The sequence below is a fragment of the Pseudoalteromonas sp. NZS37 genome (assembly GCF_015864265.1).
In the GTDB taxonomy this organism is placed as follows: Bacteria; Pseudomonadota; Gammaproteobacteria; order Enterobacterales; family Alteromonadaceae; genus Pseudoalteromonas; species Pseudoalteromonas arctica.
In genome coordinates, this window is sequence record NZ_JADYXL010000001.1 from 633,414 (window position 1) to 748,756 (window position 115,343).

Annotated in this window: 94 protein-coding genes (2 of these 94 cut by a window edge); 31 read left to right on the top strand and 63 right to left on the bottom strand. The window is 38.9% G+C overall.

Going from position 1 to position 115,343, the window contains the following annotated elements; translation table 11 throughout:
• Nucleotides 1-427 carry the 5' portion of a DUF2461 domain-containing protein gene (locus I6F47_RS02865; RefSeq protein WP_007586365.1) on the bottom strand. It extends 248 nt beyond the left edge of the window, so 427 of the gene's 675 nt are visible here — the first part of the coding sequence; its start codon is at nt 425-427; its stop codon lies off the left edge, out of view.
• Nucleotides 428-505: 78 nt separating this feature from the next.
• On the opposite strand from I6F47_RS02865, the gene gorA reads away from it, so the two are divergent.
• From gorA to I6F47_RS02880, 3 genes are all read left to right on the top strand, one after another.
• A complete protein-coding gene (gorA, locus tag I6F47_RS02870; protein WP_007586359.1) occupies nt 506-1,867 on the top strand; it encodes a glutathione-disulfide reductase in 1,362 nt (453 codons plus the stop codon).
• 264 nt (nt 1,868-2,131) lie between these two features.
• A complete protein-coding gene (locus I6F47_RS02875) occupies nt 2,132-2,764 on the top strand; it encodes a hypothetical protein (RefSeq protein WP_024594473.1) in 633 nt (210 codons plus the stop codon).
• Nucleotides 2,765-2,871: 107 nt separating this feature from the next.
• Nucleotides 2,872-3,708 carry a mechanosensitive ion channel family protein gene (locus I6F47_RS02880; RefSeq protein WP_024594472.1) on the top strand — a complete coding sequence of 279 codons (837 nt, stop codon included), beginning with the start codon at nt 2,872-2,874 and terminating at the stop codon, nt 3,706-3,708.
• 246 nt (nt 3,709-3,954) lie between these two features.
• Here I6F47_RS02880 and tldD read toward each other — a convergent pair whose 3' ends face one another.
• From tldD to I6F47_RS03005, 25 genes are all read right to left on the bottom strand, one after another.
• Nucleotides 3,955-5,394 (bottom strand): metalloprotease TldD, encoded by a 1,440-nt coding sequence (tldD, locus tag I6F47_RS02885; RefSeq protein WP_101163214.1) that lies wholly within the window; start codon nt 5,392-5,394, stop codon nt 3,955-3,957.
• The gene (locus I6F47_RS02890) at nt 5,391-6,230 is read right to left on the bottom strand and encodes a carbon-nitrogen hydrolase family protein (protein ID WP_007586349.1); all 840 of its coding nucleotides are present in this window, start codon (nt 6,228-6,230) and stop codon (nt 5,391-5,393) included. Before I6F47_RS02890 ends, tldD begins: the two co-directional genes overlap by 4 nt.
• Entirely contained in the window at nt 6,227-10,084 is a 3,858-nt protein-coding gene (locus tag I6F47_RS02895; protein ID WP_197183302.1) for a YhdP family protein, read from the bottom strand. The genes I6F47_RS02890 and I6F47_RS02895 overlap by 4 nt, the downstream gene beginning before the upstream one ends.
• A complete protein-coding gene (rng, locus tag I6F47_RS02900; protein ID WP_007586345.1) occupies nt 10,084-11,556 on the bottom strand; it encodes a ribonuclease G in 1,473 nt (490 codons plus the stop codon). The genes I6F47_RS02895 and rng overlap by 1 nt, the downstream gene beginning before the upstream one ends.
• 1 nt (nt 11,557) lies before the next feature.
• The gene (locus I6F47_RS02905) at nt 11,558-12,127 is read right to left on the bottom strand and encodes a Maf family protein (protein ID WP_007586343.1); all 570 of its coding nucleotides are present in this window, start codon (nt 12,125-12,127) and stop codon (nt 11,558-11,560) included.
• Nucleotides 12,127-12,606 (bottom strand): rod shape-determining protein MreD, encoded by a 480-nt coding sequence (mreD, locus tag I6F47_RS02910; protein ID WP_007586341.1) that lies wholly within the window; start codon nt 12,604-12,606, stop codon nt 12,127-12,129. The genes I6F47_RS02905 and mreD overlap by 1 nt, the downstream gene beginning before the upstream one ends.
• Entirely contained in the window at nt 12,599-13,441 is an 843-nt protein-coding gene (gene mreC / locus I6F47_RS02915) for a rod shape-determining protein MreC (protein ID WP_193371825.1), read from the bottom strand. Before mreC ends, mreD begins: the two co-directional genes overlap by 8 nt.
• Nucleotides 13,441-14,484: a rod shape-determining protein gene (locus tag I6F47_RS02920; RefSeq protein ID WP_007586338.1), complete on the bottom strand. Its 1,044-nt coding sequence runs from the start codon at nt 14,482-14,484 to the stop codon at nt 13,441-13,443. Before I6F47_RS02920 ends, mreC begins: the two co-directional genes overlap by 1 nt.
• A gap of 134 nt (nt 14,485-14,618) precedes the next feature.
• On the bottom strand, nt 14,619-16,667 hold the full coding sequence (locus I6F47_RS02925; RefSeq protein ID WP_165735290.1) for an SUMF1/EgtB/PvdO family nonheme iron enzyme: 2,049 nt from the start codon (nt 16,665-16,667) through the stop codon (nt 14,619-14,621).
• 121 nt (nt 16,668-16,788) lie between these two features.
• Entirely contained in the window at nt 16,789-20,529 is a 3,741-nt protein-coding gene (locus I6F47_RS02930) for an H-type lectin domain-containing protein (RefSeq protein WP_197183303.1), read from the bottom strand.
• Complete coding sequence (locus I6F47_RS02935) at nt 20,526-21,017, bottom strand: agglutinin biogenesis protein MshP (protein ID WP_165721209.1); 492 nt, start codon at nt 21,015-21,017, stop codon at nt 20,526-20,528. The genes I6F47_RS02930 and I6F47_RS02935 overlap by 4 nt, the downstream gene beginning before the upstream one ends.
• On the bottom strand, nt 21,007-21,846 hold the full coding sequence (locus I6F47_RS02940) for a PulJ/GspJ family protein (RefSeq protein ID WP_165721210.1): 840 nt from the start codon (nt 21,844-21,846) through the stop codon (nt 21,007-21,009). Before I6F47_RS02940 ends, I6F47_RS02935 begins: the two co-directional genes overlap by 11 nt.
• A complete protein-coding gene (locus I6F47_RS02945; protein WP_197116343.1) occupies nt 21,846-22,397 on the bottom strand; it encodes a type II secretion system protein in 552 nt (183 codons plus the stop codon). The genes I6F47_RS02940 and I6F47_RS02945 overlap by 1 nt, the downstream gene beginning before the upstream one ends.
• The gene (locus tag I6F47_RS02950; RefSeq protein ID WP_010553771.1) at nt 22,384-22,875 is read right to left on the bottom strand and encodes a type II secretion system protein; all 492 of its coding nucleotides are present in this window, start codon (nt 22,873-22,875) and stop codon (nt 22,384-22,386) included. Before I6F47_RS02950 ends, I6F47_RS02945 begins: the two co-directional genes overlap by 14 nt.
• 8 nt (nt 22,876-22,883) lie before the next feature.
• Complete coding sequence (locus I6F47_RS02955) at nt 22,884-23,405, bottom strand: prepilin-type N-terminal cleavage/methylation domain-containing protein (protein ID WP_165721212.1); 522 nt, start codon at nt 23,403-23,405, stop codon at nt 22,884-22,886.
• A gap of 22 nt (nt 23,406-23,427) precedes the next feature.
• Nucleotides 23,428-24,012: a pilus assembly FimT family protein gene (locus I6F47_RS02960; RefSeq protein WP_165721213.1), complete on the bottom strand. Its 585-nt coding sequence runs from the start codon at nt 24,010-24,012 to the stop codon at nt 23,428-23,430.
• Between the two features lies 1 nt (nt 24,013).
• Nucleotides 24,014-25,234: a type II secretion system F family protein gene (locus I6F47_RS02965; RefSeq protein WP_165721214.1), complete on the bottom strand. Its 1,221-nt coding sequence runs from the start codon at nt 25,232-25,234 to the stop codon at nt 24,014-24,016.
• Nucleotides 25,221-26,948 carry a GspE/PulE family protein gene (locus I6F47_RS02970; protein WP_024594461.1) on the bottom strand — a complete coding sequence of 576 codons (1,728 nt, stop codon included), beginning with the start codon at nt 26,946-26,948 and terminating at the stop codon, nt 25,221-25,223. The genes I6F47_RS02965 and I6F47_RS02970 overlap by 14 nt, the downstream gene beginning before the upstream one ends.
• A complete protein-coding gene (locus I6F47_RS02975; protein WP_165721215.1) occupies nt 26,945-28,087 on the bottom strand; it encodes a tetratricopeptide repeat protein in 1,143 nt (380 codons plus the stop codon). The genes I6F47_RS02970 and I6F47_RS02975 overlap by 4 nt, the downstream gene beginning before the upstream one ends.
• Nucleotides 28,084-28,986 carry an ExeA family protein gene (locus I6F47_RS02980; protein ID WP_007586321.1) on the bottom strand — a complete coding sequence of 301 codons (903 nt, stop codon included), beginning with the start codon at nt 28,984-28,986 and terminating at the stop codon, nt 28,084-28,086. The genes I6F47_RS02975 and I6F47_RS02980 overlap by 4 nt, the downstream gene beginning before the upstream one ends.
• Before the next feature lie 2 nt (nt 28,987-28,988).
• On the bottom strand, nt 28,989-30,647 hold the full coding sequence (mshL, locus tag I6F47_RS02985) for a pilus (MSHA type) biogenesis protein MshL (protein ID WP_197183329.1): 1,659 nt from the start codon (nt 30,645-30,647) through the stop codon (nt 28,989-28,991).
• A complete protein-coding gene (locus tag I6F47_RS02990; protein ID WP_007586318.1) occupies nt 30,631-30,954 on the bottom strand; it encodes a hypothetical protein in 324 nt (107 codons plus the stop codon). Before I6F47_RS02990 ends, mshL begins: the two co-directional genes overlap by 17 nt.
• Nucleotides 30,932-31,627, bottom strand: coding sequence for a hypothetical protein (locus I6F47_RS02995; RefSeq protein ID WP_007586316.1), 696 nt, complete (start codon nt 31,625-31,627; stop codon nt 30,932-30,934). Before I6F47_RS02995 ends, I6F47_RS02990 begins: the two co-directional genes overlap by 23 nt.
• The gene (locus I6F47_RS03000; RefSeq protein ID WP_231609141.1) at nt 31,624-32,223 is read right to left on the bottom strand and encodes a PilN domain-containing protein; all 600 of its coding nucleotides are present in this window, start codon (nt 32,221-32,223) and stop codon (nt 31,624-31,626) included. The genes I6F47_RS02995 and I6F47_RS03000 overlap by 4 nt, the downstream gene beginning before the upstream one ends.
• Complete coding sequence (locus tag I6F47_RS03005; protein ID WP_024589870.1) at nt 32,220-33,143, bottom strand: hypothetical protein; 924 nt, start codon at nt 33,141-33,143, stop codon at nt 32,220-32,222. Before I6F47_RS03005 ends, I6F47_RS03000 begins: the two co-directional genes overlap by 4 nt.
• A gap of 76 nt (nt 33,144-33,219) precedes the next feature.
• On the opposite strand from I6F47_RS03005, the gene I6F47_RS03010 reads away from it, so the two are divergent.
• Nucleotides 33,220-34,128 carry a 1-aminocyclopropane-1-carboxylate deaminase/D-cysteine desulfhydrase gene (locus I6F47_RS03010; RefSeq protein WP_165721217.1) on the top strand — a complete coding sequence of 303 codons (909 nt, stop codon included), beginning with the start codon at nt 33,220-33,222 and terminating at the stop codon, nt 34,126-34,128.
• On the opposite strand, the gene I6F47_RS03015 is transcribed toward I6F47_RS03010, so the two are convergent.
• From I6F47_RS03015 to I6F47_RS03030, 4 genes are all read right to left on the bottom strand, one after another.
• Nucleotides 34,125-35,807: an EAL domain-containing protein gene (locus I6F47_RS03015; RefSeq protein ID WP_231609142.1), complete on the bottom strand. Its 1,683-nt coding sequence runs from the start codon at nt 35,805-35,807 to the stop codon at nt 34,125-34,127. The two genes, I6F47_RS03010 and I6F47_RS03015, sit on opposite strands and share 4 nt — an antisense overlap.
• A gap of 450 nt (nt 35,808-36,257) precedes the next feature.
• A complete protein-coding gene (locus I6F47_RS03020) occupies nt 36,258-38,987 on the bottom strand; it encodes a response regulator (RefSeq protein ID WP_165721219.1) in 2,730 nt (909 codons plus the stop codon).
• A gap of 240 nt (nt 38,988-39,227) precedes the next feature.
• Nucleotides 39,228-39,950, bottom strand: a complete 723-nt coding sequence (gene ssb, locus I6F47_RS03025) for a single-stranded DNA-binding protein (RefSeq protein ID WP_007586300.1) — start codon at nt 39,948-39,950, stop codon at nt 39,228-39,230.
• A 20-nt stretch (nt 39,951-39,970) separates the two neighbouring features.
• Nucleotides 39,971-41,338: an MFS transporter gene (locus I6F47_RS03030; RefSeq protein WP_010553785.1), complete on the bottom strand. Its 1,368-nt coding sequence runs from the start codon at nt 41,336-41,338 to the stop codon at nt 39,971-39,973.
• Between the two features lie 162 nt (nt 41,339-41,500).
• Between I6F47_RS03030 and uvrA the strand changes: the two genes are divergently transcribed.
• Complete coding sequence (uvrA, locus tag I6F47_RS03035) at nt 41,501-44,326, top strand: excinuclease ABC subunit UvrA (RefSeq protein ID WP_165721220.1); 2,826 nt, start codon at nt 41,501-41,503, stop codon at nt 44,324-44,326.
• A gap of 276 nt (nt 44,327-44,602) precedes the next feature.
• On the opposite strand, the gene I6F47_RS03040 is transcribed toward uvrA, so the two are convergent.
• Nucleotides 44,603-46,744, bottom strand: a complete 2,142-nt coding sequence (locus I6F47_RS03040; protein WP_197183305.1) for a transcriptional regulator — start codon at nt 46,742-46,744, stop codon at nt 44,603-44,605.
• Nucleotides 46,745-47,026: 282 nt separating this feature from the next.
• On the opposite strand from I6F47_RS03040, the gene I6F47_RS03045 reads away from it, so the two are divergent.
• Nucleotides 47,027-47,392 (top strand): hypothetical protein, encoded by a 366-nt coding sequence (locus I6F47_RS03045; RefSeq protein WP_165721222.1) that lies wholly within the window; start codon nt 47,027-47,029, stop codon nt 47,390-47,392.
• A gap of 36 nt (nt 47,393-47,428) precedes the next feature.
• Entirely contained in the window at nt 47,429-48,349 is a 921-nt protein-coding gene (locus tag I6F47_RS03050) for a TraB/GumN family protein (RefSeq protein ID WP_165721223.1), read from the top strand.
• Nucleotides 48,350-48,464: 115 nt separating this feature from the next.
• Here the strand turns inward: I6F47_RS03050 and trpS are convergent, their stop codons facing one another.
• The 3 genes from trpS to rpe are packed head-to-tail and all read right to left on the bottom strand — an operon-like array spanning nt 48,465 to nt 50,850.
• Complete coding sequence (gene trpS / locus I6F47_RS03055) at nt 48,465-49,469, bottom strand: tryptophan--tRNA ligase (protein WP_024589884.1); 1,005 nt, start codon at nt 49,467-49,469, stop codon at nt 48,465-48,467.
• A 32-nt stretch (nt 49,470-49,501) separates the two neighbouring features.
• Nucleotides 49,502-50,167 carry a phosphoglycolate phosphatase gene (locus tag I6F47_RS03060; RefSeq protein WP_165721224.1) on the bottom strand — a complete coding sequence of 222 codons (666 nt, stop codon included), beginning with the start codon at nt 50,165-50,167 and terminating at the stop codon, nt 49,502-49,504.
• Nucleotides 50,167-50,850, bottom strand: coding sequence for a ribulose-phosphate 3-epimerase (gene rpe, locus I6F47_RS03065; protein WP_165721225.1), 684 nt, complete (start codon nt 50,848-50,850; stop codon nt 50,167-50,169). Before rpe ends, I6F47_RS03060 begins: the two co-directional genes overlap by 1 nt.
• 161 nt (nt 50,851-51,011) lie before the next feature.
• On the opposite strand from rpe, the gene I6F47_RS03070 reads away from it, so the two are divergent.
• Together I6F47_RS03070 and I6F47_RS03075 are read left to right on the top strand one after the other, a co-directional pair.
• Nucleotides 51,012-51,314 (top strand): hypothetical protein, encoded by a 303-nt coding sequence (locus I6F47_RS03070; RefSeq protein ID WP_165721226.1) that lies wholly within the window; start codon nt 51,012-51,014, stop codon nt 51,312-51,314.
• 3 nt (nt 51,315-51,317) lie between these two features.
• The gene (locus tag I6F47_RS03075) at nt 51,318-51,503 is read left to right on the top strand and encodes a DUF2970 domain-containing protein (RefSeq protein ID WP_007586286.1); all 186 of its coding nucleotides are present in this window, start codon (nt 51,318-51,320) and stop codon (nt 51,501-51,503) included.
• Here I6F47_RS03075 and I6F47_RS03080 read toward each other — a convergent pair.
• The 9 genes from I6F47_RS03080 to I6F47_RS03120 form a co-directional block, all read right to left on the bottom strand.
• Nucleotides 51,460-52,317, bottom strand: coding sequence for a Dam family site-specific DNA-(adenine-N6)-methyltransferase (locus I6F47_RS03080; protein WP_007586285.1), 858 nt, complete (start codon nt 52,315-52,317; stop codon nt 51,460-51,462). The genes I6F47_RS03075 and I6F47_RS03080 overlap by 44 nt on opposite strands.
• Before the next feature lie 53 nt (nt 52,318-52,370).
• Nucleotides 52,371-53,714, bottom strand: a complete 1,344-nt coding sequence (locus I6F47_RS03085) for an AAA family ATPase (protein ID WP_024594435.1) — start codon at nt 53,712-53,714, stop codon at nt 52,371-52,373.
• Nucleotides 53,715-54,785, bottom strand: a complete 1,071-nt coding sequence (gene aroB, locus I6F47_RS03090; RefSeq protein WP_165721227.1) for a 3-dehydroquinate synthase — start codon at nt 54,783-54,785, stop codon at nt 53,715-53,717.
• A 27-nt stretch (nt 54,786-54,812) separates the two neighbouring features.
• Entirely contained in the window at nt 54,813-55,331 is a 519-nt protein-coding gene (aroK, locus tag I6F47_RS03095) for a shikimate kinase AroK (RefSeq protein WP_004589350.1), read from the bottom strand.
• 184 nt (nt 55,332-55,515) lie between these two features.
• Nucleotides 55,516-57,621, bottom strand: coding sequence for a type IV pilus secretin PilQ (locus tag I6F47_RS03100; protein ID WP_101217493.1), 2,106 nt, complete (start codon nt 57,619-57,621; stop codon nt 55,516-55,518).
• Nucleotides 57,608-58,147, bottom strand: a complete 540-nt coding sequence (locus I6F47_RS03105) for a pilus assembly protein PilP (protein WP_197183306.1) — start codon at nt 58,145-58,147, stop codon at nt 57,608-57,610. Before I6F47_RS03105 ends, I6F47_RS03100 begins: the two co-directional genes overlap by 14 nt.
• A complete protein-coding gene (locus tag I6F47_RS03110; RefSeq protein ID WP_007586270.1) occupies nt 58,144-58,749 on the bottom strand; it encodes a type 4a pilus biogenesis protein PilO in 606 nt (201 codons plus the stop codon). Before I6F47_RS03110 ends, I6F47_RS03105 begins: the two co-directional genes overlap by 4 nt.
• Entirely contained in the window at nt 58,739-59,311 is a 573-nt protein-coding gene (locus I6F47_RS03115) for a PilN domain-containing protein (protein ID WP_007586268.1), read from the bottom strand. The genes I6F47_RS03110 and I6F47_RS03115 overlap by 11 nt, the downstream gene beginning before the upstream one ends.
• Nucleotides 59,299-60,378: a pilus assembly protein PilM gene (locus I6F47_RS03120; protein WP_024589891.1), complete on the bottom strand. Its 1,080-nt coding sequence runs from the start codon at nt 60,376-60,378 to the stop codon at nt 59,299-59,301. Before I6F47_RS03120 ends, I6F47_RS03115 begins: the two co-directional genes overlap by 13 nt.
• Before the next feature lie 130 nt (nt 60,379-60,508).
• Here I6F47_RS03120 and I6F47_RS03125 point away from each other — a divergent pair, with 130 nt between their 5' ends.
• Nucleotides 60,509-63,001 (top strand): penicillin-binding protein 1A, encoded by a 2,493-nt coding sequence (locus I6F47_RS03125; protein ID WP_165721228.1) that lies wholly within the window; start codon nt 60,509-60,511, stop codon nt 62,999-63,001.
• A 64-nt stretch (nt 63,002-63,065) separates the two neighbouring features.
• On the opposite strand, the gene metL is transcribed toward I6F47_RS03125, so the two are convergent.
• Nucleotides 63,066-65,411: a bifunctional aspartate kinase/homoserine dehydrogenase II gene (metL, locus tag I6F47_RS03130; protein ID WP_165721229.1), complete on the bottom strand. Its 2,346-nt coding sequence runs from the start codon at nt 65,409-65,411 to the stop codon at nt 63,066-63,068.
• Nucleotides 65,412-65,416: 5 nt separating this feature from the next.
• Nucleotides 65,417-66,664, bottom strand: coding sequence for a cystathionine gamma-synthase (gene metB, locus I6F47_RS03135; RefSeq protein WP_165721230.1), 1,248 nt, complete (start codon nt 66,662-66,664; stop codon nt 65,417-65,419).
• Nucleotides 66,665-66,953: 289 nt separating this feature from the next.
• Here metB and metJ point away from each other — a divergent pair, with 289 nt between their 5' ends.
• Nucleotides 66,954-67,274 carry a met regulon transcriptional regulator MetJ gene (gene metJ, locus I6F47_RS03140; protein ID WP_007586263.1) on the top strand — a complete coding sequence of 107 codons (321 nt, stop codon included), beginning with the start codon at nt 66,954-66,956 and terminating at the stop codon, nt 67,272-67,274.
• An 82-nt stretch (nt 67,275-67,356) separates the two neighbouring features.
• Here the strand turns inward: metJ and I6F47_RS03145 are convergent, their stop codons facing one another.
• A complete protein-coding gene (locus I6F47_RS03145; protein WP_007582028.1) occupies nt 67,357-68,598 on the bottom strand; it encodes a malic enzyme-like NAD(P)-binding protein in 1,242 nt (413 codons plus the stop codon).
• 694 nt (nt 68,599-69,292) lie between these two features.
• Nucleotides 69,293-69,508 (bottom strand): 50S ribosomal protein L31, encoded by a 216-nt coding sequence (gene rpmE, locus I6F47_RS03150; protein WP_007582029.1) that lies wholly within the window; start codon nt 69,506-69,508, stop codon nt 69,293-69,295.
• A 230-nt stretch (nt 69,509-69,738) separates the two neighbouring features.
• Between rpmE and priA the strand changes: the two genes are divergently transcribed.
• From priA to I6F47_RS03175, 5 genes are all read left to right on the top strand, one after another.
• On the top strand, nt 69,739-71,925 hold the full coding sequence (gene priA, locus I6F47_RS03155; RefSeq protein ID WP_024594431.1) for a primosomal protein N': 2,187 nt from the start codon (nt 69,739-69,741) through the stop codon (nt 71,923-71,925).
• A 20-nt stretch (nt 71,926-71,945) separates the two neighbouring features.
• A complete protein-coding gene (locus tag I6F47_RS03160) occupies nt 71,946-72,473 on the top strand; it encodes an SPOR domain-containing protein (RefSeq protein WP_007582031.1) in 528 nt (175 codons plus the stop codon).
• 79 nt (nt 72,474-72,552) lie between these two features.
• Nucleotides 72,553-73,071 carry an ATP-dependent protease subunit HslV gene (hslV, locus tag I6F47_RS03165; RefSeq protein WP_002958366.1) on the top strand — a complete coding sequence of 173 codons (519 nt, stop codon included), beginning with the start codon at nt 72,553-72,555 and terminating at the stop codon, nt 73,069-73,071.
• A gap of 11 nt (nt 73,072-73,082) precedes the next feature.
• On the top strand, nt 73,083-74,411 hold the full coding sequence (gene hslU, locus I6F47_RS03170; RefSeq protein WP_007582032.1) for an HslU--HslV peptidase ATPase subunit: 1,329 nt from the start codon (nt 73,083-73,085) through the stop codon (nt 74,409-74,411).
• Nucleotides 74,412-74,473: 62 nt separating this feature from the next.
• Nucleotides 74,474-74,848: a gamma-butyrobetaine hydroxylase-like domain-containing protein gene (locus I6F47_RS03175; RefSeq protein WP_010553804.1), complete on the top strand. Its 375-nt coding sequence runs from the start codon at nt 74,474-74,476 to the stop codon at nt 74,846-74,848.
• A gap of 86 nt (nt 74,849-74,934) precedes the next feature.
• On the opposite strand, the gene I6F47_RS03180 is transcribed toward I6F47_RS03175, so the two are convergent.
• The 3 genes from I6F47_RS03180 to I6F47_RS03190 form a co-directional block, all read right to left on the bottom strand.
• A complete protein-coding gene (locus tag I6F47_RS03180) occupies nt 74,935-76,815 on the bottom strand; it encodes a methyl-accepting chemotaxis protein (protein WP_007582034.1) in 1,881 nt (626 codons plus the stop codon).
• Nucleotides 76,816-76,924: 109 nt separating this feature from the next.
• Nucleotides 76,925-77,956 carry an MJ1255/VC2487 family glycosyltransferase gene (locus I6F47_RS03185; RefSeq protein ID WP_165721231.1) on the bottom strand — a complete coding sequence of 344 codons (1,032 nt, stop codon included), beginning with the start codon at nt 77,954-77,956 and terminating at the stop codon, nt 76,925-76,927.
• Entirely contained in the window at nt 77,953-78,492 is a 540-nt protein-coding gene (locus I6F47_RS03190) for a phosphatase PAP2 family protein (RefSeq protein ID WP_024594428.1), read from the bottom strand. Before I6F47_RS03190 ends, I6F47_RS03185 begins: the two co-directional genes overlap by 4 nt.
• A 204-nt stretch (nt 78,493-78,696) precedes the next feature.
• On the opposite strand from I6F47_RS03190, the gene rraA reads away from it, so the two are divergent.
• Nucleotides 78,697-79,194 (top strand): ribonuclease E activity regulator RraA, encoded by a 498-nt coding sequence (rraA, locus tag I6F47_RS03195; protein WP_002959955.1) that lies wholly within the window; start codon nt 78,697-78,699, stop codon nt 79,192-79,194.
• A gap of 1 nt (nt 79,195) precedes the next feature.
• On the top strand, nt 79,196-80,245 hold the full coding sequence (locus I6F47_RS03200) for a formimidoylglutamase (protein ID WP_165721232.1): 1,050 nt from the start codon (nt 79,196-79,198) through the stop codon (nt 80,243-80,245).
• Here the strand turns inward: I6F47_RS03200 and I6F47_RS03205 are convergent.
• Together I6F47_RS03205 and hutI are read right to left on the bottom strand one after the other, a co-directional pair.
• Nucleotides 80,242-81,906 (bottom strand): GGDEF domain-containing phosphodiesterase, encoded by a 1,665-nt coding sequence (locus I6F47_RS03205; RefSeq protein ID WP_165721267.1) that lies wholly within the window; start codon nt 81,904-81,906, stop codon nt 80,242-80,244. The two genes, I6F47_RS03200 and I6F47_RS03205, sit on opposite strands and share 4 nt — an antisense overlap.
• A gap of 120 nt (nt 81,907-82,026) precedes the next feature.
• A complete protein-coding gene (gene hutI / locus I6F47_RS03210) occupies nt 82,027-83,274 on the bottom strand; it encodes an imidazolonepropionase (RefSeq protein WP_165721233.1) in 1,248 nt (415 codons plus the stop codon).
• Between the two features lie 119 nt (nt 83,275-83,393).
• Between hutI and hutC the strand changes: the two genes are divergently transcribed.
• The 3 genes from hutC to hutH all read left to right on the top strand — a co-directional run bounded on the left by hutC (nt 83,394) and on the right by hutH (nt 87,379).
• Nucleotides 83,394-84,101: a histidine utilization repressor gene (hutC, locus tag I6F47_RS03215; protein ID WP_007582045.1), complete on the top strand. Its 708-nt coding sequence runs from the start codon at nt 83,394-83,396 to the stop codon at nt 84,099-84,101.
• A 66-nt stretch (nt 84,102-84,167) separates the two neighbouring features.
• Nucleotides 84,168-85,841, top strand: coding sequence for a urocanate hydratase (gene hutU, locus I6F47_RS03220; RefSeq protein ID WP_024594424.1), 1,674 nt, complete (start codon nt 84,168-84,170; stop codon nt 85,839-85,841).
• A 2-nt stretch (nt 85,842-85,843) separates the two neighbouring features.
• Nucleotides 85,844-87,379, top strand: a complete 1,536-nt coding sequence (hutH, locus tag I6F47_RS03225) for a histidine ammonia-lyase (RefSeq protein ID WP_165721234.1) — start codon at nt 85,844-85,846, stop codon at nt 87,377-87,379.
• Here the strand turns inward: hutH and I6F47_RS03230 are convergent.
• Nucleotides 87,376-88,146: an NADP-binding protein gene (locus I6F47_RS03230; RefSeq protein WP_008137681.1), complete on the bottom strand. Its 771-nt coding sequence runs from the start codon at nt 88,144-88,146 to the stop codon at nt 87,376-87,378. The genes hutH and I6F47_RS03230 overlap by 4 nt on opposite strands.
• A 116-nt stretch (nt 88,147-88,262) precedes the next feature.
• On the opposite strand from I6F47_RS03230, the gene I6F47_RS03235 reads away from it, so the two are divergent.
• The 4 genes from I6F47_RS03235 to I6F47_RS03250 all read left to right on the top strand — a co-directional run bounded on the left by I6F47_RS03235 (nt 88,263) and on the right by I6F47_RS03250 (nt 94,946).
• On the top strand, nt 88,263-90,290 hold the full coding sequence (locus I6F47_RS03235) for a methyl-accepting chemotaxis protein (RefSeq protein WP_024589902.1): 2,028 nt from the start codon (nt 88,263-88,265) through the stop codon (nt 90,288-90,290).
• A 383-nt stretch (nt 90,291-90,673) separates the two neighbouring features.
• Nucleotides 90,674-93,388, top strand: a complete 2,715-nt coding sequence (secA, locus tag I6F47_RS03240; RefSeq protein WP_197183307.1) for a preprotein translocase subunit SecA — start codon at nt 90,674-90,676, stop codon at nt 93,386-93,388.
• A 68-nt stretch (nt 93,389-93,456) separates the two neighbouring features.
• Complete coding sequence (mutT, locus tag I6F47_RS03245) at nt 93,457-93,855, top strand: 8-oxo-dGTP diphosphatase MutT (RefSeq protein ID WP_007582062.1); 399 nt, start codon at nt 93,457-93,459, stop codon at nt 93,853-93,855.
• Between the two features lie 23 nt (nt 93,856-93,878).
• The gene (locus I6F47_RS03250) at nt 93,879-94,946 is read left to right on the top strand and encodes a phosphotransferase enzyme family protein (protein ID WP_197183308.1); all 1,068 of its coding nucleotides are present in this window, start codon (nt 93,879-93,881) and stop codon (nt 94,944-94,946) included.
• A 288-nt stretch (nt 94,947-95,234) separates the two neighbouring features.
• Here I6F47_RS03250 and I6F47_RS03255 read toward each other — a convergent pair whose 3' ends face one another.
• From I6F47_RS03255 to pmbA, 3 genes are all read right to left on the bottom strand, one after another.
• Nucleotides 95,235-97,310 (bottom strand): M13 family metallopeptidase, encoded by a 2,076-nt coding sequence (locus I6F47_RS03255; protein ID WP_197183309.1) that lies wholly within the window; start codon nt 97,308-97,310, stop codon nt 95,235-95,237.
• Nucleotides 97,311-97,725: 415 nt separating this feature from the next.
• A complete protein-coding gene (locus I6F47_RS03260; RefSeq protein ID WP_024589904.1) occupies nt 97,726-98,211 on the bottom strand; it encodes a DUF721 domain-containing protein in 486 nt (161 codons plus the stop codon).
• Between the two features lie 72 nt (nt 98,212-98,283).
• Complete coding sequence (gene pmbA / locus I6F47_RS03265; RefSeq protein WP_007582066.1) at nt 98,284-99,633, bottom strand: metalloprotease PmbA; 1,350 nt, start codon at nt 99,631-99,633, stop codon at nt 98,284-98,286.
• 144 nt (nt 99,634-99,777) lie between these two features.
• Between pmbA and yjgA the strand changes: the two genes are divergently transcribed.
• Together yjgA and hemN are read left to right on the top strand one after the other, a co-directional pair.
• A complete protein-coding gene (gene yjgA / locus I6F47_RS03270; protein ID WP_007582068.1) occupies nt 99,778-100,311 on the top strand; it encodes a ribosome biogenesis factor YjgA in 534 nt (177 codons plus the stop codon).
• A 124-nt stretch (nt 100,312-100,435) separates the two neighbouring features.
• On the top strand, nt 100,436-101,809 hold the full coding sequence (gene hemN / locus I6F47_RS03275; protein WP_197183310.1) for an oxygen-independent coproporphyrinogen III oxidase: 1,374 nt from the start codon (nt 100,436-100,438) through the stop codon (nt 101,807-101,809).
• Between the two features lie 94 nt (nt 101,810-101,903).
• Here the strand turns inward: hemN and I6F47_RS03280 are convergent, their stop codons facing one another.
• The 3 genes from I6F47_RS03280 to I6F47_RS03290 form a co-directional block, all read right to left on the bottom strand.
• Nucleotides 101,904-102,419 (bottom strand): DUF2489 domain-containing protein, encoded by a 516-nt coding sequence (locus I6F47_RS03280; RefSeq protein WP_010553820.1) that lies wholly within the window; start codon nt 102,417-102,419, stop codon nt 101,904-101,906.
• A gap of 12 nt (nt 102,420-102,431) precedes the next feature.
• On the bottom strand, nt 102,432-103,028 hold the full coding sequence (yihI, locus tag I6F47_RS03285; protein ID WP_007582074.1) for a Der GTPase-activating protein YihI: 597 nt from the start codon (nt 103,026-103,028) through the stop codon (nt 102,432-102,434).
• 752 nt (nt 103,029-103,780) lie between these two features.
• Nucleotides 103,781-104,413 carry a c-type cytochrome gene (locus I6F47_RS03290; RefSeq protein WP_007582080.1) on the bottom strand — a complete coding sequence of 211 codons (633 nt, stop codon included), beginning with the start codon at nt 104,411-104,413 and terminating at the stop codon, nt 103,781-103,783.
• A gap of 281 nt (nt 104,414-104,694) precedes the next feature.
• Here I6F47_RS03290 and yihA point away from each other — a divergent pair, with 281 nt between their 5' ends.
• Nucleotides 104,695-105,363 carry a ribosome biogenesis GTP-binding protein YihA/YsxC gene (gene yihA, locus I6F47_RS03295; protein ID WP_007377272.1) on the top strand — a complete coding sequence of 223 codons (669 nt, stop codon included), beginning with the start codon at nt 104,695-104,697 and terminating at the stop codon, nt 105,361-105,363.
• Nucleotides 105,364-105,372: 9 nt separating this feature from the next.
• Here the strand turns inward: yihA and I6F47_RS03300 are convergent, their stop codons facing one another.
• The 3 genes from I6F47_RS03300 to polA form a co-directional block, all read right to left on the bottom strand.
• On the bottom strand, nt 105,373-105,891 hold the full coding sequence (locus I6F47_RS03300) for a DUF1285 domain-containing protein (RefSeq protein WP_010553821.1): 519 nt from the start codon (nt 105,889-105,891) through the stop codon (nt 105,373-105,375).
• A complete protein-coding gene (locus I6F47_RS03305) occupies nt 105,888-106,475 on the bottom strand; it encodes a YceI family protein (RefSeq protein WP_197183311.1) in 588 nt (195 codons plus the stop codon). Before I6F47_RS03305 ends, I6F47_RS03300 begins: the two co-directional genes overlap by 4 nt.
• Before the next feature lie 490 nt (nt 106,476-106,965).
• Complete coding sequence (polA, locus tag I6F47_RS03310; RefSeq protein ID WP_197183312.1) at nt 106,966-109,701, bottom strand: DNA polymerase I; 2,736 nt, start codon at nt 109,699-109,701, stop codon at nt 106,966-106,968.
• Nucleotides 109,702-110,225: 524 nt separating this feature from the next.
• Between polA and elbB the strand changes: the two genes are divergently transcribed.
• From elbB to I6F47_RS03325, 3 genes are all read left to right on the top strand, one after another.
• The gene (gene elbB / locus I6F47_RS03315) at nt 110,226-110,873 is read left to right on the top strand and encodes an isoprenoid biosynthesis glyoxalase ElbB (protein ID WP_197183313.1); all 648 of its coding nucleotides are present in this window, start codon (nt 110,226-110,228) and stop codon (nt 110,871-110,873) included.
• 226 nt (nt 110,874-111,099) lie between these two features.
• Complete coding sequence (locus tag I6F47_RS03320; protein WP_007582093.1) at nt 111,100-111,495, top strand: c-type cytochrome; 396 nt, start codon at nt 111,100-111,102, stop codon at nt 111,493-111,495.
• Between the two features lie 164 nt (nt 111,496-111,659).
• The gene (locus I6F47_RS03325; RefSeq protein ID WP_197183314.1) at nt 111,660-114,224 is read left to right on the top strand and encodes a sensor domain-containing diguanylate cyclase; all 2,565 of its coding nucleotides are present in this window, start codon (nt 111,660-111,662) and stop codon (nt 114,222-114,224) included.
• 15 nt (nt 114,225-114,239) lie between these two features.
• Here the strand turns inward: I6F47_RS03325 and rep are convergent, their stop codons facing one another.
• Nucleotides 114,240-115,343 carry the 3' portion of a DNA helicase Rep gene (gene rep / locus I6F47_RS03330; protein ID WP_024605304.1) on the bottom strand. The gene runs 915 nt beyond the window's last position, so the window shows 1,104 of its 2,019 coding nt (coding positions 916-2,019); the start codon falls outside the window, past its right edge; its stop codon occupies nt 114,240-114,242.

The following is a 115,343-nucleotide window of genomic DNA, read 5'->3' on the forward strand; positions in this document are numbered from 1 at the left end:
CTTTTTTATAGCTATTTGGGTTTTCATCTATGCAGGTTCTAATTGCGTTAAGCGCCTTTGATTCTGGTCGCCAAATACCAGCACCTACAAAACATTCGTCATTTGCTAAGTGAAAGTAAAAACCCGGGGCATGTACGTCTTTTCCCATAAAATGGCGAAATTGAATCCCTACATTAATTTTATACGGGGTTTTATCTTTACTAAAACGCGCGTCTTTATGGATTCTCATTAAACTACCGCCCACTTTTTTATCTGATGCGACAAAATGGCTAGAAACCTCAGCAAGTGGTGCTTGCATTTGCCTAATGAAATCTAAAGCGGGCTCTCTTACGTATTCCTCATACTGTGATTTATGGTCGTTAAACCAGTCTCTATTATTGTTTTTATCAAGCTGAGCAAGAAATTCGAATGTTTTTTTACTAAACATAGGTCACCTAAACACTCTTTATTTTTAAAACTTAATGTTATGCTAATGCGCATAAAACTCAACGCCTAAGGACATAAAATGACACAACACTTTGATTATATTGCAATCGGTGGTGGCAGTGGTGGTATTGCCTCTGCAAATAGAGCGGCAATGCGTGGCGCTAAAGTAGCACTTATAGAAGCAAAACACATGGGCGGCACGTGTGTAAACGTGGGCTGTGTACCTAAAAAAGTAATGTGGCACGGTGCTCAGGTTGCCGAAGCAATTAATTTATATGCCCCAGATTACGGCTTTAATGTTGAAGTTAAAGGCTTTGATTGGAGCAAACTAGTAGAAAGCCGTGAAGCCTACATTGGCCGAATTCATAAAGGTTATGACAGTGGCCTTGCTAGCAATGGCGTTACTGTAATTAAAGGCTTTGCTAAATTTGTAGATAATAAAACAGTTGAAGTAAACGGCGAGCACTACACAGCCGATCATATATTAATTGCAGTAGGCGGCCGCCCAAGCATTCCGCATATTGAAGGTGCTGAACACGGTATCGATTCAAATGGCTTTTTTGAATTAAAAGAGCAACCTAAACGCGTTGCAGTAATAGGCGCAGGCTACATAGCCGTTGAGCTTGCTGGTGTATTACATGGTTTAGGTACTGAAACACATTTATTTGTACGTAAGCATGCCCCACTTCGTAGTTTTGACCCATATATTGTAGATACGCTTGTTGAAGTAATGGCTGCCGAAGGCCCTACTCTTCATACAGAATCTGTACCAAATAAATTGGTAAAAGAAGATGATGGCTCTGTAACACTGCATTTAGATAACGGCAAAACTCATAACGTTGATCAAGTTATTTGGGCCATTGGCCGCGAGCCAACAACCAATGCTATTAACGTTGCAGCAGCCGGCGTAGAAGTAAACAGCAGTGGTTTTGTAAAAGTTGATGAGTATCAAAATACCACAGCTAAAAATGTATACGCGGTTGGCGATATCATCGAAAATGGTATTGAACTTACACCGGTAGCAGTAAAAGCAGGCCGTACTTTATCTGAGCGTTTATTTAATAAAGAACTACCAGATGATTTAAAAATGGATTACAGCTTAGTCCCTACTGTTGTATTTAGTCATCCACCTATTGGTACTATTGGTTTGACTGAGCAAGAAGCTATTTCTCAGTACGGCGAAGAAAACGTTAAAATTTACCAATCTGGTTTTACGGCTATGTACACAGCGGTAACTAAACATCGCCAGCCTTGTAAAATGAAACTTGTATGTGCCGGCCCAGACGAAAAAGTAGTTGGCCTACATGGTATTGGTTTTGCGGTTGATGAAATGATTCAAGGTTTTGCCGTTGCCATGAAAATGGGCGCAACTAAAGCTGATTTTGATGCCGTTGTGGCTATTCACCCGACAGGCTCGGAAGAATTTGTAACGATGCGCTAGGCGCTAAACTCTAAGTTCTCAATTATAAAAAGCCCTTGCTAAGTAAATAGTAAGGGCTTTTTAATGCTTGTTATATTTTGCAAAATAAACTACTTAAAACGTCACATTAAAAACATCCATTCAACATTAAATAAATATCTAAGCCATTATTTTAACAGCAAAAATTTTAGACCAATAAAAATATTAAAAGTTTAAATTTTGTTTTGGCTTTAAGGCATTTTTACAATTAGAATCTCGCGCATTTATAGTTTCTCTTGGTTATTTATGTTTTTACTGCGATCTTTTATTTATTTATTATGCCTAGCGGGTGTTGCTCATTTAATTCAACTTGAAGGCTTTGAATTAAAACAGTATGCACTTTACAGTGAAGAAACTCTTACTGAACATATGCAAGATGTTTTAACTTTTTTAAGCTGTATTTTGTTTTTCTATGCTTCGCGAATTAACTTTCAACTCAAAATACCGGCAGTATTACTTGCTGCGTTATCGGCAATGATGTTTGTAAGAGAGTTTGATACCTACCTCGACTTATACTTTTTTGATGGCGCTTGGCAAAGTATCGTCTATTCAATTTTAGCTGGTGTGTTTGTTTATTTAATAACAAACAAAGGAAGTATTTTTAACGCTTTAAAAGCCTATAGCTTCACTCCTAGTTATGGAATTTGCTTATCAGGCATGGTTACTTTACTCGCATTTTCGCGAATGATGGGCAAAGGCGCATTTTGGCATTCAGTAATGGGCGATGACTACGTACGTGCAGTAAAAAACATTGTTGAAGAGGGTATAGAAACGCTTGGCTATACTCTAATCTTTATTTCAGCCATTGAGCTTGTACTCATATGCCGAAAAAGAATGGCTAAAAATCACAAACATTGCACTGATGAAGTAACTCAATAGCGTTTCTCCATTTTTATTGGTTACTTTTTTTGCACTAAATTTGCTAATTGGTTTAATAAATCAATATACTGAGCCTGTTTTTATCAACTCGCGTTTAATTGGATATTATGACTAAAGATATATTGCTGCATCCGTTTCTTCTTTCAATTGTAATGATCACAATTGCATTTGTACTAAAAGTACTTGTTGATAAGCTGGCTAAAAATCGCGCAGAAAAAAAAGAAAAAGATATTCGTTACATCGCACACAATATTAAGCATTTTATTAATTTTGTAATGATGATATCGCTGCTATTTGTGTGGTCTACCGAAATTCAAAACTTTGCACTTTCTATTGCTGCTTTTGCTGTGGCGATTGTACTTGCAACGCGTGAGTTTATTCAGTGTGTAATAGGCTTTTTTTACCTCGTAACAACCCGCCCGTTTAGAGTCGGTGATTGGATACAAGTTGGTGATTATTTTGGTGAAGTAGCTGAAACGGATTGGATAAAAACAACCATGCATGAAATTGATATACATACTTATCAATTTTCTAGAAAAACCATATACATACCTAATAATAAGCTGATTACCAGCTCTATTAAAAACTTAAACTTTGTAAAACGCTTTGTTACACATCATTTTATTATTGTCCGAAGAGAGAGCTTTAATCCGTACCCTATTCACGACACATTAACTGAGCAAGCTAAGCTGTATTGCGAAGAGTTTCAAGAAGTAGCAAGCCGTTATAATTCGATGATTGAGCGTAAACTTGATGCAAAAATATCTGGCCCAGAACCAGTAATTCACTTTGGTACAACCGATTTAGGTGAATTTAAAGCAAGCTTTACCTTGTTTTGCCCAACAGAAAAAGCGCTTGAGATAGAGCATAAATTAACAGAGTGCTTTTTTGCATTATGGTACAAAGAGGCTGAAAAAAATAAAGAGGATGAAGGAGAAGCCTAAACCTCGCCTACACAAAGTAAAAATACAAATCGTAGGTGCGAATTTATTTCGCGCTCTATTTCTAAGTCTGTATTTAAAAAGCGAGGTGTAAAACCTCACCTACCCAAAGTAAGAATGCAAATCGTAGGTGCGAATTTATTTCGCGCTCTATTACGTGAGCGTATATTTAAAAAGCGAGGTGTAAAACCTCACCTACAATAAACATCAAGCACGTAGGTGCGAATTCACTTCGCGCTTGAGTAATATTTAAGCTGTACCACCGACTGTTAACCGATCAATTTTAAGGCTTGGTTGGCCTACGCCTACCGGTACGCTTTGACCATCTTTACCACACACACCAACACCTTTATCAAGCGCCAAGTCGTTACCAACCATCGATATTTGCTGCATTACTTCTGGGCCATTACCAATAAGCGTTGCGCCTTTAATTGGTTGGGTAATTTTACCATTTTCGATTAAATACGCTTCTGATGCGCTAAATACAAACTTACCAGACGTTATATCAACTTGTCCGCCGCCAAAGTTAGGCGCGAATACCCCTTTTTTAACTGAGCTGATAATATCGGCTTGGCTGTGCTCACCACCTAACATGTAAGTATTAGTCATGCGAGGCATTGGTAAATGTGCATACGACTCACGGCGTGCGTTACCTGTAGGGCTTACACCCATTAAACGCGCGTTTAGCTTGTCTTGCATATAGCCTTTTAAAATACCGTTTTCGATAAGAACATTGTAAGCGGCTGGTGTGCCTTCGTCATCTACATTAAGTGAGCCACGGCGATCAGCCATGGTGCCATCATCAACAACTGTACACAGCTCAGACGCTACTTTTTGGCCCACTTTACCACTAAACGCAGACGCGCCTTTGCGATTAAAGTCGCCTTCAAGTCCATGCCCTACTGCTTCGTGTAAAAGCACGCCAGGCCAACCATTACCAAGTACAACTTCCATCGTGCCTGCAGGTGCATCAATAGCTTCAAGATTTACTTTAGCTTGGCGTACAGCTTCTTCAGCAAATTCCATCCAACGTGGTTTACCATCAACAAGTTCTTTAAAGTAACCATAATCTAAACGTGCACCACCACCTGCGCCACCGCGTTCACGGCGACCATTTTTTTCAAGCAGCACTGAGCAGTTTAAACGAATAAGCGGGCGAATATCGGTGGCAAACGTACCGTCACTTGCTGCGATTAATACTTCTTCGTATACCGCCGACATTGAACTAATTACTTGCTCTGCATCGGGTGCTAGTTCACGAATATAGTTTTCAAGTTCGCGTAATAAACTCACCTTGTCGGTATCGCTCATACTCGAAATTGGCTGATGCGGTGCAAACTGCTCTTTAGCTTTAACATCACTAAATACTTTAATCGCTCTATCTTCGCCAGCATCTGCGATGCTACGAGCCGCTGTAGCCGCTTTATTAAGTGCTTCAAGATTTATTGCATCAGAGTAAGAAAAACCTGTTTTTTCGCCGCTTACAGCACGTACCCCAACGCCACGTTCAACGTTATAAGAGCCTTCTTTAACTAAGCCGTCTTCAAGCACCCAAGATTCGTGGTGGCTTGATTGAAAATATAAATCGGCGTAATCCACTTTATGTTGATGTATGTAAGCGAGCGTTTTTTCGAGCTCTTCTCTATTTAACTGGCTGTCGTGTAGTAAATGCTGTTCAACCGAATTCATAATAAATGCTCTCTAAATCGTTGATGAGACTGCACGGGCATATCTCGTCTAATTTTTTGTAACTGGTCTAAATCTGCGTTGCAGCTTATAAAACCGGTGCCTGTTGGCAATTCACTCAGGATACTTCCCCAAGGTGAAATAATAATACTGTGGCCATATGTTTGTCGGCCATTTTCATGTGTACCGTACTGAGCTGCTGCAACTACATAACATTGTGTTTCTATTGCGCGAGCTGCTAATAATGGCTGCCAATGCGCTTGTCCTGTGACGACTGTAAATGCACTTGGTACTAAAATAATATCGGCGCCTTGGCGTACTAGTTCGTTGAATAAGCCACTAAAGCGCAGATCATAACATACTGTTAAGCCTATTTTACCAAAGGGAGAATCAACAACAACCACATCGCTACCTGCTTGGGTAAAATCTGACTCTCGATAGCTACCTGTTTGATCATCTACGTTTACATCAAATAAATGTATTTTGTTATACGTTGCAACCAGCTCGCCTTGATTATTATATAAGTGCGATGCTGCATAATATTTATGTTCGTTAAATGGCTCAGGCATTGTCCCTGCATTTAACCAAATATTATGGTGTTGGCACAATTCACTAAGTTGTAGTTTGTATCGCTCAACTTGCTTAGCAACACGTAACGTATCGTTACCACTTTTACTAAACACTAAAAAAGCCTCAGGCAAACAAACAAGTAATGGTCTTGTTGCGGGGAGTGTTTTAAGTGCACGCTTTAAGCTTGCTATGTTGTCATCAGGGCTTAGCCCTGAACACATTTGCAGGGCAACTATTGTGGGAGTGCTTAGTATTTCAGTTTTGTTCATTGCGTTACTGTTACTTGTGCATCTTTAAGTTTTAAATCGACTGATGCTTGTGGCTGATTTTGCGCAGCTTGAGGAAGCGTAACTTCACGACTTTTTCTGTCGAGTTCTTGAACAATAGGATCGTTCATTTTACCCGTTACTTTAAAGTTGATCTCTGAGATGACGCGCGCAGAATGAATAACTTTATCAATTGCTAAGGCAGCAAGCCCTGTTACTGGGTTTACCATCCATGCAACTATAACCGGAATACTCGAGGTTACCTGCGGCGCTACAGCAAGATCATAATCTATATCAAGCGTGTTTAAATTTGCATAACCTTTAATGGTTAAATCGGCGGGTACGCCGTCCATTTTGGTATCTTTAGTGTAAGCAATACCGTTTTCTAACTGCATAGTGCCTTGCATGCTGTTATAAAAAAAGCCCTTTGAAAACACATCTCTAAAATCAAGTTTCAGCTTGCGTACTAATGAATCAAGGCTCAGTAACGAAAATACGCGTGCCCCGCCATCGCTAACTTCAGTTAAGTGACCTTCTCCTAAATCCCAAGCTATCTCGCCACTTAAACTTTTCACATCAAAATCATAAGGTGCTGCTTGCCAAGTGAGATCATAATTTAGATCGGCTTTTGAGTCTTTAATCGCGGAGGTTATATCAAACTCACCAAACAGTGCGCCTATGTCATCACTTTTAAGCTCGCCACTTAGCGTTGTTAATCCATTTTGCCACTGCCCTTTAGTGCGCAGTACATGATCGCCTTTATCGACTACAAGTTCTGATATTGATAAGCGCTCACCATCACCCAATAATGACGCACTCACTTTATCAAGTTGGTAGCGGTCAATTTTGCAATCACTACATTCAAACTCAATAGCAGGTATTTTAGTAAGCCAGCTCAAGTCTTTCTCAGGAAGTACATCTGTTATTTCAAGTGCTTGCTCATTGTGCGGTGCAAAATTAAGCCTTAAGTAATCGGCATTAATTCGTATGGGCTGGCTAGGCTGTGATGTAGGGATAAAAACCCCAGCTCTAAGTTCTTTAGCATTTAGCTTTAGGTATAAATCGTCTTTTGATGGTGCTAAACGCATTTCAAAATCATTAAAAATGATGTTACTCGCATCAAGTAAACCTATATTTGCGACCACCTCATTAAGCGGTGGCATAATCCCTTTTGATTCTTGATCTGGGTTTGCTTTACCAGCTTTAATTATTTGATCAATCAGATCAAACCAAGGCACTAGTTCACTCTGTTCAAGATTTATATTTACGCTTAAATCTTTTTGGTTTAATCCTAAATCTTGTTTTCCAAGCACAAAATGGACATTGCTAAACTGTGATTTACCATTTTCTAAAATAGCATTAAAGTAAAACTGTTGATTAGCGTTTGCTGTAATGAGATTAGAAATGTCATCACCTTGTACTATTGCATCAAGCGCCCACACTTGTTCACTATTTTTATTATAAGGTGCAGGTAAGTTACTCGTTAAGCCAAGTAGTTCTGAGTTTACCTGTGCACGGTAATTAAAGCCTTGCTCGGTAAAATTAAGTACTAAGCCAATATCAACATCACTTTGCCCGCTTAAATAATTTTTTAATATACCTTGCCCACTATCTATTAATGTATCGGCGTCAATTTTGGCGTTTATATCTATGTTTGCTTGGTAATTTTTTGCATCACTTTTACTGCTGTAATTAATAGTTAGCGGCATGCCCAACCATTTCGCAGTCGCATTTTTAAGTGTGATATTGTCGTTTTTAAAATTAAGCTCGCCAGTTAAGTTTTTAAACTCAATTCCTGGCGTTGCTATAAATACTGGCAAGTCATTTAAATTAACCTTGCCGCTAACGCTGGCCCCACCTTTAAACTTTGAGCCTACTAAAAGCTCAATACTGGCATCGGCTTCGCCTTTGCCCTGCACAACTTTAAAAATTTCAGCAAGAGGTTTGGCAATAGGTGTCGCTGCAAAAAAATCATGTAACTTTTCCATTTGTGCTTTTTTATCAATTTGCACAATAAGTTCATCAGCATGCATTAAATCTGCAATGCTTACCTGTACACTATTACCAATATCTAAATTAACCAACTTACCTTGCTGGCTATATATGTCCATACGCTCATTATCAAAATGTAGCTGTACATTGGCATTGGTAACCAAAGGCCAATCAGGATCAAACTCATAGGTTGCGTTGTCTATTTGCGCTAATACACCAAACTGGCCACTACCATCGGTGAATGGAAAACCAGATAAAGGACCTGCAAATAAGACTTGTGCTTTAGATACTTCTCCGCCTTTAATTGCCCCATTTAAATAGCTAACGAGCTCAGGGCTCATTGCTTTTAATGGGAAGTAATGACCTGCAATTTTGGCATCTGGGGCGAAGGCTTCAGCGTAAAGATCTAATCGAGGATCATCTGTTAGACTAATTTGTAATTCTGCAGCAACAGTAACTTCATCATTATCAAACCATATATTGTCACTACTTATATGCCAGCCATCATCTCGCTTAGCTAAATCTAGCTCTACATTTAGCTGATTATAATTTATGTCGTTACTAAAGCTTTCACCTGTAACTAATGTGCCATTTTCACCAAATAAATTTATTCGACCACTACTTTGATTAAGTAAACCATTTACTCTAAGTCCTTGTGCTGCAGGTACCGACCTTAATTCTTGCCAGCCAATATTGGCAGCCTCAAACCATAATTGCCATTGCTGTGCATTAGAGAAATTTAAATAAGCTTGATCTATTTGCCCACTAGGTTGGCGCTCTAAAAATGGTTCAAGTGCATTAAAATTACTTAGCCCTGCTAGGTTACTCAGTAATTCAAAATCAACTTGATGGAGCCACACTTCATTTTTCGCCCCTAGTTGAGCTTCAAACTCTAAACTTGGCCATGCTTTATCGTTACTATTAAATGTTAAACCTGTGCTTTTTAAGTGCCAGCTATTTTGATCTGGGTATAAGTGAAAGCCACCTTCACTCAAACTAACTTGTTGGCTTTGCTCTTCTCGCTGCCAACGCACAAAGCTTGGTAGCCACTGCATTTTTATATCGCTTACAAAACCTTTATCTAGTTTTAGCCACGCTTGTAAATTAATATCGCTATGCAGTTGTTGCTTTTGCGTATTTATATATTGCGCTAACCAGTTAGATACATCGACTTTGTTAGCCTGCACATAAATGTCGCCCGCAACTTGCTCTAGGGTATCGCCAGTAAGTGCTATGCGCGCATCAAAATCACCGACCGAAATACCCGGCAATGCTAAGCTCCCACTACCAAGATGCTGCTCATCTTCATTTTGCCAAACAATATTTTTGAGGAGTAACTTACGCTCTTTACCGTCTTCTAGAACAAAGTTAATACTGGAATTTTCTATTGCAAAATGACCCGTTTTACCCAAAAACAGTTCTTCAATTAGCTCTTTTTGCTCAAAAGAGACTTCGTCGTTGTCACCGGTTTTAAATAAGTTGGTAATATTTACACTGGTATGAAAACCATTAATAACAAAATAATTAGATCTAAGTTGCAGCGCTTTTAAGCTTTCCCATAAGTTTAGCTCTAAGCTGGTTTTAGCAATGGTGAGTGATATTGGTGCAGTTTCGTTATCTTTAAACGATAAATTCTCTAATACTAATGCAGGACCACTGCCCTGCCAACTAGCTGATATTTCACCTATAGATAAGCTTATTTCAAACTTTTCGTGTAAATAGCTTTCTATATTCCCTTTGTATTCGTTTGCATACGGAAGGGTATATTTTAAAATTGAAACAATAACGGCCAGTAATACCAAAATTATGGCGCAGGTCTGCCATAATTTTCTAAAACAAAAAAAACAGACCGCTTTTGCTTTCATTACATCATTACCACATCAAACTGTTCTTGGCTGTATAAGCTCTCTGTTTGAATATTGACTTGCTTACCAATAAATAGTTCAAGCTCGGCAAGGTTATGGTACTCATCGTTTAGTAAGGCTTCGCTCACAGCAGGCGCTGCGTACACCATAAACTTATCGGCAGCGTATGCTCGGTTAACACGCACTATTTCACGTAGTATTTCGTAGCAAACCGTTTCAACTGTTTTTTGTGAACCACGACCAGAACACGCAGGACATACATCACATAAAATATGCTCTAAGCTTTCGCGTGTACGTTTACGCGTCATTTCAACAAGCCCAAGTGCTGAAAGCCCATTGATATTTGTTTTAGTGCGATCTTTTGCAAGGGCTGATTCAAGTGAATGAAGCACCCGTCGCTTATGATCCTCACTTACCATATCGATAAAGTCGATAATGATAATACCGCCTAAATTACGCAGCCTAAGCTGGCGAGCAATTGCAGAGGTTGCTTCTACGTTGGTATTAAAAATTGTTTCTTCTAAATTACGATGTCCTACAAATGCACCTGTATTAACATCAACAGTCGTCATTGCTTCTGTTTGGTCAATAATTATATAACCACCAGATTTTAGTGTGACTTTACGATGTAGTGCTTTTTGAATTTCGTTTTCAACGTCAAACAAATCAAATATAGGTCGCTCACCTGGATAGTATTCGAGTACTTGAGACAGTTGTGGAACAAACTCTTCAGTAAATAACTTTAGCTCTTCATGAGTAAGTTTAGAGTCAACACGAATGCGTTCCATATCTTCGCCTACATAGTCACGTAGGGTTCTAAAGGCTAGCGTTAAATCTTCGTGAAGGATGCTGGCCTTACTGGTTTTTTTGCGACGAGCCGTAATTTTTTCCCATAATTTTCTTAAAAAACCGGCATCGTGTCGTAATTCTGCTTCGCTAGCGCCTTCGGCTGCTGTACGTACAATAAAGCTGCCATTTTCATCGCCATATTCTGCGACTATTTTTTTAAGGCGTGAACGCTCTTCTTCAGTTTCAATACGCTGACTAACCCCTACATGGGTCGCATCTGGCATAAACACTAAATAGCGAGAAGGAATAGTTATATCAGTGGTGAGTCTTGCGCCTTTAGTGCCTAGCGGATCTTTTACCACTTGCACCATAATGTATTGGCCTTGACGAACTAACTCTCTAATGTCTTGTACTTTTTTTATTGGTACGTCGTCTACGCCTTCAACAATAGAGGCACTATTTACAATATCGGATGCATGCAAAAATGCCGCTTTTTCAAGGCCGATATCAACAAAAGCAGCCTGCATACCCGGAAGTACACGGCTTATTTTTCCTAGGTAAATATTGCCTACAATACCTAGATTACCAATTCGCTCTAGCTGTATTTCTTGCAGTACACCGTTTTCTATTAGGGCAACACGGCTTTCGCTCGGTGTGACATTGATCAGTAATTCTGTACTCATGTTACCTTCTTAAGAATGTTTTTAATAATTGTTCGGTTTCATATAAAGGTAAGCCTACAACAGAAAAATAGCTACCCGCAATGTGAGTTACAAAGCGACCACCTAAACCTTGGATACCGTAGCCACCGGCTTTATCTTGTGGCTCATTAGAATCCCAGTAGGTATTTATTTCTTCATCAGTTAAAGTTTTAAAGGTGACATCTGTGCTTACAACACAGCTAAGCACATCATTTTGCGTCGCAAATGCTACTGCGGTAAGTACTTGATGTGTGTTACCTGATAAACGTTTTAATGTGTGTATAAAATCGTTTTTATCACGAGGTTTACCCAGTGATTCATTATCGATAACAACTACGGTATCACTACCAAGTACAGGGCGATCGGTATATCCAAGCTCTACACCGCTTTGGGCTTTCAAGCGAGCTAAACGCTCAACAAGTGCTCTAGGTTGCTCGTTTGGAAGTGGGCTTTCATCTGCATCAACACTAAATTGTGTAAATTCGACACCTAATTGGCTTAATAACTCTTTACGACGGGGAGAGGCTGATGCCAAATATACTGCGGTAGTCATTACCTGATCCTAAAATGTCTGCGATATTTACGAAGTAGTAAAAACACCCAAAACCAACTAACCATTCCGGTTGCTACTGGCCATAAATACTGTGGATTAAAGTAAACCCCTAACAAAAAGTGATTTAGCCAAAACTGCATTAAATGATACAGCGTTAAAAACAAACCAATTAATAAGCTTTGTTGCCAAAGCGAAAAGTTACGAATTTTTTGAAAGTTGCTCGCGGTTACAAATATACATATTGAAAATGTAAGCGAGTTCACACCTAGCGGTGAGCCAGATGCTAAATCTATTAATAAACCAACAACCCAAGCAGTACCAATATTTAAACGATGCGGTACTGCCAACGACCAATACATAAGTACAAGTAAAACCCAGTCTGGTCTAAATGGTTCAAACGAAAAAGGGAGCGGCATTAATGCCATTATTAACGCAAAAAAGATGCTTAGCGCAATTAACAATGAATAACGGTTAATCATCGCTGATTTGCTCCTGTTGATTACGCCATAAAATAACCAGCAAACGAATGCGATCTAATTGCGCAATAGGTTCTGCAAAAACTTGTGCAAACGGGCGGCCTTCATCACGATTTATTTCGGTTACTACAGCCACCGGGTATCCCTCTGGGAATGTGCCACCTAATCCTGATGTAACAAGTACATCGCCAATTCGCACATCTAAGCTGTGCGGAACGTGAGAGAGCTTAACGACGTTAATTTTACCTATGCCCTCAACAACAGTTCGCACATCGTTACGCAGTATACGCACAGGTGTGGCATGCGTAGTGTCGGTCATGAGTAATACGCGTGACGTAGTTGACCCTACTTTAGTTAATTGCCCTACTACACCCATCTCATCAATTACGGCTTGGCTTTCACTAAGTCCATCGGTGGTACCACGATTTATAACAACTTGATGGCTATACGGATTTGAATGCACAGAAAGTACTTGAGCAATAATTTTACGATTTGATTGCTTTGCAGATGAGCCTAATAAGGCGCGTAGTTTTTGATTTTCTCTGGCTAGAAATTGATACTGCTGAAGTTGCTCGCTTTGTAGCATTTGCTTTTTTTTCAGCGCCTCGTTTTCAGTAAGAAGTTGCTCCCGCGTATGCAGGCTTTTAGCACTTAAGCTAAATAATTCGTAGGGTAAATTAGCAACATAAATTAGTGGGCTAACTAAGGTATTGAGGCTGGTACGAACAACGGTACCACCTTGCGTATATCTGTCTCCAACAATGAGTGCGATACTCAAAAGCACTGCGACAAAAAGTCGCAGTTGCAAAGAGACTGTGCGTCCAAACATTAATTTCATTAGTCGTAACTAAAAACGTCACCACCATGAACATCGATCATTTCAAGTGCTTTACCACCACCACGTGCAACACATGTAAGTGGATCATCAGCAACAACAACCGGAATACCCGTTTCTTCCATTAATAAACGGTCTAAATCTTTTAACAATGCGCCACCGCCAGTAAGTACCATACCGTGCGCAGAAATATCTGATGCCAGCTCTGGTGGTGATTGCTCAAGCGCAACCATTACTGCACTCACAATACCCATTAATGGCTCTTGTAGAGCTTCTAGGATTTCGTGTGAGTTAAGTGTGAATGAACGCGGAACACCTTCAGCAAGGTTACGACCGCGCACTTCAATTTCGATTGGCTCATCAGTTTTAAACGCAGAACCAATTTGATGCTTAATATTTTCAGCTGTCGCTTCACCAATTAAGCTACCAAAGTTACGGCGTACATAATTAATGATAGCTTCGTCAAACTTATCACCACCAATACGAACAGATGATGAGTAAACAACGCCGTTAAGTGAAATAATAGCAACTTCAGTTGTACCACCACCAATATCAACAACCATAGAACCGGTTGCTTCTGATACTGGTAAGCCTGCGCCAATAGCTGCTGCCATTGGTTCTTCAATTAAGTAAACTTCACGAGCACCTGCACCCATTGCAGATTCACGTATTGCACGTTTTTCTACTTGAGTAGCACCACACGGTACACAAATTAGTACACGCGGACTTGGACGCATAAAGTTATTGTTATGCACTTGTTTAATGAAGTGTTGTAACATTTTTTCTGTTACAAAAAAGTCAGCAATAACACCGTCTTTCATTGGACGAATCGCTTTTATATTACCCGGTGTACGACCTAACATAAGCTTTGCTTCTGTACCTACAGATGCAACACTTTTAGGTCCACCAGCACGCTCTTGGCGGATAGCAACAACAGAAGGTTCATTTAATACAATGCCTTCGTCTTTTACATAAATTAGGGTATTGGCTGTACCCAAGTCGATCGATAGATCGTTAGAAAAAATACCACGGAGTTTTTTAAACATGAGGCTGGATGACCTTTGAAATACGTTCTTATATTAGCTGCCTCACTTTAACATGCTCAACTATATGAGCAATATAAAGCGCAGCGCCTTTGTGAATTTGTGAAAAAAGGAAGCAAAGCTTCCTTAATTGAGTTTTATCGTTCGCGAACTAAGCGAAAACCAATGTAGTTAGATCTAAAATCAGGCGCTAAAATTAAACGCGTAGATGCACGAGCAAGGCTTGGTGCAAAGTTCCACGCTCCGCCTCTTACTGCTACATCAGACTCACCTGATTCTTTATCGGTCCATTCCCATACATTGCCTACGGTATCGTATAATCCAAATGCATTTGGAGAAAAAGAACCTACTGGTGATGCACGTCTGTTTGACCATTCACTACCACACCAACCACAGTTAGCTAGGTTTTTACCAATTTCGTTACCCCAAGGGTATTCTGTTTCAGTTCCTGCGCGTGCTGCGTATTCCCACTCAACTTCGTTAGGTAAACGAAATTGCTGTCCTGTTTGACCAGATAACCACTCAGCATAAGCTTTTGCATCGTTATAAGTTAAACATACAGCAGGAAAGTCACTACCTTGCTCAAAACCAGGATTACGCCAATTTAAATTTGCTTCCCATACTGGTTCGCCATTTAAATAATACGCACACCCTTTATTTTTTTCCGCTTGAGTTTTATAACCTGTATTTGCTACAAACTTTTCGTAGGCACCCACGGTTACTTCTTTACTTTGCATAGCGAAAGAATTTGCTATTACTTTTTCAATTACTGGACGTTCATTAGCTAAACCATTGCCGTTAATATCGCCCATTTTAAATTTGCCTGCAGGAATAACGACAACCGGCGTTTCAACGTTTGCATTTAATACATTAACGTTTTCACTAACCTGGCGTGTTGTTACTTCTGGTTGCTCTCGAGTATAGGTCGGTGCAGCAATCGACTTAGGCTTTTTTACTAAATTTGCATTAATTGTTTGCGCTTTATTCAAATCAACACGTGCTTGATAAGGTTTATAACCAAGTTTACGTATTTCAATGTTATGAATGCCCGGCGGTAAACGTGTAATCAAGCGTGTTGAGCCAAAGCTTACACCATCGATAAACACTTCATCGTCGTATACGTTTGATCGTAATGTTAGCTCTACCGATTGATCCTTCTTCTTATTAAGGATAGAAGGGTAATCTTTTTTCACCAATGCAGGTTTAACTGAATAATCACGTACTGGCTGCTCATTTAAACGAGAAACCGACACTGTGTTGCTATTATCCGCGCTATTACTGAATGTTAACTGACTATCAGTAAATGTATTGTTATACGCTGGTTGATAAGCAGCCGTAAGTGGCGTGCCGTACTCAGAACAATAGCGGTTATCTATGCTTAATAAGCTACATAAACGGCTGCTATTAACTTCACCGCGCATAGTTACGCTTAAGTTAACGTTGTAATTACCTTGGCCGCTAAATGCACTGTTAACTACATGGCTACTTAATATTTGTACTTGAGCGCCCGCCAAATTACGTTTTGGCTCAACAATGCGCTCTTCTGTTAGATTTGCAAAAATTTGATCAACAAAGCGTTTAGTTGCTTTTTGTAGACCCATTTGCTGACCGCGTTGCTCACATGCTGCTAGCGTTTCTGTTCGCTTACAGTTAATAGTGTGGTTAACCTCAAGCGTACCTTCACGTGTAAACTCGTTACGTAAACGCTCTACGCGGGCTGTAGTTAACTGCTCTTTTAAACTTTCTAATGTATTTAAAAGCGTATGCTTAGCAACACGAATTTGTTCTATATCTTTACGGTGGGATGCAATTGCCGCCAACTGCATAGAAATGTCATCTTTATTTTGCTTATGATCAATCACCGCTTTTTGATAGCGTGATTGAGCCGCACTAATATTAATAGTGGGATCGTCAATTAAACGACGGTACATTTCGTTCATCGCATCGAGCGCTTGGTTTTTTTCTTTATCTAGCTCTGTAGAACGAGAACGAAGTAGCTCTAATTGATTTTGTAACTGACTTTCTTCTTTAAGATGTTTTTCAAGTATTCTTGTCGAGTTATCGTATTCTGTCTGTTTAACACTAATCTCTGAGTCAATTCCAGTCACTGTAGCTGTGTCTTGTGCAAATGCACTACTAGCTAACAAACTAGCTGAAATTAACAGAGATAAAGGAGTAATTCGCATATATTCCAGTCCCAAAAAGCGGCAATTATTTGGTCGTTATTATTTTTTATAATTAAAGCCTTATGCTATGTACTTGCAGCACAAAACACAAGCTTTGTTCAATTATTATATTAGTTTACAACTATTCGCGTGTTTCACGCCAGTAAATAACCCGATCATTTCCTCTAAAGCGTCCAAATTGTAAAATAGTACGAGGATCAAGCTGTGTTCCATCGCCCTGCCAATCCCACTTTAACCAATCATAAGTATTATATTCTAAGGTAAATTCACCCAAACCATTTGGCTGTGCATAAATACCGTTATCTGCCGGATACACTCCCGCTTCTAGCTGGCCAGATACACCAGTCCCATATTTATAGGTTAATTGTGGGCTGCTAGGTGATATTTGAGTGATTTGGGTATGATCAAATACACTACAATTATCTTCAGTGTTATTTACAAATCCACTGCCGTTGTAATACTGAGCCTGCATAGGAATAAGTAAAGGGTCGAGATCGGAGCCTGCGTTATTGCCAAGGACTAAACGTCCAAACCTAAACTCTATCGGTAATGCATTTAGTCGTACGCTATTACAACCACCCGAGCATGCTGTTTGTGTATTAGGTTTATCATTTGCATCAATGAGTGTTGCTCCTTCTATGTTAGAAAGCGTTGCCATTAAGCTCACCATAGCGAACGGTCCGTCTGCTTGCCCTACACCTAATCTTTTAAGTGTCGTGTTGAGTTGGCTCATTTGCCATTGACCATCGCTTGTATCTCCCCAGTTGTTATTTCCTAGGTTTACTAAGCGGCTAGTAAAATTAGTTGCAGGTACATAGTTACCTACTTCATTATTTTCGGCATTAACGTCTACACTTGATTTATCAAAGCCCGCTTTATAATTAGCCATTAGCTCACCATTTTGATTTTGTGCTTGTACTGTAAAGCCAAGTTCAAAAGGTTGATCAAGGTAAGTTAAATTACTGCCGTATTGCGTGCATTGCGCGGCAGCTTGAACCCCCACTACCTGAAACTGCGAAGGTGCAAAACGACCAACGTTATATAGCTCACCTTTTACATCTCCCGCACCAAAATAATCGGCATCTTGAAGGCCTGCTGTTAAATCAATGATGCCAACTTGGTCGTAATTATATTGCGATATAGATTCGCTTAAATCACCGGTATCACTAAAAGGGGATCCGTTAATTGCCTCAAGCGTACCTTGCACACCAGGTGTAGGTGCTTTAAGCGCTGGCTCTACAAGCGGTTGCTCTGTAATAAAATGCTTAGCTATGTTGTTATTTGTAATATTGCTGTAGTTGTCTGGGAAACCATCGTTGTTAGTGTCTTGCCCTGTTTGCCACTGCACCGCATTCATTTTTAAATCGAATGCTTCGCCCGTTAATCTAAATAAGCTCCCATTAGCGTCTGCTGCATAACCATCACTTGCTACCTCCATGGCTAATCCAAATGGTTTTACGACATATTCATTTGAACTACCCGTTAAATTTACTGATAAATTAGTTAGTGGGTCTAAAATTAAATTGGTATTTACATTTAAACTCAACTTTCCTGCATCGGGGTAATTTATAACAATCGGGGCTTTAGACTCACTATCAAAGTTAAGTATGAATGATTTAGAGGCTTGCTCTACCGCAAAGGTATTATTGTTATTACTAAGTGAAACCGTATCAGAGCAACTTGCACCAGCACTGCATGTATACGATAAATCTAAGCTTACATCGCCACCAGCGGGAAATGCAGCTTCGCATACGCCCGTAGTGGTATTTGTTTTTACCGCTTGAATAGATAGCGCTTTTGCATTAAATCCAGTATTTGAAGGCTTTGCTGATAACTGAGTTGGAATTGTAGTATTTCCATCAGTATCATTATTAAAAATAAATCCAGCATCAGAAAACGTAACTTTACAGCCACTCAAACCAACATTATTACCACCGATATAACAACGAAGAGGTGCAGAAGGATCAGCAGTGTTATATCCAAATGTAACACTGCCTGTGGTGCGTTTAGCAAACTCAACAGTTGTTGAGCCTGTAAAATTAATATTCTCCCCTGTAACCCAACTTTGCTGACCACTATTATCTGGAGAAAGGTTTAAACTAGACGGCTCAGCAAATAATAAATCGCAGGCATCATTAGCGCAGGCTGTTAGTGTCATTTCTTTAGCTTCACACGTTAGACCTTTGTTATCGCTTATTGTTAAACGATAATGATCCAGTGTTTCTGGTGTATAAATACCACAAAAACCAGGGATACTTTCGGGTACTGGTAAAGCGTCAAACGTTGAGCTCCCTTCGGTAATAATTTGAGTAGCCGATGTAATTGATCCCTGATACGTTACATTTTGAGCGATTCTTACCTCACCAGTTGCAACAATATAGCCCGCAATATTTGCATCGGCTGCAATAGCAACCGCACCATCCACATAAATAGCCAAGTACGCGCCAGTTTCTACTACTATATTTGTTTTACCTATATTCAAAAATGAAGTTGATAGAAGTGAGGTTGTGTCTTTTAAAAAAATACGTGTAGGCGCTGTTACTCTGTATTGTGTTTCCAGCATACTTAACTGCAACTCATCGTAATAATAGTCGCCAGCTAAAGAAGTAGGTACGGGCCCTGTTGAGCTACCATCATTTGTAACCGTTGGCACCTGCGCCGCTTGATTCGGTTCTAAAGAGTTATAACCACCAGCAACACACGCCTGACCATTACACAAAGGAGGGCTCGTCAGCGCTGTAGAAATTAAACTTGTGGTGGTGACAAACTGCGCATTACCATCGGTTATTTCTACTCCCTGCACCAGCTGCACTTCACCATTGTTATAAGTAGAAATAGCGCCCGGGAATAACGTATCACAATCTAAAATATCACCATTAAATACAAAGGTACTGGTCATGGCGAGTATTGATGCTTCCTCGTTTACGTGACGGCGCTCGTTATCGCCATCACGATCTTCGTCAACAACTAGCCCTAACCTGTCGGTCCTTAGGTTACAGCTGCGTAGCCACCCGCCATCATCTTCTTGGCGTGAGTTTTTACTTGCTACAACTAACGGAGCCACACTAAAGTTATTAGTAAAACTAAAGTAATTACAGCCATTGCTCCAGCCGTCAACTTCAAAGCCTGTGAAAAAAGTTTCCCACGATACCTCAACGCCATTATCATCAGAAAATGTGCGGTTACTTCCGGGCTCTACAGCCATATAGGCAACAGTTTCGGTTTTTATGAGCCCAAGTGCTGTTTCAGATGCTTCTAAAGCAATATTAACGCCGCTGGCAGATAGAGAATTACTTTCTACTGCAACTGTTAAAAACGGAATTAATGCCTCAGAAGGTGGATTGCTGTCTATGCTATTGAGTGTTTGTAACGAATGGAAAAAGTTTGGCCTTTGAGTAAACGGTTCAGCAAATGTTAAAGGCTTATAGCCTTTAGGTGTTAATGGAGCAAAGCCAGACTTAGAGCCATACTGTAATTCGAGCAATAGATCAGTATTACCTACTTCCATAATTGTGCCGTCTGGAAATTGATGCACACCATACTCAATGGCTAAATAGTGCGCTCCCATACTAATATGCCCGCCATCCTCTCCTGAAGGTTCAAGCGGTAAGGCCTCAAAGCTAGTTGTGGTTATATTACGTATTCTTATTATTGCAGGGTTTCCGCCTTGGTTTGTTGAGAGCATAAAAACAGCAGGAGGCGTTATATATTGCTGTTGAAAATTAACTTTTGTCCAAACAGGCGATGTATATGTATCTTGCAGCTCTATATAACGGCCTTCGATTTTTGGAGGCACTGCATTTGCGTAATTACAAAGTAACACGCAGCTAAAAAATATAGTGACCAATGCATTTTTCATCATGGTAAAGTTTTAGCCTCCACACTGAGCGTTCTTTGTGTTTGCCAATAATCTTTTCTGCAGCTACTCCCTGCAGGGCAATCAATTGCGGCGCATGTTGCACTGCTTTGTAAGTAATATATATTCACAAGCCCGTTGGTTGTACTGCTATCAGGTAAGTCTATATATTCATCGCAACTCACCACTACTTTACAGTTAGCTAAATATGCAGTTTGGAAGGTTAAATCAGTAGTAACTGATGTACAGCTTTGAACTGAGCTATTTGTTGGAAATAGTTGCGTTAAACCACTTTCTAGGCCGCTTTGTGCTGCCATAAAAGCGCGAGCCCCATAATACTCAATCGTATTTTGTTGAGATGCACCAGAAAGCACTTTAACTAATGCTAATCCTAGTGCTAATAAAGCAACAATAATTACCAAAGAAACAATTATTAAGTTCCCTTTTTGTTTACTGAGTAAGGCTTTTCCGTGAGGATTTTTTTTAAGGTACATTAGGAATATGTACCTCATGGTTAAAGTTCATTACTTCAGTATCGTTAAATTGCATTTGCGCATTCACATTAAGCACAGCGTTTCTTTGTAGGGAGAGCGCATCAAGAGTAAAAAATAAATCGCTCGCTAAATTATTGGCAATGTAAATACCTAATAAATCACGTTTAACACCACTGCTTATTTGTAAGCTCACGGCATCTAATTGATTAACAGTAAAACCGTAATTGGTATATCTATATAAATACTGCCCTTCAACGCAAAAACTTACAGGTTCTGAAAGTAAATAAAGGCGTTTACTCGGCGACTCTTGGGTAAATGCTTTGCTAAATTGCCACTCATCAATTTCGCTCGCTGAACTATTAAATGCTGATACTTGCAAACGCTTATTATTATTCTCATCGTATATATCAGCACTGCTTAATGGGTATATCGTTGCCCAATTTCCAGCTTGCGGCTGCGTTAAGTTATTAAGTTCAAAATCAACAGCGCTAACATTAAAAGGCGCTACGGTAGGTAGGTAATTTGTATAGTGAGTCGCTGATAAAAACGGCGTATATTCTAAGCACTGCTGAGCACTACACGCTCCGCTAGTACTGTTATCGCAAGAGAGCCTTAAAGAGTTTGGCGTAGCGTGGCGAAGCTCTTTACTAAGTCGCGTTATTAAAAAGCGGGCCTGGGCTACTGCTTCTTGGCGTTCAACCCCTTGCGAATAAATACTGACCCCAGCACCAATAAACGAAAATGCACTTACGGCTAAAACACCAATAATAACCATGACAAGTAATAGCTCTATAAGGGTAAATGCATTTTGGTATTTAGCTCTTTGCATTAGTAATTCCCTTTATATGCACTAAATCCGTAAACTTCGCCTAAGGGTGATGTTACTTCAATAGTAATACGCTTAAAGGTTGTGCCATCGTTGATGGTCAATTCGTTAAAGTCGCTATCGTACTCAACAGTAACAACTAAGTTAAAGTCACTGTATTGGCTTAACACCTCTCCTAAGCTATTAGTAATAGGCTGGTTAGACAGTGCAATATAGTCATCTACATCGTTATAACTAGTTCGGGTTTCTAGGCCTGCCCCTAAGTTATCGACGCCTAAATCGCCCTCTGCGGTACAAGGTTCAGCACCCAAGGTTGTTTCGCCGCAACGTCTAAAAGGTGCGCTTCTATCGCTGTGCTCATCAAACGATTTACTTTGAATTTCGTTCATTAGTGATTGACCAAATTCAGAGGCTCTTAAAGCAATAATTGGCTCTGCACTTTTTTTTGCTTGCGGGGCAATTAAAGCGGTAATAATGCTTAATGCAATAGCAAACATCACTATGCCAATAATAAGCTCAATTAGAGTAAAACCTTTTACTTTAAGGGCACGCATATATAAGCCCTTCACCACTTATGCATACGCCAGCTAATCCAACATCTATTCGACACTGCGAAGTGCAGGTTTGATTTGATTTACCTAAAGGATCAAAACTAATTTGGGTAAATATATTTGCGTTACTATCTAAAGCGCTAAATGTTATATCACTTCTTTGCGTGTTTATTTGTACCACTAAATGATCGGTGTTGTTGGTATCAGCGCCACCAATACATGTATCAGGTGTGGGGGGAGCAATAAGTGTGGAGGTTATATAAAGAGTATGGCAACTTGTTGTCGCTGTATTTTGCATTGCACGTAACTGCACTGTTCTAAGTGCATTTAAAGTACGGTCTCGATATGAGTATGCATCTTCTGTTGAGCTGCCCAGAAATTTGGGAACTGCCGTTACCGACAGTATTCCCAATATCACTAGAGTAATAATTAACTCAATGAGTGTGAAGCCACGCAATCGTTGCTTACTACTGCTTATCATTTATGTAATTAACAGCCCGTAGTAACAAGTGTTATTACTGGAGGAGTTACAACTACAGGGCCCGTCGTCGCAGTAGCTTGCTTATAATCAATACGGCAATCATCTCCCTTTACATAGCTGTTAGGATAAATAATTAAAGTACCATCGGCTGCTGAATCATCTAGATTAAAATCCGCAGAATCATCAGTAGCGAAACTAACATCTAAAAATGCTTCAAATGCAGCAAGTGTTGCTGCTGGGTAACCATAAACTGTATCGACTGCATCCCCTGTATCTACAGTAACTTCAGCCGTTGCCTTTTTGTGATCACTAGCAATAATAGACTTACCATTTACAATATTCATACCACTGCGAATCGACCCTTGTAAGCCTTCAAGTGTTGAAGCATTCGCATCACCTTGCAAGTTTAAAAAACGAGGGGCTGCAGTAACAGCTAAAATGCCTAAAATAACAATTACGATGATCAATTCAACAAGTGTAAAACCTGCTTGTTTATTTATTGGTAAACTTTTTAACGATTGCGTTTTCATAGATAAGCCTCTTTTTAATTACTTAGTTTTTAAATATTTTTACTTTGCCTGTTTTAGCAAAGTATGAAAAACCTGTTAAACCTGATATTTCACCCGTATTGGTAGGTATACTTTTAATATCAATGGTATGAGTTAAATAATAGACGCATTGCGTACTTTCTGCATTGTACCTAACTAAAAAACTTACACTTTTTATTATCGATATTTCACTACTTAAGGTACTGCTTGGTGCATCTTGTAAAATTACATTTAATACTTGGCGGCATTTATGAGCATTTATAGACTCTGCGCGAGTACCTTTTTTTTCTGTTTCGTCACCCGTTGGTGTACCTAACGATCCATCAACAGCAACTATCACTCCTCCATAATTAACGAATGTTATATTTGACTTACTATTTGGTCTCCCTTCTAACTCCCATTGACCTCTAACCATGCCAACAGCCGATGAAAAACTACCCGCAATAGCATCTACGCTTGCATTATGCGCTTGATTTTTAATACCTATATATTGAGGTATAGCAAAACTCAAAATTACTGCCAGTAAAATAACAACAATAACTAACTCAAATAATGAGAAACCTTTTGAGTAAGCTATTGTTGTGTTCACCTTAATTCCCTTTAATTGCCGACATCATGTTCCACATAGGCATAAAAATACCCAATGCTAAAATCAGCACCATAATGGCAACAAACACAGTTAAAATAGGTTCTATTTTTGCAGTTAAGCTTCGTAAGTCATAATCAACTTCACGCTCATAATAATCAGCTGCTTCTTGAAGTAACTCATCAACCCGACCGGTTTCTTCACCTACGGCGACCATCTGTAATACAAGCTGAGAAAACAGCTCAGAACTTTTTGAGGCTCTAAGTAAGCTATCGCCTTTTTCTATATCTTGGCGCATAGTAATAATCGCTTTTTCCATATAGCTATTATCTACAGCATGCGCTGTTAGCGATAATCCCGTGGTCATAGGTACACCAGACCGTAATACCATAGCTAAACTTTGACTATAACGTGCAAGCAACGTACGTTTTAAAATATCGCCAATAAAGGGGATTTTTAATTTATATTGATCCCACTTGAAGCGTCCTGGTTCTGTATTTAAATAACGCTTCCAAGCGAATACCGCTCCAATCCCCACAACTAATAGCAACCACCAATAGTTAACAAAAAAGCTACTGGTGCCAATTAATATTCGTGTCATTAACGGCAATTCGGCATCAAATTTGGCAAACATGCTCGCAAAGGTAGGAATTACAAAAATATTTAAAATGACCATAGCTGCTACAAGAGCCAAAATAACAAAAGTAGGGTAGCGCATAGCTGCTTTGATACGCTTACGAGTTTCCTGTTCTTTTTCAAAGTAAATAGCGAGTTGATAAAATGCATCTTCTAATCGGCCAGAACCTTCACCAACCATTACCATTGACACAGTTAAGCGGCTAAATACCTCGTTATGAATTGCCATTGCACTGGATAAGTCGCGGCCTTGCTCAAGTTGCCTGGTAACTTCCATCAATACATTTTTAAATTCTTTATTTTGTGTTGTATCTGCCAATCCAATCATTGCTCGTATAATTGGAATACCCGCTTTTAGTAGCGAATACATTTGTCTAGAAAACATAATCATGTCGTCTAGCGTTATTTTTTCGACAAATAAATTATCAAAAATTTTAATATTATTTTTTGTTTCAACTAAAGAAATTGATATGGGTATAAATTGACGCTTCATTAAACTATCAGCTACGCCAGCTTGGTTACTCGCTTCTAATTGGCCTTTTACCAATACACCTTTGCTGTCTTTCGCTTTATAGCTATATAGTTGCATCAATATCCCCTACTATTTCTGGGATATATTCAGCCACTTTAAATACTTCATCTAAAGAGGTAATACCTTTCTTAGCGTAATTTAATGCCATAGCCGAGAGTGGTGAAAAGTTAGCACTATTTTTAGCAGCCTTTGCAAAGCCTTGTGTATCGTTAGCGCGCAATGCATCCATCATTGCATCATCCATTTCGAGCAACTCAAAAATACCTACACGTCCTTTATAACCAGTGTGATTACATGCTGTGCAACCTTGCCCTTTAGAAAATTGAGCATCTGTAATCTCTTCGCCTAAATATTTTAACCAACTTATTTCTTGGCGATCTGGCAAGTACGGTACTCTACAGTCATTACATACTCGCCTTACTAATCGCTGAGCAATAATCGCTCGCAGTGAGCTTGCCACTAAGTAAGCCGGTGCACCCATGTCGATTAAGCGCATAGCGCTGGTAATTGCATCATTGGTATGTAACGTTGATAGTACTAGGTGGCCTGTTAAAGCGGCCCTTAATCCAATATCTACGGTTTCTTGGTCACGCATTTCGCCAACCATTATAATGTCAGGATCTTGCCTTAGAGCGGTCCGTAAAATACTGGCAAAACTTAGCCCTATTTTATTATTTATTTGTACCTGGTTAATACGTCCAATACGATACTCAACAGGATCCTCTACTGTAATAATTTTACTTTCTTGTTGGTTTAACTCACTTAATGCACCATAAAGTGTGGTAGTTTTACCCGAGCCTGTTGGCCCAGTAACTAAAACCATGCCATGTGGACGTTTTATAATGCTGCGCACACGTTTTAATATGTGTGCCGGCATGCCTGTTTCATCTAACGATAGTAATCCCGCAGATTGATCAAGCAAACGCATTACAACTGATTCACCATGCTGAACCGGCATGGTAGATAGGCGCACATCAATACTATGGCTGCGCACTTTTATATTAAACCGGCCATCTTGAGGGAGGCGTTTTTCAGATATATCTAATCCTGACATAAGCTTTAAACGTAGCACTAGTGCCGATGCTATTTTTACTTGGTTAAGAGTGTGCTCTTGTAATATGCCATCTACACGTTGACGAATGCGAAGCAAACCTTCATCTGGCTCAATGTGAATATCAGATGCGCGAACTTGCACAGCGTCCTCAAATATTGATTGCAGTAACTTTACAACGGTTGCATCAGATGTCTCATCACCTAAAGAGTTTAAATCAAACTCTTCTACGTCTTGATATTCTTCATGGAGTTGTGCTGCAAAGTTGGTAATTTCATCTGTACGACGATATACGTTGTCAAATGCAGCCATGATTTGGCTTTCTTGTACAACAGCTAAATCTATTCGTTTAGGAGCAAGCATAGTCGCAAGTTGATCAAGCCCCCTTAAATCAGCAGGATCGCTCATCCCAACCAAAACAGAGTCACCATTATCTTCGATTACTAGTGCTCTGTAACGACGCGCATATACCTCAGATAAAAGCTTAGATACATCGTGTGATATTTTTCGCTGTGATATATCTAAAAAAGGTACCTGTAATTGCTGCGCTAAAAAGCGTAATAATTGTGGCTCACTAATAAACTCAAGTGTAATAAGTGTCGAACCTAATTTACGGCCCGTTGCAGCTTGAACATTTAATGCTTCACTTAGTTGCGCTTCGGTGATCATGTGTTCGTGAACAAGTAAATCGCCTAAGCGCATTTTTAAACTAGGTCTCATACGGCCTCCTTTAGTGCAACTAAACGCTGTAATGCATGCTGGGTCATAGCGGTATTTAACCCACCTAAATCTAGAGCCACCTTATAAAGCTGTTTAGCATCGAGGTACTCTCCTAATGCATCTTTTGAGGTTGCAAGTGCAAGCCACCACTTGGCTTGGCTAGGCTGGAGCTGTGTAAGATGTTTAAAGCTTTCAAGTGCTTTATGGTGCTTACTCGCACTTTGCGCAGCAGTACCTTGCAGCACCCAAAAATCAAGATTCGCCTGGGATTCAAATTCATCACTTAAAAGCAGTAATACCCCTTCATACTGTTGTTGCATAATGAGTATTTTGCTTAGCATTACACGCCATTCAAGTACGTCAGGGTTTTGGCGAATACCTGATTGCAAAACCTGTTGCGCAGAATTTATATCTTGCTGTCTAAAGTAAGTTGCAGCCAGTAAGTTTCGGGCCTCAACATGTAAAGGCGATTGCGCTAAAATAATGTTTAAATCACTAATTGCTTCGTTGTATAAGCCAAACTGTATTGCCTGTTTAGCTGCTGCTAATTGCTCGACTAATAAAGCCTGTGGTGACTTAGTTTCTGCCGCGCTTTTGATCATAGTATTTTGTGGCTTAGTTTTAGCCACTGAAGTAATTTTTGGCTTGCTGACAATAACTTCGCTAGCCACTAACACATTATCTTTAGCTAGTGCAGGGCTTTGTTTAACCTCGGCAATTACAACCGGCTCAGCCGTTGGTTGAGAAACCAGTAATGTTGCTTCACTCAACTTGGATTCAGCTAAATCATTCACTTCTGGTTTTATTTGCTCAACTTGCACAGCCTTCTTCACAACTTCTTGCTCAACTAAAGGCTCTACAGTGCTTTTTTCATCTTGAGAATCAGATAAATTAGAGCTCAAAACCGCAACCATTTTTTGCTGTGGTAACACAGACTCACGTTGAGTTTCTTTTTTGTCGGCGGTCGGTAAATACAGGTATGCTAAAAAAATGACACTTAGCATAATAAGTAAAATTACGGCTTTAAATACAATGTTTTTTACATCATATATTGGCTTTACGCTTATACCTTCTTGAATATTCACTTGTTTAGCTTCACGTTGCTCAATATTTTTAAGCATATTATTTATAACGCTCATAACCACTGCCTCCATACCCATATGGCAGCAATAGCTAAAACACTAAACATTAAAGCGCTATAACTCCAATATTGGCCTGTTCGGTATTTTGCGCAGTCTTCAGTATCTTTTATGGCAAGCTGAATATGGCGATTTGTTATTGTATTTAACCCTTCACCGTACGCTTGTAATAGTGCTTTGTGGCATAAAATATTAACTAACCTAGGAATTCCACGGCTTGCTCTGGCAATCTTAAGCCCCATACTATTATTAAATAAAGGAGGCCTATTAAATCCTGCAACTTGTAAGCGATGATTAATATAATAAACAACCTCAGCGCCAGTCATCGCCCGTAATTTATACGAAAAACTAATACGTTGGCGTAACTGCCTTACTTTATTATTTGCCAGTTTTTCATCAAGTTCAGGTTGCCCAAATAACACAACTTGAATCAACTTTTCGCTTTCTGTTTCTAAGTTTGTAAATAATCTCAGCGCCTCTAGAGTCTCCCAACTCAAGCATTGCGCCTCATCTATCAAAAGCACTACGCGCTCATTATCTTCTTGTAAGTCGAGTAAGTGATGATTTATAAGCTGCCCTAGTGCTTGTTGGTCCAATGCTTTATCTACATCCATACCCAGTTCAATTGCAATCGCCCATCTAAGCTCTTCAGGACTTAAATAAGAGTTAGGTAAATAAGCCACAATGTAATCTGGCTCAAGTTGGTTTAATAGTTTTCTACAAAGCAACGTTTTACCTGTCCCAACTTCACCGGTGACTTTAATAAACCCTTCACCCATTTCAATGGCTGTTGTTAGCACTTGCATCGCTTCATGGTGCGGTTCAAGTGCACAAAAAAATTGTGTGTTAGGGGTTAATGTGAAAGGCATTTCACTCAAATTAAAAAAGCTTAAATACATAGTTAATTTTCATACCATGTTTTTAAAAGCTGACGGCTTTCACCTTGTTGTTTTTTCCAAGTATCGGGCATAACAACGGTTGGTTTGATTAAAATAATTAGTTCTTTTTTCTCTTGGCGTTTACGAATACTTTTGAATAAGTTGCCAAATATGGGGATATCACCCAGCACGGGTGTTTTTGATTCTTCATCCTGTGTTGACGTTTGCATCAAACCACCAATAACCACTATTTCGCCACTTTGAGCGCGAATAACGGTATCTGACTCTCGAATGTTGCTTTGCGCTAGAGGTAACTCAAAACGTTGATCGTCTAAAGTAATTACTTTTAGCTGCTCTTCTGTTTCAGTTACTGAAGGGTGAACATGCAAAATAACTGAGCCGTACTTGTCAATTTGCGGCGTTACATCAAGGGCAATACCAGAAAAGAACGGCGTTAAATCAATCTCAGGCGAGGTAGTTGTAGCAGTACCTGTTACCGTCGTACTTGATACATTAGTAACAAAGTATTCGTCTTGCCCTACTTTTATAACTGCTTTTTGGTTGTTTGTAGCCGTAACGCGAGGGTTGGATAACATTTGCACATCACCTTGGGTTTCTAGCAAATTAATAACCCCGTTAAAGTCACCTTTTTGAATTGTCAGCGATGACGCTCCGCCAATGGCAGCCGAAATGCTATTACTAATTGTAGAACCCGCTGTTGTAGCAAACGAAATACCGCCTTCTAAACCACTGGCTATGCGCTCCCAGTTGACCCCTTGTTGGTACTCATCTTTTAAGGTTACTTCTATTATTTTTGCTTCTAGAATAACTTGGCGTTGTAGGTTTTCTTGGCTTTGACGTAAAAACTCTTTTAGCTGACTAATTTCGCTTGGTAATGCATTTACGGTTACCAAACTAGCTTGTGGGCTTGCAACAACATAGCGCCCATCGCTTGCGCCAATTAAAGACTTAAGGGCAACTTCTAATTCCTTCCAAAAATCGTTTTTATTAATTGTTTGGATTCGAGAACCATTTAAATCTAAGCTTTGATTATCGCCGCCAAACTCACTATTTTGCTGGTTACTATTACCTGAACTTGAACCACTCGAACCACTGCCACTTTGTGCAAATTGACTCACCCCACCAGCAACAACACTCACTGTAGACTGACCATGGCGTTGCATCATTAAATAATTTACAGGTATTGTTTCTGTGCGCATTTTGGCTGGTAGTACTTGTACAATTCGTCCTTCATTAACAATATCTAAAGGATACATACGCTTAATAACATTAATGACTTCATTAAACGTAACGCTTTTAAGATTTAAATTAATTGTGCCATTTACCTCAGGATGCACAGCAACACTAAAAGGGGTATCGTCTGTTAAGCCTGCAAAAAAAGCGCCTATTTCGACATCATTTGCTGCGACATCAAAACGCTTTATAGATAAATCATCACTTATAGTTTGCTCATTATTTATAGATGACAATAAGCTTTGTGTAAGTTCGCTTGGCATTTGTAAAGGCGCAATTACTTTAGGATCTGTAGGTCTTTCAGCTAACTCTTGCTCAATATGAGTTTTAACCTCTTTACCTGGTTTAAAGCTATGGCACGCAGTTAAAAATGTAGGTAACAATAGAAGAACAAGCCACGGATGAGATAAATTATTTTTTAATTTCATAGTCATATAATTCTAATTTTATTTGTTTATCATCATTTGCTAACACAACCTGTTTTGAGTTAATGCTTAGCACCCGAAAATCATCTACAGCATCACCAACTCGATAAATATGGCCTGAAATAATGGCCTTAAATGCTGTACTGTTTTTAATAATAGATTGCAATTTAAGTTCTGTACTTTGCTTAACTGGACTATTGTTACTCACAAACATATTTGGCTGAGTCGGATCGCGAAGTTGCGCAAGCGCACTCGGCGCAATAATGTAAAAAGCCAAAGTACAAATACTATAACGCGATAAATTTTTCATTAGCGCTCACTGTAGCAATTTGTAAAGTTAATTCAGCCTGAGGGTACTCTAGTACCTGATAACTAAACTCTTGTATTAATAACTTATCTTGATTATTTTTTAATGCGGCTAAATATTTTTGTAAGCTAAAGTAGCTACCTTGCAAAGTAACTACCATCTGATGCTCAAAAAATAATGTTTGCGTATCATGTTCACCTAGTTTTTCTACATCGATAGCCCGTGCTGGTTTTACATTAAAGCTACTCACTTTTACGTCGCTACTATCTACGAGCAAATCTTTTAAAACGGCAGGTACATTTTTAGCAGCTACAAAGCCTTGGCTAAAACTATTAAGTTGATTATTTATTTCGGCTAATTCATCTCTGGTTTGTGCAATTTGACCGCGTAAAACCTTAGTGTAGTCGTAGTTTAGTGCTTGGTTTAACATGGAGAGTTGCGCATTTATCTGCTGTAACTCTTGCAGCGTTGTATTGTGCTTTGAACGTATGTTGGCAACTTCATCTTGCTGTGGAAAAATAACGAACCAGAGACCGAGGTAAATCACTATAAACAAACCAACAAATAAGGTGGAATACTTCTCACGTTTTTGCAGCGATGCAAACTGAGCTTGGTATTTGACCCATAATGGCCAACCTTTATTTTTATTATTCTGGCTACTTATTGTTTGGCTCATGGTTTATCGCCCTCATCACTAAGCTCTGTCGCTACATTAAATTCACTCACACCTGCTTGCGTAGATAACTCTAAAACTGAAAACTCTTTATCAATAAAAAATGGCGACTGTTTTAAATTATCAAACCAAATTGGTAAGAATTTTGATTGCGATGTTTGACCTTGAAGCGTCACACTTTGCCCTACAAACTTAATGTGGGTCAGCCAAATATTAGGTTCATGATACTTAGCTAAATCGTGCATTACCTGTGCGTAATCGGTTGCAGACTGATCTGAACTTTGCTCTAAATAGCTAAATATTTGCTGCTTGTGCAAAACCTCTTGCTGAAGTGTTTTTAGCTCATTAATAAAGAGTGTTTTATTTTGTTTCTCTGCTAACTGCTGTTTTACAACTTCTAACTGAGCTTTTCCTTGTTTGAGGTATTGCCTATTTTGTTCTAAATCAAGCTCACTAGAATATGTTTTATAACTGTAAAAAGCCCACGTGATTGCAATAATTAATAGCGCACCTAACCATAACGTAATCATTCCAGACAAAGGGACTGGGTCTCGCCGTACGCGTAAGGTTTTTTGATAAAAGTTAATCCGGGTTTTCATAGCACAGACTCAGGATCTGTTAATTGATAGGCTGCCCCAAGCGCATAATAAAAATTTGGCTCTAATTGCTGCGCTAATTCTAAGTTAGGCTCAAAATCTACAACTTTTACTTGTAAAAACTCTGCAAGCCCGGCTCTAAGAGTTAATGAAGATAAATCATCGCACTGTAACTGAATGCTGCGAATTGGTGGTTGCTTGAGCTGGCTTTCAAAAAAGTCCATAGAACGCTGAATTTCTAATCCTAACGCTTCTATCAATTCTTGATTTTGATCTTTATCAGAAATACCTAAAAAACCATTTAATCGTCTAGCTAATACTAATTGCCCATCACGAATAATTAAGATTCGAGGTTCATGATTAGCATGTTGCACAATCAGCATATGCGCCTCTTTGTATGAGCCAAACAAGGTAACTAAAACCATTTCTTCAGAGGTCATTGCACGCAAAACAGGTTTAGTTTGTTCAAAACTGTCTATAAACGGAAGTAGTTGCAGCTTATTCGTAATAAACACATTCATTTTGCTGCTTTGCATCGGTAATGTTATTGGATAATCGATAAAATCAGCCACAATATTTTCAGAAGCTATATCAACTAAATCTTTTGTAGTCCAAGGGAGTGACTGAATAATTTCTTCATCACTAAGGTTTGGTTTATCCATTTGCACTATTTGATAAAAGTAGTGCGGTATGACTAAATTAACGGCACAAATATCAGTAGAAACCTCATTTGTACAAGCAACAATTGCAGCGGTATAATCGGTTTGCTCAGACACATTTACACTGTGAGAACTGTGAACCATCCATTGGTCGCGTTGTTTTTTTAAACATACTGCGTTAACAGTATCTGCGTAAGTTGCAACACCAATAGCTGTATTTGGATCTAAACTACGATTTAACCATGAAAACAGCTTTTCTTTCATATAGCTACTATTGTTAATTGTGTATGAAATAAGTGTCGTACATTTTAACTACTTTGCCAAATTGAAAACCAAAAAAATGCATGAAACATTCAAAATAGATGAAAATAACTATATTCAACAAATACATAGCTCGTTTCTAAAAAAGAGAAAAATTTATTTAGGTATAAAACGTGATGATTTGCTCCATCCGCTAATAAGTGGCAATAAATGGCGTAAATTAAAATATAATTTAGCGTACATGCAAAAGATAAATAAAACAGAACTTCTGACTTTTGGTGGTGCGTTTTCAAACCATATTCACGCCTGTGCAGCTGCCGGAAAAGAATTTAATATAAAAACTCGCGCGATTATTCGCGGACCTGAACTGGATAACAACAACCCAACAATCCAATTTGCAAAACATTGTGGTATGAACCTACATGTAGTTAATCGTATAGAGTATCGAAAACGCCACGACACCGATTACCTTAATGCTCTGCAAGAGCGCTTTCCAAATGCTTATATTATTCCTGAAGGTGGCACTAACGAGCACGCCTTATTAGGATGTAAAGAGTTAGTACAAAGCTTACCTGAGCATAGCTACTTAGTGTGCCCTACCGGTAGTGGTGGCACGCTTGCTGGATTAATAGAAGGCAGTGCTTCAACAACACAAGTGATTGGTGTAGCAGTATTAAAACAAGCTAATTATTTAAATGAAGAAATTAAAAAACTAAGTAACAAAGCCAAAAGCCAAAACAACTGGCATTTACTCACAGAGTTTCATGGTGGTGGCTATGGTAAGTTTTCTCCTGAGTTGTGGCAGTTTTGCCAAGATATGAGTCGCACACATAATCTACCGCTTGAACCTATTTACAGCGGAAAAATGATGTATGCATTGTGGCAACTTATTGAGCAAGATTATTTCCCATCTGGGAGTAAAATTATTGCGGTTCATACTGGCGGGCTTCAGGGCTTGAATGGACTTAAATATAGAGGGTTAATTTAATTAAATACCGCTTGCGTAAACTCTTGAAGTGGCTCTGAAAAGTAAAACCCTTGAGCTCCCACCACTCCCAATTTGGCAAGCGTAAACAACTCTTTTTGAGTTTCTACACCAACGGCATACACAGGTAAATTTAAAAGGTTTGCGGCTTCAACTATCTTTTTTATTTGCCTTTGATTTTGAGTTTTTTCATTTAATAAATGAATTAGTTCGTATGATAATTTAAGCCCGCATACTTGGTTATAATTAGCTAATACAGCTACTTTTTCACTACTTTTTACATTATCAATCACAACTTGTGAACGGCTTTTTTTAATTATATTTAGTGCATTAGTTATCGATTCTCTATGAGTAAAAAACTCAGCCTCACTTATTTCAAATTGTAATTTAGCACTTAATTTAAGCTCTGCTATTTGACTAGGTAACCATTCCCAAAATACATTATTAAACCAATTTTTAGGGTGTAGATTTACACTAACTGTTAAGGCCGAAGATTCACTCAGCATTAGCTTTTTAACTTGTGTTATTACTGCTTTATCTAATATTAAAGCGTCTTGATTACTATAAACCTGATTAATAAAATAACGAGCAGCTAGTAAACCAAGTTGGCTATGCCTAACCCTAATAAGAGCTTCATGTTCTAAAATTTCCCCGCTAGAGAGCTCAAATAAAGGCTGGAAGAATAATATAAATTTATTCTTTTTAATATTTTCGATAACTTGCTTACTAGAAAGTGGTTTTTCTTGACAGTAATTTAACGCTAAGCGGTGAGAATGCTGCACTAAGCTGTTTTGCGATAGCATAAGTGCTGATTTTGCTAACTGATAAACCGCAATTTTATCTGCGCCTAATCGATAGTCGCACGCACCTATTTTAATGTTTTTATGAGTCATACTTTTTTGATGATTCTGGCATAGTAAAAACACACTTTTATGGAGCTTTTCAACGTAGCTGTCTAACTCGGGAATAGGAATGTGTGGCAAGGTTACGGCCAAGTAACTGGAATTTAGTATTTTTACCGACACATCTTTAAATTCAGTCAATTTTCTAGTGATTAACACTTTAAAAATAGCTTCTTTATCGGTTTTCTTATCAAAGTTACATTCAATGAGTAAAAATAAGCTATGTGATGCTGTATTACCCCCATACAAAGAACTTAATTCGCATTTTTTTACTTGTTTAATTAATCGTATTTTATTTTGTTTTTGTTTAATAATTTTAGTAGGTTGTATCATTGTATTTTTAGGCGTAATTTTGCGGCTTACATTCAATAACCCCCACCAGCGATAAGACCAGCTAGCTGCGCCTAATATGATCAAGTTTAGCAATATAAATAAGTAACTTTGTGTTACCCAAGCAGGATAATGATAGAGGCTCAAACTTAATGTTTTATAAGAAAAAACTTCGCGCTCTATATTTACTAAATGCCTAAAATGCTCTGCAGGCTTTGGCACTTCCAACACAAAACCTTCACTTTTAGCTAATGCGGCCAACACTTCATTGTTTATAGAAGGAGATAAATTCAGCTCGTAAACTTGTTTAACGAACTGCTGGCCAGAAGCATGAACTTTTTGATGTAATGCATCATTTAGAACGAAATTAAAACTAATAAGTATCATTAAAAATAAGACAAAAGAGATACCTTTGAAGTACTTTAAAAGCCAGATTTTACTCTTTTGCATAGCCTGCCACTCGTTAAATTATTAACTAAAGTGTTGTTCAATATCTATAGAAGTACAAGGCTGTAAACTAAGTTTAAACGTTTATTAATAGCGCTAAACAAAAAACACTCAGATAAACGAGAACTTACAAAAACAAACAACTATGCCCTTTATTTTATAAATAGATAATATTGAATCCTCAAGCTTAAGCGCGTTTTGTTTGTAGTGTGTACAGCGAAGCGATGTGCTTTGTTTATGGTGCCTAACTCACTAACTTCTGACATTGATAATTCAACCTTTGCTGAAATAAACATATGGGGAAAAGAATGTATGAGACTTCATATAGCAACCGGTGGCCAGATTCTATTTTATGAATTGTCTTTTTAAGTTATCCAAAATAGGCTCAAGCAACGGGAGACATTACGATAGGTACTTAATATGAATAATTATTAAATCACTTTAATGGCTCAGCTATTTATTTAAACAGCGGATTATAGTTTCACGTAGATTTTGCGCTTTAATAGGCTTTGCAACATGGGCGTTCATGCCAATGGATAAGTATCGTGTAATATCATCTTTCATAACATTAGCTGTTAAAGCAATTATTGGAATATTTGCGATTGCTTTGTCACTATCGCTACGAATAATTTTACTCGCCTCAACCCCGTCCATAATAGGCATATGAATATCCATCAAAATAATATCGTACGATTGTGATTTCACGGCTTGAATACATTCTAATCCATTGTCAACCAAGTAAATTTGAGCATCAGCCTTCTCTAGTATGTTTGTAACGATAAGCCTGTTGATCGAGTTATCTTCCACAACCAATATTTTTATACCTGTCAGCGACGCTTCACTTACGGTGTTTACTATAGGCACTTCATTAAGAGGGCCTACTACTTTACTTTCAATCGCCTCATACAAAACACTCGTGTATACAGGTTTCTGCAAAATAGTTTTTATACTTACTTTTTTGGCTGCATTATTAAGTAAACTTTCGTCACTCATTATAAGCACAATCGTGTTGTTATAAAGTTGAGGATTAATATTGAAAATGCGTATTAAAAAAGTTTCGCTACTCATTGATGGCATAGCCCAGTCGACAATAATAATTTTAAATTTCTCTTTATTGTGTTCAATAATATCAACAGCTTGTTTAGCAGATTGACAGGCCGTACATACCAGCCCCATAGCCGTTAGCTGATTTTCAATTACCTTAAGATCATCTTCATTATCATCTATAATTAATACCTCAAACGAATCAGTAAATGTTAGGTCGGGAGTGTTATCAATCAACGCTTGGTTATTCAATTTCACCTTAATCGAAGCTATAAATTCACTACCTACACCTTGAGTACTTTTTACCGTTATATCCCCACCCATCGATTGGCATAAACGCTTACTTATAGTTAAACCTAAACCTGTGCCGCCAAATTTCCTGGTTGTAGAGCTGTCAGCTTGAGTAAAAGATTCAAATAAATCGGTAAGGCTTTGCTCGGCAATCCCAATACCGGAATCCTTAACAATGAAATACAAACAAACGCTCTTAGGATCAGCTAACGATCTTTTTGATTCTATTAATACCGATACAAAGCCCTGTGTAGTAAATTTAATTGCGTTAGAGCATAAATTTAGCAGTACTTGGTTTATTCGAACTACATCACCTATTAAATCGAGCTTAACCTCTTTACCAATGACAATATCAAATGTGATCCCTTTGCTTTGAGCTAGCTCATCAAAAGTTGCTTTGATGTAGTCAACAACCGAATTTACAGAAAAAGGAAATTCCTCAAGGTTAATATTTCCAGACTCAATTTTTGAAAAGTCTAAAATATCGTTAATAACTACAAGGAGTTGATCTGAAGAATATTTAATTTTATTTAAATAATGCTCATATTCCCCAGGCAAACCTTTTTCGAGCAAAATGTTGGTTAAGCCAATAATCCCACTCATAGGGGTTCTAATTTCATGACTCATATTTGCTAAAAATTCAGACTTAGCGGATGTCAGCTTTTCGGCCTCTTCTTTGGCTTGCAACAGTTCTTCAGTACGCTGATCAACGCGAGACTCTAATCTTTGCTTTTCTTCATCAAGCTCTTTTAAAAGTTGAATGCGGCGTTGATTTAAAAACAATACGAAAACTAAAAAGCTGCTAAGAATAGAAATAATCGCAGTAGCGCTGTAAATTAATGTTTTATTTTGCTCAAAATAGGTTGGCTCGTAATAAGATATGATCGACTTTTCTGGCAAGCTTTGTGGAGCTATATCGAACTTGTTTAATTGACGCCAGTCATAAGCGTAAACACTTAGCCCTTCACCACTGATTTCACTTAAGCTTTTATTTTCATTGTATAAAACTATCGAATCGGCAATGCGTTCGCCTATTTTTTCACCCGACAACACATACCCACCAACAACACCTGAGCCTAATAGTACCTCCCAATAACTAAAAACGGGCGCAGAACTTGCTTTTGCTAATTGCTCTACGAGCTGATAAGGGCTAAGGGATTTATTGTCGTAATGCCTGAAAATGGGAGTAAACAATATAATTGAATCATCTGGCGCATTTTTTACTTTAGTGAGCAGCTCTGGCATTGAAAGATCAAACCACTTCTCTACGTCTAAATACGAAAAGTCACGGTTAATAACCGAAAAGAGCCCTCGATAAAAGCTCATCCCAATATCGTTTTTTGTATCTAATATAACGATTAATTTTTTAGGCTTCATTAAATTAACAGCGCTTGCTGTTGCTTGCGCGTAATCTAATTTAGCTTGGATCACTGCTCCGTTAGTATTTTTAGGCAAACTAAATTGAGCGCCTGGTTCCAAATATATTCTTGAAGCATTTATAAAAAAGTCATCTAATTGCGATAAAAGTACTGCTGCAGAAGGAGACTGAGTAACAATGATATCGATGTGCTTATTTTTATATTTTTGTTTGAGGTAGTCCTTCATTAACTGTTTTTGATTTGCTTCATCGAATCGGTTTACATCCATATTTTCAACGAAGAGTTCATAACTAAAAGAACGTTCTATAAGTTTTTTACGCAGTCCAGAATCAACACTTTTGTGCCAAGGCATATCTTGGTTTGTTGAATTTATAAATAAAACATGAGTAACATTTGAAGAAGGTTGAGCGTTTGAAATTGGACTCACAAATTGAAAAACAAGAAATAAAAATAAGATATTAGTTTTCATGTTTCTCATTGCGTAATCAAGGTGAAAGTCCTTTAATGGTAAGTGTTAACGATATATATATCAATTAAATAAAATGTAAATACCACCATAATTTAACATGTTTACTAATACTATTTCATTTTATTGCTTAATGACGATATTCATTGATAGTTCTGGGTTGCCCTCACTACACAGCTCGTATAAAAAAACCCCGTAAAAACGAGGTCTAATATGAGTATTACACTAATAACTTTATATCATTTAGAACGGGATATCGTCGTCAAAATCAATGGTTGGTTCCATTGGGTTTGATGCGCCACCTTGCGGAGCACTTTGTGGTTTAGGAGCGAAACCACCTTGCTGTTGTGGTGCACTTTTTTGCTGTGGTGCATAACCACCTTGCGGCTGATATTGATTACTTTGCTGCTGTGGTGCTGGAGCCGGTTTTGGTTGTGCTGCTGGTGCGGCTTGTTGCTGCGGATTATAGCCACTTTGCTGTGCGGCTTGGCCTTGGTTATTTTGACCGTAACCACCACTTTGTTGACCACCTTGCGGCTGATTACCTTGGTAACCACCACCTTGTTGTCCACCTTGCGGCTGATTACCTTGGTAACCACCACTTTGCTGATCGCCACCACGTGCGCCTAACATTTGCATTTGACCAGTAAAGCCATCTACAACTATTTCTGTAGTGTATTTTTCTTGGCCTTGTTGATCGGTCCACTTACGTGTTTGAAGTTTACCTTCAACATAAATTTGTGAACCTTTACGACAATATTCACCAACAATTTCAGCTAATTTGCCAAAGAACACAACACGATGCCACTCAGTTTTATCAACCATTTGGCCAGTGTTTTTATCTTTATAGCTATCCGAAGTTGCTAAGGTAATATTTGCTACACCATTGCCGTTAGGCATATAACGAACTTCAGGATCTTGCCCTAAATTACCAACCAAAATTACTTTGTTCACACCGCGTGCCATGGAACCATCTCCTATAAATGTTAGATTAAACCAGCTACTTTACGTGCTTGGTCTAGGTCAAATTCTTTATCATTAATCTTTAAATAGCTGCGACTTTCATCGCGAACCACAGTTGCTTCTATTACGCCTGGTAAAGCAACTAACTGAGAAGCGAGTGTTTGAGCATGCTCTTCAGAATCTAATTTGGTCATTAAACTAATAACTTTACTTTTGGGTGGGACTTGCATTTTCCACGCAATAATAAGCCATATTAACCCAACAAGTGCCGCTGCCGCAAACACAGCTTGCGTCGTTGTAGTTTGTGCTACATAACCACCTAACATACCGCCTAAAAAGGCGCCTAAAAACTGACTAGATGAGTAGCCACCCATTGCCGAACCTTTTTGGCTTGCAGGTGCTATTCGCGATACAAGCGCAGGCATAGTGGCTTCTAAAAAGTTAAACGCCACAAAATAAAGCAGCATACACACAGCAATGCCTACTACACTATTAACCCATACCGACATTGCTAGCATACTAATAGTTAACAAGGCTACTGAGCCAATAAATGCTTGTTTTTCTTTCTCTTTTTTAATGGCTACAATCATTATTGGTACCATTAATAAAAATGCTAAAAATAGCACTGGAATATATAAATACCAGTGATGGTCGGCAACTAAGCCATCTTTAATTAATTGACTCGGCAGTACGACAAATATTGTGGTTAGCGTTAAGTGTAATAGCAATACACCTGCATTTAATCGTGCTAACTGAGGGTGCTTAATTAGTTTTTTAATGTCGCTAAAGCTTGCTAATGTATCGCCTTTGGGCGCTTTATTTACCGCATTTGGCACTAGCATAGTCACTATAAATATACCAAAAACAGCTAAAATAGCAGTCAACCAAAATACACCCGCAATACCCCACGAAGCTGCGACAATTGGCCCAAGTAGCATAGCAAAGGCAAAGCTCATTCCTATGCTCATACCAATAACGGCCATTACCTTTGGTCGTTGCTCATCGCGGCTTAAATCTGAAGCAAACGCGAGTAGCGCACTGGCTATTGCGCCCATACCTTGTAGAGCGCGGCCTACGGTAACCATTTGAATAGAGTCAGCTAATGCAGCAACTACAGAGCCAATAGCAAATACGACTAAGCCACCAACAATAACCTTTTTACGACCAATCTTATCGGATAATCGACCCATAGGTATTTGCAATACGGCTTGCGTTAAACCATACGCACCAATGGCAAAACCAATCCAAATAGGCGAAAAACCTTCAAGCGATTGTCCATAAATAGCCAATACAGGCATCAGCATAAACAAGCCGAGCATTCTAAATGCAAACACACTCGCCAGCGATACTGCGGCGCGTTTTTCTCGTGAATTAAGTGAAGATGCGGTCATTATCTGCGTGATCTTACTCTATGAAAAATTGAGGTTGGGATTCTACCATAAGCTTGGCAATAATTAATCGCCTATAAGTAAGGATTTTTCATTGATCAAGGATTAATATTGCTTCGTATTATGCGATACTGAGTAAATAATTTTGGTAATAAACGAGATAGCATGGAAAACATTGAAGTCCGAGGCGCCCGTACGCATAATTTAAAAGACATCAGCCTAACCATCCCACGTGATAAATTAATAGTTATTACTGGTCTATCTGGTTCGGGGAAGTCATCACTTGCATTTGATACACTTTATGCAGAAGGACAACGCCGTTATGTTGAATCACTCTCTGCGTATGCAAGACAATTTTTATCGCTTATGGAAAAGCCTGATGTAGATCACATCGAAGGCCTCTCTCCAGCAATTTCTATTGAGCAAAAATCAACGTCTCATAACCCACGATCAACTGTGGGTACTATTACCGAAATTTACGATTATTTACGACTTATGTTTGCCCGCGTTGGCGAACCACGATGCCCTACACATGATTTACCACTTGCTGCGCAAACCGTTAGTCAAATGGTAGATACTGTTTTGGCACTGCCTGAGGGCAGTAAGTTAATGCTGCTTGCGCCAATAGTAAAAGAGCGTAAAGGTGAGCATGTTAAGTTATTAGAACAGCTATCGAGCCAAGGTTATATTCGCGCCCGTATAGATGGTGAAGTATGTGACTTATCTGATCCACCAACACTTGAGCTTCATAAAAAACATACAATTGAAGTTGTTGTAGACCGTTTTAAAGTAAAAGATGGCTTACAACAACGCTTAGCAGAATCGTTTGAAACCGCGCTTGAAATGTCTAATGGCGTTGCGCATGTAGCATACATGGATGATAGCAGCGCTGAAGAAATTCTATTTTCAGCAAACTTTGCCTGTCCTACTTGTGGCTATGCAATGACTGAACTTGAGCCGCGTTTGTTTTCGTTTAATAACCCAGCTGGTGCGTGCCAAACCTGTGATGGTTTAGGTATACGTCAATATTTTGATCCTAATCGCGTAGTGCATAACCCCGAGTTAAGCCTTGCTGGCGGTGCAATTAAAGGCTGGGATAAACGCAGCTTTTATTACTATCAAATGCTACAAGCCGTTGCTGAGCATTATAGTTTTGATTTAGATGTGCCTTATCAAGATTTAGACAGCGACTCGAAAAAAATTATTTTAGATGGCTCTGGTAGCACTAAAATTGCGTTTAATTACCGTAACGACCGTGGCGATTTAATTACGCGCAATCATGAGTTTGAAGGCGTTTTAAACAACATGAATCGCCGCTACCGCGAAACTGAGTCAAACTCAGTACGCGAAGAGCTTGCTAAATACCAAACAAGCCAAGCATGTCCTAGCTGTAATGGCTCGCGTTTACGCGAAGAATCTCGAAATGTATTTATTGGAAAAACCAACTTACCTGCAATCACGTGCATGAGTATTGGTGAAGCTATGGAGTTTTTTGAAGGGTTAACGCTAACCGGACAAAAAGGCCAAATAGCTGAAAAAATACTAAAAGAAATTCGCGACCGTTTATCGTTTTTAATTAACGTTGGCCTAAATTACTTATCACTTGAGCGCAGCGCCGACACACTATCAGGCGGTGAGGCTCAGCGTATCCGCTTAGCGAGCCAAATTGGTGCCGGTCTTGTAGGTGTAATGTACGTACTAGATGAGCCATCTATTGGATTACATCAACGCGATAACGACCGCTTGCTACAAACACTGGTCCATTTACGCGACTTAGGTAACACCGTTATTGTAGTAGAGCACGATGAAGATGCTATTCGTGCCGCTGACCATATTATTGATATTGGCCCAGGCGCGGGTGTTCATGGTGGGCATATTATTGCTCAAGGTACACGCGACGATATTTTAGCAAGCAAAGAGTCTGTTACGGGCCAATTTTTATCAGGCGTACGTAGAATAGAAATACCAAAAAAACGTCATCCAACGAACGACAAGTGGCTAGAGCTATTTGGCGCAACGGGTAATAATCTTAAAAATGTGGATTTAAAAATCCCATTTGGTTTAATGACCTGTGTGACAGGTGTATCGGGCTCGGGTAAATCAACGCTAATAAACGACACTTTATTTAAACTTGCTCATACAGAGTTAAATGGCGCAACAACAGCCGAAGCGGCACCGTATAAATCAATTAGCGGTTTAGAGCATTTTGATAAAGTGATCGATATTGACCAAAGCCCGATTGGTCGTACTCCGCGTTCAAATCCGGCAACCTACACAGGTATATTTACCGGTATTCGTGAGTTATTTGCAGGTACACAAGAAGCGCGCTCACGTGGCTACAAAGTAGGTCGCTTTAGCTTTAACGTTAAAGGCGGACGCTGTGAAGCGTGCCAAGGTGACGGCTTAATTAAAGTTGAAATGCACTTTTTGCCTGATGTGTATGTACCGTGTGATGTATGTAAGAGCAAACGCTATAACCGCGAAACACTCGAAGTACAATACAAAGGTAAAAACATACACCAAGTGCTTGAGATGACTGTTGAAGACGCTCATGATTACTTTGATAAAATACCGGCTATTGCCCGTAAACTTAAAACGCTGATGGACGTTGGTTTATCGTATGTTCGTTTAGGACAAGCCGCTACTACTCTTTCAGGTGGTGAGGCGCAACGTGTAAAACTAGCGCGCGAGCTATCAAAGCGCGATACAGGTAAAACGCTCTACATATTAGATGAGCCAACAACAGGCTTACACTTTGCTGATATTGAACAGCTGCTTGTTGTATTGCACAGACTTCGCGATCACGGCAATACAATTGTTGTTATTGAGCACAACCTCGATGTAATTAAAACAGCAGATTGGGTTATCGATTTAGGACCTGAAGGCGGTGCTGGCGGTGGTGAAATACTCATTGCAGGCACACCAGAAGAAGTAGCCGAATGTGAGCGTTCACATACAGGGCATTACTTAAAACCTCTATTAAATAAATAGAGGTTTTAAGTTGTGGCAAATCAATCGGCATTAAAGTTATTTAACCGTCGAGATTACACTTAATTAAAAATGGCGAGAAGACTCACTTCTCGCTATTTTTTTACTCTAACTTTTCATTTATCAACATAATACCAATCCGCAATAATACTTAATCATTTTGCGGGGCTAAATGTGTCGCTACCTGTGTTAAAAAATTCTCATTTAGACAAAATCGAAAATGCTATTAAAGAAAAAAAACACACCGCTGCAAATTTAACTTCGAAAGATAAACAGGCCCTAGTCGTTCCAACTTATCTGTATTATTTGCATGTCTTTATATTTTGATGCTGTAAAGAAAATCTGATTGTTATCACTAATAAAAAATGCGATAGGTTTAAAATCCACGTGCACATCTTTTACTGTTTTATCTTCTAAATTAAGCCTTGCAACTCTTGAAATTGCATCAGAGTAGTAAAGGTAATTACCATTAATGGCAAAAAGTTGTGCTTGTCGCGCGTCTTTAGGCAATTCCCAACTCTGTTTATTTGATAATTTAATTAACTGATTATTAGTAATTGCATAATTAGTACCGTCAGCGCCTGAAATTAATTTGTTGGCTTTAACATCCTCTAATATAGTTGTGTCTCGCGTTAATAAATTAAACTGAGCAAATAGATTTTCTGAACCATGTCGCTCTAAATAAATTATACTTTCATTATCTTTAGACCATACATAGCTTAGTATTTTTCGCCCTTCAAACTCAGCTATGGTATAGAGCTTGTTCGACATAACGTCAAAAAATGCAATATCACTATTAACTCTTAATAAAACACGATCTTGCTTACTCGATACTCTTAGTCCGCCAATAGCAAAGGTAGATTTACCTTCATAAGTAAAGTTACTAAGTTGCTTTGTAAGTCCATTTTGAGATAACCACAACTGACTGCTACCAGAGCGCTCCGATACAAAAATATGCGCTGGCCCTTTCTCATTAATGACTTCTGCAATGATGTAGTCGTCTTCATCACTTTTGTAGAGTGCTTCATACTCAGGAACATCGCTAAAAAGATTAGTCGCTTTAATTAACGAAAATGCTTGTGTTTTATTTGCTGAGTAAAAAAGGCTATTAGCAGATTGAACTGCAATATAATAAGGTGAAATTGCTGGGGTAACCGTTAGTGTGCGTTTAATAATATTATTTTCATCAAACACAATGGTTGAAAATTCAGAGCCTTCAAAAACAATCACGCCTTTATCGTCTGCAAGCCAGTCAAACGCGAAGCTAATTATGCTTTTCTTTGCTTTAAATAACCGCTTGGTTTCATGGGTCTCAAAGTTGTAGCTAAATACAGAAAAAGGCTTACCCTTTTGACTAAGTACATATGCTATTTTACTACCGGAATGAGATAAACGAGGCATGATTACGCCATACATGACGCCTGGTGGTGGGATCACTATGAATTCTTTTTTAAGTTCTAAATCATATTTATATAAACCTGAACCCTCATGCTCATTTTTATATTCGGTGTAATAAATATGCTCACCACTTTCGTCTACTTGCGCATAACCTGTGTATCTAAGGTCACACTTTTTAATTAAGGTAGCCTCTCCTATAACAGGAAACTGGCTTAAATCAACGAGAACCATTTTACACTTTTGCTGCTTTAAGTTGGTCGCTTGTAACAACACAGAGTGCTGATTTAACTGCCACGATAAAATGGATACTTGAAAGCCAGGATAAGTAATTTCAACTTCCCTTTGATCAGATAGTCGCTTTACAAATGCATGCATTACGTCATTTTCAGGTTCAACATTTGTATAAGCTAAATATTGTTTATCTGAGGACATCTCAGGGTGAACCTCACTGCCTATATTCCACGTGCTTGCTACCTTATTAACCGTGATCTGTTTAATCTTTTCGCTAGAAGGTGCATTAATAAAAAACAACCCAAACCATACTAAAAAGCACAGGCAAATAATGACGAATAAAGAATAAATCAAAAACTTTTTACTATTCGTTCTTTGAACTGGTTGCAAAATAGTTGCAGTAGCTATCTCTTCATTTTTGGCGGAAATACCCGGTGAATCAGGCAAAATGTTTGCAGGCTCTTTAGAAACGTTTGCTTGCGTTAAACGCTCAGGCATTACTGTTAGGCTATATCCTTTACGGTAATGTGTTTTTAAAAGCGGCGCTTTTTCAATTGGGTGGGCAAGTTGCTTTCTTAACTCTGATATTGCACGGTTAATCGCATTATCGTCAACAAAGCTTTGTTGCCACACACTCTCAATAAGCTCTTGGCGGGAAACGATTTGTTGAGGCTTATCTATAAAGTGGAGTAATAACTTTACTAAAAGTGGATCTAATTCCCTTTCTAAATGGTTTGAAGTAATCACACAGCGATTACTAATAAATTGCCAAGGTCCGATTTGATAATTCATAGTCTTTACGTATTTTTATTTTTATAAACCGTATCACATCTACACTTTATTTTATAGAAAAAGCATTTTAAACCTTATATTAGCATTATAAGGTTTAAAGCTAACATACTAAATTTAAACAATTATTTAGCTTTAAAACCTTATCTATTAATTGCTCATAACTAGATAAGCGACTCTTAATAAATTCAGCGATATTCTTTAAACCGTCATCAACAAGCAGCTTAGTAAAAAATCATTTGTGATTCTAAATTGGCTGCAGCAAAAAATACAAAAGGTTTAATTATGAACAGCACAATGAAAAAAGTACTACCGGCTTTACTACTAGCAACTGCTTTTAATACTACTTCAGTTATTGCAGCTGACACTAAACAAAACACCGTTCAAAATAATTTTGAGAAATGCATGATTGGTGAAAGCATAAAGGCAATTAGCCCTGTTAATCAAAAACTACAAAAAACAAACAAAATAGACGCTTCTGAGTCTTTAAAAAGTAATGTTGATAAGCAAACGTTACTTTCTTCAATAGATGAAAAAATATCAGCTGAGCTTGACTCTTCAATGAGCAAAATAAACTCGCAAATTGATAAAAATCTTTCAAAGGTAACATCGTCAATCACTACATATTTCAACAATGTGTTATCGAACTAAAAACAATAAAATTAAAAGTTATATTAAGGAATTATCATGAAAAAATTCACAAAAAAATTAGTATCTGCCAGCGTATTACTTAGTTGCAGCCTTTTAGCAAATACAGCACAGGCTCAAAGCTCTGTATGGCAAGTAAGTAATGGCAATGACTCACTATTTATTGGCGGTACAGTTCACATACTACCTAAAGCTGAAATGCCACTACCCGCTGAGTTTAACCATGCTTATGAACAAGCAGATACAATTATTTTAGAAGCACCGTTACCTGACCCAGCCGACACCAATGCACAAATGCAAATGTTAGGTGCGCTATCGTATACAAATAACGAAACGTTAAGTCAAAAGCTAGAACCCGAGATTAAGGCTTTACTTGAAAATAAGCTTAGCGAGTTTGGCGCTAACCTAGCTAAGTTAGATGGTTTTCGCCCTGCTATGGTTAGTATTGTCTTAATGTCGATGGAGCTTCAAAAGCAAAATTTAATGGGTGAAGGGGTTGATGCTTACTTTACTAAAAAAGCGACTGAAGATAACAAAACAAAAAATTACTTAGAAACAATCGAATTTCAGTTAGAGCTTTTTAAAACAATGGGTCAAGGCAACGAGAACGATTTCATTAAACGTAACTTAGCCGAGCTTCACAACTATGGCGATATGTTTAAAGAACTTTTAGCTGCCTGGCGCAAAGGTGATACAGACACACTGAATAAAGTAGCACTTGAAGATATGCAGCAAAATGATCCGAATAGTTATAAACAAATCATTACAGATAGAAATAATGATTGGTTACCAAAAGTAGAAGCCATGTTTAACAACGACAAAAATGAGTTTGTACTTGTTGGAGTTGGCCACCTTGCAGGACAAGATAGTTTACTTACCTTACTTGAAAACAAAGGCTACAGCGTTTCTTTAGTCAGTGTTGATAGCACGGCAGATATAACAGTAAGAGGCGCTGAATAATGGATAAAACAGATAAACTAGCGATATCGCTACTGTTTCTATTTGGGTCTATCATGTTGATATGTGCTATATAAAAAATGCCGCTAACAAGCGGCATTTTTTTATTTTAATAAACTTACCCGCGAGGAATAAAACCAAGCGCATCGTATACCGATTTCAATGTTTTCTCAGCACGTACACTTGCTTTTTCAGCACCTGATTTCATTATGCTATTAAGTAGGTTTTGATCTTCTCTGATCTCTTTAAAGCGAGCTTGAATTGGCTCAATCATGTTTACAACTGCATCTGCTGTATCTTTCTTTAAATGGCCATACATTTTATCTTCATACTCAGGAACTAGGTCTTCTATTGAGCGCTTAGTTGCAACACTCAATAAAGTAAGCAAGTTTGATACGCCAGGCTTTTCTGTGCGATCAAAATAAATACGTGCTTGTTCATCTGAATCTGTTACTGCTTTTTTAAGCTTTTTCACAATTTGTTTAGGCTCATCTAATAACATGATGTAGCCATTTGGGTTTTCGTCAGACTTAGACATCTTTTTAAGTGGGTCTTGCAAGCTCATTACGCGTGCACCAAACTCAGGAATATACGGCTCTGGTAATTTAAATACGTCGCCGTATAAATTATTAAAGCGTGTGGCTATATCGCGAGTCAGCTCTAAGTGTTGCTTTTGATCTTCACCGACGGGTACTTGATCAGCTTGGTATAATAAAATATCCGCAGCTTGCAATACCGGATATGAAAATAAGCCCACGTTTACGTTATTTGCATGCTTAGATGACTTGTCTTTAAACTGAGTCATTCGATTAAGCTCACCCATTTGCGCGTAACAATTTAATACCCACGCTAACTGTGCGTGTTCAGGTACTTGTGATTGTACAAATAACGCAGATTTTTCAGGATCAATGCCACATGCCGCGTAAAGAGCAATACCATCCAACACTCGAGAGCGCAGTAATTCAGGCTCTTGGCGAACCGTAATAGCGTGTAAGTCTACTAACATAAAGAAACTTTCGTGGTCTTCCTGTAACTTTAGCCACTGGTTAATAGCGCCAACATAGTTGCCTATTGTCATACCACCGGTTGGCTGAATGCCGCTTAAAACTACTGGTTTACTCATGATTTTCCTTTATTTTGCTTAATTAATAATATTTAACGCTGCGTTAGAACAGGTATTATATCTAAGAAGTGATCGCATAGGTACTGTGGATTATAATCCTTAAGATTTTCACCTTGGTTATAGCCATAACTAAGTGCAATTACGTCTATATTAGCGGCTTTAGCTGCAAGTATATCGCTTTTAGAATCACCTATCATTATTGCTTTATTAGGCTCTGCATTTAGTTTTTTGCAGGCAAATAGCAATGGCTCTGGCGATGGTTTTTTTGCCATATCGTCACCGCATACAATCACATCAAAATGACTCGTTAGTGCCAGTTTATCAAGTAGTTTTTCTGTAAATATTCGAGACTTATTAGTGATTAGTGCTTTTGGCATACCACGAAGTGCTGCAAGCCCGGTTTCTACATGTTGGTACAAAACACTATACTCACCAACTTGTTGTTCATAGTGCTTATAAAACTGTAATATTGCTTTACTACTAAGTGACACATCTAGATGTTCACTCACTTGCATATCGCCACTCAAAGCGCGTTTAACGAGGACTTCAACACCATTACCGACCCAGCTTTCAACCAAGCGTTGACTAACAATAGGGAAAGCAAGACTGCTCAAGGTTAAATTAATAGCAATATACAAGTCGTAAACGCTATCAACCAAAGTACCATCTAAATCAAATAAGGCGACGTCGTACTTCATTATTTTACACTTCCAAGCTGTTTACGCATTTGGTCAATCACAACTTTGTAATCTGGTTGATTAAAAATAGCTGAGCCTGCAACAAACATATCAGCACCCGCTTGTGCTGCTGCAGCAATATTATCGACTTTAATACCCCCATCAACCTCTAAGCGAATATCTCGGCCTGACTCAATAATACGCTGTTTTGCTTGGCGTAATTTTTCAAGCGTATGAGGTATAAAGCTTTGCCCGCCAAAACCTGGGTTAACCGACATAAGTAAAATGGTATCGAGCTTATCAATAACATGGTCCAAATAACTTAGACTTGTTGCAGGGTTAAACACTAAGCCTGCTTTACAGCCGTGATCTTTAATCAGCTGTATTGTACGATCAACGTGCTCGCTAGCTTCTGGATGAAAAGTAATAATTGATGCGCCAGCCTCTGCAAACAATGGAATAAGACTATCTACAGGCTTAACCATTAAATGTACGTCGATAGGTGCTGTAATGCCGTAATCTCTTAGTGCTTTACACACCATAGGACCAATTGTGAGATTAGGTACATAGTGATTATCCATTACATCAAAGTGAACCACGTCAGCGCCCGCTTCGAGTACTTTATCAACATCTTCGCCTAGTTTTGCAAAATCAGCAGACAAAATAGAAGGGGCTATTAAATATTTTTGCTCTGGGTTAAACATGATTAACTCCATCAATAAATAGTGTATTGCGTTAATGTAACTTAATTGAAGATGTTACCCAAGTAATATGGCGTAATAGCCCCTATTTCAGGTAACTTTAAGTTTGATTTTTAATCAATATTTGCTATGATTAAAAAAGTAACAAATTATTGGATTTCATCATGCGTGCTTTTAAAACTGGGATATTAATTGCGTCGGCATTACTGCTTATCGGGGCGTTTAGCTTTGGTTCAAGCTCTGAGCAAGAATTAAGCTCAGTGGGTAATTGTCATAATACACAAGTGGTAAGTGCTCAAAACACATTAACTACAATCACGTGTGTTAAAGCTGAAGAAGAGTCATCGTGGTTTTCGTGGTTAACTGGCGATAGCCGTAGTGCTCAGTTTCATTACCTCGATTTACTAGAGCTACTTACTAGCTCTGATGATTCTAAAAATACTCCATCTTTAAAACCTTTATTTTAAATAATGCTGCAATTTTTTAGTGCGTTGCAAAGTGTGCTAGCAGCATTTTTTGGTGTTCAATCTGAAAATAAACGCCAAGTCGATTTTAAACAACACTCTCCTGTCTCTATCATCCTAATTGCGGTTGTACTATTTATTGCTTTTGTTATCGCAATTTACGCTGTGGTTGCTTGGGTGCTAAATACATAGCCATCAACTCGTCAACTTTATTTCTAGAGCCACCTTTGGGGCTAATAGTGCGCTTTACTTGAATTTGGTCAAGTGATGCTTGGCTATAAATTTTTCGAGTCCATACGGTATCGTGATTAGAGATAAGCACTGGTGTATCATTTTCAAAGGCAGCCTTCTCAGCCAGATTAGCCAAATTAGCCTGATCATCTAAATTAAACCCCCCTTTAGCGTAAGACGTAAAAGAAGCGGTTTTACTTAATGGTACATAAGGTGGGTCGCAATAAATAACTGCATTGTTAGGCACTAACTTAAAAACGTCATCGTAATCTAAACAGGTAAAGGTTGCTTTTTGTGCTTTTTCAGCAAAAAAATACATTTCTTTTTCAGGAAAGTAAGGCTTTTTATATTTACCAAAAGGCACATTAAAAATACCTTTTAAATTATACCTACAGAGTCCGTTGTAACCATGGCGGTTCATGTATAAAAACAATATTGAACGTTCATATACATCACGACTTTGATTAAACTGCACACGATATTCGTAATAAGCATCTGCGTGATTATTCAAATCTACAAATAACTTTTTAGCGTCACTAATCAGCTCATCTGGAGAGCTTTTTAGCTCTTTGTATAAGTTAATTAAGTCTGCATTTATATCGTTGAGAATATAGTGTTTAAAGTCACTATTTAAAAACACAGAGCCTGCACCAACAAAAGGTTCAACCAACGTATCAGCATGCTTGCTAGCTTGGTTTAATCGCGCATTAATATTTTCAACTAGGCTGTATTTTCCGCCGGCCCATTTAAGGAAGGCTCTACTCTTTTGCTGCATTGGCTCTTTACTTCAATCTGGTGTTGCGCGATTTTACACTAAAGCAGTGTGTTTTACTGATCAACGAGTGCTATTTCTTGCTTTATTTTACTAATTTTTTTATAGAAAGGTTTATTTTTTCTAACCTCAGCAGATAAAGTATCCATTGCTGATTTTGCTTCGTTTATACTTTCAAAACTGCCAAATGTAACAACCCACCATATTTTATTATTTCGCTTTGTTTGGTAAGTATGAGTTTGCTGCTGTAGATTGAATTGAGCAATAAAATTATCGCTAACTTCCTGCTGAGTTACGGCTAATAATTGAATAACACTATTTGTATCTATTTGCTGCATGTACCATATATTATCTTGGCTGATCTGAGTTTGCTCTGCTGTATTTACTTTTAGAGCTTCAGATTTAACGTCACTTGATACACTGCTTTTATTATTAGTACTATCATCAACATCATTGTCTAATACGTTAACTGTGTTGCCAGGTTCGGTAAGGCTTTGCATTATGGCAGGCACATCATTAATGTGTACACGCTCTGCCTTAATATCTGGCTCAACTACTTCAAGTTCATTTAAGTTAATTATTGAGTCATTTTTCTTTATAGCCGGCTCACTTACTTGCTCTATAGATATTGCTGTATTTACTACTTGTGTTTCTTCTTGCTGATAATACTGTTGCCACCACTGCGTCATATCCGACTTATAAAGCAGACCAATAATTAAAAGCATAATCAGCAACATCAAAATCAATAAGTGTAATCGCCAAGACACTTTGTCTTTAACAATAATATCGGCTATGTGCTCACTAGGTTGCCAAGCAAGCAATAAGCTTGGATTACCGTGAGCCTCAGCTAAAAAAGTACTAAATACAGGGTCTTCATCATAGGGTAAGTCTGTAAAGTACCACTGCAATAACATCTTGCTTTCTCGAAGCGTTAGCGGCTCCAGATAAATTTCAACAGCGTTATTTAAAGCCAGTTTAGACTGTGAAGCTATTATAATATATAGCGTATTTGGGCTGTTTTTAGAAAGTAACTCAAGCTCAATTAACATCTCATCAGATAATTGCCTACCGCCATCAAGTACCCATAAACATGGCCCGCATGGTTGCTGCTGCAGTAATTGGTAATAGTTTTCAGGTAAACTTAAGTTATGATCAATCAGGGGAGAGTTAAAGCTTTGCTCTAATAACTCACTCATTAGCTGAGCATCAGTCATTTGTGCACTTACTTGCACGAAGGCTTTATTAAAGTCGTTGTATTTATCTGTAATGAAGGTTTCGAGCATGTAACTTTTACCTAGCCCAGAAGTGCCAAGTAAAACAATTAAATTTTGCCCGTACTCAAATTGCAGTGCGATTCTATCCACCAAAGCCGCACGGCTTGGTAAAATTTGTGACTGCATTTACTGCTCGATTAAGTCTCTAACTTGATCATCAGATACATTATCAACTAATGCACACTGGCCAAATTGGGTAGGTAGAATAAAGCGGATAGTGCCTTTTTTATTCTTTTTGTCTTTACGCATATGCGTTAAAAACTGCTCGCTAGTCATTTGCTTTGGAATTTCTGTTGGTAAATTATATAGCTCAAGCAGCTTAATAATTCGATCAACTTCGCTTGCGCTTAAATCTTGGCGTGTCTTGGCAAGTTTAGCTGCTAATACCATTCCTGTTGCAACAGCTTCGCCGTGTAACCAAACGCCATAACCCATCTGTGCCTCAATTGCATGGGCAAATGTATGGCCTAAGTTTAACAAAGCTCGTAAGCCATGTTCTTTTTCATCTTGAGCAACTATAAGCGCTTTTATTTCACAACATCTAAAAATGATATGCTGTAAGCATGCTTCATCTAGTTGCTGTAAATTAGTCACATTTAGCTCTAAATAGGCAAATAATTCGGTATCGTAAATCAGACCATACTTAATTACCTCAGCCATACCTGCTGCAAACTCTCGTGCAGGTAGAGTGTGTAATGTTTGCGTATCAATAAAAACCGCTTGAGGCTGATAAAATGCCCCTATCATATTTTTACCTAACGGATGATTTACTGCCGTTTTTCCACCTACCGATGAATCAACCTGTGAAAGCACTGTCGTTGGTATTTGAATAAACGGTACGCCGCGCTGATAACAAGCCGCTACAAAACCAGTTAGGTCACCTACAACACCGCCACCTAACGCAATTAAACACGTATCTCGGCCACAGTTATTTTGTAGTAAAAATGCTGATATTTTTTCAAACCATTCTAGTGATTTATATTGCTCACCGTCAGGAATAATAAAAGATAGCGGATTTAGATCAGCTAATGAATCAAGTAACCTTTGCAAATATAAAGGCGCTATTGTGTCATTAGTAATGATGATAGGCCGACAATCACCAATGTGGTGAACCAGGCGGCCATTATCTTGAAGTGCAGATTGCCCAATATAAATAGGATAACTTCGCTCGTCCAAATTAACAGTTAATTTAAGCATGCTTAGCTATTCCTTTATTATTGGTTTTTAAAAATCTAATTTCTCGATGATTTGGTTAGCAACAACTTTAGCGCTTTGCTCATCGGTACGTACAACAAAATCAGCAACTTCTTTGTATAGTGGCTCGCGTTCTTCTGCTAAGCGCTCTAGTACGTTACGAGGTGCTTCTTCAGTTTGCAGTAATGGGCGACGCTTGTCGCGTTGCGTGCGTGCAACTTGCTTCTCTATAGGTGTCTCTAGGTATACAACGATACCTCGAGCCGAAAGCTTGTTTCGAACTTCTTTGCTCATTACTGAACCACCACCGGTAGCAAGTACAATACCTTGCATCTCGGTTAAATCGCCAATAACAGACTCTTCTCGAAGTCTAAAGCCTTCTTCACCTTCAAGATCGAATACCCATGCAATATCTGCACCTGTGCGGCGTTCGATTTCTTGATCAGAATCAACAAATTCAAGGTGTAATTGGTCAGCGATGTGACGACCAATCGTGCTTTTGCCAGCCCCCATGGGGCCAACTAGAAATATATTACGTTTCTCAGCCATATCTTTTAGTACAAACAAACTCTAAAATTTGAAATAAAACCCCGCCTAACGACCTGGCCCCAAAATTAAGGAGGGGATTATCTCAGTAATTGCGGGGGTATTTCAAGTCAATTAGCATAAAAAGCCATATAACGAGCAATTAATCTAAATAATCACCCGTTGGTTAACATAAAACCACTGTATTTTAATCAATTTGTATTTTTGGTGTCACAAAAATAAGTAATTCACGCTTTTCATTAAACTCACTTGTGGTTTTAAATAGTCTTCCTACGTAAGGAATGTCACCTAAAATTGGCACTTTACTCGTAGTATTAATGATCTGCTGCTGGAAAATACCACCGAGTACTACGGTTTGTCCATTCTCAACTAACACTTGAGTTTGAATCTCTTGGGTATCAATAGACACTGCTTCACCTGTTCCCGTTTGTACAGTATCACCACGAGTATCTTGAGTAATAATTAAGTCTAGAATTACTTTATTATCAGGTGTGATATGAGGTGTTACTTCTAAGCTTAGTACCGCTTTTTTAAAGCTTACAGTAGTAGCACCACTTGAAGCTGACTCAGTGTAAGGTATTTCAGTACCTTGCTCTATTCGCGCTTTTTGCTGATTAGCCGCTATAATACGCGGACTAGCAATAATTTCGCCTTTATTCTCTTCTTCAAGAGCACTTAGCTCTAAATCAATTAATGTACCGTTAGCCAACTTTGCTATGTGCAAACCAATACTGGCCGCAGGATTAGAAATTGGTAAATTTACATTTAATCGATCTGAAATACTTGGCGCATTTGAAGTTGATGTCGCGTTATAAATACCTTCTGCGCCTTCAAGGGAGCCAGAAATACCAACACTACTGCCTTGATCACTAAACCCCCAGCGTACGCCTAAGTCTTCAGTAACGTTATCGCGCACAGTTACCATTCGAGATTCGATTACAACCTGCTGTACCGGAATATCGAGTGTTTCTATCATCCGGCGAATGTTTTCTATACTCTTTACAGTATCTTTTACCAATAAAGTATTTGTACGCTGATCAACCGATACACTACCGCGGGCAGTTATAATACTGTTCCTATCTGTTTTTAATAAGTCAGCAAAATTTTCGGCTTTAGCATAGTTTAATCGAATGTATTCACTATAGAGTGGTTCTAAGTCTTCAACTTGCTGTTTAGCTTTTAAATCTTTAGCTTCACGTGCCGCAAGCTCCTCTGCAGGCGCTACCATTAAAATAGAGCCATCCATGCGTTTGTCTAGCCCTTTAATACGCAATACTACGTCAAGCGCTTGATCCCACGGTACGCCATCTAAGCGCAGTGTTATATTACCTGTCACTGAATCACTGGTTACTAAGTTAAAATCGTTATAACCCGCAATAATTTGTAGTGCTGCTCGCACAGAGATATCTTGAAAATTTAAGGTCATAGGGCGACCTTGATACTCAACGCCACCATCTAAATAGGCGTTTTGCGTTTCATCTTTTTCTACCGTCAGCGTTAAAATATTATCTATTTGCTGGTACGTAAATGTAAACTGAGCGTTTGGCTCAATAACGACACGACTTAATCCGTCTTCTTTAAAAGTCTCGATATTACTTACAACAGTACCAAAATCTAATACATCTAATTCATAAAGTAGGTCATCTAAAATATCGGTGTGATGAAAGTCAGCGTAAATTTTACCGCCACTTTCATGAACTTCAATTGCAGCTTGAGTGTCTTGTAAAAATACGAGTACTTTCGCTTCGCCCTTTTCACCACGTCTAAAGTCAATTGATTGGATACGGTTGATGTAATTTCCACTTACGTCACCTGAGTCCATCGCTACATCTTCATTTTCAGATTCTGTAAGAGGATTATCAGACACGCGTATTGATACTAAGTTGTTATGAACTTCAGTTTCATAAATTTTTAATCTATCTAAGTTTACCGTTACCTTTAAACCACTGTTAGTTAAAACATTAGTAACACTGCTAATTCCAGCTTGATTAACTTCAACATCATTTAAACCAACCTCTAACTCTGCGGTATCAAAAAACATTTCGATTCGGGCTGGGCTATTAAACACCTGAACTTTTGGCTCAAGCGTTAACTCTTCATCAAAAACAAGCTGTAACTCAGTTTCGCCTTTAAGTAATGGATTATAACGAACATCATAAAGTAACGGCCCTGCAACGGCTGAATTTACAGTGACTAAAGCAACAGCAGCCAGTAATGTTCGTGAAATACGATGAAGCCAAAGTACATCCTTATGCATGCTATTTTTACCTTTTTTATTATTAATTTGCGCCATCTGTTGCCGCCTCTAACATTTCTAATTTAGTCAAGCGCTCTTTCCAACAGCCAGACCCATCAGAGATTAATTCCACTAACTCTATATAGTCGTTACTTACTGTTTTTACTTTGCCATCATAACTACCAAGGTAATTCCCTACCGTTACACGATGCAAAGTAGCGTCAGCTGCTGTTATTAATGCCCATATTTGTCCACTAGAACCAATTGTGCCTTTCATTGCTAAGTTATCTAGCGGGTATTTTTCTAACGGTTCGCGGCGACGCTCTTGATCTGGGTGCAAACAGTTTTTTACTTGCGTTAATTTATTTTGGATTATCTCAGGCTGAGGCGCTACAAACGGGCTACGTAGCTGACCAGCACTGTACTCAAATATTTCAAACTTTGTCAGCTCAGGAATTGATTCAACCTTTGGTGTTGTGCTTGCTTTTACTTGATCAATAAATTCTTTTTGCTCAGACGTATCATCATTACAACCACTCAAAACAAACACCATTACTACAGGTACTACGCGAAGGAGCTTCATTTTTTAACCCCTTCTTCATAACGATATGTTTTTGCAACAACACTAAATGTTAACTGTTTATCGCCCGATGATAAAATAGAAAAGTCATGTAAGCTTACAATTCGTGGTAACTGAGCTACTTTACCCACAAACTCACCAAATTCATGGTAGGTCCCTATCACTTCTATTTTAATCGGTAATTCAGTATAAAATTCTTTCTCGACTTCTGGTAACCAACCTATTTTTAAAAAAGTCAGACCACTTGTTGTGCCAACATACGACAAATCATCAAGTAAACCAGGGGTTTCGTTAGAGGTAGGTAAACGTTTTAATAATTGTGAAAACTTATCTTCCATTTCAATCATTTGTTGACGGTAGATCTCAAGCTTACTCGCGACTGCGTATTTAGTGCGATAAGTTGTGCGTAACTCGACCTCTTTCGCAACTGCACTGTGGTAACTATCAATTTCATCAGAAACTAATAGGCTATAACTAAAAAACAATACAAGTCCGGCAACAAACGTACAGCAAATTGCTTTAACTGCAATAGGCCAATCGCCAATGTTATCGAGCTCTATTTCATTCCAATCAATTTCACTCAGTGCTTTAAAATCAAGGCTCATCGCTAACCTCACCAATTTTATCAAATGGTTTTACATAAAATTCCATATTAAAATCACTAAGTAAACGCGAAGATTGATCGCCTGCAACAATGCCTTGCATTGAAGGATTCTCTAGTAAATATGAGCTTTGTACTTGGCGCAGCATTGTTGATAAACGATTATTAGATTCACTGCGTCCCAATACATGTATTTGGCTGCCTCTGCGCTCGAGTTTTGTTAAATAAACCCCACCCGGTACTATTTTGGCAACTTCATCCATTATTTGCGTACCCAAATTACGGCTGCTTTGTAATTCTTCAATGAGTCTCATACGCTGTTGTAAGTTTTCTTTTCTTTTATCTAAACTTCTAATTTCACTTATTTTTTTATCTAGCATGCTAATTTCTGAGCTTAAATAGTTATTCTTTAAGTTTTGACCGTCTTTTAATGCACTATAAAAAGAGCTTAATAAGTACATACTCGCAAAACAAAGTATAACGACACCAATAAGTATAGTTACAAATTTCTTTTTCGATTCTTCGCGCTGCGATTCACGCCAAGGAAGTAGATTTATATGTGGCATGTTGAAAAGCTCCTTAATGCCAACCCTGTCGCAATTGCAAACTGCGTTTTGTGACGCTGCATTACATTACGATCTACTTTTGGAGAAATTTCCATATTTTCAAAAGGCTCAGCAACGACAGAGTGAATACCTAGTTCTTCAATGAGTAATCGGTCAATACCTTTAATCATCGATGTACCGCCCGTTAATACAATATAGTCGATTTGCTCTTTGCCACTGGTTGTTAAAAACATTTGCACCGCACGTCGTACTTGTTGAAGTAACGAAGTTTGAAAAGGGGCTAATACTTCAAAGGTGTAGTTTGGCGGTAAATCACCTGATGTTTTACCAATTTCAGCTTCATCAAACCCTTTATTATAATAAGCAACAATACTATTTGTATATTGATCGCCACCAAAAACTTGGTCACGTGTATAAATTGTTTCCCCTGCTTGAACAACGCTCACGAGCATTAAAACTGCACCAATATCAACCACAGCCACACATTTATTAAATGCGTCGCTAGGTAATTGTTGGTAATACACATCCATTGCACGACTTAATGCATAGCTTTCTACATCAACTATTTTAGCTTCTAAATTTGCAGCTTCTAAAGCGCCAACACGCGCTTCTACACTCTCAGTACGAGCAGCTGAAAGCAAAACATTCATTTTACTAGGGTCGGCCTCATTCGTCGAAAGCTTCTCAAAGTCGAGGCTCACTTCATCAAGAGGATATGGAATTAAACTATCGGCTTCAATTTCAATTTGCGACTCAAGTTCAGCATCAGTTAACGATACATCCATGAAGATCACTTTTGTAATGACTGTTTGGCCAGAAACAGCCACTGCTGCAGATTTTAACGACTTTGGTAATTTTTTTCTTAATTTTGTAATTACGTTACCAATCGCTTCAATATCTTGAATTGTGCGCTCACTCATTGCGCCTTTTGGCATCGGCTCAATTGCAAGTGCTTCGAGTCGAAATCCAGTTTCAATTTCACGTAAAAGCACAGCCTTAATAGAGTGTGATCCAATATCAATTCCTACCATCATTTGGGACGGTTTTTGAAATAGTTGACTTAGCATGTTTCAACTTGGCCTTTGTTTTAATAATAAACAAGTTATAATTTTTATATGAAAAAATATTATTCATTTTTTAATCAATATATACTAGCAGTCAAAACTCGCAATTGGGAGTCCATTTAGGGAAATATAAGTGATTTTATTAAAACGAACTTTACAATTTTTTATCATTTGTGTGTTAATTGGTCTGATTACTTTGATCAGTCTTTATTACTACGTTAAACCTGATATCCCCAGTGTGCAAGTTTTAAAAGACGTGCAATTACAAACTCCTATGCAAGTATTCACTAAAGATGGGCTTTTAATCAATCAATTTGGTGAAAAACGTCGTATTCCAGTGACTATTGATGAAATTCCTCAAACACTCATTAATGCATTTTTAGCGACAGAAGATAATCGATTTTACGATCATATAGGCATAGACCCTATTGGTATAGTACGTTCGGCTGTTGTTCTTATATCTACTGGCGAGAAAAAACAAGGTGCAAGTACTATTACTATGCAGCTTGCTCGTAATTTCTTTTTAACACGCGAAAAAGCATATATTCGTAAAGTTAAAGAAATATTTATAGCGCTTCATATTGAAGGAGTGTTAACAAAAGACGAAATTTTAGAGCTTTATCTTAATAAAATAGAATTAGGTAATCGTGCTTTCGGTATTGGTGCAGCAGCGCAAGTTTATTACGGTAAAGAGCTAAAAGATTTAACACTTGCACAAATGGCGATGATTGCAGGTTTACCTAAAGCACCTTCAGCTTTAAACCCAATTCGTAACCCAACGCGTGCAAAAGCACGCCGAAATGTAGTTTTAGGCCGTTTACTGACCGAAGACTATATAACACAAGAGCAATATAACGAAGCAACTAGCCAACCTATTACAGCTTATTTTCACGGTGCAGAAATAAACTTATACGCACCGTATATCTCTGAAATGGTGCGCGCTGAAATGGTTTCGCGCTATGGGGTAGATAAAGCCTATAACTCTGGTTTTAAAATTTTTACCTCAGTAGAGTCAAAGGTTCAAAAAGCAGCGCAAAACGCACTTGTAAATAACTTACACAGTTACGATATGCGTCATGGTTTTAGAGGTCCAACTGATGTTTTATGGAATCCTGAAACACAACCAGCTTTAACTGAGCAACAAATACTCAATAAATTACAGAGCGTAAATGAGTTAGGCACTTTAAAAGTTGCAGCAGTACTCAGTGTTAATAATAAAACAGCTACAGTACTACTTAAAAACGGTGAGCAAACAACTCTCAGTTGGGATAGTTTAAAATGGGCGCGTAAGTATATTACTCGCTACCGCCAAAGCTTTGCTCCAAAAGCAGCTACTGATATTTTAACGCCAGGTATGCAAATATGGGTACGTCAAAACGAAGATAACAGCTACTTATTAAGCCAAATACCAGAAGCATCAAGCGCTATTGTATCCCTCGATCCACAAGACGGTAGAATAAAAGCTATTGTAGGGGGTTACAGCTTTGAGCAAAGTCAATACAACCGAGCGATACAAGCTAAGCGTCAAGTGGGTTCTAATATAAAACCTTTTATATATTCAGCAGCACTTGAAAAAGGTTACACGCTTGCGTCTATATTAAATGATGCACCTATAAACCAATGGGATAAGAGCCAAGGCGTAGCATGGCGCCCTAAAAACAGCCCTGCTGTTTACAACGGTCCTATTCGAATTCGCCGTGCTTTAGCACAGTCTAAAAACGTTATTTCGGTGCGTTTACTGCGTGGTGTTGGATTACAACGTACAGCTGATCACTTACTAAAATTTGGCTTTAAAGACGCTGACATTAATCGCAGTGAATCATTAGCCCTTGGCAGTGCTTCCATTACTCCCCTTGAACTTGCCCGAGGCATGAGTACATTTGCCAATGGCGGTCACTTAATTGAACCTTACTTCATCTCAGAAATTCAAGACGCTTATGGCAATGTATTGTTTAAAGCAAACCCTGCTCTTGCCTGTGACGAAGAGCCTTTGCCAACACTCAATGCACTCTCAATTCATAATAGTGATGGTGAAGAGGAGCAAACTAAAAAATGTGCACCGAGAATTATTTCTAAGCAGAATGCATTTTTAATTGCCGATGCTATGAATAGTGCAATCTGGGGGGGGGGTAGCTGGGCTCATAAAACAGGTTGGAGTGGAACCGGTTGGCGAGCACAAGCACTAGACCGTCGCGATATTTCGGGTAAAACAGGCACAACTAATGACTCAGTAGATACCTGGTTTAGCGGTTTTAATAGTAATGTGATGACCTCAGTTTGGGTTGGCTTTGATAATCCGGGCAACGCTCTTGGTCGCTCTACATATAACAACAACCTAGATAGCAGCCAAATATCAGGTGCTGAATCGGGCGCTAAAACCGCGCAGCCAGCGTGGGTTGAATTTATGAAAGCGGCACTTGAAGGCAAGCCTGAAGCCCCAATTGAGCCGCCTGAGGGACTCGTTTCTATTCGTATTGATTTAGCTACAGGCTTACTTAGCCATAAAAATGACTACACAAGTCGATTTGAATATTTTGAAAAAGGCACCGCACCTACAAAGTATGTGCTATCTCAGCCTAACGATATATTTGAAGAAGACACTAAAACAGAAGAAGAGCTATTTTAGTAATATGTATGTAATACAAAAACGGCAGCTTATTTAAGCTGCCGTTTTTGTTTAAACCAAATGTTTATTTTAAGTTTTGAACAAGCCAATATAAATCAGAGTGCACACCCGCAGCGGTCACTTCCCTACCCGCTCCTGGCCCCTGAATCACTAATGCGTTATCGCTATACCATTTGCTATTAATTACAAAAATATTATCGCCTGGTGTAAGGTTTGCTAACGCATCGCCATTAGGCACATACGCTATTCCCACTTTAGCAATTACTTCACCTTGTGTGATTTCTAACAAGCCCGTATATCTAAGTACTGAATTTTTAGACTTTGCTGTCACTGCATGCTCTTCGATGAACGCGTCTAGCTGTGCTTTTTTATTTAAAAAGTCATCCCAACTTCCCAGCGCAAGTTCATCTGGCATCAATGCCGATAAGCTAATATCGTCAAGTTCAAGCTCAACACCTAGCTCTCGAGCTAAAATAAGTAGCTTACGCTGCATATCTCGCCCAGATAAATCTTCGCGAGGGTCTGGCTCTGTGAATCCCATTTTCTGAGCTTCCAGTAGCAACTCAGAAAATGGCCTTGTTCCATCATATTTACTACATAACCACGAAAGCGTGCCTGAGAAAACACCTTCTATACGTGTTATTTTATCGCCACTATTTTGCAAATCAGCCAAAGCAAAGTTAATAGGTAAGCCAGCGCCTACACTGGTGTTATATCGCCAATGTAAATTACGTTCTGTAATATTACTACGAAGTGCTTTATACCAAGTAGTCGGTGCTGTTCCAGCGTATTTATTAGCACTAATTAAATGACAGTTTCTATCTACAAAGTCTGGATATAACAAGCTAAATTGTTCACTTGCGGTAATATCAATTACAATTTTATGCTCGTAATCGAGCTCATTTATAGCATTCAGTAAATCTGCAGATTGATAGCTATTTGCCTCATGCTGCCATTGAGTTTTCCATTGCTGTGTATTAATACCACTTGCATTAAACAGCATTTTTTTAGAGCGAATTAGACCGACTAATTTAATACTAAAGTCATCCGATAAACGCTCAAATTGTGCCGATAACTGTTTAATGAAAACGTCGCCAACGTTACCAAGCCCCGCAACTATAATTGCGATTTCTTGGCCTTTATTAATTAGCTTATCGTGTAAGTCACTTTGTATATCACTATCTATAAATTGATCGGTAAGCAATAAAGCATAGCCAGTATCTTGATGGGCAAAACGAGGTTTTATGCTGTGGAGTTTTAATAAATCTAATGCTTGTAAGCTTAATGTATTAACGTCTTGCTCAGGCGCTACAATTGCACAACCGTTTAAATTTGACTCGCTAATATTTGCCCTACCCGCAAAATAATTAATAACCAGATAAGTTTGTGCTGCAGGTACTACTAAATACACTTCACCATTATGGTTAAAGTGATGAAGGCTATGCTGAATAAGCTGACTAACACTTGCAACCTCACCTTCACTTAATCCTTCAACCATTAATAGGTCAACATTTTGCAACGTGGTTATAAAGCGCTTTTTCTTCGCTGAACCTTCTTTGACTATATCTGTTGGACTTGCTTGTACGTCAAAACTACTGCGAACAGCTAGCTTAATATCTGTGTTTTTAAGTGGCGATAGTGTTTTTGCATGTAATACAGGGTTACCCAAACGAGCTAATAAATTAGCTTGCCCACGGCAAATTTTGCCGTATTTAATCGCTTTTTTTACCTTTCGAGGATCAGTGCTATACACTCCCTGTGTATCAGTCCAAATACATACTTGCTTAGCATTGCAATAATTTGCAAGTAGTGTTGCACTGTAGTCACTGCCATTTCGGCCAAGCGTTACAGTATCGCCTTTGATATCTGCTGCAATAAACCCAGTAACAACATTTATCTTATTAGGCAAAATTAACTGCCCACATTGCTGCGCATTTTGCGCATGCATTAATTCGCCATCATTTAAGGTAAAAAGAGTACGTGCATCTTGAGCGCATGCCTCAATATTTAGCTGCTGTAAATAAGTAGCGAGTAAACGTGCTGACCACAGTTCGCCATGTGCAAGTAATGCAGCCTCTTTTAGCTGCTCAGCTTGAGTAAGTTCTGCAATATAGCTAAGTTCGATACTTAGTGTTTTAAGTGCGCTGCGCTTTAAATCAGCTTGTAATAACTGCTCTATTAAATCACTTTGATGGTTATTTAACTGCAGTAAAATATCAGCTACTGCTTGAGTATCTTGTTTTTGATAGCTTTGCCAAAGTAATACTAGCGTATCGGTTGTCTTACCCGCAGCCGATACCACCACACAGTCGCCCGTCTGAGTATGCCCAATAATTATTTTAGCTACGCTTTGATAGCGCTCACTAGAGCTTAAACTCGAGCCACCAAATTTATGTACACAATTGACCATATTAATCACCAAAGCGCCGGACGGGCTGCACTTAATTTAACGTTACCACCAGGAGTGCCTGCTCCTTTGCCTACACGGCCAACATTTTTATTTTGCCCTGGTTTTACAAGTTCAAACACTCGTTCAAAATCAGCGACTAAATCGTGTATATCTTCAATACCTACCGAAATACGAATAAGCGTATCGCCCACACCCGCCTCTAAACGTGCTGTTGCCTCCATACCTGCGTGCGTCATAGTTGCAGGGTGACAAATTAAGCTCTCTACGCCACCTAGTGACTCAGCTAAACTAAACGTTTTAAGGCTAGTTAAAAATGCTGCAGCGTCATTTATATCGCCTTTAATATCAAAACTAACCATGCCACCAAAACCAAGTTGCTGTGCTTTAGCCAGCTCATGTTGAGGATGTGACTCAAGACCTGGGTAGTAAACTTGGCTTACATATTCAGAGCTTTCAAGGTACTTAGCTATTGCCAGTGCATTTTCTTGATGCTGCCTTAGGCGCACATTTAAAGTACGTAAACCACGAAGCGTTAAATAGCTATCAAAAGGCGCACCCGTAATACCAATGTTATTAGCCCACCAAGCAAGCTCATCGCCTAACTTTTGTGTTGCTGCAATAACAGCGCCGCCTACTACATCTGAGTGTCCGTTAATGTATTTAGTGGTTGAATGCACCACAATATCTACACCAAACTTAATAGGGTTTTGTAAGGCAGGCGACAAAAACGTGTTATCTGCAGCCACCAATGCACCGCATTGCTTAGCCACATCGGTAACCGCTTTAATATCTGTTAAACGAAGTACTGGGTTACTTGGGGTTTCTATCCAAATAAGCTTTGGTTTAATTACTAAAATTTGTTGAAGGCTTTCTTCTTTTGTTAAATCTAATATTTCGAGCTTTAGTAGTCCGCGTTTTTGTAAAGATGTAAATAAACGATAGCTGCCACCATAACAATCATGTGGAATTACTAACGTATCGTCACTATTAAGTAGCTGAGTAGCTAAATGCACGGCAGCCATGCCTGTAGCTGTAATTATGCCACGAGCGCCACCTTCAAGCTTAGCAAGCGTCTCAGCTAAAATATCACGATTAGGATTACCGCTACGACCATAATCATACTCACGCTTAGTATCAAAGTCGGCAAACGAATAAGTAGTCGATAAATAAATTGGCGGTACCACCGCACCATGATGTTTATCAGCATCAACGCCGTTACGTACAGCAATGGTCGCTTTGTTTTTTTCGCTCATATTCGTCACCTGATTAATTTGGATGTTTAGACGTCTAAAAGAGTAAGTTATCCGTTTTGATAAGTCAAAGTATTTTAAAGCTCTAGATGGCTAAAAGTAGAAGGGGCCTCTGCGAATAACACATTTTAGCTCACAAAAGTGTGCTTATCTTTACACCTACAATAGGCTTATTAAGATAGATCGGTATCTATTATTTGACTATCTTTTTTAAATCGATAGAATTTCACGCATATTTACACGCTTTTTATACCGTGTGAGAAATTAATAATCTGAGGCAACGATACATCTTATGGCTAAATGGAATGGTGAGTATATTCACCCATACGCAGAACACGGTAAAAAATCAGAGCAAGTTAAAAAGATCACCGTTTCGATCCCGCTAAATGTATTAAAGGTATTAACTGACGAACGTACACGTCGTCAAATCAATAACCTTCGCCATGCTACAAATAGTGAATTGCTATGTGAGGCATTTTTGCATGCTTTTACTGGCCAACCTTTACCAAATGACGATGACTTACGTAAAGATAACGCCGAAAAAGTGCCAGAAGAAGTTAAAAAAATAATGCAAGAAATGGGTCTAGAAGTACCCGTTTTAAACGAAGAATAAATATTACAAAGACAAAAAAACCTCAGTAATTACTGAGGTTTTTTTATGTCTAAATTTTATTGCATAGCTCTACTGTATAGATTTACTGCATATAGTTTTCAGGTAGCTCAATTTGTGCAACACCTGACTCAATAGCAGCAAGTGCAACAGCTCTTGCTATACGCGGCAGTAAACGTGGATCCATTGGTTTTGGAATAATATACTGCGCACCAAATTCTAGTTTATCTACACCAGCGGCTTTTAAAACTTCTGCAGGTACTGGCTCTTTGGCAATACTTCGAATAGCATCTACTGCAGCAATTTTCATTTCATCGTTAATAGCGCTTGCACGTACATCAAGTGCACCACGGAAAATAAACGGGAAACATAAAACATTATTAACTTGGTTAGGGTAATCAGAGCGTCCTGTTGCCATGATTAAATCGTTGCGTGCGCCGTGCGCAAGTGCAGGATCAATCTCAGGATCTGGATTTGAACATGCAAACACAACTGGTTTTGCAGCCATTAGCTTTAAATCTTCAGCCGCTAATAAGTTAGGGCCAGAAACACCCACAAATACATCCGCATCTGCAATTACATCTTGCAATGTACGCTTATCGGTATTGTTAGCAAAAAGCTGTTTATATTCATTTAAGTCATCGCGGCGGGTATGAATAACACCTTTGCGGTCAAGCATATAAATGTGTTCACGCAGTGCACCACACTTAATTAACAGCTCCATACACGCAACAGCGGCAGCGCCTGCACCTAAACATACAATAATTGCATCTTCAATTGACTTACCTTGTACTTCTAGCGCATTTAACATACCAGCAGCCGTTACAATGGCAGTACCGTGTTGATCATCATGAAAAACAGGAATACTACAACGCTCTATTAATGCTTTTTCTATTTCAAAACACTCTGGTGCTTTAATATCTTCAAGGTTAATACCACCGAATGTGTCGGCAATATTGGCAACCGTATTAATAAAGTCTTCTGTTGTTTTGTGCTTAACTTCAATATCGATAGAATCAAGCCCTGCAAAACGTTTAAACAATAACGCTTTACCTTCCATTACGGGCTTAGACGCTAAAGGACCTAAATTACCAAGGCCTAGAATTGCAGTACCATTAGTAATAACCGCAACCATGTTACCTTTACCAGTATATTTATAAGCATTTGCAGGATCTGCAGCTATTTCACGTACAGGTTCGGCAACACCTGGGCTATACGCAAGTGCAAGATCATGAGCCGTTTCAGCTGGTTTTGTAAGCTCAATGCTAATTTTACCTGGTACGGGATGTGAGTGGTAATGTAGTGCTTGTTCACGAAAGTCAGACATAACGCGATTGTATCCTGCAATTTAAGTTAAAGTGAGAGATGGAGTCTTGGGGTACGATACCCTTATTATTTTTAAATTCCAAGCAATATCAGGTCTATCCTGTTATATGCTATATCCTATAATTTTAAGAGGTTTTTCAGTAACTTTGCAGGATTATATCAACATTTAATAAATAAAAATTCACCTAAAAAGTAAGTTTTAAGGTGCTTTTATGCCTATCAAAATCTTATAAAATGTATACTTAAAGTATCAGCATAAACTTAGAATAACAGCCTACTACCCTACTTTAAAAACAGATAAGCCCACGTTAGCTACTTTTATCAACCTAGTTAAAAATTGTACTATTTAAAATATAGAGAATATCTATCGATTTGTCTGTAAAGGATTATGCATACTCAGAATAAGAATAGGAATAGGAAATAGTTATGCAAAAGGAGGGGATCGTTAAAATCAACGAAATAATACCAATCTGCTTATATATGGGGTCTATTTAACGTTAAGAAAATTACGCTAGAACTAGGCTAAAATTTTTGTATCTAGTTGTTCTAAATAAAAATTTTTTAACGACGTTATAGTGCAATTTAATTCGTTAAATTGCTCAAAGATTTATGCAGGTTGGTATAAGATAATAAATAACAAATTTTAGGCACAAAAAAAGCACCCTAAGGTGCTTTTTTTAACTAAACAGCAATAATTACTTCTTGCTGGCAAGTGCACCGAAGCGCTTGTTGAAGCGATCAACACGTCCGCCAGTGTCTAAAACTTTTTGCTTACCAGTGTAAAACGGGTGACACGCAGAACATACGTCTAAGTGAATGTCTTTACAAAGAGTTGAGCTAGTTTCGAATTTATTTCCACATGAACATGTTGCAGAAATTACTTCGTACTTAGGGTGAATACCTTCTTTCATAGGAACCTCTAGTTAAGGCCGCATCGCTCTCCAAACCCGGAGTTTGGCACCATACGTCGTTAAAACAAATTTGTTGGTGGCGGATTTTATCCAACAACCTCCCCCCACACAAGTATTTATTTATATTTTTGCCAAAAAAGTGAACAATCTCTGTCTCAAGCGCTATTGCTAGTAGGTTTTTAGCGTTATTTTTAGTACATTACAGCATTAATTTTACGGGTTGAGTTGTTATGAGTTTTGTTGAAGTTGCTATTAAAGTCCCGCTTCCACGCACCTTTGATTATAAAATAGAAGAACAGCTCAGTGGCTTATCAACTCCTTTACTACCTGGCATGCGGGTTTTGGTACCTTTTGGTAATCAAAAAAAAGTAGCGGTTGTTTTGGGTATTAAAAGCAGTACCGACGTCCCTTTAAATAAAATTAAAAATATTATAGAGGTAATAGACGACGCCCCTATTTTAAGTGCCCAGCATTTAGAACTCCTTAGCTTTACTGCCCGCTATTATTGCTACCCATTAGGCGAAACTATTCATATAGCGCTACCTGGTGCACTTCGCCAAGGTGAATCGCCTGATAAAACCAGTATTAATATGGTTGCCCTGACAGAAAAAGGTGCAAAAGTACCGTCGTTAAAAGCTAAAACACAGCTCAACCTATTAAAGCAGTTATCGCAATCAGGTAAGTCATCATTAACTGAGTTAAAAGCACTGGGCTTTAGTAAAAAAACAATAGATAGCTTAATAGATAAAGAACTCATAACACAAACTATTGAGCACGATAACCAATGGCAAAGTGTTGCTCCAACCGTCGGTAGTAAACCAGTACTAAATAAAGAACAAGCGGTTGCTTGCACAGCTATAAATCAAAGTACTGGCTTTAGCAGCTTCTTATTAGAAGGCGTAACGGGCAGCGGTAAAACCGAAGTGTATTTACAGTGCCTAGAAGAAGTACTCAAACGTGGCGAGCAAGCCCTCGTACTCGTGCCCGAAATCGGCCTAACACCACAAACCGTAAACCGTTTTCGCCGCCGCTTTCCTGATACACCCATTATGCTTTGGCACTCAGCACTTACCGACAACGAACGTTTACAAACATGGCGTTTTTGCGAAAAAGGCAGTTGCGCGATAGTTATTGGCACGCGTTCGAGTATTTTTCTACCATTTTTAAAACTCGGTATGATTGTTGTTGATGAAGAACACGACTCGTCATTTAAACAACAAGATACCCTTCGTTACCATGCTCGTGATTTAGCCGCTTACAGAGCTTTTCAGCATAAAATTCCGCTTATATTAGGCAGCGCCACACCCGCGCTTGAAACACTTCACAAAGCAATTAATAACAAATACCAGCTATTAAGTTTAACGGAGCGTGCGCAAACAGCGACTGACAATCAGTTTAAGTTACTCGATATGAAAGGTCAGCCCGACCAAGCAGGTATTGCACATGCAAGCCTTGCTACTATGCGTCAGCACTTAAATCGCGGTAAACAGGTTATGGTATTTTTAAATCGCCGAGGTTTCTCACCAACCCTTATTTGCCATGAGTGCGGTTGGTTGAGCGAGTGTAAACGATGCAGTACCAGCGCTACATTTCATAAAGCGATTGGGCAAATGATCTGTCATCACTGTGGCGACCAGTACCCTGTCCCTCACCAATGCCCTGACTGTGGAAGTACGCAAATATTTCCTAACGGTAAAGGCACAGAGCAAATTGAAGAGTTTTTATCGACCGAGTTCCCTGATACACCCGTTACTCGTATAGACCGCGATTCAACTCGCCGAAAAGGTAGCCTTGAAAAAGCACTTGATGAAATAAACCTAGGGGGCGCACGCATTTTAGTGGGCACACAAATGCTTGCCAAAGGCCATCACTTTGCAGATGTGAGCCTTGTTATAATTTTAGATGTAGATAGCGGCTTATACTCATGCGACTTCAGAGCGACAGAGCATTTAGCGCAATTAGTCACCCAAGTAGCGGGGCGTGCTGGACGTTCAGGAGAACCTGGTCAAGTGTTATTACAAACACACTTTCCAGAACACCCTCTTTTGCAAGACTTAGTTAATAATGGTTACCAAGACTTTGCCCGCTTTGCTCTTAGTGAGCGCGATGATGCTGACTTACCGCCCATTACAAATATGGCCATTGTGCGTGCACAAGGACATAGTATTAAACTAGTCGTCGATTTTTTGACGGATTTGGTTCCTGTGAATGGGGTATCTGGTATACAATTGCTCGGTCCGATCCCTGCCCCACTTGAAAGAGTCGCAGGCATGTATCGTTTTCAATTGCATATTCAAGCGCAAGATCGTCGCATATTACATCAGTACCTTGCGCAAATGGTTGATTATTTAAGTACCAGTAAACTTGCACAAAAAGTACGCTGGAGCTTAGACGTAGACCCTATAGACATGATTTAGGTTAAGGCCAAAATAACACCATGGCACAGCACGATTATATTAATAAAAAGCCTGCAGGCAGAAACAGTAAAAAAAACGCACCCGCTAAAAAACCATTTCCTATTCTTTTAGCCGTTATAGCCATCTTACTTGTAGGTGGTTTTGCCTACACACTATGGTTTATAAAAAGTAATGCCGATCCAAAACTTGTCGAAAAACAAGCTAACCCAACTGCACCCGCAAAAGTAGAAGTTGTTATTCCACGTACACCGGAATTTATTAAAGAAATTAGAAACCACGAGATTCAAGTTGAAGTAAAAGAACTTGAGCAAAAAGGTCCTTATGTTATGCAATGCGGTTCGTTCAGAACTCATGCACAAGCTGAATCATTAAAAGCTAAAATCGCATTTGCAGGGCTCATTTCTGAGATAAAACAGGCTGAAGGCAGCAATGGTACTTGGTATAAAGTACGTTTAGGCCCTTACAAAACCAAACGCCAAGCCGAAAGCGATAAAAACAAACTTAAACGTGTAAAAATAGTCGGCTGCGGAATTTGGGGCTGGACTTGAAAATAAACCATTCACCCATATAACCTCATCATAATCGTTTTTTACGAGTTGCCTCTGTAGCTCGATGATGAGGAATAACATGACTACTATCGTAAGTGTTCGCCGCGGCGACAAAGTTGTAATTGGCGGCGATGGCCAAGTTTCACTTGGTAACACCGTAATGAAGGGCAACGCCCGCAAAGTTCGACGTCTTTATAATGGCAAAGTAATCGCTGGTTTTGCCGGCGGTACTGCTGATGCCTTCACTCTTTTCGAACGTTTTGAAAGCAAATTAGAAATGCACCAAGGTAACCTAACTAAAGCCGCAGTAGAAATGGCTAAAGATTGGCGAAGCGACCGTGCACTTCGAAAACTCGAAGCGCTGCTCGCTGTAGCAGACGAAACAGCCTCTTTAATTATTACCGGTAATGGCGATGTGGTTCAGCCAGAAAACGATTTAATTGCAATTGGTAGTGGTGGTAACTTTGCGCAATCAGCGGCAACCGCCCTTTTAGAAAATACAGATTTAAGCGCTCGTGAAATAGTAGAGAAAAGCTTAACTATTGCAGGCAACATCTGCGTATTTACTAATAACTTCCAAACAATCGAAGAATTATAATAGGAACTATCATGTCTGATATGACCCCAAGAGAAATTGTTCACGAGCTAGATCAGCACATTATAGGTCAGGCTAAAGCTAAAAAAGCGGTCGCTATTGCGCTTCGTAATCGCTGGCGCCGTATGCAATTAAATGAAGATTTACGCAGTGAAGTAACACCAAAAAATATATTAATGATTGGTCCAACAGGTGTAGGTAAAACAGAAATTGCCCGTCGTTTAGCAAAACTTGCTAACGCACCATTCATTAAAGTAGAAGCGACTAAATTTACTGAAGTTGGTTATGTTGGTAAAGAAGTAGATACGATCATACGTGACCTCGTTGATGTTTCAATTAAAATGACTCGCGAACAGCAAACTAAAAAGTTTAAACATCGCGCCGAAGAAGCAGCAGAAGAGCGTATTTTAGATGCACTTTTACCACCTGTTAAAGATCAATATGGCGAAAGCCAACGCGACGATACTTCATCTACTCGCCAAACATTTCGTAAAAAATTACGTGAAGGCCAACTAGATGATAAAGAGATCGAGATTGAATTAGCGCAAGCTCAATCAAACGTAGAAATTATGGCGCCTCCTGGTATGGAAGATATGACCAACCAGTTACAAAGCATGTTTCAAAACATGGGCGGCGATAAACGCACTAAGCGTAAGTTAAAAATTAAAGAAGCCTTCAAACTATTAACGGAAGAAGAAGCCGCTAAATTAGTAAACCCTGAAGAGCTAAAAGAACAAGCTATTTTTGCAGTAGAGCAAAACGGTATTGTGTTTATTGATGAAATAGACAAAATTTGTAAACGTGGTGATTCTTCAGGCCCTGATGTGAGCCGAGAAGGTGTTCAGCGCGACTTACTACCGTTAATTGAAGGCTCAACAGTAAACACTAAACACGGTATGGTTAAAACTGACCATATGTTGTTTATTGCCTCAGGTGCGTTCCAAATGTCTAAACCATCAGACATGATACCTGAGCTACAAGGTCGCTTACCGATTCGAGTAGAACTTGAGCCACTAACTGCAGATGACTTTAAACGTATCCTGACAGAGCCACATGCATCGCTTACTGAGCAACAACGAGAGCTCCTTAAAACTGAGCAAGTAACGATTGAGTTTAGTGATGATGCTATTGAGCGTATTGCTAAGGCAGCGTGGCAAGTTAACGAAAAAACCGAAAACATCGGTGCTCGTCGCTTGCATACTGTGATGGAAAGATTGATGGAAGAAATTTCATACGATGCTTCTGAAAAAGCAGGTTCATCACTTGTTATTGACGCCGCTTACGTTGAAAAACATCTAGGCGCACTTGTTGAAGATGAAGACTTAAGCCGCTTCATTCTATAAAACGAATATAAACGTTATACTAAAAGCCTCCAGATTGGGGGCTTTTTAATGGGATATATAAAATGAAACACGTTACAAAAGTGCATTACCACAGCGTGAGTAAAAATTTAGATGTTTATTTTGACGACGATAGCCAAGCAGTCTTTAGCTGTGAATTTTTACGCGTTCACTCTCCCTCTGCTGAAGTGCAAGGCCATGGCTCTGGCCCCATGAAGCTAGTACTTAATAAACAATCTGTAGGTATAAAAAACATAGTACCTGTCGGGCATTATGCACTGCGTTTAGATTTCGATGATGGTCACAATAGTGGACTGTTCAGTTGGAGTTACTTTGAAAAACTACAAGCGCAGCAACAAACGTTGAGCGATGAATATTCGGCACGCGTAGCCGAGCACGAACAAAACAAAAACAGTGTACCAATAAAGTTTATTCCTTAAACCTTATTGGTAACTTTAGGTGGGTATTTTTAGATTAGTTAACCTAAACCCTGGTTAAGATATTTACTATCCAGAGTTCAGGTTAGTTACACTTTAAACTTATCAATAGCGCTAAATAACACTCTAGCTTGCTCAGATACTTCTTCGCTAGTTTGGGCGTTTTTAGCAGCATGTTCAGTTGCATCTTGCGCAATATCGCGAATTCTTACTACATTTTTATTAACCTCTGATGCCACTTGGCTTTGCTCGTCAATAGCAACCGCTATTTGAGAGCTCATTTCCATTATTGTTTGTACATCTTCAGTAATTGCGCCTAATAACTCACCTGCTTTAATTGCTTGCGAGGCACTTTCATCGCCTTGAGAACGACATTTGTGCATAATACTCACCACTTCTTGAGTACGCTGCTGTAAGGTACTTATAATACCTTCAATCTCACTCGTGGACTCTTGAGTACGCTTCGCTAATGAACGAACCTCATCTGCAACAACAGCAAAACCACGACCATACTCACCAGCACGTGCCGCTTCTATTGCCGCATTAAGTGCGAGCAAATTTGTTTGATCTGCAATCCCCCGAATTACATCAAGCACTGAACCAATTGTTTCGCCATCTTTTTCAAGTTGCGATACTACATTTGATGCATTCCCTAACGAATCAGATAGGGCTCTAATGTGCTTAACGGTAGAGTCAACTTCACTGCGCCCTTGTTGAGCACTTAAGTTTGTTGACTCTGCTTTTTTAGCAGCCGCTTCAGTATTATGTGAAATATCCTGAATCGTCGCCTGCATTTCGGTGGCTGCAGTTGCAACCATGTCGGCTTCATGTAATTGCTCTTGCATACCGGAGCTTGTTGCTGCGGTACTTTCTGATAAATGCTCTGTTGCTATGTTAAGCGTATTTAAAGCACCATTAACTTCGTTAATTAAGTTTTTAAAATCGCCTATTAAACTATTAAAGTCGACCGTCATGGTGGTAATTTCGTCTTTACCTGTTTGCTCTATCATCACGCTTAAATCATTATTACGACGAATATCGTTAATGGTGTGATAAACCCGCTCTATAGGCACAATAATCGAGCGGCTCGTGAAATAAACCAACATTAAAACAATAATGCCAGCAATCACAAAAATAAGAATGGCTAAAAATTGTGCCTGTTCAACGCTTTTATCTACCTGCTGCTTAGTGCTTAATAGTATCTGCGCAACGATTGCATCACTTTGTTCAACACTTTTACGCATTTTTCCAAGTGCACCTGAATTTAAATCTAAGCCCAATTCAACCTGTGCCTGGACCAATGCTTGAAATTGCGTTTGGTAGGAATTTAAAAAGCCATTTAATTGAGCTGTATACCCCGTATCAAATTGAGCCTGAGCGATTTGCTGCTTTAAAGTATCAACCCCTTCATCAAATCGAGTTAAATACTTAAGATCAAAACGTAGCATAAAATCTTTTTCAGCCCGTCTTAATTGTAATATAGAAGATAAGAGTTTGTAATTATCTTGCTCTTTGAGCAAGCTTTCGACCTCGTGTACTGCACTTCTTAGTTCGCCATACAGCCCATCTTTTGGGTGTAATCCTATGCGTTTTTGTAGCACAACAACACTCATAAAGTCATTGTTATAAGCACTTACCAAATTATCGAGATTACTTATTTTTTGGGTTTCGATACCCTGCTCTTGCATAATTACATTCAACTTAGCAATTTTACTTTTAAGCTGGTTATAATCTTGTTCAAATAAGTCTAATGCTTCTTCTTGTTTATAAAAAAGAAAGTTTTTTTCATGTTTACGCAGTTCTAATTCATGGATATTAAGCTCTTCAGCAAGCTGAATTGTTTTATTTAAGCTTAACGTTGTTCTCGCTTCATAAATTATTACGCATAAAAGGACCACCATTGCTAAACCAACAACGACTGCGTTTAACTGTAAACGTCGTTTGATTGTTAAGTTTTGTAAAAAATTCATCGCTAACGCCTTTTTTAAATATGCATTTGTATTATAGCTGATAGCTCAGAAGCGACTCATTAATTTAACTTTTTATTATTGGTTATTCTAAGCTACTTAATTATGATGCCTATAAAGCGACACTATCCCACAAACCTTTGTGTAACGATTGTGTGTTATTCCACTGTTGTTTAACCAACCAATCAATTAAAGGCGCGGGATCGCTAGGGTAATTTATTTGCTTATTTTGCGGGGCGCTATTCCAGTCATCAAGGGCTTGCGGGTTTAAATAGTTCATAACATGCGCCATGCCCATGGCAAACAAAGTTTGTGCATTTGCGGTTTGCTCAAACTGCCCATCTAAAGGCTTTAATAGTAACTTCTTACCTAACTTAAGCGCTTCACTGGCAAGCTCAAACCCCGCATTACCAATAACGCCACTCGTGTTTGCTAAGTCATTTAAAAAGCCAGAACGTGAGGGTGGTCGCAAATGTATATGTCCAAAAGACTGATTGCAGGCATTTGGGTGATAACAATAAAATTCTTTTTCGGGAAAGTCTTTTAAATAATCAACAATGCTATCTAAGTTTTCAAACGGTAAATATACCAATACCTTATTTAGTACCGCGACAGGATTCTCATGATTATGATGAGCAATAAAAGGCGGGATTATATTATTTGCAAATGGCTTCCAGTGTACGCCTAAGTAAGTAGATGCTGGTGCATAATGCTTGATGAGCGATTTTCTAAGTACACCACGACCAAATATAGGTACGTTTTCTGACAAAAATGCGGCTTGGTGACTAATACCGATAACGGGTATATCGGCCCGTTTTGCAGCCCATGCTGTGACTGGCTCAAAGTCGTTAAGTACAAAATCGTACTGTTTTATATCAAGCGATTTTATATCACTCACCAGCTTACAAACTCGCATGTTTTTAAGTGTTTTTAAATTTTTGACTTGCCCATTTTTAGTATCAAACGATAAGCCCCGATACGCTTTATAATCTGAGAATTCGTGCATATCAAAGTAATCTTTATTTGCTCGCCCTGAAAACACATAATCAACATCAATACCAAGTTTATTAAAGCAGCTTGCCATAACCCTAGCCCGCGTTATATGACCATTACCGGTACCCTGCACTCCATACAATATTTTCATACAGGTACCACAAGCGCTAATGCGAATAAGCCACAAACACTGCCAATAATCGCACCTATAATAATATCAGCAGGAAAATGTACGCCTAATACAACACGAGAAATAGCCACACCAGCAGCCCAACTAAGTAGTAGCCATATATATTCAGGGAAAAAGTGACTTAGTATAATCGCAACTAAGAACGCTGCAGCGCTGTGACCCGAGGGCAAACTAAATTTATCACTTGGTACTATGTAAGCATTTGTTACTAAGCAGTCGCATGGACGGATACGGGCAAATCTATTTTTGGCCAATAAATAAATGGGCCTTTCTAAAGCAAAACCAACTAATATCGTTACAGGTAATAATTGTTGCTGCTCATTATTACTAAGCCACCACACCGCTAAACACACAAGTATGTAAAGTCCACCATCACCGCTTTTTGATAATCCAAACGCCATTGTTTTAAACCACTTCGGTGAGTTGCAATTAAACAGAGTTAAAAATAATTGCTCATCTAGCAGAGCTGCCTTTTTAAACATATTATTGTTATACATCACTTCCCCTCATTGCATAATATATGAACACCGATTTAGCTTATGTGTTGTAAATAACAATTGAGTGACGCTTTTAAGACACTATTATTGCGATTAATGATTTAGCGCTTGTTTTGTCTAAATTTACTGCGATTAAGTCGTTGTTATTGCTTATAAGGAGGGTATACTGAGGTATAAATTAATGTACCTTTTGAGGATAAAATAATGGATTACAGCACTTCTGATTTATGTGACCACTTTGCTGATGTGGTTGACGTGCTAGAGCCAATGTTCATCAACTTTGGTGGTCGACACAGCTTTGGTGGCCGCATTAAAACGGTTAAATGTTTTGAAAATAATGAACTGATCCGCGAATTACTTTCTCAAGACGGTACAGACTTAGTGCTTCTTATTGACGGTGGTGGCTCAACTCGCCGTGCACTTATTGATATTGAATTGGCCGAACTTGCACTTGAAAATAACTGGAATGGTATTGTTGTTTACGGCGCAGTACGCCACGTTGATGAGCTTGAAGAACTTGATTTAGGCATTCAAGCAATTGCTTCTATCCCTGTTGCAGCTGACAGTGAAGGTGCTGGCGAGGATGCTATAGGCGTTAACTTTGCCGGTGTATCATTTTTTGATGATGACTTTATTTATGCTGATAGTACTGGCATTGTTTTATCTGCAGAAGAATTAGAATTGGAAGTTGTAGAAGTATAACGTGACCTCCCATTTAAAAGTATATGATGAAAGCGCGGTTAGAGCACTTTGCTCTAGCCGCGTAAATGAAAAAAAAGCATGGCAATCAATGGCCTTGCTAGACACTCAAGTAAACCTGCAACAAGCACTTATTGACGCAGCTCAATTTGGCATTCGCTACGTACTTCTTGGTATTTGCGAAGATATTGGCCCAAAAGCAAATTTAGGAAATAGCGGTGCAAATGAAGCATGGCCTGCTTTTTTAAAACGTTTTTTAAACCAATCTCATAATCAATTTATTGCCACTCAAAAAGTACTTTTATTGGGTGAAGTAAATACTGATGATTTAATGGCGCAAAGCAACCAACTTAATAATCAGCAAGCCCAGCAGTTAACTCAATTACGAGATTTATGCCAACAACTTGATGAACGCGTAGAGTCAGTATTAAGCCTTATTTTTAAAGCAGGGCTTGAGCCAATCGTAATTGGCGGAGGTCACAATAATTGCTTAGGTATTATTCGCGCGCTAAGTAAGTCAAAAAACACGCCTGTTAATGCTATCAATTTTGACCCTCATGCCGATTTTAGAGAATGTGAAGGTCGCCATAGTGGTAATGGTTTTCGCTACGCGTATAACGAGCAACATCTAAGTAATTACCATGTTATTGGCTTACATGAATTAAAAAATAATCAAGCAATTATAGATGCAATGAGTGAAGCTAACTTTAAGTTTGATAGCTATCAATCTATACAAGTTAAGCGAAAAATTACACTAACGCAGGCAATTGAAAATGCACTAAGTAATTTTAATGATTTACCACTGGGTGTTGAAGTTGATTTAGATAGTATTACTTATATGCCAGTTAGTGCGTATACATATTGCGGATTTAGTGTGAGTGACACTGAGCACTTTGTGCATTTAGCTGCAAGCCACCGGCACTCTAAGTACTTACACTTATGTGAAGCAGCGCCTAGCCAGCACCCTAACGGGTTAGATGCAGGTGCTGCCCATGTAGGGCAAGTGATTAGTGCACTTGTAAATAGCTACCTACAAGCCAAAGAAAACACTTAACGTTGTTGAACCGATCGCCACTCTTTTAGCCAGCTCATTAAACCAATACTACTTAGCGGGTGACCAAAGTAATAACCTTGGGCAGCATAACCTTTTAAGCTTTTTACAAACTTAAGTTGTTCAAGTGTTTCTACTCCTTCAAAAATCACTTTTGTTTTTTGTTGGCTATGCATATCAACCATTCCACCAACTAAACTGCGTATATTGTTTTGATTACTAAAGTCAGCGGTAAGTGAAGGTGAAACCTTAATATACTCAACCGCTAAACTTGGTAACTTAGAAAGTAGTACCGGGTTATCACCAAGTCCATCCACACATACTTTTAAGCCTATGTTATTAAGCCTTGCGATCATGCCTCGGCCTTTGTCATCTAAACCAGCAAAAATATGTAAAGGGCATTCAACAATTAAGTCCCCCGCCTCTAAGTGATGTTCATTTATAACAACATCAACAAATTCAACAAACTCTTCATTTAGCATTTCAGGGCCAAATACGTTAATGCTAAGCGGTATAGAAATACCTTCTACTCTAAGCGCCATTGCAAGTTCAGCGGCTCTCTCCATTACAAATTTAGCAAGCGGGTAACCAAGCCCTGCTATTCTTATGTCGTCAATAAAACGATTAGCAGATAAAATTCCTTGCTTAGGGTGCTGCCAACGCAGTAGTAATTCTAAAAACTCAATTTGACCGTTTTCGTTACAAATTATAGGTTGAAAATAGAGTTCTAATTCGCTCGAAAAATCAATATTTGCTAATTCTTTTAGTCGCGCTTGTTGCTCTCGCAGTTCAATCATCATTTGTTGATGATAAGGCACAACCTTGCGATTTGGGTGGCTATCGAGTGCTAGGTATGCGTACGATATTAAATTATCAAAGTTATTGTCTTGCTCATTACAATCAACATAACTCGCCCTCGCTTTTACCTCTACAGTGCAGTTAGCAACATTAAATGGCTTAAGCGTTGCACCCAGTATTTGTTCAATAACCAACTCATGTAAATGTTTTTGATTCGCGAAACTACAAATAAATGCAAAGTTAAGGCCCCCTAAGTGGGCTAGCTTTTCTTGCCCAACTAAAGTCACTATTTCGTCACTTGAAAGCAGTTCTTTTATTCGATTAGCCGATTGTGCTAACAGTATATCGCCAAAGTCGCGTCCTATATGCTGGTTAACTTGCTCAAATCCTTCAAGACGAATAACGATTAACGCTGCACTTACTTGCTTATTGTCGCACCATGCATAGTAACCTTGGCGTAACTGTTTTCTATCTGCAAAAACCGAAAGCGGAGACTCTTCTATAAATGTATCACCTGTAGGTTCTGGCTCTATCACGACTTCTATTTCAGCGCTTTCGTCATTTAAAAAGCCAACAATAGCTAATAATAATATTGCTAACACAACCCAAAATAACGGAACTTCCAATAATAAATGAGCTGAAAATAGAACAACAAATAAAAGACCAGCCATTGAGCTGGTAATAATCATGCTCCAATTATTTCGCTCGAAGGCTTGCCATAAATGAAAACAAAATCCAAAGGCAAGTAAAATGGCAAGCCAAGCTGCGCCCGTGCTCAAAATAGCCAAACCAACAGCTGCTGTGCATAAATAGCTAAATTTAATACTGGCATTTTTAACGGCAAATAAAGTGGCAATCATCGCCATCAATAGTGCACCACTAAAAAATATTGGGAAGTTACTGTCGGTTAGTATGTTCAAATTAACGGCATCCGTATTCGCTAAAAAAGTTTAAACCAGATTATATGTGGGCAAAAATAATACAAACTAGTTAATTCTACCCAAAATCCATAAATTTAACAGTTTATTTACGCCAAATTGGTAACTTAATTGTGATGGATGACTTATTTGCCAATGCGCAATATCAGCTCTTGCACCAACCTTTAAAATACCACGGTCGTCTAACCCTAGTGCTTTAGCAGCATTGCGAGTCACACCTGCCAATGCTTGCTCGGGTGTTAATCTAAACAATGTGCATGCCATGTTCATCATCAAGTGCACTGAGCACAGCGGTGAAGTGCCAGGATTAAAATCACTCGCAATAGCTATAGGTACTTTATATTGATTAAGTAACTCAATAGGTGGGAATTTAGTTTCTCTTAAAAAATAAAATGCACCGGGCAGTAACACCGCGACCGTCCCAGCGCTTGCCATGGCTTTTACACCCTCTTCATCGAGATGCTCAATATGATCTGCCGAAAGGCCATTGAACTGCGCCACCAGCTCAGCACCATGTTGATTAGATAACTGCTCAGCATGGCATTTTACTGGGAGGTTATGCTTTTTAGCCGCCTGGAAAACACGTTTGGTTTGCGAATAACTAAACCCTACATTTTCACAAAATACATCGACTGCATCAGCAAGATCATTAGCCACTACCTGATCAAGCATGTCAGTACATACCAAATCAATATATTCATCAGCACGGTCTTTGTATTCAGGCGGTAGAGCATGCGCCCCTAAAAAAGTAGTTTTAATATCAATAGGATGATGCTCACCCAATAAACGAGCGACTTCTAATATTTTTATCTCGTTTTCAGTATCTAGCCCATAGCCCGACTTTATTTCAACGGTGGTTACACCCTCTTTTAACAACGTATTTAAGCGATCTTTTGCATCAACAAATAATTGCTCTCGATCGGCTGCTCTCGTCGCCTTAACCGTACTTGCTATGCCACCGCCTTGTGCTGCGATTTGCTCATAACTTACACCCTGCAAGCGCTGCTCAAACTCTTGCGACCTTGAACCTGCAAACACTAAATGTGTATGACAATCTATTAAGCCCGGCGTTAACCACTGCCCTTTTATACTCAATGTCGGCGTTGCAAACACATCAAAACTGGGCAACGTTGATTGCTCTCCAATCCACGCAATTTTACCATTTTTAATAGCTATAGCAGCATTTTCGATTGCGCCATAAGGGGCATTTATATTGCTATCCATAGTGGCAATATTGGCATCAGTTAAAAGTAAGTCGATTTCTTCTAACTCATAATTTTTTGTTGTGCTTTGCATTTTGCAGCCCTTTTTACGCCCAGAGTGATGAAAATATAGTCTAACAACCCATCTTGTATATACAAGGTAATTGTGTCATCTTATTTATATAGTTTATTTTTAATGTAACCATAAATTTAATGACGACACCTAAATTTGCGCAAATAAAACAATTCATTGTTGATAAAATTCGCAGCGGTACGTGGCAAGAAAACCAACGTGTTCCCTCTGAAAACGAACTAAGTAGTCAATTTAGTGTCAGCAGAATGACAGCCCGCCGAGCACTAAGCGAATTAACCGAGGCAGGTATTTTAACCCGCAGCCAAGGGTTAGGTACATTTGTAGCCACATTTAAATCGCAGTCATCGTTACTCGAAATAAAAAACATTGCTGATGAAGTAAAAGAGCGTAACGGCAACTACACCTGTAGTGTACTCATACTTGAATCAATAAATGCAGTCGCACCTATTGCCATTGCACTTGGTGTTGAGATTGACAGTGTTGTATATCGAAGTGTACTCGTGCATAACGAAAACGACAGCCCCTTGCAGCTAGAAGAGCGTTTTGTAAACCCTGCGCTTGCGGCTGGTTACTTACAACAAGACTTTAGCACGCTTACACCTCATGAGTATCTATCTAGTGTTGCACCACTTACCCAAGCGAGGCATACCGTAGAGGCTATTATGCCAAACAGCGAAATGTGCCAATGGTTAAATTTATATAACGAAGAACCATGCTTACAAGTTATTCGACGCACATGGTCTATTAACGGTATTGTAAGCTTTGCGCGCCTTGTATCACCAGGCAGTAAATATCGCTTAGGTGGTCACTTAACATTTAAAAAATAACAAACAATGGCGCTTACTGCGCTTTTTTTATAGCAAATCACCTTGTATATACAACAGGAGCAAAACATGAACAACCGACTCGACACAAGTCGCGTAATACGTGCACCTCATGGCGATAAAATAAGTGCTAAAAGCTGGCAAACTGAAGCTGCTAAGCGCATGCTAATGAATAATTTAGACCCTGAAGTAGCAGAACATCCTCATGCACTTGTTGTATATGGTGGTATTGGCCGAGCAGCTCGTGATTGGCCAAGTTATGACAAAATTATAGAGACCCTCGATAGACTCGAAAGCGACGAAACTCTGCTTGTACAATCAGGAAAACCCGTTGGTGTATTTAAAACCCACAGTAATGCCCCTCGTGTACTTATTGCCAACTCAAACCTTGTTCCACACTGGGCAAATTGGGAGCACTTTAACGAGCTCGATAAAAAAGGCTTGATGATGTACGGACAAATGACGGCGGGTTCTTGGATTTATATTGGCTCGCAAGGCATTGTACAAGGCACTTACGAGACCTTTATAGCCATGGCAAAGCAACATTTTTTAGGCAGTGCTAAAGGCAAGTGGGTATTAACGGGTGGCCTTGGTGGTATGGGCGGTGCTCAACCTCTTGCCGCTACAATGGCAGGGTTTAGTGCGCTAGTTGTTGAATGTGATGAAAGCCGTATCGATTTTCGTATAAAAACAGGCTACGTTGATGTAAAAGCAACGAACCTTGAACACGCACTGCAATTAATAACCGACGCGTGCATAAAAGGTGAAGCCCTATCAGTTGGCCTACTTGGTAACGCTGCCGATGTATTTAGTACACTGGTTAAAACAGGTATTACACCTGATGTAGTCACAGATCAAACATCAGCTCACGATCCATTAAATGGTTACTTACCACAAAACTGGACAATGGAGCACGCAGCAAAAATGCGTGAGCAAGATCCAAAAGCGGTAGTAAAAGCTGCTAAACAATCAATGGCAGTCCAAGTTAGAGCCATGCTGGCGCTGCAAAAAGCGGGTGCCGCCACTACTGATTACGGAAATAATATTCGTCAAATGGCGTTTGATGAAGGTGTTACCAACGCGTTTGATTTTCCTGGGTTTGTACCCGCCTATATTCGCCCTTTATTTTGTGAAGGTATTGGCCCATTTAGATGGGTAGCATTATCGGGCGATCCAGAAGATATTTATAAAACCGATGCAAAAGTAAAAGAGCTTATTCCTGATGATGCACATTTACATAATTGGCTTGATATGGCGCGTGAACGCATTCAATTTCAAGGGCTACCTGCACGTATTTGTTGGGTAGGTTTAAAAGATAGAGCACGCCTTGCATTGGCCTTTAACGAAATGGTTAAAAATGGCGAACTTAAAGCCCCTATCGTTATTGGTCGTGACCACCTCGACTCTGGCTCAGTTGCCAGCCCTAACCGCGAAACAGAAAGTATGAAAGATGGCTCAGATGCGGTATCGGACTGGCCATTACTCAATGCACTGCTTAATACGGCAAGTGGCGCTACTTGGGTGTCTCTTCATCATGGTGGCGGTGTAGGTATGGGGTTTAGTCAGCACTCTGGTGTGGTTATTGTTGCCGATGGTACAAATGAAGCTAAAGAGCGTATTGCTCGCGTACTTTGGAACGACCCTGCAACGGGTGTAATGCGCCATGCTGATGCTGGATACGACATAGCAAAGAACTGCGCCAAAGAACAAAATTTAGACCTACCTATGCTAAACGAGGAATGATCATGTTCGAACTTACTCTCACACCAGGCTCACTTGATTTAAACACATTGAGAAAAATTAATAATTCACCGGTAAAGTTAAACCTTGTAAAGCATGCTGAATCACAAATAGCTGCCAGCGCGCAAACCGTTCAAAACGTTATTAATGAGCACCGCACTGTATACGGGATTAACACCGGCTTTGGGTTATTAGCTAATACCAAAATAGCCGACGACGAACTTGAATTATTACAGCGCTCCATTGTGCTTTCACACGCTGCGGGCATTGGCGAATACATGGATGACAGCACAGTAAGGTTAATGATCACCTTAAAGGTAAACTCGCTTTCGCGCGGCTACTCGGGTATTCGCCTGCAAGTAATCCAATTTTTTATGCAGCTGCTTAGTAGCGAAGTATATCCGTGCGTGCCTAAAAAGGGCTCCGTGGGGGCATCGGGGGATTTAGCCCCTCTTGCGCATATGTGCCTACCTTTATTAGCTGAAGGTCAAATGCGACATAAAGGAAAAATAATTAGTGCAGCACAAGGGTTAAAAATAGCGGGGCTTGAACCTCTTACCCTTGCAGCTAAAGAAGGCTTAGCATTATTAAATGGCACACAAGCGTCAACTGCGTTTGCACTACAAGGCCTATTTAGAAGCGAGAACTTATATGCACAAAGCTGCGTTATCGGCTCGATAAGCATAGAAGCTGCAATGGGCAGTCGCGCGCCATTTGATGCACGTATTCATGATATTCGTGGTCAGCGCGGACAAATAGACACCGCTCAAGTATTTAGAGAGCTACTCGATACGCACTCTCAAATTAGTGATTCCCACGTAAATTGTGAAAAAGTACAAGATCCATACTGCCTTCGCTGCCAACCTCAAGTGCTAGGTGCTTGCCTAACTCAGATACGCCAAGCCGCAGAAGTATTGTTATGCGAGTCAAACGGTGTAACCGATAATCCGCTAGTTTTTGCCGATGTAGGCGACATCATTTCTGGAGGGAATTTTCATGCAGAACCCGTTGCAATGGCTGCCGATAACCTCGCTATTGCGATTGCCGAAATTGGTGCTTTAGCAGAAAGACGAATTGCATTACTTATTGACTCAAACCTATCTAAGTTACCGCCATTTTTGGTTGAAAACGGCGGGGTAAATTCAGGTTTTATGATTGCTCAAGTAACCGCTGCTGCGCTTGCGTCAGAAAACAAATCATTAGCACATCCGGCTTCGGTCGATAGCTTGCCTACATCTGCAAATCAAGAAGATCATGTATCTATGGCAACCTTTGCAGCAAGGCGCTTAGATGAAATGGCCAATAATACCCAAGGTGTTTTGGCAATAGAATGGTTAGCATCGGTTCAAGGGCTAGAATTTAGAAAGCCGCTTGAACCATCAAATAAAGTGCAAAGCGCTAAAGCGTTATTACGCGAGCATGTGAGTTATTATGATAAAGACCGCTACTTTGCTCCCGATATCGAAGCTGCTAATACATTACTAAGTGAAGGTAAGCTATGCGACTTCATAGAGAGCAGTCCCCTGCCTTCAGCATATTAAATACCATATTGGTAAGTAAAGCCTAGCGCTTCAATAGCTGAGCCAATAACTTTGCGCTCAGCTTTATCATCACTGGTAAAGCGTGGTAACTCGCCACCATGTTCTGCACACTTCACTGCGTAGTATTCAGCTTTTGTCGGGTGCGCAGGATTAACAACATTATAAATATTTTGCCCTACTTGCCAGTGCTCTATCACCGCAAAGATAGCATTAATTACATCTTGTTGGTGCACCATATTTACTACTTGCTCACTTGATGTATTAAGCTCTTTGCCTGCCACAAAACGACCAGGTTCTCTATTAGGCCCTAGTAATCCAGCTAAACGCAGCACTTTCCCGTCTTGCTCAAGTACTTGCTCTTCTGCCTCATAGAGCTTTATTTGGCGCTCGTTTGTGCATGAAATATCGCAACTTTCGCTATATACACCAGGCTCTTGATCGTATACCCCGGTTGACGAGCATAATAAAAAGCCCTTTGCGTTTAACTCCTTTGAAAGCTTAAGCGCTGCGGTGAGTGTTTCAGGATAATTACTTTCACTGTGCCTGCTACGTGGTGGAATAGCACATACCCAATAAGCATTTTGTAAATCAACTTGATGTCTTAATTGCCCATCTTCAAGTGTAAACTGACGCTCAAAGTCAAACTCGTGTATATCTGTTCTATGCGTTCCTTGTACTTGCCAATCAGCTTTTTGCGCACTTACGCATAACGCATGTCCTAACCAACCTGCACCTAATACTACTAATTTATTACTTTTATTTGTCATTTTTGTATAAGCCTTTATTTTAAACGCATAATTAGTTCTTTCTATCTAACTTTATAGAGATTTTAAGTAAGATATGATTAGATATAATTTCATAAATAATAAAAATATGCGTACTCATGCTAAATAATTTATCATTACGGAAGAAAATATTATTATTGATTGGTGGAACAATTACCGTTTTACTAATTATTGCCTCAACATTTTTTGTTAAACACATTGCCAACCTCTCTAGAGAAAACATAGAAAATGAAGCGCAAAGTTATCTACAGACCGAGCAACTTTCAATGCAAAGTTACTTTGCGATGTACGGAAAAATGGTATCAACCTTTGTTAATAACCCACATTTAATCAACTTTTTTGAAAATTGGGATACTCGCGATCAAGCACTTGAAAGCGCCCCTGGCTACAACGAAGTAAACCAAGACTTTGTCCGTTTAAGCTCAAATGACGAAAACATTTTATCGGCCTTTTTTGCCTCAGCAACCACCGGTGAATACTTTAAAGAAAATGAACGTACAAGTCACTACAACGGCCAGCCTTATTACGCCTACAAGCGTGGTTGGTGGCAAGAAGCCATGCAAGTTAACAAACTTTACGTAGGTCCAATCTCTGTTGATTTAACCACAGGCGTAGCATCCGCAGTAGTACAACAACCTGTTTATAACGCACAGCGTAAACTCATTGGTATGGGCGGTGTTGATTTACAACTAAACAAAATTAACGACATGGTCGAAAATATTCGCTTTAACGGCCAAGGTTATGGATTTTTACTCGATGGAAATCAAAAAGTAGTTCACTTTTCAAAAGCCACAGGACACAAACTTTCAATTACAGATGAAGGTGCAAACGGTAAAGAAGGACTCGATGCGCTTGAGCAACAGTTTACAGATACAGCAGGCTTTAAAGAATTAAATACACAAATGCGAAATAACCTTAAAGGTAGCCAAATGGTTACTTTTAAAGGTGAGCAGTTTTATGTGGTTTACCATCGTCTGCAGCTAGAGCAGCCTTATATAGATTGGTATGTAGGTCTACTTATTCCTACTAGCATGATTGAAGAGCCCGTAAATGCCGCAGTAACCGCAACAACAACTGCAGTAGTTATTATCTTAATTATTATATTAGCCATGATTTTATGGGCTACCCATATGATTTCAAAACCCATCACAACACTTACGCACATTATGCGTGATATAGCATCGGGCGAAGGCGACCTTACTCAAAAAATTGATATTAATAGTCAAGATGAAGTGGGACAGCTGGCCAATCATATGAACACTTTTATTGATAAGTTACGCGCCATGATGCTAGAAACCGCAGCGCAAGCAGAACAGCTAAGTAATGCAGCAGCTCAGCTAAGACATGTTTCTGAGCAAACTAATTCTGAAATTCAGCAAGAGAAGCAGCAAGTTGATAGCGTCAGCGCTGCGGTAACTGAAATGGCGACTACTGTGCTTGAAATATCACGTAATGCACAACATACAAATAACGCAGCTGAAGAAGTTCAGGCAATTACAGCTGAAGGTGCAAGCCGTTCTACACAGGCGCAAAAAGTAATGACTGAGCTGGCGTTGCATATTGGCGAAGCATCTAAAGTGGTAGCAGGCCTTGAACAAGAAAGTAATAACATTGGTGCGTTAGTCGATGTAATTAATTCAATTGCCGATCAAACCAACTTACTTGCACTTAATGCGGCTATAGAGGCAGCTCGTGCCGGTGAACACGGTCGAGGCTTTGCCGTTGTTGCTGATGAAGTACGCTCACTAGCAAGTCGCACACAAGAATCAACTGACGATATTCGTAATATGATTTCGCGCTTGCAGCAAATAGCTCAACAGGCCTCAGTGATGATGCAACAAGGACAAGATCAAACCGAGGGCTCAGTACTGCAAACTAAAGAAGTACTTAGCTCACTTCACAATATTGCGCAGTCGGTCACTAAAGTACAAGACCAAAGTCATCAAATAGCAACATCAACTGAGGAGCAAACAGTCGTAGCTGAAGATATTAATACGAGCCTTTCGGCAATTAATAACTTAGTGAACAGTACAGCTGACCATGCGCACACCCTCGCTGACGAAGCTCGTGACTTAAGTGATTTAGCTGCAGCACTTAACAAAACGGTTAACCAATTTAAATTATAAAACACTCATTTAATAGCTGTGTTTAAGCGTCAAACTTAAGCGCAGCTATAACCCTTGTTTTTAATTTATTTAGCACCATATCTTTACAGTTCGCTACTATTTTTACTGTAATTGAGTAATACAAAGTTATTTTTACGAACCAGATCAAATTTTTCGATTTTATACACAGATCTTTTTATTGAGATAGTTTGTTGTTTGGCAGAGTCTGGTATAGTAGCGCACGTAATAAACAGTGCTTTTTGCAGTGCTTTTTGAGCGGTTTAATACAATATTGCTAATTAATATGTTCTAAGTGTTATTTAAAAGCACATATTAATTACCAATTGTTAAAAATGGGTTAGCCGATACTCGGCTGACAAAGAATACATTGTAACGGTTTTATCATGATATCTAATTTATTTACCAAGCTTTTTGGTAGTCGCAATGACCGCACTATTAAAAACTTAAGAAAGACGGTCGCGCTAATCAATGCGCTAGAAACGCAACTTGAAGCGCTTTCTGATGAAGATTTAAGAGCTAAAACAGCTGAGTTTAGAGAACGTTACGATAACGGACAAGGCCTTGACGATATCCTACCTGAAGCTTTTGCTGTGGTACGTGAAGCGTCAAAGCGTGTAAATGGCATGCGTCATTTCGACGTGCAGTTATTAGGTGGTATGGTTTTACATCAAGGTCGCATTGCAGAAATGCGTACCGGTGAAGGTAAAACACTAACAGCTACCCTACCAGCTTATTTAAACGGCTTAACAGGCAAAGGTGTTCACGTAATTACTGTGAATGACTACCTTGCTAAACGTGATGCTGAAACCAACCGTGCGTTATTTGAATTTTTAGGCCTTACTGTAGGCTGTAACGTACCGGGTATGATGCCACAGCAGAAGAAGCTAGCTTATACTGCTGACATTACGTACGGTACAAATAACGAATTTGGTTTTGACTACCTTCGCGATAATATGGCTTTTAGCATTGATGAACGTGTTCAGCGTCCATTATTTTATGCCGTAGTCGATGAAGTGGATTCAATCTTAATTGATGAAGCGCGTACTCCGCTTATTATTTCAGGCCCAGCTGAGGACAGCTCTGAGCTATACACTGAAATAAATACCATCGTTCCTTTACTTGAACTTCAAGAAAAAGAAGACGAAGAAGGTGTTGAAGGCGACGGCGATTACACTATTGATGAAAAGTCTAAGCAAGTTCATTTAACAGAACGTGGTCAAATTAAAGTAGAAGAGCTACTTACTGAACGCGGCTTAATTGAAGAAGGCGATTCGCTTTACTCAGCAGCAAGCATTACGCTACTAAGTCACGTTTATGCGGCCCTTCGTGCTCACAAGCTATACCAAAAAGATGTTGATTACGTAGTAAAAGAAAACGAAGTAATCATTATCGATGAGCATACTGGTCGTTCAATGGAAGGTCGTCGTTGGTCAGAAGGTTTACACCAAGCTGTTGAAGCTAAAGAAGGTGTAAATATTCAGAACGAAAACCAAACACTTGCCTCTATTACGTTCCAAAACTACTTCCGTTTATACGAAACATTAGCAGGTATGACAGGTACTGCCGATACTGAAGCTTTTGAGTTTCAATCTATCTACGGCCTAGATACTGTTGTTATGCCAACTAATAAGCCAATGGTTCGTGATGATCGCGCCGACTTAGTTTACCTAACGCAAGAAGAAAAATACGAAGCAATTTTAATTGATATTAAAGACTGTCAAGACCGCGGACAACCGGTACTTGTAGGTACTATTTCAATTGAAAGTTCTGAGTATTTATCACAGTTTTTACGCAAAGAAAAAATTAAGCACAACGTACTTAATGCTAAATTTCATGCGCAAGAAGCAGATATCGTTTCAGATGCTGGCCTACCAGGTACGGTAACAATTGCAACCAACATGGCCGGTCGTGGTACCGATATCGTGTTAGGTGGTAACTGGAACAGTGAAGTTGAAAAACTTGAGAACCCAACTGCTGAGCAAATTGCTGAAATTAAAGCAGCTTGGAAAATTCGCCATGATGCGGTAATTGATGCCGGCGGTTTACATATCATTGGTACTGAACGTCACGAATCTCGTCGTATAGATAACCAATTACGTGGTCGTTCTGGTCGTCAAGGTGACGCCGGTTCTAGCCGTTTCTACCTATCGATGGACGATGCACTAATGCGTATCTTCGCTGGTGAACGCATGACTAACATGATGCGTAAACTAGGTATGCAACGCGGTGAAGCAATTGAACATCCATGGGTAAACCGTGCGATTGAAAATGCACAGCGTAAAGTAGAAGCACGTAACTTTGATGTTCGTAAGCAATTGCTTGAGTACGATGATGTAGCAAACGATCAACGTCGCGTTGTTTACTCTCAACGTAATGAGCTACTTGAAGAAGGCGATATTTCAGAGACTATCACAGCAATTCGTGGTGATGTTCTTGCTAGTGTAATTGATCAGTACATTGCACCGCAAAGCCTTGCTGAAATGTGGGATATTAATGGACTTGAAGAGCGTTTAAAACAAGACTTCTTACTTGAGTTGCCGATTACTCAGTGGCTAGCAGATGACAATAAACTATACGAAGAAAAACTTCGTGAGCGTATTGAGCAGGCGGTTGAGCAGTCGTACAAGCAAAAAGAAGAGCAAGTTGGCGACTCTGTTTTACGTCAATTCGAAAAAGCGATTATGCTACAAAGTCTTGATCAGCATTGGAAAGATCACCTTGCTGCTATGGATCACTTACGTCAAGGTATTCATTTACGTGGTTACGCGCAAAAGAATCCTAAGCAAGAGTATAAGCGTGAATCGTTTGAGCTGTTTTCTGAAATGCTTGAAAACTTGAAAGTAGATGTTGTAAGCATTCTAAGTAAAGTACAAGTACGCGCAGAAGAAGATGTTGAAAAAGTAGAAGAGCAACACCGTAAAAGTGAAAATGCTCCTCGCGAATACCAACATGAAGAAGCTGAGCAAGTAGGTGGCGAAGCGCCAGCACCAGAAACAGCTACTGTAATGGCTCGTACAGAACCAAAAGTAGGTCGTAATGACCCTTGTCCTTGTAAATCAGGTCAAAAATTCAAACAATGTTGCGGTAAATTAAAATAGCCCAATATTGTTATTAGCTTATTAAAAAGCGGCGCTAGCGTCGCTTTTTTTTATGGAGTTTTAAAGTAATGACTATAGAAATTGTACATGTAGCTGTTGGTGTTATTAAGAAAAATAACGCTATATTCATTTGTAAACGCGCAGATGAACAACATCAAGGCGGTTTATGGGAATTTCCTGGTGGCAAAGTAGAAGCAGGTGAAAGTGTTTTTGTTGCACTTAAACGCGAGCTTATTGAAGAAGTTGGATTAACAATTCACAGCTCTAGTCAACTTATGGTGATTGAACATGACTACGGCGATAAGTGCGTTAAATTAGATGTACACGTAGTAAGTAACTTTAGCGGTGAAGCACATGGCGCTGAAGGGCAACCTAGTGAATGGGTAGCAATTAGTGAATTAGAAAATTATGATTTTCCTGAAGCTAATGCTGAAATTATCGAGAAAATAGTAGCCCGATACGCATAACAAACTAGGTACAAGTGAGCACAATGAACATCTCAATACAAAATAAGCTAAGCGAACAATTAGCATTAAATCCTGAGTTAACTCAAGTTAGTGTGATTGGTAGCGGCCATATAAATAGTACATGGCTACTTACGTGTATTGATAAACAGTTTATTGTGCAAAAACTTAATACTGAGGTATTTAAATACCCTGCTCAGTTAGTAAGTAATGCAAAACTAATTGAGCAGCATTTAAATACCAAACAACTACAAAGCAACTACCCCCTTGAAACAGTTAAGCATATAGCCATACAAAACAACGAACACTTAATAGAAATTGATAGCGCGCATTATCGCGTCCTTAGCTATATTAGTGACAGTTACAGCGAAGACGTTGTTAAAAATGCGCAACAGAGCGAGCAAGCGGCTTACGCCTTTGGCGTATTTGCTCATGCATTACAAGATTTTGATGCACAACAACTACATATTGTAATCCCTGATTTTCATAACTTAGCGATGCGCTTTGAGCAATTAAATACCGCAATCACAAATAACTCTGTAAATAGAGTAAAGCACTGCGCTGACGAAATAGAATATTACTTATCGCAGCAGCATTTAATTACCGAGCTTAGTAGTATAGCTAAGCAGATACCACTTAGAGTGTGTCATAACGATACAAAAATAAATAATATGCTGTTTTGTAGTGCAACTCACAAAGCAAAAGCAGTGATTGATTTAGATACCTGCATGGCGGGATTTAGGCTTTATGATTTTGGCGACATGGTACGCACTTTCTGCTCCCCCGAAGCCGAGGATTCAACAAACTTACACAACGTTATTATTCGAAAAGATATATTTTCAGCCATTGTTAAAGGCTATGTGACGCCATTAAAAAGTAGCATGAGTACAAAAGAACAAGAAAGCCTGCTGTTAGGCGCTAAAATAATGCCGCTCATGTTAAGTGTGCGCTTTTTAACTGATTATTTAAATAACGATGTGTACTTTAAAGTGGCTCATGCAGAGCATAATTTAGAGCGAGCACAAAACCAACTCGCGCTTTATAAAAACATACTCAGTAACGAAAAATGGATGCACCAATGCTTAATGAGCTAAAGCTTATTTAACCTGAACTCTGGTTAAGAGATTTATTAACGTATTGAATCATGGTGATATTTAAATTTATTTTCTCTAGCCAGAGATTTTTAGTGAAAACAAGGCGAATTTACGCGTCAATAACTGGCCTATTGCAAGTAAATTCAACGCAGTTAGCGCTGAAAATAGCTGCTTGAGATAGATTTATTATCCATAGTTCAGGTTATTTACAAATTCAAGATACAAAAAAACCAGTAAGCTAAAAACTTACTGGTTTTTTGTTAACTTTAAATCGGTCTATTTAGTAAATTACCAAATTTTTACGCGATCTTCTGGTTTGATATACATTTTATCACCTTCTTTTACGTCAAACGCTTCGTAAAACTCAGGCATATTCGACAAGATACCGATTACACGGTAGTGACTTGGTGAATGAGGGTCTGTTAATAAACGATTACGTAACTCTTCATCGCGATAGTTACGACGCCAAATTTGTGACCAACCCATAAAGAAGCGTTGATCGCCTGTGTAACCATCAATCACTGGTGATTTTTTATCACCTAAAGACAGCATATACGCTTTATGCGCAACCGTTAAGCCACCTAAGTCACCAATGTTTTCGCCAAGCGTTAGCTCGCCATTAACACTTGCATCTTCAAACGGTTTATATTCGTTATACTGTGCAACTAGAGCCGCTGTACGCTCTTCAAATTGCTTAAGGTCAGTCTCACTCCACCAGTTACGTAAGTTGCCATCACCGTCGTATTTAGCACCTTGGTCGTCAAAACCATGACCAAGCTCATGCCCAATTACTGCACCAATTGCGCCGTAGTTTACAGCATCATCCGCTTCTAAATTAAAGAATGGCGGTTGTAAAATAGCGGCTGGGAATACAATTTCGTTGTTTACTGGATTGTAATACGCATTTACTGTTTGCGGAGTCATGTGCCACTCAGAGCGATCAACTGGTTTACCCAATTTAGCAATCATGTCTGCGTATGCCCATTCGCTATAACGAATGTAGTTACCTACTAGCTCATCTGAGTTAATATCTAGCTCTGAGTAATCTTTCCACGTGTCTGGGTAACCAATTTTAGGCGTAAATTTGTCTAGTTTTTCTTTCGCTGCAAGCTTTGTTTCAGGGCTCATCCACTCAAGATTTTCGATAGCAACACCGTAACCTTTAATTACGTTATCAACTAATTCTTCCATGCGTGCTTTAGCTTCTGGTGGGAAGTTATCTTTAACGTATACCTTACCTAATATTTCACCAAGTACACTGTTAGATGCATCAACCGCTTGCTTCCAAAGAGGTGCTTGTTCTTCTACGCCACGAAGCGTTGTGCTGTAAAAGTCAAAGTTAAGATTAACTAAATCTTCGCTAAGTAGTTCTGCATAACCACTTACAAAATGAAATTTTAAGTAGTTTTTCCACGTTGCTAAATCAGTGTCTTTGTAAATAGTAGCTAGTGCTTCTAAGTAGCTTGGTTGACGTACAATAATGTCACTTGCACTCACACCTGCATCTTTAAAGAATGCAGCTAAATCAAGGTCGCCCATCAACTTGCTTGCGTCTGCTACTGTCATCTTGTTATAAGATTTAGTTGCATCACGGCTTTGCACGCGGCTCCACTGTGCATCAGCTAGTGTTTTTTCAAATGCAAGTACGCTCTTAGCTGCTTCTGCTGCATTCTTAACGCCTGACTTAGCTAAAATATCAGTGATGTATTGCTCGTAAGAAGCGCGAATTTTAGTGAATTTTTCGTCATCGTTTGAGTAATAATCACGATCTGGTAAACCAAGACCCGACTGAGATAAGTACAATGCATACTCGCTTGAGTTTTTAGCATCGTTATTTACAAACCAACCAAACGGTAAAGTACCGCCTTGTTTTTGAATTTTAGCCATTAAACCCACTAAATCAGCTTTAGATTTAACACTATCAATTGTATCTAATGACGGTTGTAATGGCGTAATACCTAGCTCATTACGCGCATCTTTATTCATATAGCTTTTATAAAATGCACCAATTTTGTACTCATCACTGCCTGTTTTAGCGGCTTTGTTTGCGGCTGCACTTTCAAGGGCTATTTTCATCGCTTTTTGCGACTCATCATATAACTGCGAAAAAGAACCGTAGTTAGATTTATCACCTGGTATTTCTGTTTTAGCTAACCACTGCCCATTTACATGGTAGTAAAAATCGTCTTGTGCGCGTACTGAACTATCCATATTAGCTAATTCAATACCAAGCTCTAGTGGTTTTTCAGCAGGTGCTGTCACTACTGGAGTGTCGGTTACTTTTGTTTCTTGTTGTTTTTCACCACAACCTACCAAGCCAAGTGCAAGTGCAATACTTGCAGCAGCCATTGTTACTTTATTCATAATTATTCCGTTTGTTAGTTAGAATTGAATCATACCAATCTGCTTATATATGGGGTCTATTTAACGTTAAGAAAATTACGCTAGAACCAGGCAAAAGTTTTTGTATCTAGTTGCTCTAAATAAAAAATTTTTAACGACGTTATAGTGCAATTTAATTCGTTAAATTGATCAAAGACTTATGCAGGTTGGTATCACATACCAACTCCATTAAATTCTTGAATATAGCAGGAGTAAAAATAGCACTGCCTACACGCTTTTACTTAATGGAATGGGTATCAAAGAGCTTTCGATCAATATAAAGCCCACGCAGTATCATAAACCTCATTAAGCCAACAATAAAATGGAATATGTAACAAAGTATTTTGAATGCGGTGAGCTGCCAAATTAGCCCCACCAATAACAAGATGGTGGGTAGTTAAGACTTACTTTTATTTTTTCCGTGAAGCGCTAAACGCTCTAGTTTTTCTTTTAAAGAAGGGGGTGCAGAAGATGCTATCGCGTTTAAGTAATCAGCTGTTTGCTCACTCATTTTACGTGAGTTGGTAACTGCAGGACTGCCCGACTTATTCGCTGTACTTAATCTCTGAGTTGCTTGAGGATTTGCAGTTATTTTTATTTGCCCGAGCTCTGCCATTCCGGCAGCTCTAAAATGTGAAAGCATATCCATTTTTAAATAATTAAGCCTAAGCGCGATAGGTGCAGATACGGCTTCTATCATTAGCGTACCGTCTCGGTAATTGCTGACTCGGCATTTATCACCCAACTTAGGGCCTAAAAAATCTTTTAATAGGGTTTGCTGTGTATCAAGTGCTTGGCTTTTGCCTGCATAAGCCGATAAACGATTATTTAACCCCGCCATAATATCGGTTAGCGGTTTTGGTGCATATCTATCTTTAGCCATTTTACACCTCGTAAAAGCTCACTTAGACCCAGAGATAATACTCTAGGTCTAAGTATACACTGCGTATTAATACTACGCGCCGGCTATTTGCATTTGCTCTATTAATACTGAGCCAGTTTGAATACCACCACGGCGTTCGATGTCACCACCAATAGCAGATATGCCTTTAAACATATCTTTTAAATTACCAGCAATGGTAATTTCGCTTACAGGATATTGGATTTCACCATTTTCAACCCAAAAACCAGCAGCACCACGAGAGTAATCACCCGTTACGGTATTTACGCCCTGCCCCATTAGCTCTGTAACTAATAAGCCGGTGCCCATCGTTTTTAATAGTGCAGTTAAATCGTTATGAGTTTGTTCAACAAGCCAGTTATGTATACCGCCAGCATGCCCTGTTGGGGTCATATTCATTTTACGCGCGGCATAACTTGCTAATAAATAAGTTTGTAGCTCGCCGCCTTGAATAATTTCCCTATCGAATGTTTTAACGCCTTCGCTATCAAACGGTGACGACGCCAACCCTTTTAAAATATGTGGGCGCTCGGCAATATTCACACAATTACTAAATACTTGTGTGCCTAAGCTATCAAGTAAAAAACTTGATTTACGATAAAGCGCACCACCACCAATTGCCGACACTAAGTGACCAAATAATGAATTTGCAATATCGGCTCTAAAAATAACAGGCACTTTCATTGTGCCTAACTTTTGGCTATTTAATTTAGCCAATGTTTCAGCTGCTGCTTCAAGCCCAACTGCCGCTGCGTCATTTAAACCCGCTTGGTCGCGTGCAACAGTATAAGCAGAGTCGCGTTGCATCTGCTCACCATCTTGACCAATTACCATAGTACTAATGCTATGACGAGTGCGTGGAAAGCCAGTTATCAAACCATGGCTGTTACCATAAACACGTAATCCTTGGTGAGATGAAAAACTCGCGCCATCAGAGTTAACAATACGCTCATCTGCGTTTAATGCAGCTTGCTCAGCAGCATGACAAAGCTCAATACCTTCCTCAGGGCTTACATCCCAAGGATGGTATAAATCTAAATCTTTAGGATTAAATTCAAGCAATTCTTTATCAGCAACGCCGTTAAATGGGTCATCCGATGTAAATTTGGCTATATCAATCGCTTTTTCGACTACCATGCGCAATGTTTTTGGATTTAAATCAGCGGTTGACGCTGAGCCTTTATTATTACCAACGTATACACTAATGCCTAAGCCGCCGTCCTGGTTAAACTCAATGGTTTCTACTTCACCCATTCGTGTACTAACCGATAAACCAGACGTGCTAGACATGGCAGCTTCTGCAGCTGTAGCGCCTAATTTTTTAGCATGTTCGAGTACTTCTGCTACCGCATCTTTAACTTGCGATATTTGAGAATAAATTGGATCGTTTTGTTGGCTTTTCATAAATTAAGTCCTGAGCCTTAGAGGCATAATGCACGCATTTCTTATATTTAAATGCTAACACACTCAATGCATCACATCAGCTAATATTCCTAAGTATCATATTCATGTATAATGGCAAAAGTTATTTTTATTTAAGAGCACCCCATGGCAAAGAAAAAAGGCAAGCCTGCTGAAATTGAAGAAGAAATTGAATATGTATCAAGAACGGAACTTAAGCGTGAAGCGCAAGAGTTTCATCAGTTAGGTACTGAAATTGCCAAAATGGGTAAAAAACAGCGCGAACGCCTGCCATTAAATGACGATTTAAAAGCGGCAATGGTTGTTGCTGATAAAATAAGTAATAAAAGTGACGCGTACCGCCGTCACTTAAACTACATTGCTAAAACGTTGCGTACTGTAGAAAACATTGACGCTATTAGAGCGATTATCGATGTAATGCTTAATAAAAATAACCAAGCTGAAGTATTGGTCAAAAAAATTGAGCAATTACGTTCAGACCTAATTGAACAAGGTGATGACCTTATCAATGAGACTATTGAACAGTTTCCGTCTCTTGATCGTCAGCAAATGCGTCAATTGGTTCGTAATGCGGCAAAAGAAGCGAAAGCTGAAAAGCCGGGTAAAGGTTATAAAGAGTTATTTCAATATCTCAAAGATGCCCATACTGTTACGTATTAATTAGACCGCATTAATTGATATTTTATTAAAAAAGGTGCTTCGGCACCTTTTTTGTTATAGATCAAACCGCCTCACTGCGTACTTTTTTATAATCACCCCCTAAATAAATACTTAGGTGCGCGTGATGATTAAACTTCCACAATGGGATCAAACCCTAATAAACAAATATAATGTGTCTGGCCCGCGTTATACCTCGTATCCCACAGCTCTATCACTGCGTGATGGATATCAACAACAAGACCTACTAAACGCTGTAGAATCATCAACGAGTCGTTCACTCTCTTTATATATTCATATTCCGTTTTGTAGTCAGCTTTGCTACTACTGTGGCTGTAATAAAATAATTACCCGCCATCAATCTAAGGCCGATACGTATCTCGACTTTTTAGCAAAAGAAATTACTGCCCAAGCTCATTTATTTAAAAACTACACGGTTGAGCAATTACATTTAGGTGGCGGTACTCCCACCTTTTTAACCGCAAAACAAATGACTCGTCTAATTAAGCTTTTAGAGCAGCACTTTGATTTTACAAGCACAACAGAGCGCGGCATTGAAATAGACCCACGCTCACTTGCCGATAATATGCTTGTTGATTTAAGAATGCTTGGCTTTAACCGTGTCTCATTTGGGATTCAAGACTTTAACGACGACGTGCAACTTGCTGTTAATCGCCCGCAAAATGCAGATACGGTCAAGCAATTAATTACACAAGCTCGCGAGCTGGGATTTCAATCTATTAATGCAGATATGATTTACGGGCTTCCTCTGCAAACGCCAGAGAGCTTTAAGCAAACTATAGAGCAACTTATTGAGTTAAGCCCTGACCGAGTATCGGTGTTTAACTACGCGCATTTACCAGAGCGCTTTGCCGCACAGCGTAAGATTAAAGATGCAGATTTACCCAGTTCACATAATAAACTCACTATGTTTAAAAACACGCTGGAGCAGATGACGCAAGCAGGCTATCAATTTATTGGTATGGACCACTTTGCAAAAACCGATAACGAACTAGCTATTGCGCAAAATGAAGGCAAGTTACATCGTAATTTTCAAGGTTATACAACACATGGAAATTGTGATTTATTAGGCTTAGGCGTGTCATCAATTTCACAAATTGGCACTGCCATTTTACAAAATCAAAAAGAATTAAAACATTATTACCACAGCATCGAAACACAAATCGGCTGTGCTCTTAATAAAGGTATGCACTTAACACATGATGATGTAATTCGTGCTGATGCAATTAAGCAGCTCATTTGCCAGTTTGAATTAGATATACAAGACTTTAGCGAAAAGCATGCGCTTATATTTAATGACTACTTTGAGGATGCATTAATTGCGCTTACGCCACTTATAAAAGATGAACTAGTCACTATAAATGATAATAAAATTAGCGTAACGCCACGCGGCAACTTATTCATTCGTATTATTTGCATGTGCTTCGATGCTCATTTACAAAAACAAATAAATGCGACGCGTTTTTCACGAGTGATTTAGCAGATCACTAATTTAATGCAATTAGTATGAAAATTTTTACGCATAAAAAAAGCAGACCAAGGTCTGCTTTTTTTGAGTACTCGATAAATTAAAGCTAGTTAAAAACCACTTTATCGCTGCCAGGAGCGGCTTTAAACTCGATGATAATTTTAGCGCAATCGGCTTTAACTTCATCTTTAAGTGTTTCTTCAGCTTGCCAGCGAGCTTTATCTAGCTTAAAAATTTCTTTTTTAGCATATTTTTTACGTGCATCGTGTGTCGGCATTTCTTTAACTACCTGGTACATTTTATAAATGCCAGGATATTGTGTCGTTAAATCACGCTCGCTCTCAAAGCCATATTGAGACATAAGTACCCAAATACGTAAACAGCCTTCAGAAAACTCACACTGCTCTTCATTCATTGCACGCGCAATTAAATGAATACTATCGGCTAGTTTGGCATTTCGCTTTAAACGCGACTTCTCAAGCTTTTGCTTTTGTTCAGCCTGCGTTTTAGCAATTAACTTTTTTTGCGCATTTAACTTATACAGCAACTGACCCGCATAAAATGCCAGACCAACTATTATAGCAGCGCCTAAAAGTAAGGCTAAAATTACCGCGGTACTCATTATTTATCCTTACTATTTGTCGTCTTCATCTAACCATTCGTTGGCTAAATCGTCAGATAAGTATTGATCGAAATCAGAATTGCCTTTGCTTTCAATATCATCTTCAAGGTCATCTTCAAATTCGTCTTCATCCTCGTCTTCAATACCAAGAATTTCACATAACGCCTGATGGCGAGCAATACGGCTATTAAAGTACTTAGCATCTTTACCAGTTAGCATTTCACCTTCTTCATGACGCTCTACTAGTTTAAGTAAACGCTCGTCATTCTCAAGTGCTTCTAGCTCTTGTTCAGGTGTAAATTCAGGCTCGATTACCTTTTTCAGCTCAATAGTTGGCTTTAAGTTGCGTTTCATTTCAACTTTAGGCTCAGGCGCAGTTGCAATTAATGGTACCGGCTTTTTACTGCCTACACGCTTATCTTTCGGCGCGTGACCAGCATTATGGCTTTCGCTATCTAGTAAATCTGGCGCGTTACGAGAACCTGGCTTAGCACCTTTGGTTTTTTTAACTCGCTGCTCTTTTAATGCGCGCATTTCTTTAAGCTTATCTTGGCTTAAACGAACAGGTCCGTTTGCTGGGCTTTTGCGTGACTTTTTAGTTCTACTCATATCTTGATCATCTCACTTAAGAGGTTTTGAGCGAAGCGCAAATTAATGGGCATCGCAGTGCTGGCCTAGCCAGAAGAATTCAGTTTGCGCTTAGAGGTTGGGTCTCTCATTTAAAAGCGCCTTAGCTAATTAATCGCCAATTTAAAACGGTGGGTATTGTAACAGGACAAATAAAAAGGCGGTAGAGAAAACATCTCTACCGCCTGCTAATCTGAGCGCCATTATCTGGACACTTCTCCCTTCGACTTTTTTTAGTCTTTATTATTTTTATTATTATCAGTCCGTATTGTTATTATTTTTACGTTCCTTGTTACATTCCATTTTGTTTTTATTATTAAACTTCCATGAGTTTTTTATTATTTTCGGTCATCCTGACACTTTTTTATTATTTCCTTTAGTAGCACTAATCTTATGCTATGTAGTCATGCCGCGTTACTTTCCTTGATAGTTATTTCCGTTTTGTTATTGTTGTTTTGCGACAGTGGTTAATTTACTCGTTAATGATTTTGTTACAACTGGTTTATATAACTTTTATTATATTTATTACATTGAGATATAAAAATAAACATAAATTACAATAAGTTAATCAATAATCAAAAATAAAAAGAAGACTTTTCTTACAACCAGACATGGTCAATGTCTTACATCAAAACGGACGATATCGTTAATTTTTGACACAAAAAAAGCAGCCTAGGCTGCTTTTTTTAACACATTGTAGTTTATTTATTATTAACTGCTAAATAAATACGACTTTAGTGTAAGCCACCTAAATACTGAGAAAGTACTTCGATGTCTTTATCTGTTAATTTTTTTGCAATATCGCCCATCATGCCATTTAAGTCATTATGACGAGTACCATCACGGAATTTTTCAAGTTGAGCCTTGATATATCCTGGATGCTGAAAAGAAATTTTTGGAAACTTAGCAAGTGACGAGCCATTACCACGTGGGCCATGACATGCTGCACATGATGGAATTCCACGTTCTGCATCGCCTGCTTTAAAAAGCATCTCGCCAACTTCAACAACATCTTTAGGTGTAGCACCTTCAGTCATGTTCATTGAAGAAAAATAAGCAGCTAGATCTTTCATGTCTTGCTCGCTAAGTGGCATAGCCATAGCGCTCATTACTGGATCCATACGCCCTTCTTTGCCGCCTGACGTCATACCTAATTTTAAATCCTGAAGTTGCTTGAGGATATAATCTGGATGTTGACCTGCAATTTTAGGGTAAATATTAACCGGCGCATTACCGTCTGGGCCGTGACAAGCCGCACACGTTGCTGATTTTTCTTTACCTGCGTTTACATCGCCATCAAATGCTGTTGCGTTGCTTGCTGACAACGCACCAAGCAATATTGTTAAAGATAGTGCTATTTTTTTCATGGTGAATTCTCTGTTTCCGACCCTGTATCATCTACAATCGTGATGTTGTAATACATATATTCTACACGATAATAAATTCTCTGGCACGTTTTCTACACATATTAAGCTTATAATTTACAGGGTTTTGACTTAGATTAAGCTTTAACATGTTTTAAATGTACCATAGGTGCTGTTTTTAGGTGGTTAAATACGCTTTTTAATACATCCTTTATAGTATAAAATACGCGCCCTGAGTGAATTTGGTTTACTCAACGTTATTTATTTAAGTTTTAGGAGAGCCTGTGCTCAAATCTCGTATCAAATATAATACTGCGTCTTTCGTAACAAGCGCTCCCGACATTACTAAATTACCTGCTGATACGGGAATTGAAGTTGCGTTTGCCGGTCGCTCCAACGCAGGTAAGTCGAGTGCATTAAATGCATTAACCGATCAGAAGCTAGCACGTACAAGTAAAACACCTGGACGTACTCAGCTAATCAATACATTCGATTTAGCTGATGTTGACGATATGCGCCTTATCGATTTACCAGGCTATGGTTTTGCTAAAGTACCAATCGAAATGAAAAAGAAATGGCAAAAATCGCTAGGCGAATACCTACAAAAGCGTCAAAGCCTAAAAGGTATTGTTATTTTAATGGATATTCGTCATCCATTAAAAGATTTAGACCGCGATTTAATTAATTGGGCTATTGGTAGTGAAATTCCAGTATTGGCACTATTAACTAAAGCCGATAAATTAAAGCAAGGCCCTCGTAAATCACAAGTACTGCAAGTTCGTCGTGAATTAAGCACGCTTGATGGGGATATTACAGTTCATGCATTTTCATCATTAAAAGGCACGGGTTTACCAGAAGTAGCTAAAAAACTAGATGAATGGTTTTTAGGTCCTGTTATTGCTGTACCACCTACCGATGAAACAATCACAGACGAAACTAACCCAGAGGCTTAAACGCTGGCGTTACGATAAATAAAACTGCTTTCCTGCAGATTTAATAAAATAGCCGAGTTTATCAGACTCGGCTTTTTCAGCCCACTGATAATATACGCTTCGCGCAACACGCGCACTACAGCCATAAGGTAGCTTTAGGTAAGGCACTTTTGACCCTTTATAGTCTTTTATAACTAAAGGCTGCTGAGCGCTCACCAACCACTGCCTAGCTAAATTATCAATACAACACAACACCTGCCCTTGCACTGTATTTTCAAAACGCCAATCAACAATAATAAACGGCGCATCATCAACCGTTATTGTTATTTTTTCGACAGGTGTTTTTAAATAAAATTGCTCACCTTCTTTACATAGAACAGAAGCAAACAGCTTCACCATGGCTGGGCGTGTTATTTCGCTGCCATCGTAAAACCATTTCCCCTCATGATTAATGACAATTGGCAGTTCACCACAATGATTAGGCTGCCAACTATCAAAAGGTTTGCTTGGCTCGCTTAATTGCTTGCTAAGCTCACTTAAAGAAATCACTGTTTTTTAAGTGTAATTGCAAATGTAACAGGCACTGCTGTTGCAATTGAAGGTAAGCCCGCTAGCTCTTGCAGCTTTTTAACGCCTTCGGTTACACCAAAATCATCACTATTAATAATAATAGGTGTTAATGATGATACCGTTAAATCACCACTTTGCGTGCTGTTAACGAGTACATCAATTGCCAATGGCTTTTTATTACCGTGAAAATCAAGCTCAGCTTTAATACCCTTCAATACATATTGACCAGGCTTTTTAATATTGCTCAGTTCTTTAGTTAAATTTGCAGTTAAAACAGCATTGGGGAATTTAGCGGCTTCGAATAAAAATGTCGTTAAACGCTCATTACGAATAGGAATTAGAGTTTCGGCTGATGTTAAATCAACATTAATGCTAAACTCGCCTTTATCAGAAAGCATACCTTCAAGGTTAGTAAAATGGTGAGCTTCAGCAATCGAATCTTTTTTAATTGAAACAAAGCTTAATTGGCTTTTATCATTCACTAGCTGCCAATTGGCCTGAGCAACATTAGAAATAACTAAACTTGATAAAGAAAAACCTGCAATAGCTAATGCTTTAAACATAACGCACTCCTTAGTAATAAAATAAAAAGAATAAAAATAATATCACTTCGATGGTATCACCTGCGATGTACCCAAACCACCTCGAAATGACGAATGAATAATACAATTGGTATAGCGCAATAAAGAATTAATTAGATAGGATTTTCAGGCGTAAAACAAAAAACGGCCCACCAAACAAGTTGGTAGGCCGGTATAGCAAACTGGGGAGAAGCTATCAATTTGTTGCACCCTTTCAGATGCATCATCAACAGGATGTCCTACAGGATAGGACAGGCGGGACTTTAACAAAAGCACGCATTAAAATACAATCATATTCCTGTAAAACAGCTCGAATTGACGAACATATAACTATTTAATACAAATAGTTGCTTAAATTAACCTTATTTTAACTAAAGCTTGCATATGCCTGATTGAATCGCTGTTATTCGCCATTTTTATTAAACATAAAAAAAGCGCCAAAAGGCGCTTTAATTAAAATGCTCAAATTACATTAATGGGCTTGTTCCCAGTTGTCACCTTCATCAGCTTCAACTATAAGTGGTACATCTAGCGCAGCAGCTTGCGACATCAGTTCACAGATGTGTTTTGTGTACTGTGGTGCGCAGTCTGTTTTGATTTCAAATACTAATTCATCGTGCACTTGCATAAGCAGCTTAATTGTATTTGGCGCTTGTTCGTGTACCCAGCGGTTAACGCTCAGCATTGCCTTTTTAATAATATCGGCGGCAGTACCTTGCATTGGTGCGTTTATAGCAGCACGTTCGGCTCCTTTTCTACGCGCCCCATTACGTGCGTTTATTTCTGGTAAATGTAGGCGACGACCAAATATTGTTTCAACGTAGCCATTTTCAGCTGCTTTTTCGCGTGTTGTTTCCATGTACTCTAATACACCTGGAAAACGCTCAAAGTATTTATCTATGTAATGCTGCGCTTCGTGGCGTGGCACATCTAGTTGACGTGCTAAACCAAATGCCGACATACCGTAAATTAAGCCAAAGTTTACTGCTTTCGCCTTACGGCGCATATCGGTAGTTACATCATCAAGCTCTACACCAAATACTTCAGCGGCAGTTGCACTATGTACATCTAAGCCGTTAGCAAATGCATTTAATAGACCTTTGTCTTGTGAAAGATGCGCCATAATACGTAGCTCAATTTGACTATAATCGGCAGCGACAATTTTATAACCATCTGCGGCTATAAACGCTTCACGAATACGACGTCCTTCTTCTGAACGAATAGGAATATTTTGTAAATTAGGATCAGTTGAACTCAAGCGCCCCGTAGCCGTAATTGCCTGATGATAAGACGTATGTACACGCTGGGTTTTCTCATTCACCATTAATGGTAATTTATCGGTATACGTTGATTTAAGCTTTGATAAACCACGATGCTCTATAATTACTTTAGGTAGCGGATAATCATGAGCAAGTTCTTGCAGTACTTCTTCTGCGGTAGAAGGTGCACCTTTAGGCGTTTTTTTAATAATAGGCAGCCCAAGCTTTTCAAACAACAGTACTTGTAGCTGTTTTGGAGAACTTAAGTTAAATGGTTCACCTGCTATTTCAAACGCTTCTTTTTCAAGCTCAATTAAACGCTCGCCTAAACGCATGCTATGCGCTCCTAGCATATTGCTATCTATCGCAACACCGGTGCGTTCAATATCAGAAATCACACTAATAAGTGGCATTTCTATATCTTCAAATACCGATTTTAGCTTTTCATCAGCTGCTATTTTTGGCCAAAGCACTTCGTGTAAACGCAAAGTAATATCGGCATCTTCAGCGGCGTAAGGCGCTGCTTTTTCAAGTTCAATTTGGTTAAAGGTAAGTTGCTTTTTACCTTTGCCAGCAATATCTTCAAAGCTAATATTTTTATGACCTAGGTATTTAAGTGCTAGCGAGTCCATATCGTGACGCGTGCCTACACTATTAAATACATACGACTCAAGCATAGTGTCAAACTTAATACCATTTAGCGCAAAACCTGCATTCGCTAATACGCTTTTGTCATATTTAAGATTTTGCCCTACTTTAGCTTTGTTTTCATCTGCCAAAATGGGACCTAGCTTTTGCATTACAAATTCAAGGCTTAATTGCTCAGGCGCACCTGGGTAGTCATGCGCTACCGGTAAATACACAGCTTCACCCGCTTTTACGGCAAAGCTCATACCCACCAATTGCGCTTTCATGTAATCAAGGCTGGTTGTTTCAGTATCAAATGCAAATAACTCAGCACTATTTAATTGCTCTATTAGCGTATCAAATTGCACTTGCGTTAAAATAGTTTCGTAATGAGCATCTTCTACTTTTGGTAATTCAGTAGCTTCGGTAGGTACAGCTAAATGTGTTTCAGCATCTTTAGGATTATCAAGTAACTCTGCTAACCAACGACGGAATTCGCACTCACCATATAATGCAATTAATTCGTCTTTGTTAGGTTCTTGAAGTTTGAATGTATCAAGGTCAGATTCTACTTCAACATCGCACTTAATTGTCGCAAGTTCGTAGCTTAAAGGCAGATGGTCAAGGGCAATTGCTAACTTTTCACCTATTTTACCTTTAATCTCACTGGCGTGATCCATTACACCTTGTAAAGAGCCATATTTTTCTAACCACTTAACGGCTGTTTTAGGACCACAACCTTCAACACCCGGAATATTATCGACCTTATCGCCCATTAATGCTAAGTAATCAATAATAAGTTCAGGACCTACACCAAACTTTTCAACCACGGTAACGGGATCTGAAATACTGTCAGTCATCGTGTTTATTAGCGTAACGTGTTCATTAACAAGCTGTGCCATGTCTTTATCGCCAGTAGAGACGAGTACATGTCGTTTTTGCTCTGACGCTATACGTGCAAATGTACCAATAACATCATCAGCTTCAACGCCTTCAATACTAATTAGCGGAAATCCCATCGCTTTAATAATACTGTGTATCGGTGCTATTTGAGTGCGTAAGTCATCCGGCATAGGCGGACGATTTGCCTTATACTCGCTATACATATCGTTACGGAACGTTTTACCTTTCGCATCAAATATAACCACCATATGTGAGGGATCGTATTGTCTGATCAAGCTTTTAAGCATGTTGATCACACCATAAATAGCGCCCGTAGCTTCACCTTTAGAATTAGTTAAATGCGGCGGAGAATGATAAGCACGAAATAAATATGACGAGCCATCAACTAAAATAAGTGGGTTTTCGGGGATCTGAGCCATGGTGAATTTGGATCCTAAATGCAAAAAATTAAGGTAATTATAAGCATGCCATAAGGTAGTAAATAAAACGACAGTGAATTACTGCTTATCGTGTTATTAAAACTATAGCAAGCTGTGGATAAGTGTGTAGATAACAGCCACGAGCTATTCTTCCAAAGCATTATAAAATGCCTAGAAAAGACTTTAACTGTATGTTTTAATTTAAAAAAGATAATACGAGGTTCTTTTTTTATTATTTTAAACCAATGTGGAAAAAGGTTTTCTAACGACTGCTTGTGTTGTTATTCACTTTGATTATTCGCGTCCATTTAAATAACCGGAGGAGTATTCTAGCACAATGGATCGAAGATCATAGCGATCCTTTATAATTTTTTTAAAGGCAAAGTGATCGCAAATGGCATAAACCGCAATACAACTTGCATAGGGAATGATTTTTGTACTAAAAATTTATTTTCGCGAGAAATTTTGAGCATGTTAGACTTCATCCGATCGACTTATAAAAAAGACTTTAGGGGCACAAAAGCATGAAAAACGTAGCGGTAATATTAGCAGGGTCTGGTGTGTACGATGGTAGTGAAATTAATGAAGCAATTTTAACTTTATTACATATAGCCAAAAATGGCGCAACGTATCAGTGTTTTGCACCGGATATTGAACAACTTCATACCATTAACCATTTAACGGGCGAAGTAATGCCTGATAAACGTAATGTATTAACAGAAGCGGCTCGTATTGCACGGGGTGACATTAAATCGCTGCTTGAACTAGACGTAACTCAGTTTGACGCATTAATTGTACCTGGCGGTTTTGGCGCTGCAAAAAACTTATGTGACTTTGCAATTAAAGGCGCAAAAGCAAATATTAATGAAGACGTACTTAATGCTTGTAAATCATTTGCAAAAGAAAATAAGCCTGCTGGTTATATGTGTATTGCACCCGCTTTGATCCCATTTATTTACGATAACGCTATACTTACGATTGGTAACGATGCAGAGACAGCACAAGCGCTAAGCACATTAGGCGCTAAACATATAAATTGTGCAGTAGATGATGTTGTTATTGATCAGCCAAATAAGCTAGTTACAACCCCAGCTTATATGCTTGCGCAATCAATTATTGAAGCCGATGCAGGGATCGAAAAACTAGTTAGTAGCGTATTATCAATAAATTGATCTTAGGATCTAAAAGTTAATTGTATGACTGTTTGCGCTTATTAAATTGCTTAACAAAAAACAGTAAATAATTAAATTTTATTGCGTTAACGCAAAAAGTAGTCAGTTTTATTAATAAAAACGCCTCTTAGCATTTTATAAATTGGCTCAGAGAGTTATAATCGGTTTAATTTCCGTCATCTTTAATCGTGATTGATCACGTTCAAATCGAAGTGAGCAAGGCAAAATGAAAAAATTAACAGCTGCAGCATTATTAATGCTAGCAACCACTGCATACGCACAGCCATATGATAACTCTATGACTGAAGATGCAATTAAAGCACGTCTCGCGCCGGTTGGTGCTGTATACCTTGAAGGCGATAAAGCTGCTGTAGCAGCGGCGCCTACAGGCCCTCGTTCTGGTGAGCAAGTGTATCAAGGTGCATGTTTTGCATGTCACGGTACTGGTGCACTAGGCGCGCCTAAATCGCCTGACGATTGGGCTCCACGTATAGCTAAAGGTAAAGACACTTTACTTGAGCATGCACTAAATGGCTTTAATGCGATGCCTCCAAAAGGCACCTGTATGGATTGTTCTGATGATGAGATAAGCGCTGCTATCGACTTCATGACATCTAAGTAAATACATCTGAAATACACAAAAAAGGTTTACTTCGGTAAGCCTTTTTTAATACCTAAAATAGTGTTTCTAGCCAGTATGATAGTACGAATATCAACTTGACGATAAGCGCTAAAAGTGAAAGTATAAGGCTAATAACTATACAATAAAAATAGCCGGTTAGATCATTGGAAGATAAACTCTCAGTATCGAGTAAATTGGCGTATCAAAATAAACGTCTAAAAACATTACTCAATAAATACAAACAATCACATCACTTACAAAATGCGCTGATACAATTATCAGAGCAAGCAAGTACTGTTGCCGAGCTAACCCTATTATACCCCGCTATCCACGACATTTTACAAAAATATGTGCCGAGTAAAAGTTTTTATGTGGTGCTATTAAATCAATACAGTCAATCGCTAGAACTTTCTTACTTTTCAGATGAAAAAGATGGTATTGCCGTCGCCCTTAACCAATCAAATAGCTTTGATGAAGGTGCCACGGGTTATGTATTTAAACAGGGTAAAACCACATGTTTTACCAAGCAGCAAATGCAAAATGCCGCAGCAGAAGGCTTATTTAAAGCATTAGGCACTCCAGCAGAGCATTGGGTAGGTGTACCGGTTTACCAAGAACATAATATTATCGGTGTTTTAGCAGCGCAAAGTTACGATACAAAACAAGGCTATAGCTCACAACAAATACAATTACTTGAGTTTATGTCGCTTTATTTAGCAACTGCAATAGAGCGTGTAAAAAAACGAGAGCTCCTTGAGTCAGAAGTTAAAATTCGTACCCGAGCACTCACTCAAAGTAACGACGCGTTAAACCTTGAAATAGAACAACGCAAACGCGCACTTCAACGCCAACAAATTCTGTTTAAAATATCTGAAATAGCAACGCAAGCTAAAAACCTTGATGATGCTTACTTTAAGATACATGAAATAATAAAAACAATTACCTACGCAGAAAACTTATATATTGCACTTTACGATAAAGAGTCTGGCTGGATAAGCTTCCCTTATTGTGTAGATGAATTTAAAGAAAACACACAACCAAGACGCTTTGCTAAAGGTTATAGTGAACTGGTAATAAGCACTGAAGAAACGCAACTTATACACCCGTGTAGAGCAAAAGAATTAATAGAAAGCGGTGTAGTACAAAGAGCTAAGCCTGTACAAAAAGAGCAAATGGCCACTAGTTGGTTAGGCGCTCCACTTAAAACAGCTCAAGGTGTTATCGGCCTTATTGTTTGCCAAGCTTACGATAACAAACATATTTTCAGCCGGGATGATTGCGAGTTAATTACCTTTGTATCACATCAAATTGCAGCTGTTTTACAAACAAAGCTCGCCAATCAAGCGATTGCAAAAAGCCATCAAGAACTCGAATTTAGAGTAAACGAAAAAACCAAAGAACTGCGTCAAACAAATCTGCACTTACAAATGCAAATAGATGAGCGTAAAAAAATAGAGCAGCAGCTTTATCACGACGCACATCACGACTCTCTTACTAGCTTACCTAATCGCAGCCTCTTTTTAACTCAGCTTGAAAAAACACTACAACATTATCAGCGCTTTCCTGAACATAATTTTGCTGTTTTATTTATTGATTTAGATAAGTTTAAAGACATTAACGACCAACTTGGTCACCATGCTGGCGATCAGTTTTTAATTAACGTTAGTGAGTTATTTGCCCAGTGTATACGCGAACATGATTTACTAGCACGCTTAGGTGGCGATGAGTTTGTTATTTTATTAACGCACTTAACTGAGCCTCAACAAGCAGAAGATGTTGCTAATCGTATTATCGATTTAATGAAAAAGCCTTTTTTCCTTAAAGGCGAATCACTTCAAAGTGGTGCTAGTATAGGAATAACCTACTCAAAGAAAAGCTATACGCATACGGATGAAATTATTCGTGATGCCGATGCTGCAATGTATCACGCTAAAAACTCCGGAAAAAACCGCTACGAGCTATTTCATCCGCTATTAACGCAATCAATACCTGCGCAGGCACTAAAAGCACAACATCACCTTGATATATTACCTATGAGTTTTAGAAGCTCAGAAATAATTACTCTTGATGAGCAACATCAGTCTGAATCTTTATTTGAAGCATTTGGTGAACACCCAATACTTGGCTTTACTAGCTTTGATATTTTGAAAAAGTTTGCATCAGATAAAGAACAGCACCTCGAGATAGAGTTACAGTTATTGCAACGCGCTTATGCACAAGCAATTACCGCAAATGTAACTATGGCGCTGGTTCCTTGCTCTGGTTTACTACTCGAGGAGCACGAATTTGTTTTATTTACAGATACGCTAAATAAACAACAAGGACATAGCCAGCTTTGTTTGATATTTGATGAGCAAGAAATTCGTCACGCAAGCGCAACACAAATAGAAAACCTCAAAAAGCTATCACAACTTGGTTATTCAATTGGTTTAAACAATTTCGCTAAAGATCGATGCGAACTTAATTTACTAACCGATATTAATTTTGACTATCTGCTACTTAGCTCGACCTTTAGTAAGCGTGTTTTACAACAAGAAAGTTACGATTTTCAGCTACAAGGGGTGCTAGCAATTACGAAGCTCAAAGCAATGAAAGTCATTGCTAAAGGGCCATCAATACTTAATTTTAGAGCTTTACTAGACAAGCACGGTTTGGCATTTTTTGTGGGAAAACAACACGCTCTAGTGTGTTCTGAGTTACCTGAAATACAAGCAACCCAGTCTTTATAAAATTAGCCTGAGGTATTACTCAGGCTTTTTAAACATTGCACGAAGGTTAGCGACCCTTGCTTGGCCTTTTTCCATTCGCTCTGCTTGCGTATTTGGCGCCTTTTTGTTTTCAAACGCGAGATCGTCCTGCGGTAACTCTTGTACAAATCGGCTTAACTCAGTTTGTGAGGTTTCACCAAATTGACGACGTATTTTTGCATAAGTAAGTGTTAACTCCTGCTGCGCACGAGTAATACCAACATAAGCTAAGCGACGTTCTTCATCTACGTTATCTTCATCAATACTTACCTGATGCGGAAGTAAGCCCTCCTCCATGCCTACCATAAATACATATGGATACTCTAAGCCCTTTGATGCATGTAGTGTTGATAAGTGCACCGCATCGGTTTCATCTTCTTCTTCGTTACGCTCAAGCATGTCGCGAAGGGTTAGCTTGCTAACAACCTCGGCTAATGTCATTGGTTCGTTGTCGGCATCACCGGTCAACATATCGGTGATCCAACGATACAGCTCAGATACGTTTTTCATACGCATTTCAGCGGCTTTAGCACTCGGTGACGACTCGTACAAATATGCCTCGTAATTAATATTACGCACTAAGTCTTTAACAGCTTCGAGCGTATCACCGCGTACTGCGTTATCGGATAGCTCAACAACCCAGCGTGCAAACCCAGCAAGCGCATTAAAACCACGCCCTTTTAGTCTGTAGCCTAAATCGTTATCAAAACAGGTAGCAAATAAGCTCGCGTGTTTTTCGTTAGCAAGCGTACCAAGCTTTTCAAGTGTAACCGTGCCTATTTCGCGTCGCGGTGTATTTACGATACGTAAAAATGCATTGTCATCATCTTGATTAACTAGCAAACGTAAATACGCCATAATATCTTTAATTTCTGAGCGAGCGAAAAACGACATACCGCCACTAATTTTATAAGGGATACGGTTACTCATTAAAGATTTTTCAAAGCCACGTGCTTGATGATTACCACGATATAAAATCGCGTAATCTTTATAGCTGGTACGCTTCATAAACTTATGTGAAATTATTTCAGCAACCACACGCTCAGATTCATGCTCTTCATCGCGGCACCCTATTACTTTAATCGGCTCACCATAACCTAG

Bases quoted from the DNA above. Each gene is read 5' to 3' on its own strand.
- gorA (WP_007586359.1), top strand. From the start codon at position 506: ATGACACAACACTTTGATTATATTGCAATCGGTGGTGGCAGTGGTGGT.
- I6F47_RS02875 (WP_024594473.1), top strand. From the start codon at position 2,132: ATGTTTTTACTGCGATCTTTTATTTATTTATTATGCCTAGCGGGTGTT.
- I6F47_RS02880 (WP_024594472.1), top strand. From the start codon at position 2,872: ATGACTAAAGATATATTGCTGCATCCGTTTCTTCTTTCAATTGTAATG.
- tldD (WP_101163214.1), bottom strand. From the start codon at position 5,394: ATGAATTCGGTTGAACAGCATTTACTACACGACAGCCAGTTAAATAGA.
- I6F47_RS02890 (WP_007586349.1), bottom strand. From the start codon at position 6,230: ATGAACAAAACTGAAATACTAAGCACTCCCACAATAGTTGCCCTGCAA.
- I6F47_RS02895 (WP_197183302.1), bottom strand. From the start codon at position 10,084: ATGAAAGCAAAAGCGGTCTGTTTTTTTTGTTTTAGAAAATTATGGCAG.
- rng (WP_007586345.1), bottom strand. From the start codon at position 11,556: ATGAGTACAGAATTACTGATCAATGTCACACCGAGCGAAAGCCGTGTT.
- I6F47_RS02905 (WP_007586343.1), bottom strand. From the start codon at position 12,127: ATGACTACCGCAGTATATTTGGCATCAGCCTCTCCCCGTCGTAAAGAG.
- mreD (WP_007586341.1), bottom strand. From the start codon at position 12,606: ATGATTAACCGTTATTCATTGTTAATTGCGCTAAGCATCTTTTTTGCG.
- mreC (WP_193371825.1), bottom strand. From the start codon at position 13,441: ATGAAATTAATGTTTGGACGCACAGTCTCTTTGCAACTGCGACTTTTT.
- I6F47_RS02920 (WP_007586338.1), bottom strand. From the start codon at position 14,484: ATGTTTAAAAAACTCCGTGGTATTTTTTCTAACGATCTATCGATCGAC.
- I6F47_RS02925 (WP_165735290.1), bottom strand. From the start codon at position 16,667: ATGCGAATTACTCCTTTATCTCTGTTAATTTCAGCTAGTTTGTTAGCT.
- I6F47_RS02930 (WP_197183303.1), bottom strand. From the start codon at position 20,529: ATGATGAAAAATGCATTGGTCACTATATTTTTTAGCTGCGTGTTACTT.
- I6F47_RS02935 (WP_165721209.1), bottom strand. From the start codon at position 21,017: ATGTACCTTAAAAAAAATCCTCACGGAAAAGCCTTACTCAGTAAACAA.
- I6F47_RS02940 (WP_165721210.1), bottom strand. From the start codon at position 21,846: ATGCAAAGAGCTAAATACCAAAATGCATTTACCCTTATAGAGCTATTA.
- I6F47_RS02945 (WP_197116343.1), bottom strand. From the start codon at position 22,397: ATGCGTGCCCTTAAAGTAAAAGGTTTTACTCTAATTGAGCTTATTATT.
- I6F47_RS02950 (WP_010553771.1), bottom strand. From the start codon at position 22,875: ATGATAAGCAGTAGTAAGCAACGATTGCGTGGCTTCACACTCATTGAG.
- I6F47_RS02955 (WP_165721212.1), bottom strand. From the start codon at position 23,405: ATGAAAACGCAATCGTTAAAAAGTTTACCAATAAATAAACAAGCAGGT.
- I6F47_RS02965 (WP_165721214.1), bottom strand. From the start codon at position 25,234: ATGCAACTATATAGCTATAAAGCGAAAGACAGCAAAGGTGTATTGGTA.
- I6F47_RS02970 (WP_024594461.1), bottom strand. From the start codon at position 26,948: ATGAGACCTAGTTTAAAAATGCGCTTAGGCGATTTACTTGTTCACGAA.
- I6F47_RS02975 (WP_165721215.1), bottom strand. From the start codon at position 28,087: ATGAGCGTTATAAATAATATGCTTAAAAATATTGAGCAACGTGAAGCT.
- I6F47_RS02980 (WP_007586321.1), bottom strand. From the start codon at position 28,986: ATGTATTTAAGCTTTTTTAATTTGAGTGAAATGCCTTTCACATTAACC.
- mshL (WP_197183329.1), bottom strand. From the start codon at position 30,647: ATGAAATTAAAAAATAATTTATCTCATCCGTGGCTTGTTCTTCTATTG.
- I6F47_RS02990 (WP_007586318.1), bottom strand. From the start codon at position 30,954: ATGAAAAATTTATCGCGTTATAGTATTTGTACTTTGGCTTTTTACATT.
- I6F47_RS02995 (WP_007586316.1), bottom strand. From the start codon at position 31,627: ATGAGCCAAACAATAAGTAGCCAGAATAATAAAAATAAAGGTTGGCCA.
- I6F47_RS03000 (WP_231609141.1), bottom strand. From the start codon at position 32,223: ATGAAAACCCGGATTAACTTTTATCAAAAAACCTTACGCGTACGGCGA.
- I6F47_RS03005 (WP_024589870.1), bottom strand. From the start codon at position 33,143: ATGAAAGAAAAGCTGTTTTCATGGTTAAATCGTAGTTTAGATCCAAAT.
- I6F47_RS03010 (WP_165721217.1), top strand. From the start codon at position 33,220: ATGCATGAAACATTCAAAATAGATGAAAATAACTATATTCAACAAATA.
- I6F47_RS03015 (WP_231609142.1), bottom strand. From the start codon at position 35,807: ATGCAAAAGAGTAAAATCTGGCTTTTAAAGTACTTCAAAGGTATCTCT.
- I6F47_RS03020 (WP_165721219.1), bottom strand. From the start codon at position 38,987: ATGAAAACTAATATCTTATTTTTATTTCTTGTTTTTCAATTTGTGAGT.
- ssb (WP_007586300.1), bottom strand. From the start codon at position 39,950: ATGGCACGCGGTGTGAACAAAGTAATTTTGGTTGGTAATTTAGGGCAA.
- I6F47_RS03030 (WP_010553785.1), bottom strand. From the start codon at position 41,338: ATGACCGCATCTTCACTTAATTCACGAGAAAAACGCGCCGCAGTATCG.
- uvrA (WP_165721220.1), top strand. From the start codon at position 41,501: ATGGAAAACATTGAAGTCCGAGGCGCCCGTACGCATAATTTAAAAGAC.
- I6F47_RS03040 (WP_197183305.1), bottom strand. From the start codon at position 46,744: ATGAATTATCAAATCGGACCTTGGCAATTTATTAGTAATCGCTGTGTG.
- I6F47_RS03045 (WP_165721222.1), top strand. From the start codon at position 47,027: ATGAACAGCACAATGAAAAAAGTACTACCGGCTTTACTACTAGCAACT.
- I6F47_RS03050 (WP_165721223.1), top strand. From the start codon at position 47,429: ATGAAAAAATTCACAAAAAAATTAGTATCTGCCAGCGTATTACTTAGT.
- trpS (WP_024589884.1), bottom strand. From the start codon at position 49,469: ATGAGTAAACCAGTAGTTTTAAGCGGCATTCAGCCAACCGGTGGTATG.
- I6F47_RS03060 (WP_165721224.1), bottom strand. From the start codon at position 50,167: ATGAAGTACGACGTCGCCTTATTTGATTTAGATGGTACTTTGGTTGAT.
- rpe (WP_165721225.1), bottom strand. From the start codon at position 50,850: ATGTTTAACCCAGAGCAAAAATATTTAATAGCCCCTTCTATTTTGTCT.
- I6F47_RS03070 (WP_165721226.1), top strand. From the start codon at position 51,012: ATGCGTGCTTTTAAAACTGGGATATTAATTGCGTCGGCATTACTGCTT.
- I6F47_RS03075 (WP_007586286.1), top strand. From the start codon at position 51,318: ATGCTGCAATTTTTTAGTGCGTTGCAAAGTGTGCTAGCAGCATTTTTT.
- I6F47_RS03080 (WP_007586285.1), bottom strand. From the start codon at position 52,317: ATGCAGCAAAAGAGTAGAGCCTTCCTTAAATGGGCCGGCGGAAAATAC.
- I6F47_RS03085 (WP_024594435.1), bottom strand. From the start codon at position 53,714: ATGCAGTCACAAATTTTACCAAGCCGTGCGGCTTTGGTGGATAGAATC.
- aroB (WP_165721227.1), bottom strand. From the start codon at position 54,785: ATGCTTAAATTAACTGTTAATTTGGACGAGCGAAGTTATCCTATTTAT.
- aroK (WP_004589350.1), bottom strand. From the start codon at position 55,331: ATGGCTGAGAAACGTAATATATTTCTAGTTGGCCCCATGGGGGCTGGC.
- I6F47_RS03100 (WP_101217493.1), bottom strand. From the start codon at position 57,621: ATGGCGCAAATTAATAATAAAAAAGGTAAAAATAGCATGCATAAGGAT.
- I6F47_RS03105 (WP_197183306.1), bottom strand. From the start codon at position 58,147: ATGAAGCTCCTTCGCGTAGTACCTGTAGTAATGGTGTTTGTTTTGAGT.
- I6F47_RS03110 (WP_007586270.1), bottom strand. From the start codon at position 58,749: ATGAGCCTTGATTTTAAAGCACTGAGTGAAATTGATTGGAATGAAATA.
- I6F47_RS03115 (WP_007586268.1), bottom strand. From the start codon at position 59,311: ATGCCACATATAAATCTACTTCCTTGGCGTGAATCGCAGCGCGAAGAA.
- I6F47_RS03120 (WP_024589891.1), bottom strand. From the start codon at position 60,378: ATGCTAAGTCAACTATTTCAAAAACCGTCCCAAATGATGGTAGGAATT.
- metL (WP_165721229.1), bottom strand. From the start codon at position 65,411: ATGGTCAATTGTGTACATAAATTTGGTGGCTCGAGTTTAAGCTCTAGT.
- metB (WP_165721230.1), bottom strand. From the start codon at position 66,664: ATGAGCGAAAAAAACAAAGCGACCATTGCTGTACGTAACGGCGTTGAT.
- metJ (WP_007586263.1), top strand. From the start codon at position 66,954: ATGGCTAAATGGAATGGTGAGTATATTCACCCATACGCAGAACACGGT.
- I6F47_RS03145 (WP_007582028.1), bottom strand. From the start codon at position 68,598: ATGTCTGACTTTCGTGAACAAGCACTACATTACCACTCACATCCCGTA.
- rpmE (WP_007582029.1), bottom strand. From the start codon at position 69,508: ATGAAAGAAGGTATTCACCCTAAGTACGAAGTAATTTCTGCAACATGT.
- priA (WP_024594431.1), top strand. From the start codon at position 69,739: ATGAGTTTTGTTGAAGTTGCTATTAAAGTCCCGCTTCCACGCACCTTT.
- I6F47_RS03160 (WP_007582031.1), top strand. From the start codon at position 71,946: ATGGCACAGCACGATTATATTAATAAAAAGCCTGCAGGCAGAAACAGT.
- hslV (WP_002958366.1), top strand. From the start codon at position 72,553: ATGACTACTATCGTAAGTGTTCGCCGCGGCGACAAAGTTGTAATTGGC.
- hslU (WP_007582032.1), top strand. From the start codon at position 73,083: ATGTCTGATATGACCCCAAGAGAAATTGTTCACGAGCTAGATCAGCAC.
- I6F47_RS03175 (WP_010553804.1), top strand. From the start codon at position 74,474: ATGAAACACGTTACAAAAGTGCATTACCACAGCGTGAGTAAAAATTTA.
- I6F47_RS03180 (WP_007582034.1), bottom strand. From the start codon at position 76,815: ATGAATTTTTTACAAAACTTAACAATCAAACGACGTTTACAGTTAAAC.
- I6F47_RS03185 (WP_165721231.1), bottom strand. From the start codon at position 77,956: ATGAAAATATTGTATGGAGTGCAGGGTACCGGTAATGGTCATATAACG.
- I6F47_RS03190 (WP_024594428.1), bottom strand. From the start codon at position 78,492: ATGTATAACAATAATATGTTTAAAAAGGCAGCTCTGCTAGATGAGCAA.
- rraA (WP_002959955.1), top strand. From the start codon at position 78,697: ATGGATTACAGCACTTCTGATTTATGTGACCACTTTGCTGATGTGGTT.
- I6F47_RS03205 (WP_165721267.1), bottom strand. From the start codon at position 81,906: ATGGCGATGATTGCCACTTTATTTGCCGTTAAAAATGCCAGTATTAAA.
- hutI (WP_165721233.1), bottom strand. From the start codon at position 83,274: ATGCAAAGCACAACAAAAAATTATGAGTTAGAAGAAATCGACTTACTT.
- hutC (WP_007582045.1), top strand. From the start codon at position 83,394: ATGACGACACCTAAATTTGCGCAAATAAAACAATTCATTGTTGATAAA.
- hutU (WP_024594424.1), top strand. From the start codon at position 84,168: ATGAACAACCGACTCGACACAAGTCGCGTAATACGTGCACCTCATGGC.
- hutH (WP_165721234.1), top strand. From the start codon at position 85,844: ATGTTCGAACTTACTCTCACACCAGGCTCACTTGATTTAAACACATTG.
- I6F47_RS03230 (WP_008137681.1), bottom strand. From the start codon at position 88,146: ATGACAAATAAAAGTAATAAATTAGTAGTATTAGGTGCAGGTTGGTTA.
- I6F47_RS03235 (WP_024589902.1), top strand. From the start codon at position 88,263: ATGCTAAATAATTTATCATTACGGAAGAAAATATTATTATTGATTGGT.
- secA (WP_197183307.1), top strand. From the start codon at position 90,674: ATGATATCTAATTTATTTACCAAGCTTTTTGGTAGTCGCAATGACCGC.
- mutT (WP_007582062.1), top strand. From the start codon at position 93,457: ATGACTATAGAAATTGTACATGTAGCTGTTGGTGTTATTAAGAAAAAT.
- I6F47_RS03250 (WP_197183308.1), top strand. From the start codon at position 93,879: ATGAACATCTCAATACAAAATAAGCTAAGCGAACAATTAGCATTAAAT.
- I6F47_RS03255 (WP_197183309.1), bottom strand. From the start codon at position 97,310: ATGAATAAAGTAACAATGGCTGCTGCAAGTATTGCACTTGCACTTGGC.
- I6F47_RS03260 (WP_024589904.1), bottom strand. From the start codon at position 98,211: ATGGCTAAAGATAGATATGCACCAAAACCGCTAACCGATATTATGGCG.
- pmbA (WP_007582066.1), bottom strand. From the start codon at position 99,633: ATGAAAAGCCAACAAAACGATCCAATTTATTCTCAAATATCGCAAGTT.
- yjgA (WP_007582068.1), top strand. From the start codon at position 99,778: ATGGCAAAGAAAAAAGGCAAGCCTGCTGAAATTGAAGAAGAAATTGAA.
- hemN (WP_197183310.1), top strand. From the start codon at position 100,436: ATGATTAAACTTCCACAATGGGATCAAACCCTAATAAACAAATATAAT.
- I6F47_RS03280 (WP_010553820.1), bottom strand. From the start codon at position 102,419: ATGAGTACCGCGGTAATTTTAGCCTTACTTTTAGGCGCTGCTATAATA.
- yihI (WP_007582074.1), bottom strand. From the start codon at position 103,028: ATGAGTAGAACTAAAAAGTCACGCAAAAGCCCAGCAAACGGACCTGTT.
- I6F47_RS03290 (WP_007582080.1), bottom strand. From the start codon at position 104,413: ATGAAAAAAATAGCACTATCTTTAACAATATTGCTTGGTGCGTTGTCA.
- I6F47_RS03305 (WP_197183311.1), bottom strand. From the start codon at position 106,475: ATGTTTAAAGCATTAGCTATTGCAGGTTTTTCTTTATCAAGTTTAGTT.
- polA (WP_197183312.1), bottom strand. From the start codon at position 109,701: ATGGCTCAGATCCCCGAAAACCCACTTATTTTAGTTGATGGCTCGTCA.
- elbB (WP_197183313.1), top strand. From the start codon at position 110,226: ATGAAAAACGTAGCGGTAATATTAGCAGGGTCTGGTGTGTACGATGGT.
- I6F47_RS03320 (WP_007582093.1), top strand. From the start codon at position 111,100: ATGAAAAAATTAACAGCTGCAGCATTATTAATGCTAGCAACCACTGCA.